The sequence below is a fragment of the Variovorax davisae genome, assembly GCF_030316845.1.
Taxonomy (GTDB): Bacteria; Pseudomonadota; Gammaproteobacteria; order Burkholderiales; family Burkholderiaceae_C; genus Variovorax; species Variovorax davisae.
The window spans coordinates 721,049-828,516 of sequence record NZ_JASZYS010000001.1; the positions used below are offsets into that span (position 1 = coordinate 721,049).

At 68.7% G+C, this 107,468-nt stretch carries 117 protein-coding genes and 2 tRNA genes (2 of these 119 running past the window's edge); 67 read left to right on the top strand and 52 right to left on the bottom strand.

Features of this window, described 5'->3' with window-relative positions:
* The 5 genes in view from QTI33_RS03525 to fabG are tightly spaced (each overlapping or abutting the next) and all read left to right on the top strand, a layout consistent with a single transcriptional unit that may run on beyond the window.
* Positions 1-1,564, top strand: partial view of an MMPL family transporter gene (locus QTI33_RS03525; protein ID WP_286504368.1) — the 3' portion only. 791 nt of this gene lie to the left of the window's left edge; 1,564 of the gene's 2,355 nt are visible here — the last part of the coding sequence; its start codon lies off the left edge, out of view; it ends in the stop codon at positions 1,562-1,564.
* Positions 1,564-2,415, top strand: a complete 852-nt coding sequence (locus tag QTI33_RS03530; protein ID WP_444814799.1) for a polysaccharide deacetylase family protein — start codon at positions 1,564-1,566, stop codon at positions 2,413-2,415. Before QTI33_RS03525 ends, QTI33_RS03530 begins: the two co-directional genes overlap by 1 nt.
* Positions 2,412-3,158, top strand: coding sequence for a class I SAM-dependent methyltransferase (locus tag QTI33_RS03535; protein WP_286504370.1), 747 nt, complete (start codon positions 2,412-2,414; stop codon positions 3,156-3,158). The genes QTI33_RS03530 and QTI33_RS03535 overlap by 4 nt, the downstream gene beginning before the upstream one ends.
* Positions 3,155-3,622, top strand: coding sequence for a hotdog family protein (locus QTI33_RS03540; protein ID WP_286504371.1), 468 nt, complete (start codon positions 3,155-3,157; stop codon positions 3,620-3,622). Before QTI33_RS03535 ends, QTI33_RS03540 begins: the two co-directional genes overlap by 4 nt.
* Positions 3,619-4,350, top strand: a complete 732-nt coding sequence (gene fabG / locus QTI33_RS03545) for a 3-oxoacyl-ACP reductase FabG (RefSeq protein WP_286504372.1) — start codon at positions 3,619-3,621, stop codon at positions 4,348-4,350. Before QTI33_RS03540 ends, fabG begins: the two co-directional genes overlap by 4 nt.
* Positions 4,351-4,377: 27 nt before the next feature.
* Here fabG and QTI33_RS03550 read toward each other — a convergent pair whose 3' ends face one another.
* The 4 genes from QTI33_RS03550 to QTI33_RS03565 are packed head-to-tail and all read right to left on the bottom strand — an operon-like array spanning position 4,378 to position 8,321.
* Complete coding sequence (locus QTI33_RS03550) at positions 4,378-5,154, bottom strand: glycosyltransferase family 2 protein (RefSeq protein WP_286504373.1); 777 nt, start codon at positions 5,152-5,154, stop codon at positions 4,378-4,380.
* Complete coding sequence (locus tag QTI33_RS03555; protein ID WP_286504374.1) at positions 5,121-5,918, bottom strand: lysophospholipid acyltransferase family protein; 798 nt, start codon at positions 5,916-5,918, stop codon at positions 5,121-5,123. The genes QTI33_RS03550 and QTI33_RS03555 overlap by 34 nt, the downstream gene beginning before the upstream one ends.
* Before the next feature lie 16 nt (positions 5,919-5,934).
* Entirely contained in the window at positions 5,935-6,966 is a 1,032-nt protein-coding gene (locus tag QTI33_RS03560; RefSeq protein WP_286504375.1) for a chorismate transformation FkbO/Hyg5 family protein, read from the bottom strand.
* A complete protein-coding gene (locus QTI33_RS03565) occupies positions 6,963-8,321 on the bottom strand; it encodes an NAD(P)/FAD-dependent oxidoreductase (RefSeq protein ID WP_286504376.1) in 1,359 nt (452 codons plus the stop codon). The genes QTI33_RS03560 and QTI33_RS03565 overlap by 4 nt, the downstream gene beginning before the upstream one ends.
* 168 nt (positions 8,322-8,489) lie before the next feature.
* Here QTI33_RS03565 and QTI33_RS03570 point away from each other — a divergent pair, with 168 nt between their 5' ends.
* The 8 genes from QTI33_RS03570 to rng all read left to right on the top strand — a co-directional run bounded on the left by QTI33_RS03570 (position 8,490) and on the right by rng (position 15,406).
* Positions 8,490-9,215, top strand: a complete 726-nt coding sequence (locus QTI33_RS03570; protein ID WP_286504377.1) for a YebC/PmpR family DNA-binding transcriptional regulator — start codon at positions 8,490-8,492, stop codon at positions 9,213-9,215.
* A gap of 25 nt (positions 9,216-9,240) precedes the next feature.
* Entirely contained in the window at positions 9,241-10,536 is a 1,296-nt protein-coding gene (gene purD, locus QTI33_RS03575) for a phosphoribosylamine--glycine ligase (RefSeq protein WP_286504378.1), read from the top strand.
* Positions 10,536-11,462: an oxygen-dependent coproporphyrinogen oxidase gene (hemF, locus tag QTI33_RS03580; protein ID WP_286504379.1), complete on the top strand. Its 927-nt coding sequence runs from the start codon at positions 10,536-10,538 to the stop codon at positions 11,460-11,462. The genes purD and hemF overlap by 1 nt, the downstream gene beginning before the upstream one ends.
* On the top strand, positions 11,453-12,073 hold the full coding sequence (gene nadD / locus QTI33_RS03585) for a nicotinate (nicotinamide) nucleotide adenylyltransferase (RefSeq protein ID WP_286504380.1): 621 nt from the start codon (positions 11,453-11,455) through the stop codon (positions 12,071-12,073). Before hemF ends, nadD begins: the two co-directional genes overlap by 10 nt.
* Positions 12,073-12,738 carry a ribosome silencing factor gene (gene rsfS, locus QTI33_RS03590; RefSeq protein WP_286504381.1) on the top strand — a complete coding sequence of 222 codons (666 nt, stop codon included), beginning with the start codon at positions 12,073-12,075 and terminating at the stop codon, positions 12,736-12,738. Before nadD ends, rsfS begins: the two co-directional genes overlap by 1 nt.
* Complete coding sequence (rlmH, locus tag QTI33_RS03595; protein WP_286504382.1) at positions 12,735-13,202, top strand: 23S rRNA (pseudouridine(1915)-N(3))-methyltransferase RlmH; 468 nt, start codon at positions 12,735-12,737, stop codon at positions 13,200-13,202. Before rsfS ends, rlmH begins: the two co-directional genes overlap by 4 nt.
* Positions 13,199-13,813 (top strand): Maf family protein, encoded by a 615-nt coding sequence (locus QTI33_RS03600; RefSeq protein WP_286504383.1) that lies wholly within the window; start codon positions 13,199-13,201, stop codon positions 13,811-13,813. The genes rlmH and QTI33_RS03600 overlap by 4 nt, the downstream gene beginning before the upstream one ends.
* Before the next feature lie 66 nt (positions 13,814-13,879).
* Positions 13,880-15,406, top strand: a complete 1,527-nt coding sequence (gene rng, locus QTI33_RS03605) for a ribonuclease G (RefSeq protein ID WP_286504384.1) — start codon at positions 13,880-13,882, stop codon at positions 15,404-15,406.
* 6 nt (positions 15,407-15,412) lie between these two features.
* Here rng and msbA read toward each other — a convergent pair whose 3' ends face one another.
* The gene (gene msbA, locus QTI33_RS03610) at positions 15,413-17,197 is read right to left on the bottom strand and encodes a lipid A export permease/ATP-binding protein MsbA (protein ID WP_286504385.1); all 1,785 of its coding nucleotides are present in this window, start codon (positions 17,195-17,197) and stop codon (positions 15,413-15,415) included.
* Between the two features lie 145 nt (positions 17,198-17,342).
* Between msbA and tolB the strand changes: the two genes are divergently transcribed.
* The 5 genes from tolB to QTI33_RS03635 all read left to right on the top strand — a co-directional run bounded on the left by tolB (position 17,343) and on the right by QTI33_RS03635 (position 20,880).
* A complete protein-coding gene (gene tolB, locus QTI33_RS03615; protein ID WP_444814800.1) occupies positions 17,343-18,659 on the top strand; it encodes a Tol-Pal system beta propeller repeat protein TolB in 1,317 nt (438 codons plus the stop codon).
* A gap of 21 nt (positions 18,660-18,680) precedes the next feature.
* The gene (pal, locus tag QTI33_RS03620) at positions 18,681-19,193 is read left to right on the top strand and encodes a peptidoglycan-associated lipoprotein Pal (RefSeq protein ID WP_286504387.1); all 513 of its coding nucleotides are present in this window, start codon (positions 18,681-18,683) and stop codon (positions 19,191-19,193) included.
* A 2-nt stretch (positions 19,194-19,195) separates the two neighbouring features.
* The gene (gene ybgF, locus QTI33_RS03625; RefSeq protein WP_444814801.1) at positions 19,196-19,945 is read left to right on the top strand and encodes a tol-pal system protein YbgF; all 750 of its coding nucleotides are present in this window, start codon (positions 19,196-19,198) and stop codon (positions 19,943-19,945) included.
* 4 nt (positions 19,946-19,949) lie between these two features.
* Positions 19,950-20,759, top strand: a complete 810-nt coding sequence (locus QTI33_RS03630; protein ID WP_286504389.1) for a tRNA threonylcarbamoyladenosine dehydratase — start codon at positions 19,950-19,952, stop codon at positions 20,757-20,759.
* Between the two features lie 45 nt (positions 20,760-20,804).
* Positions 20,805-20,880 (top strand) — tRNA-Lys (locus QTI33_RS03635).
* A gap of 80 nt (positions 20,881-20,960) precedes the next feature.
* Here QTI33_RS03635 and QTI33_RS03640 read toward each other — a convergent pair.
* Together QTI33_RS03640 and QTI33_RS03645 are read right to left on the bottom strand one after the other, a co-directional pair.
* The gene (locus QTI33_RS03640) at positions 20,961-22,211 is read right to left on the bottom strand and encodes a tyrosine-type recombinase/integrase (RefSeq protein ID WP_286504390.1); all 1,251 of its coding nucleotides are present in this window, start codon (positions 22,209-22,211) and stop codon (positions 20,961-20,963) included.
* Entirely contained in the window at positions 22,208-22,966 is a 759-nt protein-coding gene (locus QTI33_RS03645) for a hypothetical protein (RefSeq protein ID WP_286504391.1), read from the bottom strand. Before QTI33_RS03645 ends, QTI33_RS03640 begins: the two co-directional genes overlap by 4 nt.
* Positions 22,967-23,093: 127 nt before the next feature.
* On the opposite strand from QTI33_RS03645, the gene QTI33_RS03650 reads away from it, so the two are divergent.
* The 5 genes from QTI33_RS03650 to QTI33_RS03670 all read left to right on the top strand — a co-directional run bounded on the left by QTI33_RS03650 (position 23,094) and on the right by QTI33_RS03670 (position 25,887).
* Entirely contained in the window at positions 23,094-23,438 is a 345-nt protein-coding gene (locus QTI33_RS03650; RefSeq protein WP_286504392.1) for a helix-turn-helix domain-containing protein, read from the top strand.
* 115 nt (positions 23,439-23,553) lie between these two features.
* Positions 23,554-23,832, top strand: a complete 279-nt coding sequence (locus tag QTI33_RS03655; RefSeq protein WP_286504393.1) for a hypothetical protein — start codon at positions 23,554-23,556, stop codon at positions 23,830-23,832.
* Entirely contained in the window at positions 23,829-24,020 is a 192-nt protein-coding gene (locus QTI33_RS03660) for a hypothetical protein (RefSeq protein WP_286504394.1), read from the top strand. Before QTI33_RS03655 ends, QTI33_RS03660 begins: the two co-directional genes overlap by 4 nt.
* The gene (locus QTI33_RS03665) at positions 24,017-24,484 is read left to right on the top strand and encodes a CHC2 zinc finger domain-containing protein (protein WP_286504395.1); all 468 of its coding nucleotides are present in this window, start codon (positions 24,017-24,019) and stop codon (positions 24,482-24,484) included. Before QTI33_RS03660 ends, QTI33_RS03665 begins: the two co-directional genes overlap by 4 nt.
* Positions 24,481-25,887, top strand: coding sequence for an AAA family ATPase (locus QTI33_RS03670; protein ID WP_286504396.1), 1,407 nt, complete (start codon positions 24,481-24,483; stop codon positions 25,885-25,887). Before QTI33_RS03665 ends, QTI33_RS03670 begins: the two co-directional genes overlap by 4 nt.
* 100 nt (positions 25,888-25,987) lie before the next feature.
* Here the strand turns inward: QTI33_RS03670 and QTI33_RS03675 are convergent, their stop codons facing one another.
* From QTI33_RS03675 to QTI33_RS03685, 3 genes are read right to left on the bottom strand one after another with little or no spacing between them, the layout of a single operon-like run.
* On the bottom strand, positions 25,988-26,185 hold the full coding sequence (locus tag QTI33_RS03675; RefSeq protein WP_286504397.1) for a hypothetical protein: 198 nt from the start codon (positions 26,183-26,185) through the stop codon (positions 25,988-25,990).
* The gene (locus QTI33_RS03680; RefSeq protein ID WP_286504398.1) at positions 26,186-26,971 is read right to left on the bottom strand and encodes a hypothetical protein; all 786 of its coding nucleotides are present in this window, start codon (positions 26,969-26,971) and stop codon (positions 26,186-26,188) included.
* Positions 26,968-27,867 carry a DUF2971 domain-containing protein gene (locus QTI33_RS03685; protein WP_286504399.1) on the bottom strand — a complete coding sequence of 300 codons (900 nt, stop codon included), beginning with the start codon at positions 27,865-27,867 and terminating at the stop codon, positions 26,968-26,970. Before QTI33_RS03685 ends, QTI33_RS03680 begins: the two co-directional genes overlap by 4 nt.
* 309 nt (positions 27,868-28,176) lie before the next feature.
* Between QTI33_RS03685 and QTI33_RS03690 the strand changes: the two genes are divergently transcribed.
* The 6 genes from QTI33_RS03690 to QTI33_RS03715 all read left to right on the top strand — a co-directional run bounded on the left by QTI33_RS03690 (position 28,177) and on the right by QTI33_RS03715 (position 30,133).
* Positions 28,177-28,503, top strand: a complete 327-nt coding sequence (locus QTI33_RS03690) for a hypothetical protein (RefSeq protein ID WP_286504400.1) — start codon at positions 28,177-28,179, stop codon at positions 28,501-28,503.
* 10 nt (positions 28,504-28,513) lie between these two features.
* Complete coding sequence (locus QTI33_RS03695; RefSeq protein WP_286504401.1) at positions 28,514-28,795, top strand: hypothetical protein; 282 nt, start codon at positions 28,514-28,516, stop codon at positions 28,793-28,795.
* Complete coding sequence (locus QTI33_RS03700) at positions 28,792-29,259, top strand: hypothetical protein (protein ID WP_286504402.1); 468 nt, start codon at positions 28,792-28,794, stop codon at positions 29,257-29,259. Before QTI33_RS03695 ends, QTI33_RS03700 begins: the two co-directional genes overlap by 4 nt.
* 5 nt (positions 29,260-29,264) lie before the next feature.
* The gene (locus tag QTI33_RS03705; protein ID WP_286504403.1) at positions 29,265-29,465 is read left to right on the top strand and encodes a hypothetical protein; all 201 of its coding nucleotides are present in this window, start codon (positions 29,265-29,267) and stop codon (positions 29,463-29,465) included.
* Between the two features lie 2 nt (positions 29,466-29,467).
* The gene (locus QTI33_RS03710; protein WP_286504404.1) at positions 29,468-29,815 is read left to right on the top strand and encodes a hypothetical protein; all 348 of its coding nucleotides are present in this window, start codon (positions 29,468-29,470) and stop codon (positions 29,813-29,815) included.
* 66 nt (positions 29,816-29,881) lie between these two features.
* Positions 29,882-30,133, top strand: coding sequence for a sigma factor-like helix-turn-helix DNA-binding protein (locus tag QTI33_RS03715; protein WP_286504405.1), 252 nt, complete (start codon positions 29,882-29,884; stop codon positions 30,131-30,133).
* A 193-nt stretch (positions 30,134-30,326) separates the two neighbouring features.
* On the opposite strand, the gene QTI33_RS03720 is transcribed toward QTI33_RS03715, so the two are convergent.
* The 4 genes from QTI33_RS03720 to QTI33_RS03735 all read right to left on the bottom strand — a co-directional run bounded on the left by QTI33_RS03720 (position 30,327) and on the right by QTI33_RS03735 (position 32,941).
* Positions 30,327-31,070, bottom strand: coding sequence for an AbiU2 domain-containing protein (locus QTI33_RS03720; RefSeq protein ID WP_286504406.1), 744 nt, complete (start codon positions 31,068-31,070; stop codon positions 30,327-30,329).
* 59 nt (positions 31,071-31,129) lie between these two features.
* Positions 31,130-31,396 (bottom strand): hypothetical protein, encoded by a 267-nt coding sequence (locus QTI33_RS03725; RefSeq protein WP_286504407.1) that lies wholly within the window; start codon positions 31,394-31,396, stop codon positions 31,130-31,132.
* A 361-nt stretch (positions 31,397-31,757) separates the two neighbouring features.
* Positions 31,758-32,603 carry a PA4780 family RIO1-like protein kinase gene (locus tag QTI33_RS03730; RefSeq protein WP_286504408.1) on the bottom strand — a complete coding sequence of 282 codons (846 nt, stop codon included), beginning with the start codon at positions 32,601-32,603 and terminating at the stop codon, positions 31,758-31,760.
* The gene (locus tag QTI33_RS03735; protein ID WP_286504409.1) at positions 32,600-32,941 is read right to left on the bottom strand and encodes a hypothetical protein; all 342 of its coding nucleotides are present in this window, start codon (positions 32,939-32,941) and stop codon (positions 32,600-32,602) included. Before QTI33_RS03735 ends, QTI33_RS03730 begins: the two co-directional genes overlap by 4 nt.
* Positions 32,942-33,168: 227 nt before the next feature.
* Between QTI33_RS03735 and QTI33_RS03740 the strand changes: the two genes are divergently transcribed.
* The gene (locus tag QTI33_RS03740) at positions 33,169-33,588 is read left to right on the top strand and encodes a hypothetical protein (protein ID WP_286504410.1); all 420 of its coding nucleotides are present in this window, start codon (positions 33,169-33,171) and stop codon (positions 33,586-33,588) included.
* Between the two features lie 70 nt (positions 33,589-33,658).
* Here QTI33_RS03740 and QTI33_RS03745 read toward each other — a convergent pair whose 3' ends face one another.
* The 11 genes from QTI33_RS03745 to QTI33_RS03795 all read right to left on the bottom strand — a co-directional run bounded on the left by QTI33_RS03745 (position 33,659) and on the right by QTI33_RS03795 (position 44,184).
* Positions 33,659-33,889, bottom strand: a complete 231-nt coding sequence (locus QTI33_RS03745; protein WP_286504411.1) for a hypothetical protein — start codon at positions 33,887-33,889, stop codon at positions 33,659-33,661.
* Positions 33,890-34,086: 197 nt separating this feature from the next.
* Positions 34,087-34,650 (bottom strand): hypothetical protein, encoded by a 564-nt coding sequence (locus QTI33_RS03750; protein ID WP_286504412.1) that lies wholly within the window; start codon positions 34,648-34,650, stop codon positions 34,087-34,089.
* Positions 34,651-34,662: 12 nt separating this feature from the next.
* On the bottom strand, positions 34,663-36,684 hold the full coding sequence (locus QTI33_RS03755) for an ABC-F family ATP-binding cassette domain-containing protein (RefSeq protein ID WP_286504413.1): 2,022 nt from the start codon (positions 36,682-36,684) through the stop codon (positions 34,663-34,665).
* 120 nt (positions 36,685-36,804) lie between these two features.
* Positions 36,805-37,686: a 50S ribosomal protein L3 N(5)-glutamine methyltransferase gene (gene prmB / locus QTI33_RS03760; RefSeq protein WP_286504414.1), complete on the bottom strand. Its 882-nt coding sequence runs from the start codon at positions 37,684-37,686 to the stop codon at positions 36,805-36,807.
* Positions 37,683-38,852, bottom strand: coding sequence for a succinyl-diaminopimelate desuccinylase (gene dapE, locus QTI33_RS03765; RefSeq protein WP_286504415.1), 1,170 nt, complete (start codon positions 38,850-38,852; stop codon positions 37,683-37,685). Before dapE ends, prmB begins: the two co-directional genes overlap by 4 nt.
* A 16-nt stretch (positions 38,853-38,868) precedes the next feature.
* Positions 38,869-40,017, bottom strand: coding sequence for a PilT/PilU family type 4a pilus ATPase (locus QTI33_RS03770; protein WP_286504416.1), 1,149 nt, complete (start codon positions 40,015-40,017; stop codon positions 38,869-38,871).
* 74 nt (positions 40,018-40,091) lie between these two features.
* Positions 40,092-40,916 (bottom strand): 2,3,4,5-tetrahydropyridine-2,6-dicarboxylate N-succinyltransferase, encoded by an 825-nt coding sequence (gene dapD, locus QTI33_RS03775; RefSeq protein ID WP_286504417.1) that lies wholly within the window; start codon positions 40,914-40,916, stop codon positions 40,092-40,094.
* 8 nt (positions 40,917-40,924) lie between these two features.
* The gene (dapC, locus tag QTI33_RS03780) at positions 40,925-42,124 is read right to left on the bottom strand and encodes a succinyldiaminopimelate transaminase (protein WP_286504418.1); all 1,200 of its coding nucleotides are present in this window, start codon (positions 42,122-42,124) and stop codon (positions 40,925-40,927) included.
* Positions 42,125-42,141: 17 nt separating this feature from the next.
* Positions 42,142-43,488, bottom strand: coding sequence for an amino-acid N-acetyltransferase (gene argA / locus QTI33_RS03785; protein WP_286504419.1), 1,347 nt, complete (start codon positions 43,486-43,488; stop codon positions 42,142-42,144).
* Between the two features lie 25 nt (positions 43,489-43,513).
* Complete coding sequence (locus QTI33_RS03790) at positions 43,514-43,933, bottom strand: PIN domain-containing protein (protein WP_286504420.1); 420 nt, start codon at positions 43,931-43,933, stop codon at positions 43,514-43,516.
* Complete coding sequence (locus QTI33_RS03795; protein WP_286504421.1) at positions 43,930-44,184, bottom strand: hypothetical protein; 255 nt, start codon at positions 44,182-44,184, stop codon at positions 43,930-43,932. The genes QTI33_RS03790 and QTI33_RS03795 overlap by 4 nt, the downstream gene beginning before the upstream one ends.
* Positions 44,185-44,265: 81 nt before the next feature.
* Here QTI33_RS03795 and hrpA point away from each other — a divergent pair, with 81 nt between their 5' ends.
* Positions 44,266-48,147, top strand: a complete 3,882-nt coding sequence (gene hrpA, locus QTI33_RS03800; RefSeq protein WP_286504422.1) for an ATP-dependent RNA helicase HrpA — start codon at positions 44,266-44,268, stop codon at positions 48,145-48,147.
* Positions 48,148-48,211: 64 nt separating this feature from the next.
* Here the strand turns inward: hrpA and QTI33_RS03805 are convergent, their stop codons facing one another.
* From QTI33_RS03805 to lptF, 6 genes are all read right to left on the bottom strand, one after another.
* Positions 48,212-48,370, bottom strand: coding sequence for a DUF3309 family protein (locus tag QTI33_RS03805; protein WP_214685614.1), 159 nt, complete (start codon positions 48,368-48,370; stop codon positions 48,212-48,214).
* Between the two features lie 108 nt (positions 48,371-48,478).
* Entirely contained in the window at positions 48,479-49,645 is a 1,167-nt protein-coding gene (locus QTI33_RS03810; protein ID WP_286504424.1) for a pyridoxal phosphate-dependent aminotransferase, read from the bottom strand.
* Positions 49,642-50,583: a CysB family HTH-type transcriptional regulator gene (locus QTI33_RS03815; RefSeq protein WP_286504425.1), complete on the bottom strand. Its 942-nt coding sequence runs from the start codon at positions 50,581-50,583 to the stop codon at positions 49,642-49,644. Before QTI33_RS03815 ends, QTI33_RS03810 begins: the two co-directional genes overlap by 4 nt.
* A gap of 63 nt (positions 50,584-50,646) precedes the next feature.
* Positions 50,647-51,015, bottom strand: a complete 369-nt coding sequence (locus tag QTI33_RS03820; protein WP_286504426.1) for a sirohydrochlorin chelatase — start codon at positions 51,013-51,015, stop codon at positions 50,647-50,649.
* A 14-nt stretch (positions 51,016-51,029) separates the two neighbouring features.
* On the bottom strand, positions 51,030-52,136 hold the full coding sequence (gene lptG, locus QTI33_RS03825; protein ID WP_286504427.1) for an LPS export ABC transporter permease LptG: 1,107 nt from the start codon (positions 52,134-52,136) through the stop codon (positions 51,030-51,032).
* Positions 52,133-53,245 (bottom strand): LPS export ABC transporter permease LptF, encoded by a 1,113-nt coding sequence (lptF, locus tag QTI33_RS03830; protein WP_286504428.1) that lies wholly within the window; start codon positions 53,243-53,245, stop codon positions 52,133-52,135. Before lptF ends, lptG begins: the two co-directional genes overlap by 4 nt.
* Positions 53,246-53,266: 21 nt before the next feature.
* Here lptF and QTI33_RS03835 point away from each other — a divergent pair, with 21 nt between their 5' ends.
* From QTI33_RS03835 to QTI33_RS03850, 4 genes are all read left to right on the top strand, one after another.
* Positions 53,267-54,757, top strand: a complete 1,491-nt coding sequence (locus QTI33_RS03835; RefSeq protein ID WP_286504429.1) for a leucyl aminopeptidase — start codon at positions 53,267-53,269, stop codon at positions 54,755-54,757.
* On the top strand, positions 54,754-55,194 hold the full coding sequence (locus QTI33_RS03840) for a DNA polymerase III subunit chi (protein WP_286504430.1): 441 nt from the start codon (positions 54,754-54,756) through the stop codon (positions 55,192-55,194). Before QTI33_RS03835 ends, QTI33_RS03840 begins: the two co-directional genes overlap by 4 nt.
* On the top strand, positions 55,191-55,613 hold the full coding sequence (locus QTI33_RS03845; RefSeq protein WP_286504431.1) for a hypothetical protein: 423 nt from the start codon (positions 55,191-55,193) through the stop codon (positions 55,611-55,613). Before QTI33_RS03840 ends, QTI33_RS03845 begins: the two co-directional genes overlap by 4 nt.
* A 126-nt stretch (positions 55,614-55,739) precedes the next feature.
* Complete coding sequence (locus QTI33_RS03850) at positions 55,740-56,945, top strand: branched-chain amino acid ABC transporter substrate-binding protein (RefSeq protein ID WP_286504432.1); 1,206 nt, start codon at positions 55,740-55,742, stop codon at positions 56,943-56,945.
* A 59-nt stretch (positions 56,946-57,004) separates the two neighbouring features.
* Here the strand turns inward: QTI33_RS03850 and QTI33_RS03855 are convergent, their stop codons facing one another.
* On the bottom strand, positions 57,005-57,379 hold the full coding sequence (locus tag QTI33_RS03855) for a response regulator (protein WP_286504433.1): 375 nt from the start codon (positions 57,377-57,379) through the stop codon (positions 57,005-57,007).
* Between the two features lie 199 nt (positions 57,380-57,578).
* Positions 57,579-57,669 (bottom strand) — tRNA-Ser (locus QTI33_RS03860).
* Between the two features lie 164 nt (positions 57,670-57,833).
* Between QTI33_RS03860 and QTI33_RS03865 the strand changes: the two genes are divergently transcribed.
* A complete protein-coding gene (locus QTI33_RS03865; protein WP_286504434.1) occupies positions 57,834-60,167 on the top strand; it encodes an arginine/lysine/ornithine decarboxylase in 2,334 nt (777 codons plus the stop codon).
* Here QTI33_RS03865 and QTI33_RS03870 read toward each other — a convergent pair.
* Both QTI33_RS03870 and QTI33_RS03875 read right to left on the bottom strand, forming a co-directional pair.
* On the bottom strand, positions 60,130-60,999 hold the full coding sequence (locus tag QTI33_RS03870) for an EamA family transporter (RefSeq protein WP_286504435.1): 870 nt from the start codon (positions 60,997-60,999) through the stop codon (positions 60,130-60,132). The genes QTI33_RS03865 and QTI33_RS03870 overlap by 38 nt on opposite strands.
* Positions 60,996-61,544, bottom strand: a complete 549-nt coding sequence (locus QTI33_RS03875; RefSeq protein ID WP_286504436.1) for a phosphonate degradation HD-domain oxygenase — start codon at positions 61,542-61,544, stop codon at positions 60,996-60,998. The genes QTI33_RS03870 and QTI33_RS03875 overlap by 4 nt, the downstream gene beginning before the upstream one ends.
* Before the next feature lie 134 nt (positions 61,545-61,678).
* Here QTI33_RS03875 and QTI33_RS03880 point away from each other — a divergent pair, with 134 nt between their 5' ends.
* Both QTI33_RS03880 and phnX read left to right on the top strand, forming a co-directional pair.
* Positions 61,679-62,806, top strand: coding sequence for a TIGR03364 family FAD-dependent oxidoreductase (locus tag QTI33_RS03880; RefSeq protein WP_286504437.1), 1,128 nt, complete (start codon positions 61,679-61,681; stop codon positions 62,804-62,806).
* Positions 62,807-62,830: 24 nt separating this feature from the next.
* Entirely contained in the window at positions 62,831-63,646 is an 816-nt protein-coding gene (gene phnX, locus QTI33_RS03885) for a phosphonoacetaldehyde hydrolase (RefSeq protein WP_286504438.1), read from the top strand.
* Positions 63,647-63,648: 2 nt separating this feature from the next.
* Here phnX and QTI33_RS03890 read toward each other — a convergent pair whose 3' ends face one another.
* Together QTI33_RS03890 and fabI are read right to left on the bottom strand one after the other, a co-directional pair.
* A complete protein-coding gene (locus QTI33_RS03890) occupies positions 63,649-64,491 on the bottom strand; it encodes a DNA ligase (RefSeq protein ID WP_286504543.1) in 843 nt (280 codons plus the stop codon).
* A gap of 62 nt (positions 64,492-64,553) precedes the next feature.
* Positions 64,554-65,339, bottom strand: coding sequence for an enoyl-ACP reductase FabI (gene fabI, locus QTI33_RS03895; protein WP_286504439.1), 786 nt, complete (start codon positions 65,337-65,339; stop codon positions 64,554-64,556).
* 37 nt (positions 65,340-65,376) lie between these two features.
* On the opposite strand from fabI, the gene QTI33_RS03900 reads away from it, so the two are divergent.
* From QTI33_RS03900 to QTI33_RS03955, 12 genes are all read left to right on the top strand, one after another.
* Positions 65,377-67,173 (top strand): extracellular solute-binding protein, encoded by a 1,797-nt coding sequence (locus QTI33_RS03900; protein WP_286504440.1) that lies wholly within the window; start codon positions 65,377-65,379, stop codon positions 67,171-67,173.
* Positions 67,174-67,180: 7 nt separating this feature from the next.
* On the top strand, positions 67,181-68,215 hold the full coding sequence (locus QTI33_RS03905; RefSeq protein WP_286504441.1) for a microcin C ABC transporter permease YejB: 1,035 nt from the start codon (positions 67,181-67,183) through the stop codon (positions 68,213-68,215).
* On the top strand, positions 68,208-69,248 hold the full coding sequence (locus QTI33_RS03910) for an ABC transporter permease (RefSeq protein WP_286504442.1): 1,041 nt from the start codon (positions 68,208-68,210) through the stop codon (positions 69,246-69,248). The genes QTI33_RS03905 and QTI33_RS03910 overlap by 8 nt, the downstream gene beginning before the upstream one ends.
* Complete coding sequence (locus QTI33_RS03915; RefSeq protein WP_286504443.1) at positions 69,245-70,864, top strand: ABC transporter ATP-binding protein; 1,620 nt, start codon at positions 69,245-69,247, stop codon at positions 70,862-70,864. The genes QTI33_RS03910 and QTI33_RS03915 overlap by 4 nt, the downstream gene beginning before the upstream one ends.
* The gene (locus QTI33_RS03920; RefSeq protein WP_286504444.1) at positions 70,861-72,066 is read left to right on the top strand and encodes a YbfB/YjiJ family MFS transporter; all 1,206 of its coding nucleotides are present in this window, start codon (positions 70,861-70,863) and stop codon (positions 72,064-72,066) included. Before QTI33_RS03915 ends, QTI33_RS03920 begins: the two co-directional genes overlap by 4 nt.
* 172 nt (positions 72,067-72,238) lie before the next feature.
* Entirely contained in the window at positions 72,239-72,850 is a 612-nt protein-coding gene (gene rimP / locus QTI33_RS03925; RefSeq protein ID WP_286504445.1) for a ribosome maturation factor RimP, read from the top strand.
* Positions 72,851-72,867: 17 nt separating this feature from the next.
* Complete coding sequence (gene nusA, locus QTI33_RS03930) at positions 72,868-74,352, top strand: transcription termination factor NusA (RefSeq protein ID WP_286367774.1); 1,485 nt, start codon at positions 72,868-72,870, stop codon at positions 74,350-74,352.
* A gap of 24 nt (positions 74,353-74,376) precedes the next feature.
* The gene (gene infB / locus QTI33_RS03935) at positions 74,377-77,280 is read left to right on the top strand and encodes a translation initiation factor IF-2 (protein WP_286504446.1); all 2,904 of its coding nucleotides are present in this window, start codon (positions 74,377-74,379) and stop codon (positions 77,278-77,280) included.
* Between the two features lie 22 nt (positions 77,281-77,302).
* Entirely contained in the window at positions 77,303-77,674 is a 372-nt protein-coding gene (gene rbfA / locus QTI33_RS03940) for a 30S ribosome-binding factor RbfA (protein WP_286504447.1), read from the top strand.
* 2 nt (positions 77,675-77,676) lie between these two features.
* Positions 77,677-78,624, top strand: a complete 948-nt coding sequence (gene truB / locus QTI33_RS03945; RefSeq protein ID WP_286504448.1) for a tRNA pseudouridine(55) synthase TruB — start codon at positions 77,677-77,679, stop codon at positions 78,622-78,624.
* Positions 78,621-80,444: a translational GTPase TypA gene (gene typA, locus QTI33_RS03950; RefSeq protein ID WP_286504449.1), complete on the top strand. Its 1,824-nt coding sequence runs from the start codon at positions 78,621-78,623 to the stop codon at positions 80,442-80,444. The genes truB and typA overlap by 4 nt, the downstream gene beginning before the upstream one ends.
* A 53-nt stretch (positions 80,445-80,497) precedes the next feature.
* Positions 80,498-81,370: a DMT family transporter gene (locus QTI33_RS03955; protein ID WP_286504450.1), complete on the top strand. Its 873-nt coding sequence runs from the start codon at positions 80,498-80,500 to the stop codon at positions 81,368-81,370.
* Positions 81,371-81,439: 69 nt separating this feature from the next.
* Here QTI33_RS03955 and QTI33_RS03960 read toward each other — a convergent pair whose 3' ends face one another.
* From QTI33_RS03960 to smpB, 4 genes are all read right to left on the bottom strand, one after another.
* Positions 81,440-81,823: a COG4315 family predicted lipoprotein gene (locus QTI33_RS03960; protein WP_286504451.1), complete on the bottom strand. Its 384-nt coding sequence runs from the start codon at positions 81,821-81,823 to the stop codon at positions 81,440-81,442.
* 45 nt (positions 81,824-81,868) lie between these two features.
* Complete coding sequence (locus tag QTI33_RS03965; protein WP_286504452.1) at positions 81,869-82,609, bottom strand: anti-sigma factor family protein; 741 nt, start codon at positions 82,607-82,609, stop codon at positions 81,869-81,871.
* Positions 82,610-82,621: 12 nt separating this feature from the next.
* On the bottom strand, positions 82,622-83,128 hold the full coding sequence (locus QTI33_RS03970; RefSeq protein WP_286504453.1) for an RNA polymerase sigma factor: 507 nt from the start codon (positions 83,126-83,128) through the stop codon (positions 82,622-82,624).
* A gap of 72 nt (positions 83,129-83,200) precedes the next feature.
* Complete coding sequence (smpB, locus tag QTI33_RS03975) at positions 83,201-83,680, bottom strand: SsrA-binding protein SmpB (RefSeq protein ID WP_286504454.1); 480 nt, start codon at positions 83,678-83,680, stop codon at positions 83,201-83,203.
* Between the two features lie 62 nt (positions 83,681-83,742).
* Here smpB and QTI33_RS03980 point away from each other — a divergent pair, with 62 nt between their 5' ends.
* The gene (locus tag QTI33_RS03980) at positions 83,743-84,189 is read left to right on the top strand and encodes a type II toxin-antitoxin system RatA family toxin (protein ID WP_286504455.1); all 447 of its coding nucleotides are present in this window, start codon (positions 83,743-83,745) and stop codon (positions 84,187-84,189) included.
* On the top strand, positions 84,189-84,521 hold the full coding sequence (locus QTI33_RS03985) for an RnfH family protein (RefSeq protein ID WP_286504456.1): 333 nt from the start codon (positions 84,189-84,191) through the stop codon (positions 84,519-84,521). Before QTI33_RS03980 ends, QTI33_RS03985 begins: the two co-directional genes overlap by 1 nt.
* 25 nt (positions 84,522-84,546) lie before the next feature.
* On the opposite strand, the gene QTI33_RS03990 is transcribed toward QTI33_RS03985, so the two are convergent.
* Positions 84,547-85,086, bottom strand: a complete 540-nt coding sequence (locus tag QTI33_RS03990) for a DUF4124 domain-containing protein (RefSeq protein ID WP_286504457.1) — start codon at positions 85,084-85,086, stop codon at positions 84,547-84,549.
* A gap of 167 nt (positions 85,087-85,253) precedes the next feature.
* Here QTI33_RS03990 and guaB point away from each other — a divergent pair, with 167 nt between their 5' ends.
* The 4 genes from guaB (at position 85,254) to guaA (ending at position 89,103) form a co-directional block, all read left to right on the top strand.
* Positions 85,254-86,723: an IMP dehydrogenase gene (gene guaB / locus QTI33_RS03995; protein ID WP_286504458.1), complete on the top strand. Its 1,470-nt coding sequence runs from the start codon at positions 85,254-85,256 to the stop codon at positions 86,721-86,723.
* Between the two features lie 77 nt (positions 86,724-86,800).
* Positions 86,801-87,049, top strand: a complete 249-nt coding sequence (locus QTI33_RS04000; protein ID WP_286504459.1) for a type II toxin-antitoxin system Phd/YefM family antitoxin — start codon at positions 86,801-86,803, stop codon at positions 87,047-87,049.
* Positions 87,046-87,480, top strand: a complete 435-nt coding sequence (locus QTI33_RS04005) for a type II toxin-antitoxin system VapC family toxin (RefSeq protein WP_286504460.1) — start codon at positions 87,046-87,048, stop codon at positions 87,478-87,480. The genes QTI33_RS04000 and QTI33_RS04005 overlap by 4 nt, the downstream gene beginning before the upstream one ends.
* Positions 87,481-87,489: 9 nt before the next feature.
* The gene (guaA, locus tag QTI33_RS04010) at positions 87,490-89,103 is read left to right on the top strand and encodes a glutamine-hydrolyzing GMP synthase (protein WP_286504461.1); all 1,614 of its coding nucleotides are present in this window, start codon (positions 87,490-87,492) and stop codon (positions 89,101-89,103) included.
* Between the two features lie 230 nt (positions 89,104-89,333).
* On the opposite strand, the gene QTI33_RS04015 is transcribed toward guaA, so the two are convergent.
* Genes QTI33_RS04015 through QTI33_RS04025 form a run of 3 tightly spaced genes read right to left on the bottom strand, consistent with a single transcriptional unit; the run spans position 89,334 to position 92,421 of the window.
* A complete protein-coding gene (locus tag QTI33_RS04015) occupies positions 89,334-90,731 on the bottom strand; it encodes an L-serine ammonia-lyase (RefSeq protein WP_286504544.1) in 1,398 nt (465 codons plus the stop codon).
* Positions 90,732-90,735: 4 nt separating this feature from the next.
* Entirely contained in the window at positions 90,736-91,905 is a 1,170-nt protein-coding gene (locus tag QTI33_RS04020; protein ID WP_286504462.1) for a M20 aminoacylase family protein, read from the bottom strand.
* 21 nt (positions 91,906-91,926) lie between these two features.
* Positions 91,927-92,421 carry a hypothetical protein gene (locus QTI33_RS04025; protein WP_286504463.1) on the bottom strand — a complete coding sequence of 165 codons (495 nt, stop codon included), beginning with the start codon at positions 92,419-92,421 and terminating at the stop codon, positions 91,927-91,929.
* On the opposite strand from QTI33_RS04025, the gene QTI33_RS04030 reads away from it, so the two are divergent.
* Positions 92,407-92,868 carry a LysR substrate-binding domain-containing protein gene (locus tag QTI33_RS04030; protein ID WP_286504464.1) on the top strand — a complete coding sequence of 154 codons (462 nt, stop codon included), beginning with the start codon at positions 92,407-92,409 and terminating at the stop codon, positions 92,866-92,868. The two genes, QTI33_RS04025 and QTI33_RS04030, sit on opposite strands and share 15 nt — an antisense overlap.
* On the opposite strand, the gene QTI33_RS04035 is transcribed toward QTI33_RS04030, so the two are convergent.
* The 3 genes from QTI33_RS04035 to QTI33_RS04045 are packed head-to-tail and all read right to left on the bottom strand — an operon-like array spanning position 92,829 to position 96,235.
* Positions 92,829-93,296, bottom strand: coding sequence for a tetratricopeptide repeat protein (locus tag QTI33_RS04035; RefSeq protein ID WP_286504465.1), 468 nt, complete (start codon positions 93,294-93,296; stop codon positions 92,829-92,831). The two genes, QTI33_RS04030 and QTI33_RS04035, sit on opposite strands and share 40 nt — an antisense overlap.
* Before the next feature lie 7 nt (positions 93,297-93,303).
* The gene (locus QTI33_RS04040; RefSeq protein ID WP_286504466.1) at positions 93,304-94,332 is read right to left on the bottom strand and encodes a phospholipase D-like domain-containing protein; all 1,029 of its coding nucleotides are present in this window, start codon (positions 94,330-94,332) and stop codon (positions 93,304-93,306) included.
* A gap of 7 nt (positions 94,333-94,339) precedes the next feature.
* Positions 94,340-96,235, bottom strand: a complete 1,896-nt coding sequence (locus tag QTI33_RS04045; protein WP_286504467.1) for an ABC transporter ATP-binding protein — start codon at positions 96,233-96,235, stop codon at positions 94,340-94,342.
* A gap of 114 nt (positions 96,236-96,349) precedes the next feature.
* Here QTI33_RS04045 and QTI33_RS04050 point away from each other — a divergent pair, with 114 nt between their 5' ends.
* The 8 genes from QTI33_RS04050 (at position 96,350) to QTI33_RS04085 (ending at position 102,733) form a co-directional block, all read left to right on the top strand.
* Positions 96,350-97,834 carry a sensor histidine kinase gene (locus QTI33_RS04050; RefSeq protein WP_286504468.1) on the top strand — a complete coding sequence of 495 codons (1,485 nt, stop codon included), beginning with the start codon at positions 96,350-96,352 and terminating at the stop codon, positions 97,832-97,834.
* Positions 97,831-98,454: a response regulator transcription factor gene (locus QTI33_RS04055; protein WP_286504469.1), complete on the top strand. Its 624-nt coding sequence runs from the start codon at positions 97,831-97,833 to the stop codon at positions 98,452-98,454. The genes QTI33_RS04050 and QTI33_RS04055 overlap by 4 nt, the downstream gene beginning before the upstream one ends.
* Positions 98,455-98,592: 138 nt before the next feature.
* A complete protein-coding gene (locus QTI33_RS04060) occupies positions 98,593-99,120 on the top strand; it encodes a GlcG/HbpS family heme-binding protein (protein ID WP_286504470.1) in 528 nt (175 codons plus the stop codon).
* Positions 99,121-99,125: 5 nt separating this feature from the next.
* Positions 99,126-99,812 carry an ankyrin repeat domain-containing protein gene (locus QTI33_RS04065; RefSeq protein ID WP_286504471.1) on the top strand — a complete coding sequence of 229 codons (687 nt, stop codon included), beginning with the start codon at positions 99,126-99,128 and terminating at the stop codon, positions 99,810-99,812.
* A gap of 55 nt (positions 99,813-99,867) precedes the next feature.
* On the top strand, positions 99,868-100,494 hold the full coding sequence (locus QTI33_RS04070) for an FMN-binding negative transcriptional regulator (RefSeq protein WP_286504472.1): 627 nt from the start codon (positions 99,868-99,870) through the stop codon (positions 100,492-100,494).
* 1 nt (position 100,495) lies between these two features.
* On the top strand, positions 100,496-100,708 hold the full coding sequence (locus QTI33_RS04075; RefSeq protein ID WP_286504473.1) for a hypothetical protein: 213 nt from the start codon (positions 100,496-100,498) through the stop codon (positions 100,706-100,708).
* Positions 100,698-101,801: a tRNA adenosine(34) deaminase TadA gene (gene tadA / locus QTI33_RS04080; protein WP_286504474.1), complete on the top strand. Its 1,104-nt coding sequence runs from the start codon at positions 100,698-100,700 to the stop codon at positions 101,799-101,801. Before QTI33_RS04075 ends, tadA begins: the two co-directional genes overlap by 11 nt.
* A complete protein-coding gene (locus tag QTI33_RS04085) occupies positions 101,798-102,733 on the top strand; it encodes an LD-carboxypeptidase (protein WP_286504475.1) in 936 nt (311 codons plus the stop codon). The genes tadA and QTI33_RS04085 overlap by 4 nt, the downstream gene beginning before the upstream one ends.
* A 41-nt stretch (positions 102,734-102,774) precedes the next feature.
* Here the strand turns inward: QTI33_RS04085 and QTI33_RS04090 are convergent, their stop codons facing one another.
* A complete protein-coding gene (locus tag QTI33_RS04090; RefSeq protein WP_286504476.1) occupies positions 102,775-103,032 on the bottom strand; it encodes a hypothetical protein in 258 nt (85 codons plus the stop codon).
* A gap of 376 nt (positions 103,033-103,408) precedes the next feature.
* Here QTI33_RS04090 and QTI33_RS04095 point away from each other — a divergent pair, with 376 nt between their 5' ends.
* Positions 103,409-104,356, top strand: coding sequence for an adenylate/guanylate cyclase domain-containing protein (locus tag QTI33_RS04095; RefSeq protein ID WP_286504477.1), 948 nt, complete (start codon positions 103,409-103,411; stop codon positions 104,354-104,356).
* Here the strand turns inward: QTI33_RS04095 and QTI33_RS04100 are convergent.
* The 3 genes from QTI33_RS04100 to QTI33_RS04110 all read right to left on the bottom strand — a co-directional run bounded on the left by QTI33_RS04100 (position 104,353) and on the right by QTI33_RS04110 (position 106,231).
* Positions 104,353-104,880, bottom strand: coding sequence for a hypothetical protein (locus tag QTI33_RS04100; RefSeq protein WP_286504478.1), 528 nt, complete (start codon positions 104,878-104,880; stop codon positions 104,353-104,355). The two genes, QTI33_RS04095 and QTI33_RS04100, sit on opposite strands and share 4 nt — an antisense overlap.
* Before the next feature lie 62 nt (positions 104,881-104,942).
* Positions 104,943-105,575: a response regulator gene (locus QTI33_RS04105; protein ID WP_286504479.1), complete on the bottom strand. Its 633-nt coding sequence runs from the start codon at positions 105,573-105,575 to the stop codon at positions 104,943-104,945.
* 158 nt (positions 105,576-105,733) lie between these two features.
* Complete coding sequence (locus tag QTI33_RS04110) at positions 105,734-106,231, bottom strand: hypothetical protein (RefSeq protein ID WP_286504480.1); 498 nt, start codon at positions 106,229-106,231, stop codon at positions 105,734-105,736.
* A 223-nt stretch (positions 106,232-106,454) separates the two neighbouring features.
* Here QTI33_RS04110 and QTI33_RS04115 point away from each other — a divergent pair, with 223 nt between their 5' ends.
* Positions 106,455-107,468: the 5' portion of a sensor histidine kinase gene (locus QTI33_RS04115; RefSeq protein WP_286504481.1), read on the top strand. Its footprint extends 435 nt past the window's final position; 1,014 of the gene's 1,449 nt are visible here — the first part of the coding sequence; it begins with the start codon at positions 106,455-106,457; the stop codon falls past the right edge of the window.

Genomic DNA, 107,468 nt, shown 5'->3' on the forward strand with positions numbered 1-107,468 from the left:
CGCCTCGCCGCGGGCGCTGGTGATCGCGCTGCTGCCGGTCGCCACCGGCGTGGTCGGCGGCACGGCGGCGGTGAGCCTGGTCTTCGGCGAAGTGCACGGCCTGACGATGGGCTTCGGCAGCACGCTGATCGGCGAAACCGTCGACTACGCGATCTACTACCTGATCCAGGCCCGCGGCGCCGCCATTGCCGGCACCGGCTGGCAGCGCTGGCGCGACATCCATTGGCCCACGGTGCGGCTCGGGCTGCTGACTTCGGTCTGCGGATTCGCGGCGCTGGTGTTCTCGGGCTTTCCGGGGCTGGCGCAGCTCGGCGTGTTCTCGATCGCCGGCCTGGTCGCGGCGGCGCTGGTCGCGCGCTTCGTGCTGCCGGTGCTGGCGCCCGATGGCGCCACCGGGATGGGCATGCGGCGCCAGATGGCCCAGCTGGCCGGCTTCCTGGTGCGCGGGCTGCCGCGCCTGCGCTGGCTGCTCTCCGGCCTCGGCGTGGCGGCGCTGGCGCTGGTGCTGTGGCAGGGCGGCTACCTCTGGCGCGCCGACCTGGGGGCGATGAGCCCGGTGCCGAAGGCGATGCAGGCGCTCGACGCCGAACTGCGCGCCGACATCGGCGCCAGCGACGGCGGCACCCTGGTCGTGGTCCACGGCCACGACATGCAGGCCACGCTGCGCAGCACCGAGGCGGCTGGCCAGCGGCTCGAGGCGCTGGTCGACAAGGGCGAACTGTCGGGCTTCGAGACCGTCACCCGCGTGCTGCCGAGCGAGGCCGCGCAGGCGGCGCGCATCGCCAGCCTGCCGGACGCGGCGACCCTGCGCAGCCGGTTGGCGGAAGCGACGCAGGGTCTGCCGCTGCCGGCCGCGCGCCTGGAACCCTTCATCGCCGACGTTCAGGCGGCCCGGGCGTTGCCGATGATCCGGCGCGCCGACCTGGTGGGCACGCCGCTCGATGCGCTGGTCGGGGCGCTGATGTTCGAGCGCGCCGCCGGCGGCTGGTCGACCCTGATCTCGCTGCACCCGGGCGCCGGCTTCGACCCCGCCCGGCTGGCGGCCGCGCTCGACGGCCTGCCCGACGTACAGGTGGTCAACGTCGGCGACGAGCTGTCGGGGCTCTACAAGCGCTACCTGCGCGAAGCTTTCGTCCAGGTGATGCTGGGCGCGCTCGCGGTGGTGGTGCTGCTGGCCGCCTGGCTGCGCTCGGGGCGCCGCCTGCTGGCGGTCTGCCTGCCGCTGGTGGTCGCCGTGGTGCTGACGCTCGGCGGCATGGCGGCCCTGCACGTGCCGCTCGGCATCCTGCACCTGGTCGGGCTGCTGCTGATCGTGGCGGTGGGGTCGAACTACGCGCTGTTCTTCGACCAGCTGCGCGAGACCGGACGGGCCGACGAGGACACCCTGGCCTCGCTGATGCTGGCCAACCTGACGACCGTGGTGTCGTTCGGGCTGATCGCGATCTCCGACATTCCGGCGCTGTCCTCGATCGGCCGCGTGGTCGCGCCCGGCGCCTTGCTGGCACTGCTGTTGTCGGCGGCGTTCGCGCGCACCGCGGCTCTTGCCGGCCGCGGCCCGCGCTGATGGGAAAATCAAGCCCCATGGCTGCCGTCGTTCCTGTTCCTCCTTCCCCGACCCGCTGGTCGTGGCCGCCCCTGGTGCGCGCCAGCGTCGGCTGGCACCTGCTCGCCTTCGGCGCCGCGTTCACGGTGCCCGGTGCGCTGCCCTGGGCCATCGCCGCGCTGGTGTTGAACCATGCGCTGATCACCGCCGCCGGGCTGACGCCGCGCAGCAGCCTGCTGGGCCCGAACATGACGCGGCTGCCGGCGGCCGCCGCGGCGCGCCGCGAGGTCGCGCTCACGATCGACGACGGGCCCGACCCGGAGGTCACGCCCCAGGTGCTCGACTTGCTGGACGCCCACGGGCAACGCGCCACCTTCTTCTGCATCGCGGAGCGCGTGGCCGCGCATCCGGCGTTGGCGCGCGAGATCATCGCCCGCGGCCACAGCATCCAGAACCACACGGCCAGGCACCGCCACGACTTCTCGCTGCTGGGGCCGCGCGGCTTCGAGGCCGAGATCGCGCGTGCCCAGGCCCTGCTGTTCGAGGTCACGGGCGAGCGGGCGCGCTGCTTCCGGGCCCCGGCCGGCTTGCGCAATCCTTTCCTGGCCCCGGTGCTGCACCGGCTGGGCCTGTCGCTGGTGAGCTGGACCCGGCGCGGCTTCGACACCCGCGAGGGCGATCCCGCGACCGTGCTGGCGCGGCTCGTGCAGGGCCTGAAGGCCGGCGACATATTGCTGCTGCACGACGGCCATGCCGCGCGCACCCCGAGCGGCCACGCGGTGGTGCTGGAGGTGCTGCCTCCGCTGCTGGCCAGAATCCGATCCGACGGCCTGCGCGCCGTGACCCTGCCCGAGGCCCTGGCTGAACGATGAACCCGGTTTCCACCGACGCCGCCTGGCGTCAGATCCACGAGCACGCGACCGCGCCGTACCGCAAGGCCGGCCAGTTCGCCTGGCATTTCGCGCGCGGCAAGCTGGGCCGCGACCCGGTCTTTCGCGGCCTGGTCGAGCGCGGCCTGATCGGTGCGCACCACCGCCGGGTGGTCGACATCGGCTGCGGGCAGGGCCTGTTCGCGAGCCTGCTGTCGGCCCTCGGCACGATGCAGTCGCGACCGGGTGCGTGGCCCGCCGCCTGGAGCGCAGCGCCGGCCGCGATCCGCTACACCGGCATCGAGCTGATGCCGAAGGACGTGGCCCGGGCCCAGGCGTCGATCGGCCACCTGCAGCCGGCGCCGGAGTTCGTCTGCGCCGACATGTGCCGGGCCGTGCTGCCGCCCAGCGACCTGGTCGTGATCCTCGACGTGCTGCACTACGTCGATCTCGAGGCCCAGGAGGGCGTGCTGCGCCGCGTGCGCGACGCCCTGCAGCCCGGGGGACGTTTGCTGCTGCGGGTCGGCGATGCCGCCAGCCGGCGCGGTTTCGCGATCAGCCAGTGGGTCGACCGCACCGTGACCCGGATCCGCGGCCACCGCGTGTCGCCGACCTGGGGCCGGCCGCTCGATGACTGGATGCGGCTGCTGGAGCGGCTCGGATTCAAAGTCCACAGCATCCCGATGAGCGCGGGCACGCCCTTCGCCAACGTGCTGCTCGTGGCCGATATCAAGGAAGCCGGATGACCGCCCCCCAGACCCTCGACCGCGCCGGCATCGCGCGGCGCATCCCGCACAGCGGCAGCATGTGCCTGCTCGACCGGCTCGCCGCCTGGGACGCCGAATCCATCCACTGCACGACGGCCAGCCATGCGCATCCGGACAACCCGCTGCGCACCGCCTCCGGCCTGCTCTCGCCGAACCTGATCGAGTACGCGGCGCAGGCCATGGCGCTGCACGGCGGCCTGCTGGCGGCGCCGGGCAGCCAGCCCTCGGCCGGATTCCTGGCCAGTGCGCGCAATGTGCGCCTGAGTGTGGCGCGGATCGACGACATCGCCGGCGAACTGCAGGTGCATGCCCAGCGACTCACGGGCGACCAGAGCCAGGTCCTCTACCAGTTCACCGTCAAGGATGCCGCCGGCCGGCCGCTGGCCGAAGGCCGGGCGGTCGTCGTCCTGAACACCCCGCTTGCCATGGAAAACAACGCATGAGCCTCATCGGAAAACGTGCCCTGATCACCGGCGCCAGCGGCGCCCTGGGCGCCGCCATCGCCCAGCGGCTGGCGCGCAACGGCGCCACCGTGCTGCTGCACGCCAATTCGCGCCCGGAGTCGGTGGCGCAACTGGCCGCCACCATCACCGCCGCCGGCGGCAAGGCCGAATGCGTGGTCTTCGACCTGCGCAGCGACGACGCCGCGCAGGCGGCCTGCCTGCGCCTGCTCGAGGGCGGGCCGGTGCAGGTCATCGTCAACAATGCCGGCGTGCACGATGACGCCGTCCTGCCGGGCATGCGGCCCGAGCAGTGGCACAAGGTGATCGACGTCTCGCTCAACGGCTTCTTCCGCGTCACGCAGCCGCTGCTGCTGCCGATGCTGCGCACCCGCTGGGGCCGCATCCTCAACATCTCTTCGGTCGCCTCGCTCACCGGCAACCGCGGACAGGTCAACTATGCGGCGGCCAAGGGCGCGCTCAACAGCGCGACCAAGGCCTTGTCGCTCGAAGTGGCGGCGCGTGGCGTGACCGTCAATGCGATCGCGCCCGGGATCATCGCGTCGCCGATGGCCGACGGCGTGTTCGACGCGGCGATGATCAACCAGATGGTGCCCGCGAAGCGGGCCGGGACGCCGGACGAGGTGGCTGCGCTGGCCGGCTTCCTGGCGAGCGACGAGGCCGCCTACATCACGGGGCAGGTGATCTCGATCAATGGCGGGATGATCTAGGCGCCGCGTCTCGCCGCGCAAGCAAGCTCAAGCCTGAAACGGCGCCACCCCCCGCAGCTTGCGAACCACCAACCCCGGCAGCCGCAGCACGAACTCCACCATCAGCCGCGTGTGCATCCAGGTCAGCAGCAGGTTGTCGCGCCCATAGCGGAAGTGCGACACGCCGCCTTCCTCCGCCGTGAGGTACTTCACCGGCGCATCGATGTTGACCGGTTTGACGCCGCGCCAGGCCAGCCGGACCACCGCTTCGGTGTCGAAGTCGAAGCGGCGCATCCAGGGCTGCCGCGCCATGACCGCGATCAGGTCCGCCACCGGGTAGACGCGAAAGCCGTAGAGCGAATCGCCCACGCCCGCGAACAGGGTCTCCAGCTGCGTCCATCCGTTCGACACCCGGCGCCCGCGCACACGCAGCAGCGGGGCGCTGGCATCGAAGACCGGACGCCCGAGCACCATCGTCTCGGGCCGGGCCTGCGAGGCCGCCATGAACGCCGGGATCAGGTCCGCCGGATGCTGGCCGTCGGAGTCCATGGTCAGTGCGTGGGTGAAGCCGGCCTGCTGCGCCTCGCGCAGGCCATGCAGCACGGCGGCCCCCTTGCCCTGGTTGTGCGGCAGCACCCGCACGCGCAGCCCGGGGTCTTCCGCGGCCATGCGCTGCAGCCGCTCGCCGGTGCCGTCGGTGCTGCCGTCGACCACCACCCACACCGGGTTCCATTGCGCGCGTGCCGCCTTGACGGTCGAGAACAGGCGTTCTCCTGTGTTGTAGCTCGGGATCAGGACAAGGTGGGTGCGCGAGACGTCTGGCATGCGGGCTGCGCGTCGGGGGCGCGCTGTTCCATGGATTGGCGGTAATAGAGTTCGATCTGCTGCAGCAGCGCGTTGCTGTCCTGCGAGGGCGCGAAACGCTGGCCCAGGCTCAGGCGGAACACGATCGGCAGCGGCGGCACCCGCCACAAGGGCCAGCCCTTGCCCAGGTAGGGCGAATCGGTGTCGATGAAGACGGTCTGGATCGGCGCCTGGGCGAGCTTGGCGATCAGCGTGACGCCCGGCCTGAACGTGTTGAGCGGCGGCGTCACGGTGCGCGTGCCCTCGGGGAAGATCACCAGCTGGCCGCCGTTGCGCAGGTCGTCGACCGCCAGCCGCACCATCGTGCGCGCCGAGTCGTTGCGGATGTAGCGCGCCAGCCGGGCGCCCGCGCCCAGGAAGATGTTGCGCATCAGGTCGGCCTTCATGATGCAGGCGCTGCGCGGCAGGCGGGCCACCAGCAGCAGCGCGTCGAGCATGGTCGGATGGTTGGCCACGAAGATCAGCCCGCGCTCCTCGCGCAGGGCGTCGAGGCAGTCGGCGTCGATGCGCATCATGCCGCTGAGCGACGCGGCAGCCCAGAAGAAGCGGTAGGCGAACGCGATGGCGCGGCGGCCGAGCGCGCGCCCGGTGGCCACCGGCAGCACCGGATAGAGCAGCATCGCCGCGATGTTCCATGGCAGCGAGATGGCGCCGAGCAGCACCAGCAGCGCGTACAGCGGCAGCGCGAACGGGATCGACAGTCCCAGACGAAGCAGCCGGTTCATCGAAGGCCTCGACCCATCAGGGGCGCAGGGCGCCGCTGGCCACCGCATGGGCCTCGATCTCCACCAGCAGGTCCTGGCGGCAGATGTCGGCTTCGAGGTAGACCGCATGGCTCACCGTGTGCGCCGCCGGGCCCAGTGCGGCCTCGAGCGCCTGCCGCACCCGAGGCGCATCGGCGGCATGGCGCACGTAGACCACGCAGTCGAGTGCCGAAAGATCGAAGACGGCGCTGGTGCGCGCGTTGGCGGCCGCGATCACGGCGGCGAGGTTGCGCAGCGTCTCCTCGACCTGCGGCAGCAACTCGCCCACGTGCACGGTCTCGTGGCCGACGATGCTGGCCGTGCCCGAGATGAAGAGCGCGACGTCGCCGCCGCCGATCTCGGCCAGCGCCGCGCGCGAGAAGGTCGGCGCGCGCGGCCCGTAGGCCGGCGGGTAGCGGTAGGCGGAGACCTGGCGCGGGTTCTCGACCGCCAGCGGGGCGGTGCGGCCGGCCAGGAAGCGGATGCTCAGCGCGCCCTGGTGGATGCCCAGCGCGCAGGCCGCCGGGGCGCCGTCGAAGGCGGCCTGGCCGGCGTCGACGAAGGCCTGCTGCCGTCCGGCATTGAACTGCCGGTAGCGCTCCAGCCCGCCGCCGTCGCCGTTGATCTGCGGCAGGTAGTTCCAGATCCGCAGCAGATGGCCGCAGCCGGTGGCTTCCAGCGCGGCGAAGAGATCGCGGTAGGCGCGCTCGGCCAGGGCGGCGACGCCGCTGCGCTCGACGCTCTCGTCGAGGTCGATGGCGCCCAGCATCCAGTGGCCGTCGCAGCGCCAGCGCACCGTGCCGGTGGTGCCGGACTCGATGTGTTCGCTGGCATGCCAGACATCGGCCATCGGGAGGCCGCCGGTCAGCACGCGGGCGTTCACGGTCGGCATCCAGGCGAGCCCGTCGGGCGTGCCGTAGCCCAGGGCGCCGAACAGCGAAGGGCTGTCGGCGGCGAGGGCCAGGCCCTGCGCCAGGCTGAGGCGCTGCACGCGCAGGGGCGGCGTGGTCAGGGGGAGTCGTGCGGTCACTGGGCCTCGACGATGTTTTCGCCGGCGAGCGGCCCGAGATCGCGGATGTTGCGCCGCCGGCGCTGCCAGGCGGCCCAGGTCCGGCGCGGATGGCCGGCGCAGACCGCGAAGTAGATCGTCTTCAGGACGCGCAGCGAACGCCAAATGGGCGTCTTGCCATAGATGTCGCCGGCCAGCAGCGACATCAGCGCCTCCTTGACGCGCAGGGGGTTCGATGGATACATGAAGAACTCGCGCATGGTCGGATTCGTGACCCGGAAGATGAACCACGAGAACTCCCGCGGGCCCTTGCGCATTTCCGCCTCGAAGCGCCGCCGTTCGGCCGCCGCCCGGGCCGGCTGGTCGAGCGCCGTGGCGACCACCTCGGCGCCGACGAAGGCGCTGTGCATCGCCAGGTAGACGCCGGAGGAGAACACCGGATCGATGAAGGCATAGGCATCGCCCAGCATCAGGTAGCGCTCGCCGCTGCAATGGGTGCTCGTGTAGGAGTAGTTGCCGGTGGCGTAGACCGCGTCGTCGACCAGCGCGGCGTCTTTCAGGCGCTGCGTCAGCGGCTCGCACATGGCGATGGTGTCGGCGAAGAAATCCTTCAGCGGCTTCTTGCGCGACTTCAGGTAGTAGGGCCAGCAGACCGCGCCCACGCTGGTGCTGCCGTCGGCCAGCGGGATGTACCAGAACCAGCCGTGCTGGAACCAGAAGATCGTGATGTTGCCCTCGAGCTTGCCCGGCGCCCGCTCGGCGTTCGTGAAGTGGCCGAACAGCGCCGAGCTGTTGTGCTTCGGGTTCTTCTGCTTGGCCTTGAGCTTGTTCGACAGGAAGGTGTCGCGGCCCGAGGCGTCGATGACGAAACGCGCGCGCCAGCGGCGCGGCGCGCCGTCGTCCAGCACCGCCTGCACATCGGCGCCGTCGGCGTCGAAGGCGACCTCGCGCACGCGGCAGCCCTCGACGGCCTGGGCGCCTTGGGCGGCGGCATGGCGGAACAGGATCTCGTCCATCTCGGAGCGCCGCACCTGCCAGGCGTAGGGCATGGTCTTGTCCCAGGCCTCGGAGAACTCGAGCCGGGTGATGTGGTCGTGGTCCGGCGAGACGAACTCGACGCCCCACTTGGGCATGCCGATGCGCTCGAGCTCGTCGCGCAGGCCGAGCTTGTCGAACAGCGCCACGTTGGCCGGCAGCAGGGATTCACCGATGTGGAAGCGCGGATGGTGCGCTTTCTCGAGCATCACGACGCTGCGGCCCTGGCGCGCCAGCAGGGCGGCAGCGGTGGCGCCGGCCGGGCCGCCGCCGATGATGAGAACGTCGCATGGCGCGGGGTCGGGCGAGCCGGGAGCGGCGGTCGGCGGGGGATTGTTCATGCGCGTGGGCTGGAAGACTGGGAAAAAGTGGGTCGCGCAGACGCGCATCAGGCTCGGATTATCCCCAAAAGGCACTGGCGCTCCTGTCGGACGCCCCCGGCAGTTGCGTCCGCCGGACAGTAAACTCGCTGCCTGGTTTGAAAACACAAGATTGCGAGAGAGAGAGCCATGGCCGGACACAGCAAATGGGCGAACATTCAGCACCGGAAGGGCCGTCAGGACGAAAAGCGCGGCAAGCTCTGGACCCGCGCCATCCGTGAAATCATGGTCGCCGCGCGCACCGGCGGCGGCGACCTGGGCGGCAATCCGCGGCTGCGGCTGGCGGTCGAGAAAGCCAAGGCGGTCAACCTGCCGATCGACACGATCAAGCGCAACATCGACAAGGCCACCGGCAACCTCGAAGGCGTGAACTACGAGGAAATCCGCTACGAGGGCTATGGCATCGGCGGCGCCGCGATCATCGTCGACACCATGACCGACAACCGCGTGCGCACCGTCGCCGAGGTGCGCCATGCCTTTTCCAAGCATGGCGGCAATATGGGCACCGAAGGCTCGGTGGCGTTCCAGTTCAAGCATTGCGGCCAACTCGTGTTCGGGCCCGGCACCAGCGAAGACAAGGTGATGGAAGTCGCGCTCGAGGCCGGCGCCGAGGACGTGCTGAGCGACGACGACGGCGCCATCGAGGTGCTGACCGCGGTCGCCGACTTCGAGGCCGTCAAGAACGCGCTCGAGGCCGCCGGCCTGAAGCCCGAGGTGGCCGAGGTCACGATGCGGGCCGAGAACACCATCGAGCTCGCCGGCGAGGAAGCCGCCCGCATGCAGAAGCTGCTCGACGTCCTGGAAGACCTGGACGACGTGCAGGATGTCTATCACAACGCCGCGCTGTCCGAATGACGGCTGGCGAAACGAAAGCCCGCGAATGAAGGTACTGGTGATTGGAGGCGGCGGCCGCGAGCACGCCCTGGCGTGGCGGCTGGCGCAGTCGGTGCGGGTCAGCCGGGTCTACGTGGCGCCGGGCAACGGCGGCACGCGCTCCGATACGCGCTACGAATGCGTGGACATCACGGCGCCGGCCGACCTGCGGGCCTGGGCCCAGAAGGAAAAGATCGGCCTGACCGTGGTCGGCCCCGAGGCGCCGCTGGCGGCCGGCGTGGTCGACGAGTTCCGCGCCCACGGCCTGCGCATCTTCGGCCCGACCCAGGCCGCGGCGCAGCTCGAAAGCTCGAAGGCCTTCTCGAAGGCCTTCATGAAGCGGCACGCGATCCCGACCGCCGAATACGCGGCCTTCACGGACGCCGCAGCGGCCCATGCCTACGTCGACGCCAAGGGCGCGCCGATCGTGGTCAAGGCCGACGGCCTGGCCGCCGGCAAGGGCGTGGTGGTGGCGCTGACGGCCGCCGAGGCGCACGAGGCGATCGACTTCATGCTGCTCGACAACAAGTTCGGCGTCTCGCACAACGAGGGCGGGGCGCGCGTCGTCATCGAGGAGTTCCTCACGGGCGAGGAGGCCAGCTTCATCGTGCTGTGCGACGGCAAGAACGTCACGGCGCTGGCCACCAGCCAGGACCACAAGCGCCTGCTCGACGGCGACGAAGGGCCGAACACCGGCGGCATGGGCGCCTATTCGCCGGCCCCGGTGGTGACGGCCGAAGTGCACGCCCGGGCGATGCGCGAGATCATCCTGCCGACCATCCGCGGCATGGAGAAGGACGGCATTCCCTACACCGGCTTCCTCTACGCCGGCCTCATGATCGACGCCAAGGGCCATCCCAAGACGCTCGAGTTCAACTGCCGCATGGGCGACCCCGAGACCCAGCCGATCATGCTGCGCCTCAAGTCCGACCTGTTCGAGGTCTTCTGGCACGCCACCGACGGCACGCTCGACCAGGTCGAGCTCGAGTGGGACCGCCGGGTCGCCCTCGGCGTCGTGATGGCCGCGCACGGCTATCCGCTGGCGCCGCGCAAGGGCGACCGCATCACGGGCATCCCGCCCGAGGCGCCGGACGCCGTGGTGTTCCATGCGGGCACCACGCTCGACGGCGGCGAGCTCACGACCAGCGGCGGGCGCGTGCTCTGCGTCACGGTGCTGGCCGACAGCGTCAAGCTGGCGCAGCAGCGGGCCTACGCGGTCGCGGCGCGGATCCAGTTCGACGGCGCCCAGTACCGCAAGGACATCGGGCACCGCGCGGTCCACGCGCGCGGCCGCGAGGCCTGATGCCAGCCGCCGAGGACACCCGACCCGAGGCGGTGGCCGCCTACCTGCGCGGCCTGCAGCAGCGCATCGTCGAGGCGGTCGAGGCGGCCGACGGCGGGCATTGCGTGCGCGACCCGTGGCACAAGGCGCCCGGCGAGCCCCTGCAGGGCAGCGGCCTGACCTGCATCCTCGAAGGCGGCGCACTGTTCGAGCGCGCCGGCTGCGGCTTCTCGCAGGTGCGCGGGCCGCGGCTGCCGCCCTCGGCGACCCAGCACCGGCCCGAGCTGGCCGGCGCGCCTTTCGAGGCGATGGGCGTGTCGCTGGTCTTCCATCCGCGCAACCCGTACGTGCCGATCGTCCACATGAACGTGCGCATGCTGGCCGCGCTGCCGGCCGATGCCGCGCCGGTGTGCTGGTTCGGCGGCGGCATGGACCTGACGCCGTGCTACGGCTTCGAGGAGGACGCGGTGCATTTCCACCGCAGCTGCCGCGATGCCCTGGCGCCCTTCGGCGACGACAAGTACCCGCGCTTCAAGGCCTGGTGCGACGACTACTTCACGCTCAAGCATCGCCAGGAGCAGCGCGGCGTCGGCGGGATCTTCTTCGACGACTTCGCCGAGCCGGACTTCGAGCGGAGCTTTGCGCTGCTGCGCTCGGTCGGCGATGCCTTCCTGCCGGCCTACCTGCCGATCGTCGAACGGCGCCGCGACACACCGTACGGCGAGCGCGAGCGCGCCTTTCAGCTCTACCGTCGCGGCCGCTATGTCGAGTTCAACCTGGTCTGGGACCGCGGCACGCACTTCGGCCTGCAGTCGGGCGGGCGCACCGAGTCGATCCTGCTGTCGATGCCGCCGCTGGCCAGCTGGGCCTATCGCCAGCAGCCCGAGCCGGGCAGCCCCGAGGCGGCGCTCTACAGCGACTTCATCGTGCGGCGCGAATGGCTCTGACCCCGCGGCGCGTCGGTGTCTTCGGCGGGGCCTTCGACCCGCCGCACAACGCGCACGTGGCCCTGGTGCGCTCGGCGCTGGCCCAGCTGGACCTGGCCGAGCTGCGCATCTTCCCGACCGGGCAGGCCTGGCACAAGGCGCGCCCGTTGAGCGCCGCCGCCGACCGCCTCGCGATGGCGCGGCTGGCCTTCGACGGCATCGCCGGCGCCGTGGTCGACGCCCGCGAGATCGAGCGCCCCGGGCCGACCTACACGCTCGACACCCTGCGCGAGTTGCAGCAGGCGCAACCCGGCGTGCAGCTGGTGCTGATCGTTGGGGCCGACCAGGCGCGCTCGCTGCCGCGCTGGCACGGTTACGAGGCGATCCTCGCGACCGCTATAATTTCGGTAGCTGATCGCGCACTGCCCACGGGCTCCTCCGGCCCATTCGATCCAGCAACCCTGGCATCCCTGCCGTCCGGCGCGCGATTCGAGCAACTCCAAATCCAGCCGATGGACACCAGCGCGACCGACATCCGGGCGCGCGCTGCGCGTGGCGAGGACCTCGATGGTCTGGTTCCGGCGGCGGTTGCACGCTATATTGACAGACACCACCTCTACCGACCCGCCTGATGACCACTGAAGCCGCCGCAAAAAAAGACATCCAGAAACTCCAGAGGGCCATCGTCGACGGGCTCGAGGACGTCAAGGCGCAGGACATCCAGGTTTTCGACACTGAACATCTGTCGCCGCTGTTCGAGCGCGTGATCGTCGCCTCGGGCACCTCCAACCGCCAGACCAAGGCGCTGGCCTCCAGCGTGCGGGATGCGGTGCGCGATGCCGGCTTCAACAAGCCGCGGGTCGAGGGCGAGGCGAACGGCGAGTGGATCATCGTCGACTGCGGTGCGGCCGTGGCCCACATCATGCAGCCGGCCATCCGGCGCTACTACCACCTCGAGGAGATCTGGGGCGACAAGCCGGTGCGCACCAAGCTCGGCGCCGCCAAGCCGGCCGTGGCCCAGGCCTCCGAGGAGAAGGCGCCTGCGGCCAAGAAGGTGCCGACCTCGCTGCGCCGCTCCAGCGCCGCCAAGACCGCGATCCGCTCGGCCGAGCAGGCCGCCAAGGCGGAAAAACAGAAGCCCGCCGCCAAGAAGACCGCCGCCCGCAAGACGAGCGCGGCCAAGTCCCCCGTGAAGACCGTGGTGGTCAACAAGGCCCCGGCCAAGAAGGCGGCGCCCAAGAAGGCCGCGCCGGCAGCGAAGAAGGCCGCACGCAAGACGACCTCGCCGAGGTCATGAAGCTGCTGGTGGTCGCGGTCGGGCAGCGCATGCCCGACTGGGCGCAGACCGCCTGGGACGACTACGCCAAGCGCTTCCCGCCCGAACTCAAGCTCGAACTGCGCGCGGTCAAGACCGAGCCGCGCGGCTCCAAGACGCTCGAAACCCTCCATGCGGCGGAGCGCGAGCGCATCGAAGGCGCGATCGCCAAGGGCATGCGGATCGTCGCGCTCGACGAGCGCGGCACGGCGCTCACCACCAAGGCCCTGGCGGCGCGGCTTTCGGCCTGGCAAGGCGAGGGCGACGACGTGGCGCTGGTGATCGGCGGCCCCGACGGCCTCGACCCGGCCTTCAAGGCGGCCGCGCACGAGCGCATCCGGCTGTCCGACCTCACCCTGCCGCATGCGATGGCGCGCGTGCTGCTCGTCGAGCAGCTGTATCGCGCGTGGTCGGTCAATGCCGGCCATCCGTACCACCGCGAATGAGCGCTGATCCGCCCTTCATCTACCTGGCCTCGCAAAGCCCGCGCCGCGCCCAGCTCCTCGGGCAGCTCGGCGTGCGGCATGAACTGCTGCTGGCCAGCGCCGAGGAGGATGCCGAGTCGCTGGAAGCCGTGCTGACGGGCGAATCGCCGACCGCCTACGTGCAGCGCGTCACGGCGCTGAAGCTCGATGCCGCCGTGCGGCGGCGCGCGGCGCGCGGCCTGCCGGCGGCGCCGATCCTGTGCGCCGACACGACGGTGGCGATCGGCCGCACCATCCTCGGCAAGCCGGAGGACGCCGCCGATGCCGCCCGCATGCTGGCCTCGCTGGCCGGGCGCACCCACCGCGTGATGACCGCGATCGCGCTGCAGCATGGCGATCGGCGGCTGGCGGCGCTGAACGTCTCGCATGTCCGCTTCTCGGCCATCGGCCCGGCGCGAATCGCCGCCTATGTCGCCAGCGGAGAGCCCCTGGGCAAGGCCGGCGCCTACGGCATCCAGGGGCGAGCCGCGGCCTTCATCGAACACATCAGCGGCTCGCATTCGGGCATCATGGGCCTCCCGATGTTCGAGACCGCCGAGCTGTTGCGCCAAGCCGGCTTCGAGAGCTATTGAGACCTTGCGGGACAGACCAAGAAACTGCGCAGCGGTTTTTGCTCTGTCCTCAACTGACTAGAAAACATGCAAGACATCCTGATCAACTGGTCCCCCCAGGAGACCCGCGTCGCGCTGGTCGAGCACGGCGCGGTGCAGGAGCTCCACGTGGAGCGCACCCTCGAGCGCGGGCTGGTCGGCAACATCTACCTGGGCAAGGTGTCGCGGGTGCTGCCGGGCATGCAGTCGGCCTTCATCGACATCGGGCTCGACCGCACCGCCTTCCTGCACGTGGCCGACATCGTCGCCCCGTTCACGCCGGGCTCGCGGCCGAGCACCCAGGCGCCCGATCGCGACCATCGCAACGGCGGCGCCATGGTGCCGATCGAGAAGCAGGTGTTCGAGGGCCAGTCGCTGCTGGTGCAGGTCATCAAGGATCCGATCGGCACCAAGGGCGCGCGGCTGTCGACCCAGATCAGCATCGCCGGGCGGCTGCTGGTCTTCCTGCCGCAGGACAACCACATCGGCGTGTCGCAGAAAATCCCGCCCGACCTGCGCGATGCGCTGCGCGGCCGCATGCAGGCGCTGATCGAGGCCGCCGCCGCGGCCGACAGCGGCGGCGTGGTGCCGGCCAACACCGGCGGCTTCATCCTGCGCACCAACGGCGAGGATTCGAGCGACGCCGAACTGGCCGAGGACATCGCCTACCTGCGCAAGACCTGGACCCGGATCCGCGAGCTGTCGGCGCGCATGCCGCCGATGTCGCTGCTGCACCAGGACCTGAGCCTGCTGCAGCGCGTGCTGCGCGACATGACCAGCGAGGACACCCAGACCATCCGCATCGACTCGCGCGAGCAGTTCGACTCGCTGCTCAAGTTCGGCCTCGAGTTCATGCCGCAGGCGGCCGGCAAGCTCCAGCTGTACAAGGGCGAGCGGCCGATCTTCGACCTCTATTCGATCGACGAGGAGATCGCCAAGGCGCTGGGCCGCCGGGTCGACCTCAAGTCGGGCGGCTACCTGGTGGTCGACCAGACCGAGGCGCTGACCACGGTCGACGTCAACACCGGCGGCTTCGTCGGCGCGCGCAACTTCGACGACACCATCTTCAAGACCAACCTGGAGGCCGCGCAGGCGATCGCGCGGCAACTGCGGCTGCGCAACCTGGGCGGCATCGTGATCGTCGACTTCATCGACATGGCGCGCGACGACCACCGCGAGCAGGTGCTGGCCGAATTCCGCAAGCAGCTGGCGCGCGACCGCGTCAAGACCACGGCCGGCGGCTTCTCGCAGCTGGGCCTGGTCGAGATGACGCGCAAGCGCACCCGCGAATCATTGGCCCACATGCTGTGCGAGCCCTGCCTGGCCTGCAACGGGCAGGGCATCGTGAAGACCGCCCGCAGCGTCGCCTACGACGTGCTGCGGGAGATCCTGCGCGAGGCCCGGCAGTTCACGCCGCGCGAGTTCCGCATCGTCTCGTCGCCGCAGGTGATCGAACTGTTCCTCGACGAAGAGAGCCAGCATTTGGCGGGCTTGAGCGACTTCATCGGCAAGCCGATCTCGCTCCAGGCCGAGCCCGCCATGGGCCAGGGCCAGTACGACATCGTCCTGCTGTAGCGGCGTTCAGAGAATCGCCGGCTGGCCCGCCGGCGCCGTACGGACGGCGTTGGTCTGCAGCCGCGCGTAGAGGCCGTCGAGCGCCATCAACTGCTCGTGCGTGCCATGCTCGGCGATGCGGCCATGCTCCATCACGACGATGCGGTCGGCGTGCTGGATGGTCGACAGGCGGTGGGCCACGATCAGCGTGGTGCGGCCCTGCATGAGGCGCTGCAGCGCTTCCTGAACCTGCCGCTCGGACTCGGTGTCGAGCGCCGACGTGGCTTCGTCGAGCAGCAGGATCGGCGCGTTCTTGTAGAGCGCGCGCGCGATCGCCAGGCGCTGCCGCTGGCCGCCCGACAGCTGCGTCGCGTTGTGGCCCAGCACGGTGTCGATGCCCTGCGGCAGGCCTTCCACGTGGACGGCCAGGTTGGCGGCAGCGACGCATTCGAGCACACGCTCGCGGTCGATGGCGGCGCCGAGCGCCACGTTCGCGGCCAGGCTGTCGTTGAGCATCACCACGTCCTGGCTGACCATCGCGAACTGCGAGCGCAGGCTGGCAAGCTGCCATTCGCCGACCGCGTGGCCGTCGAGCAGCACCTCGCCGGCGCTCGGCAGCACGAAGCGCGGCAGCAGGTTGACCAGCGTCGTCTTGCCGGAGCCCGAGGGGCCGACGAAGGCGATCACCTCGCCGGGGTCGATCGCCAGGCTGACGCCGTCGAGGGCGCGCGCCTCGTCGTCGCCGCGGTAGTTGACGCAGACGCGCCGCAGCTCGATGTGGCCGGCCGCGCGTTCGAGCACGAACCGGCCCTGCGTTTCCGAGGGCACCTCGTCGATCAGCGCCAGGCCGCGCTCGAGCGCCGCCAGCCCGCGCGTGATCGGATTGGCCATGTCGGCGAGGCGCCGGATCGGCGCGATCAGCATCAGCATCGCCGTCACGTACGAGATGAAGCCGCCGACCGTCAGCCCCTTCTCTCCGGCCTGCCAGAGCGCGATCATGACGACGATCGACAGCGCGAAGGCGGCGAAGAGCTGGGTCAGCGGCGTCATCGCGGCCTGGGCGATGGTCGACTTCACGGCCAGCCGGTTGAGGCTGTGGCTCAGGCGCTCGAAGCGCTCGCTCTGGCTGGCTTCGGCGCGATGCAGCCGCACCATCTTGTGGGCCAGGACGTTCTCCTCGACCACGTAGGCCAGTTCGTCGGTGGCATGCTGGCCGAGGCGCGTCAGGTGGTAGAGCCGCTTGGACAGCACCTTCATGATCCAGGCCACGCCCGGCACCATCACGCCGACGATCAGCGTGAGCTTCCAGTTCAGGTAGACCAGGTAGCACAGCAGCGCCACCGTCACGAAGCCGTCGCGCGACAGGCTCAGCAGCGCCTGGACCAGCAGCATGGCGCCGGTCTGCACCTCGTAGACCACCGTGTTCGACAGGGTGCTGGCCGACTGGCGCGAGAACAGCGCCAGTTCCGCCTCGAGCAGACGCTGGAACAGCATGCGCCGCAGTCCCTGCATGCCTTCGTTGGCGATGCGCGCAAGGGCATATTGCGAGATGAACTGCGCCACGCCGCGGACCAGGAAAAGCAGGATGATCGCCACCGGCACGATCCACAGCGCCAGCTGTCCGCGCGTGAAGCCGCGATCGAAGAGCGGCTTCAGCATCGCGGCCAGCAGGGGCTCGGTGAGGGCGGCGACCGCGGCGGTCGCGATGCCCAGCGCCCACCAGCGGCGCGAGCTGCCGAACCAGGTCATCAGGCGCGCGAGTCGTCGCGTCAGGGGGAGGCGCACCGTATCGGTGGCGGGGGAGGGCTGCATGGCGGCGCATTCTACGGGCCGGAGCCTGTAGGACCCGGCCGCCTCCATACACGTTTTGTGACGAGAGGGCCATCGCAACATGTACCATGTGCACTGTTTTTGTCCGAGACAAGAAACTTAAACCTCGGAAACCTCTCCGAACCGCATGAAAAAGCCGTTGCAAGACTTCCCCCCAACCCCTTCTTCATCGTTCTTCGCACGCCGCGCCTTGGTCGCGGCCCTCGCTGCCACCCCCGTGATTCCCGCCCTGGCCCAGTTCCGGGTCGAGGTCTCGGGCGTCGGCGTGACGCAGTTGCCGATCGCGATCGCGCCCTTCAAGGGCGAGGAGTCCTCGCCGCAGAAGATCTCGGCGATCGTGCTGGCCGACCTCGAGCGCAGCGGGCAGTTCCGCGGCGTCGACGCGTCCGGCCAGGCCCTCGATGAAAGCTCCCGCCCCGACCTCAGCTTGTGGCGCCAGCGCACTGCCGATTCGCTCGCGGTCGGCAGCGTGACGCGCTTGGCCGATGGTCGCTTCGACGTCCGCTTCCGCCTCTGGGACGTGGTGCGCGGGCAAGACCTGGGCGGCCAGAGCTACACCGTGCCCCAGGGCGACCTGCGGCTGGCCTCGCACCGCATCGCCGACTACATCTACGAGAAGCTCACGGGCGAGAAGGGCATCTTCTCGACCCGCATCGCCTACGTCACCAAGGGCGGCACCCGCTACACGCTGTGGGTGGCCGACGCCGACGGCGAGAACGCGCAGGCGGCGCTGGCCAGCCCCGAGCCGATCATTTCGCCGCGCTGGTCGTCCAACGGCAGCCAGCTCGCCTACGTGTCCTTCGAGTCGCGCAAGCCGGTGGTGTACGTCCACAACGTCGCCAGCGGCCAGCGCCGGCTGGTGGCCAACTTCCGCGGCTCCAACAGCGCGCCGGCCTGGGCGCCGGACGGCAGCACGCTGGCCGTCACCCTGAGCCGCGACGGCGGCTCGCAGCTCTACACCATCTCGTCCAGCGGCGGCGAGCCGCGCCGTCTCACGCAGAGCAACAGCATCGACACCGAGCCGGTGTTCTCGGCCGACGGCGGCACGATCTACTTCGTCAGCGACCGCGGCGGTGCGCCGCAGATCTACAAGATGGGCGCCGGCGGCGGCAACCCGACCCGGGTCACGTTCAGCGGCACCTACAACATTTCTCCGTCGATCAGCGGCGATGGCCGGTGGTTGGCCTACATCTCGCGCGTCGGCGGGGCGTTCAAACTCCACGTGATGGAGTTGGCGACCGGCAACGTGCAGGCGATCACCGACACCACCGCCGACGAGCGCCCGAGTTTCGCGCCGAACAGCAAATTGATCGTCTACGCCACCAAGCTGCAGGGCCGCGAGGCGCTGATGACCACGACCCTGGACGGCAAGATCAAGGCGCGGTTGGCGGGGCAGGCGGGAGACATCCGGGAACCGGACTGGGGTCCGTTTCAAAAGCAATGATTAACTTGAGGAGTCCGAAGAATGTTTAAACGTACGATTTATTCGCTGGCCATCGTGGCCCTGATCGCTGGCTGCTCGTCCGGCACCAAGCTGAACGACACCCCGGTGGTGGACCGCGGCGCTGCGGGCCAGGGCGGCGGCGCTGCCAGCGGCGTGGCGCCGGTCACCATCGACCCGAATGCGCAGAACGCGCAAGGCCCGGTCGGCGTGGCACGGATCATCTATTTCGACTTCGACAGCTACACGGTCAAGCCCGAGTTCCAGCAATTGATCGACGGCCACGCGCGCTTCCTGAAGGCCAATCCGAACCGCCGCGTGTCGATCGAAGGACACACCGACGAACGCGGCGGCCGCGAGTACAACCTCGCCTTGGGCCAGAAGCGCTCCGAGGCCGTGCGCCGGGCACTGGTCCTGGTCGGTGTCAGCGACGCCCAGATCGAAGCCGTGAGCTTCGGCAAGGAAAAGCCGGCAGCCCAGGGCAGCGGTGAGGACGCCTGGGCGCAAAACCGCCGCGCCGAGATCACGTACCGTTGATGATGCGCGGCCTTACTTTGCGAGGCGCGGCCCTCGCAGCCGCGTTGCTGTGCGCTTCGCTGGGGGCGCAGGCCGCGCTGTTCGAGGACGACGAGGCGCGGCGCGCCATCCTGGACCTGCGCCAGCGGGTCGAGACCATGCGCCAGCAGGCCGAGCAGCGGCAAAGCGAGGAAAGCGCGCAGTTGCGCCGCAGCATGCTCGATCTGCAGAACCAGATCGAGCAGATGCGCGGCGACCTGGCGCGCATGACCGGCCAGAACGAGCAGCTCACGAAGACCGTCACCGATCTTCAGCAGCGCCAGACCGACGCCGACACCCGGGCCAAGAGCAACGAGCCGTCGAAGGTGGCCGTCGACGGTCGCGAGTTCAACGCCGATCCGAAGGAGAAGGCCGACTTCGACGCGGCGCTCGGCATCTTCCGCGCCGGCCAGTTCGCGCAGGCGCAGACCGCGTTCGCCGATTTCGTGAAGCGTTATCCGCAGAGCGGCTACAACGCCTCGGCGCTGTTCTGGCTCGGCAACGCGCAGTACGCGACGCGCAACTACAACGAAGCCATCGCCAATTTCAGGTCGATGCTGTCGCTGGCGCCGGACCATGCCAAGGCCCCCGAGGCCGTGCTGTCGATCGCGAACTGCCAGATCGAGTTGAAAGACACGAAGGCCGCACGCCGCACGCTCGAGGACCTGACCAAGGCCTATCCGCAGTCGGAGGCAGCGCAGGCTGGCCGCGAGCGGCTGTCGCGCCTGCGCTAGCCCTTTGAGCACCGAGAGCCCCGTCGCCGCCGCCGACGACGCCGACCTGGCCCGCCGTTTCGGCGGGCTGGAGCGCTTGTACGGCGTGACCGGCGCGGCGCGGATTCGCGAGGCGCACGTGCTGGTGGCGGGCATCGGCGGCGTGGGCTCGTGGGCCGTCGAAGCGTTGGCGCGCAGCGGGGTCGGGCGGCTGAGCCTGGTCGACCTCGATCACATCGCCGAATCCAACATCAACCGCCAGATCCACGCGCTCGATTCGACCGTGGGCCAGGCCAAGGTGGAGGCCATGCGCGATCGCATCGCCCACATCAATCCGGCCTGCCGGGTGCTGGCCATCGACGAGTTCGTCGAGCCTGACAACTGGCAGTCCCTGCTGGCCGGCGCCGAAGGCGCGAACGGGCCGGTGACCGCGGTTCTCGATGCCTGCGACCAGGTGAAGGCCAAGCTTGCGATGGCCGCATGGGCGCGCGGCGCCCGCGCAGGCTTCATCACCGTCGGTGCCGCCGGCGGCAAGCGCCTGGCGCACCGGGTCGAGATCGACGACCTCGCCCTGGTCACGCACGACCCCTTGCTGGCGCAGCTTCGCCAGCGACTGCGCAAGGCGCATGGAGCGCCGCGCGAAGGCCGCAAGATCGGCGTCGCCTGCGTCTTCAGCCGCGAGAGCGTGGCACCGCCGGACGCCTCCTGCGCGATCGAGGGCGACGGTTCGCTCAACTGCCACGGCTACGGATCGGTGGTGGCGGTGACGGCCACCTTCGGGCAATGTGCGGCAGGGTGGGTGCTCGACCGAATCGCCCGAAATGACACGCTATAATTTCAGGCTTTGCCGGATTCGACACCGGCGGAGAAAAGGGGTATCGGGACGTTAGCTCAGTTGGTAGAGCAGCGGACTTTTAATCCGTTGGTCACTGGTTCGAATCCAGTACGTCCTACCAGATACCCCGCGCGGACATTGGATTCCTTGCTACAAAAAACGTAGCGCGCGAAAGCCTCCGGCGCTGATTTGGGTAATGTTTCACTCGGCGACAGTTTCCGACGCTGCCGCCGCAGCCGGCGCAGGGCTTGCAGCCGCCGCGCTGCCCGCCGCCATGAGGGCCTGCATCCGCTCCATCGCGAGATCGATCTCCGCGTCTCTTGTGTGCGTGTAACGCATCACCATCGAGAGCGTCTTGTGGCCGCTCATCTTCTGAACCACCTGGAGATCGGCGCCTGACTTCACGAAAGCGGTGATTGCCGTATGCCTTAACGAATGGCGCACCAGCTTGTGCCCGATCTCCTCCTCGGTCAGCCCGGCCGCCTTGATCACGCGCGGCCAAACGCTGGCGATGGACATGCGCCGGCCCTCTTTTGACTTCGGCGTGCCATCGCGCTTGAGGGCGCTCGGGAAAAGCCAATCCGTGCGCTTGAGGCCTCGGCGCTTGATCCGGTCTTGCAGGTGCTCGACGAGGATGGGCGGCATCGGCTGCTCGCGCGCCCCCGCCTTCGCCTCATGGATCGAGATCCGCAAGCGGTCGAAGTCGATATCCCCCACCTTGATGCGCAAGACTTCCGAGAGCCGCGCCGAGGTATTGGCCGCGACCATCACGAACGTGTGAATGTCGGCGTCCGGATCGAGCCGGGCTGCTTCCAGCAGCTTGGCGGTCTGGATCGCGTTCAGGGCGCCGCGCGTCCCGTCCGCCTCCTTGGTCGGCTTGGCGGCCAGGGCGTGCGGCGGTATCAGCTTCCAGCGAACGCCCGAGTTGAGCGCATGCCGCAGCGTGGAAAGCTCGCGGTTGACGGTCGCGTCAGTCGTCAGCCGCTCGCGGTGGAGTACCTTTTCGGCCCGCCGCTTCTTGCGATAGCCGCCGAATGCGTGCTCATCGATGCTCGCGGCGGGGAGGGCGCCCAAATGCGGCAGCAGGTGAAGCTCGAAGTGCGCCCGCTTTATCCCTACGTTCTTGCCGTCGCCCGCCTCAAGGCGCCCGAGGTAGATCTCGGCCAGTTCCGAGAGCAGGAGGCCGGTTTTCCGCGCGACTGGCAATTGCAGCGCGCCCTCCCGGGCCCGGCTGCGCAGGCTCGCCAGGACGGCCCGGGCATCGTCCAGCGTGAAGCCCTCGGACTCGAAGCCGATGGCGCGCGAGACGCGCTCCCGGTTGATCTGCGTCGCGATCTTGAATCTCAGGTCGCCCGACTTCAGGCGCTCGATGGTCAAGCCCTCGCCGCTGAGCGATTGGCCCGGCTCCAGCGCCTTGAGGGCCTTTACTGAAAGGGCGGCGTTTTTCTTCATCGATCTTTCCCCACGATCTCTTTCGCTGCCTGTCGAATCGCGGCGGTTAAGGCATCGAGGAATGCCTCGGGCGGTACGCCTTTCGCTGCGGCCTCCTCCATCGCCTTCATTGCATCGGCCCGATACTCTTCGAATTGGGCGGGCCAGAGCGGGGCCGTGCGCAGGCTCTCGGCCGCGCGAGCCGCGCAGGCCGCGAGGGCAGTGCGGTCGATGTGCTTCGGGCCAATCGTCGCGTGAATCGCGTCCCACTCTTCGAGGGCGGCGTCGGCTAGCTGCTCGCGACTGAGCGGCCTACCGGCCTTCGCGGCAGCGGATTTCATAAAGGATCGCAGGGCGTCCGCCTGCATGCGCTCCCCGCCGGTAGGAATGGCCTGCTCTGGCAGTAGCTGCGCGCGATTCACCGTGCGCCGCCTCGCATCCTCGGCCCACTCGCCGAGCACGAAATCCAGCGCATTCGTCTGGCTACCCGGAAAGGGAAGGAAATCCGGGAGCATCGTCTTCACGCAATCGCGCGCGAGCAAATAGTTCACGTATTCGGAGAGGGAGGGAAGCCCGTGTGCCGTCATGGCCAGCGCTGAAGCTTCTCGCAGCAGGGGGCCGACGCGGATCGAGACAGTCTCCGCCGCGCCGCCGAGCTTTGCGGCGCGAATGGCCCGGCGCTCGTCGGGCGTGAGGTCGTCGTCTTGAGCGATGGGCTTTTTCTTGCGGCTCGCTCGCGGCTTGGGATCCGGGTTTGTACCTGCTCTGTTGGTCATCTGATATCGCAATTTATGGCTGCATATGCCGCCAAGGCGCACTCTAACATAGACCAGGAAAATTGCGATAGCATGGCATAACGCAATGTAAACGCATTGCGTTAACAGATGCCGAAGGAGAGTTGCGATGGCAATCGATCTGGACAAGATGCAGGCCGAAATCGAGCAGCGTCGGCGCGTCGCGGAAATGTTCGCCGGCCTCCCGCCGATGACCCTGCTCAACACAACGCAAGCCGCTGCGTATCTGGGTCTCCGGCCGCAGACGCTGGCGCAGTGGCGGTGCGAGGGGATCGGGCCGACCCACAGCGGCGGCAGGCCGCTCCATTACTCCGTTGCGGCGCTGGACGCCTTTGCGGCCGCGCGCCGGAAGGCGGCCGAAACCCCGGGCGCAGCCAGTGCGCGGCAGGCGCAGGCCCTGCGCCGGGTTAGTGCTCCTGCTGGGCATGGGCGCAAGGCATCGCCAGCAACGTAAAAAAAGGCCGGTAGCGGTTGCGCGCTGCCGGCCCTCGGGCTTTCCACGGGGGCGCGGAAAACACCCGAAGGGTAACGGTTCCGGGCGCGGCAGGCGACCGGCCATGGAGAATTCCATGGCAACTGCATCCGTGATTCCAATTCAGCGCCAGCGCGTCTTCGCGCTCGGCCGGTATCGGCTTTTTGTAGTCGATCTTGGGTTCGCCGCCGAGTACGCCGGGTCAAGTCTGAGGCCGCGCGCCTTCACGATTCACTGGACGCCCGGGCCGCCCACGCCTGCTGAGCGCGAGGCAATGGACGGGGCGATTCGCCGCGCGGTGAGCGAAGCGCTGAGCGGGTTTTCGGCCGCGCTCGGCCATCAGGGTCGGCTGATGTTGCTCGGGGACCTGTTATGAGCGGTCCTGACGGCGACGCCGCCGAGTTCGCCCGCCTGCGCGCGGATCTCGCGCTGCTCGGCCATACGGTGGCCAGGATGCCGTCAGGCGGCTTTGTCGTCGCCCGCTGGGGGCTGAGCCGCTACTGCGCCGATCTGGCCGCCCTGCGGGCCTTCGCGGCCGTTGTCGGGGCGGAGGGCGCGCGATGAGCTACGACCGCAGCCGCTTGCCCGACCCGGCGGCTTTCTACGTGGAACATCGCGGGCTCAAGCTGCTGCCCGGCAAGCTCTGGCGCAGCGGCGGCCCGTGCGAGTTCCATGGGGGCGGCCGCGACTGCATGCGAGTGAATGTGCGCACGGGCGCTTTCAAGTGCATGAACTGCGAGATCGGCGGCGGCGATGTGGTCGCCTATCTGATGGCCGTCGAGTGCATCGGCTTCATCGAAGCGGCCAAGCAGTTGGGCGCATGGACGGATGACGGCAAGCCTGCGCCGAGGAACCCGATGCCTTTCAGCGCCCGCGATGCGCTTGCCGTCTGCGACTTCGAAATCACGTTCGCGGCGATTGCCGCCGGCAACATGGCGCACGGCATCCCGCTCACCGACGCAGACCGGGCGCGCCTGCTGCTCTGCGCGAACCGCCTCTGTCGCGTTCATGAATGGATCGCCCGATGACTCGCAGCACCAATCCTCTGAAAGCGGCGCAGGCGCGAGTGGATGCCGCTCGCGCGCTGCCCGCGCCGCCCGCGCCCCTCGATGCTGTCGAAGCGCACCGCATCGGGCTCAACGGCTACGACGACACCGCCGAGCGCAGCGTGGTGTTCCCCGACCAGTCGCCGAGAGCCGGCCGCCTCGCCACTGCTCCCATCGAGTGGAAGTTTCCCGCGCCGATCTCGATGGAGGAGCTACTGAGCGCCAAGCTGGCGCCCGACGAGATCATCGAGGGCTTCCTGTGGGCCGATCTCGCGCTGCTCATCGGCAGCGGCGGCACCGGCAAGACGGTTTGGCTCTTGACGATGGCTGTCTGCATCGCGCTCGGGCGGGCGTTCTTCGGGCATGCGGTGCTCAAGCCCGGACGGACCCTTTTCCTGACTGGCGAGGACCCGAAACACGTGGTCGTTGCCGCCATTCGCCAAATTTGCCGCGCGATGGCTCTCTGCGAGGAGGAGATCGGGATCGTGCTCGACCGCGTTCGCATCTCCGATGTGACCGGCGGCAAAGCAAAGCTCTCGGCCGTCAGGGAGAACCTCGTGGTTCCCTCGGAACTGCCGACGATCATCGGAAACGCGGCGCGCGATCAGGATGTGGTGGTCGTGATGTTCGATCCCACCATCTCTTTTGCGGCCGGCGAATCTCGCGTGAATGACTCCGAGCAGGGGATCGTCGAGTCCGGGCGCATCGTTCGGGATCTGTTGAATTGCGCCGTGGTTTTCAGCCATCACACCGGCCAGAACCCGGCGAAGGAACGCAACTTCTCGATGTACGCCTCGCGCAACGGCTCGGCGCTGCCCGATGGCTGTCGAATGGAATGGGTGATGCATCGCCCCGATTCCGTGAAGCAGTGGGTTCAGTTGACCGGCCGCTCGCTGGCGCCGCCCCGCTACGGCTTCGAGATGGCCGTCGCGCGCTGCCAGTATGCCGCGCCTCCGCCGGAGCACTACTTTTTTGAGCGCGAGGGCCACGCCATCGAGCGGGTCAAGGGGCGCGATCCATTCCTCGCGAGCGATGCTGAGCCCATTGATGCGCTCGATGCGTTGAGAGGGCGCATCGAGCAGGGCCTGAACCTGCTGTTGAGCGAGTTCGAGCAGGGCATGAGGCATACCGGCGCGACGGCCGTGCCGGCGCTCCAGGCGCGCCTCGGTGTCGCCCGCCAGCCTGCCCGGGATGTGGTCTCCGCTCTGGTCGATGCCGGCCTGCTCGTGGAGTGCATGCTGCCCCATCCGCCCGAGCACGGCGCGCGGACGTACCTGCATCCGCTCAGGCGCGGCGCGGCGCTCCCCGCCGATGTGAAGCTCGCCCCGCCCAAGGCGACCGCCGCAAGCGCGGCGAGCCGGCGGCGAAGCGGGGCCGAACCATGACGCCGCCTTGCCGAAAAGGGAGGTTTCACCGCCTCGCCGCCACCGCCTCGCCGCCCTATAGGGAAAAGAGAGCCGGCGAGGCGGCCTCTCTCTTTCCCCTCTACGGCGCGGTCGCCGCTTCGCCGTTTTCGATGGCGAGGCGGCGGCGAAGCGGCGAGGCGGAATCGGCCCTTGCTGTCGCTACGTGCTTGCGCTTGCATGGGACCAATGCGAGCGATGCGAGCGATGCGAGCGCAACGATCCGATGCGAGCGCAGCGCCAAAACGGTTGTCAGGCCATTGGGAGAAGGATTGAACACTCAAGGTTTCTCGCCCGTGCGCTTTCGCCGATCGACGAGCTGGCGGGCGCCTTCGAGCACGCTCTTCGGAATCTCCATCCACAGCGCGACCTGACCCGCAAGTTCGGGATACAGCCACAGCGGGGAATTGACGCCTTGAAAGCCTCGCGTGAACCACACCTTCGTGCGCGGCTTCACGCAGTACCAAGCGTTCGCCCATACCAACGCATCTCTTGATGCATGCTTTCTGTCGGCAAGAATTTGCTCAAGTTTCCCGGCTGGCACGTGACCGGCCTGAGCCGGGCCACTCATTCCCGCTTCGATCCTTTTGATGTTGCTTGCAAGCACTTGCGGGCTCGGCGGATCGGCATAGTGAACGACGTCAAGCGGTTGGCAATACTGCCGCAGCTTCCAGACGAGCCGATCAAGCCGAAGCAACTCAGAGTCAAAAAGATGGTACGACTGCAGCAGGTAACGGTCGCCGTTCCACTCCACCAGGCGATCGACGAATTCCTGCTCTGCGGGATCGAGCCGGATGGCGAATGGCAGCGAGGCGTTGATGCGATCCAACGCTTCCGCAATCTTGTGCTTCAGCCCGATCGTGCTTTGTCGATTCAGCATCAGGATGCACTTGAGGTACTTCTCGATCGAATGAAGCGCAGACCACAAGAATGGACCCGCAAGCCGCGCGCGCATAGCAGCGCGGGCTGCGATGTAGTCTGCATCAGCGGTGTCGCGGAAGCACGCGATCGCGAACTGATTGATGCGCGCGTGATCGGTCGGCGGTCGCCAAGTTGAAGGGTTCACCACGTTCGATACGGTATGTCCGCCGCCGTTATTTGCCTCGTACCTTCAACTCGGGAACTCAGAAAGCCCGACAGCGAACCGATTGCGAGGTTCGGGTGGGGCGTGGGTCCGGCGTACACATGCGGAAGAAGCAGCTTTCCGTTCGGCGCGGTTGGCAGCCTGAAGGCCACGTAGGGGATCAGCATTGACGTCCCGGGTCTGTGGAAAACTTCGGGAAGATTGGTCCGAGCCACATCCTCAGACACGACCCGCCACTCCTGTTCTTCGAAGAAAGCCCCATGCTTCAACGCGGCAGCAACTTTTAGCAGGTCGGATTCCATCGATTCGAAGGCGGGGTAAAACCGATTGTCCGAGTGACGCTCGGCGTCCGTCCCGCCAGCTGCTCTGGCGTGCTTCGCGACAGCGGCCACCACTTCTTCGAGAACCCTTCGTTGTTCGTCCCGATCGTAGATGCATCGGACGAGCGAAAAGCGCTGCGCCTTTGCAACCTCCGCCAAGTCATTGGGGTCGAACCCTAGGCTGTACCCATTGCCCGCTGGGCAGTAACCCCGCCACTGGCTCAGCAAGTTACCTCGTTCGCTAAAGCACGCTGCGAACAGTGCATGCCCGTTCTTGAAACGGTGACCAACCCAAACCGCGAATTGGTGCAGCACCTCAGCATCCTGAATCAAACCAGCATGCAACATGTTGGCGGAGACGCTCGCAATCAGCCTCGCAGCAGTATCCAGTTCGGACGCATCGGACATGTAGCGGATATCACTCGCCCAAAGCTGCTTTCCTTCGACGATGTTCTTCACGTTCCCGAGGGTTGCATAGTGGAAAAGGTGGGTGGTCGGCCGCATCCCATAGATGCGTTCCACGATTGCACTTAAGGGCGAGGTTGTTGTGGCGTTCATGAGGTGTTGGATGGCACATCGAGTTTCGGGGCCGACTGTAGCCGGTCCCTCGGGGCCCTCACGCCGGGGCTCGCTTCGAGCGGGGGGAGAGGCGCTTGCTCACAGCGGCCGCTTGAAACCTAGCTCCCATCCCGATTGCGGATTATTTTTCGGCCAAAAAAAGAGGCCCCGGGCCGCTGCCAAGCGGACTTTCGAACTCAGCGATTTTGCGCGATGATCGCGCAACGGCTTCTGATTGCCTCCGAAGCAGAGGCTTCGCAAGTTGTTCTCGGCGCATCGTGCGCCGCTGGCCGCGAAAGGATCTAATCCATGGAAGCGCCCGCACCGCTGTACGAGCGGCCCTCGCTGCGCATCGCCTTCTGGGGCCAGAACGGCCCGGCCGTCAACCAAGCAGCCGCCGCAGAGATCGCGCTGTGCATGCAGGCGTGGCACGTCGAGCAGCGCCGCCGGCAGGAAGCCGAGCAATTGGCCGGGCTCGTGCGAGATCGCGTGCTCGAAGGCTCGCTCGCTCCGGCCGCTCTGCGGGCATTGCTCGCCGATCCCGCGCCGCCGGCTCTCAAGCTGCGCGGGCGCATCGCCGCCGCCTTGCGCGCACTCTTCCCGCCCGTTCGCAAAGGAGCTATCCACCATGCCTGAGACCCGACAGATGAGCGCCCTTGTCTGGGGCGACAGCGAGGACGATCCCGGCGCGGCCGACATCGTCGCTCGCGAGATGCATCGCAACGCGCTCGCGATGCAGGAGACGGCGCGGCGCGAGGCCGCCGCCGGGCGCTGCGCCGAGGCCGCGCGGGCCGCCGTTTTGCGCGGAGATCCGCCCGAGGCGCTCGCCGCCGCTGTGGTGGCGGCGCTCGACGCACCCTTCGAGCCGCCCGCCATCTACTCGACCGGCAGCCGCAGCACGTTCGGCTTCGAGCCTTCGCATCGGTGAGCGTGATCGTGAGCTACCTCACCGCCGATCTCGCGCCGCATGCCGCCTCCCTGCAACGGGACCGCGCCGGCTTCTATGTCGTCGGCCGCGAGCGCACGCGCAGGCTTGATATCGCGCTGTTGCTGGCACAGCGCCCCTCAGCGCCCGCAGGAGTGCGCGCAAGGGCAGGCCGATCCCAACGTCATGCCGAGGTGCTTTCGCGCGCTCAGCGGGCCATCGTGCGCGCTCGGGAGGCCATCGTGCGCGGGGCTCCCATCGCGACGACCAAGCCGCTGACGCCCGCGCAGCGCGCGGCATTGGATCGCCTGACCGGATCGCGCCTGCTCGATACCTTGGGCAGCGTGCTCGGGCGCGAACTCGCCGCGAGGGATGCGCGGATCGAGGCGCTTGAATCGAAGATCAGGGGTACGCCGGCCGGGCGCGCCGAGACGATCGCGAGGGCGCGCGCGGCGCTCCAGCTATGACCACAATGCGCAGCAGCCTCGGGCACGACGAGAAGGCCTTGCTCGCCTACGGGCGTCGGCTCGGCCTCGATCTCGCGGCCGAGCTTTTGAAGGCCGAGCTAGAGCAGCAGGCGCTGCACTCCAATCCGAAGGCCGCGAGCAAGCAGTCGGCCTCGCGCTCATTGCCGCCCGGCCCCGCCGCTGCCGGCTACATCACGAAGGCTTGACAATGCCGCCCGTCGATTGCGTCACGCTGTGGGTGTATCGCAGGAATGTCGCGGAGGTCGGCGGCCAAGTCGGCTACGTGCAGGCCGAGCGCTGCATCGCGCAGGCGCTTATCGCACGCGGCGTGGCCGTCGATTTGTTCAAGGCGACGAGCCTCCTGCCCGAGGTCGAAGGCTTCGAGTTTCCGCGCCGAGCCAAGCGCGAGCAATCAGCAACATCGGCGACGGTGCTCCCGGCCTCGGAGGGGAGCGCTGACCATGACCAGCCGCAACCGACCCGGGCGCGCCGAGCGCCAGCAGCAGCCGAGCCCGCGCGCCCTCGATCTGGAAAGGCTCGCCCGCGTACAGCTTGAGGCCGGGCGCCTAGAGGCCGCGAAGCGGACGCTCGCACGGGCGGCGCAGCGGAAAGCCGGCTCATCATGAGGGTCTCGAAGGGGCGCGCCGCGCCGGGCGTGAGCTTCCCGCGCCTGTTCGCCTGCGAGCCGCTGACGCTCGATGAGTGCGGCCGGCTCTTGGGCATATCCCGCGAGCGTGTGCGCCAAGTCGAAGCCGAGGCGCTCGCAAAGTGCGCCGCGCGCCTGCGCGACAAGGGCTACCGGATTGAGGATCTTCTCGGCGAGGATCGGGATGCGCCGGGCCTGCGAGGGCGGCGCATTTACCGCAGCGAGTAATGCGCGATGCTCAGAACAGGGACCGCAAGGAATAGATCAGCGCCACCCATGTCAACCCCACGAGGCAGCACAGAGCGACGATCAGCTTTTCGAGTCGATTCATTGCGAACCACAGAATACGCGAAGTCTCCGAGAAAAGCCCCGTATAGCGTTTTTCCGGGCCGCCGCTGCCTCGCATCGGGCGCGCCGAGAATCACGCCTGCGGAGGCGCTACCCGCGGCTCAGCGGGCGTCGGCGCCCAGAACTCGCGGGCCATCTCGGATAGCTGCTTGTCGAGCGTCTCCCAAGCGAAGCCGGCATTGCGAACGACCATGCCAACGAGGGCGACCGCTTGCTGGAGGGAGGCGATGGTCGGGGCGATCTCTCGCCACTTGAGCCCGAGCGCGGGGATATCGAGAAGTTGGTACTTGTCGGCAACGAAGCGGATCTCCGTATGCGCCGTCACCTTGTCCCGGATGGTGCGGAAGGCTTTCACTTCCGGCGAATCGGCGAGTTGCGAGACCAAGGCGAGCAGATCGCGAAGGTGCCGGTCGAACTCGTCCGCCCGCCCCGCGCGCTCGTCGATCTCCAGCAGTCGCAATGCCTCGGCGATCTCCGGATCTGTCTCGTTCTCGATGGACGGAATCACCCACGCGGCATAGCGGGCCTTGAGCGCGGCGGCGAACTTTTCATCCCGCAGCGCCAATGCGATGTTGGAAAGGCTCGGCGCCCGCTCGTCGTTGTCCGTCGCCAGCTTCGCGATATCTTGAGCGCAGGAGAGGAACAGGGTGGTGCGCAAGGCGACCAGGCCGCGCCACTGCCGGCCGGAGCCGCGAGCGGCGCAGACGGCCTGATCGAACAACAGGGGATCGAGCATCGCGTAGCGCTCGCGCAGCGCCAGGAAGGCGTCCAGCAAATGCTCCGCGTGCGCCTCTAGCTTCTCGATCTGGGTTGGCATGTCCGCTCCGCGCCCGACCATCGGGCCGGCGGATTCTCACCTACTTGCCGGCCCGGCCTTCAATGCCTCGGCGCGGCTGCCGCCGCAGCGTTCGCTCGCGCCACTCCTTCGGCGATCAGAGCCGACCCGCCACTGAGGCTCGCCAGGAATCCGAGCGTCACCTCGTTGGCAAGCTCCTCGGCGTTGCCGCGCGCCATGCCGCCGCCTTCGAGGCGCTCGGCGAGCCGCTCGCTCAAGTTGAGGAAAACCATAGCCGCCTGCGCGGCGATGCAATGGCGCGGCCCGACGATCTCGGCGAGGACGCGGGGTTTCGGATCTGCTTCCATGGGGGCTACCTCCGGGGAGTGGTGCGCCGCATCTGGCGAATTGAATTGCTTAAAAGTTGAGCAACTTTGCGATGCTGATTTGGGTAATGTTGCACCCAAAATAGCCATATTTGCCCATATTTTAGGCAAAGAGGGAAGAGCGCGAGACTGCCAGTTTTCTTAGACGCGACATAGACTTACATACGTTCGCGTAAGTAGGCATATACCTGCATCGTCGCCCTTTTAATCCGTTGGTCACAAGTTCGAATCTTGTACGTCCTACCACGATACCGCCTGTAGATACTGGAAAGCCTGCTATTGAAAAGATAGCAGGCTTTTTTCTTGAGGGTGCCGCGCAGGCGCATGGCAAAGCCGATCGGTCTCAGCGCGCTGCCACCCGCACCAGCCGGGCCGCCTCTTCGGCGCGCGCGTCGTCGACCTCGCGCAGCACGCCGCCCAGATCCACCGGCCCGCTCGGGCGCGCGAAGGTGCCCGTCAGGGCCGAGCCGGGGTGCAACTCGCCGCGTTCGTAGAGGTTCCATATCTCCTCGCCGTAGCGGGTGGCAAGCAACTCGGGCGCGGCCTGACCGAAGAAGGCGGCGAGGTTCGCCACGTCACGCAGCAGCATCCGCCGCGCGTGGTTGTTGCCCGCGGCATCGACCGCCTGCGGCAAGTCGATGATCACGGGGCCGTCGGCGGCCAGCAGCACGTTGAACTCCGAGAGATCGCCGTGCACCACACCCGCACACAGCATGCGAACCACTTCCGCCAGCAGCGTCGCGTGGTGCAGTCGGGCGTCCTCGGGCGAGAACACCACGTCGTTCAGGCGCGGTGCGGCATCGCCCTGCGCGTCGGCGACCAGTTCCATCAGCAGCACGCCATCGCAGAAGTTGTGAGGCTGCGGCACGCGCACGCCGGCGGCGGCCAGCCTGTAGAGGGCGTCGACTTCGGCGCTTTGCCACGCGGCCTCGGTCGCCTGCCGGCCGAATTTCGTGCCCTTGGCCATCGCGCGCTGCAGGCGCGTGTTCTTGACCTTGCGGTTCTCGGTGTAGTCCACTGCCTGGCGAAAGCTGCGCTGGGTGGCTTCCTTGTAGATCTTGGCGCAGCGTGTCTCGTCGCCGCAGCGCACCACGTAGACCATCGCTTCCTTGCCGCTCATGAGCTGGCGAACCACGCTGTCGATCAGTCCTTCGTCGATGAGCGCTTGCAGTCGGGGGGGTGCTTTCATGGCGCATTCTGCCTGCCCGGCGCTTCGCCTCGCGTCGAGGACGCCGGCGCCTGCAGCGGCAAGGGCGCCGAGGGCTTGTCGAGGTCGAGCCTGGACACCCAGGATGCGACGGCATAGATGCGGAGCAGGCAGGCCGAGTACGCCCCCCACGCCGCGCGGTGCCGGCACTCCAGTTCATCGAGCGCCGCGATTTCCTGCTCGCTCGGGGCCGGGCACCCGGTGCACAGGTGGTCCCCCGCCTGTTCGATCAGGCGCTCGCGCTCGGCGGCTGCGCTGGCCCTGCTGGCGAGCCACGCCCCCCACAGGCGGGCCAGCTCTGCCCGGTCGTTCGAATCCAAGGTGCGTCCTTCAATGACACCTAAAATTAGTACATTTGGGTTACTTTGTCTGTAGGCCACGTGTGCTCGCGGATCTCGCTTCGGGAGGCGGGCTGCGTCCAGCGTCCCGGCGAAACGCAACCTGCAGTTGCGCCCGTTTACGCCACCTTTGCAGTTCTTCGGTGCACGCCGTCCGACGCACCCGCGTTGACTGTGAACGGGGCAGTTGCCTCGCACAGGAGATTCGAATGCATGCAGGTCGCTCGGTGTTGGTCAAGTTGGCAGCGGTCGGCGTTCTCGCCGTCGCAGCACTCTCAGGCGCCGCTTCGGCCAGCGCTGGCACGAACTGGTCGGTGGGCATCGCCTTGCCTGGCGTGGTCGTCGGCGCGGGCGAGTCGGCGCCGTATTACCAGCCGGCGCCTGTCTATGCGCCTCCAGCCCCCGTGTACTACCAGCCGGCGCCGGTGTACCGCACGGCGCCCCCGATGACCTACGCACCAGCGCCCGTCTACTATGAGCCGGGGTATCGCGGCGAGGGGCGCCGCAGCTATCGATCGGAATGGGATGGCGGTCGCCGCTGGGACCGTCGCGACTGGCGGCATGAACGCCGCGAGGAACGCCGCGAGGAACGCCGCGAGGAACGCCGCGGATGGGGCGATCGCGACTGAGCGAGGACTGAACCCGCACGACAAAAAGGCCGTTCAAGACGGCCTTTGCTCTGCGTGGGGGGTCGGGGACTTACACGGCTTCGTTGCCGTCCAGCGCGGCAGAGTGGCGGGAGCCCGCGATCGCCGACACCACGCCCACGGCGCTGGCACGCAGCAGTTCCTGGCGCAAGGCCGCCTCCAGCAACCTGCGTGCCGTGTCCGGCCGGTCGTGGTCGTACTCTTCATCCAACTCGCAGTGCAGGTAGTAGTCGACCCTGGCCATGAGCCTCTCGACCGACGCTGCGAGGTCTGTCTCGTTCATATTCCCGCTCCTCCGAACCAGTCGCGCGGATACGACCTTGGTTTGATCTCGACTTCCTCTTTGTCACACGCTCGACGCATTCAAGCGCCAAGTGTGCGAGTCATCTCATTATCCGCCCGCTCGTGCAATAGCCTCCCATCCGTTGTCGTCGTAGGCCAACAACTCGTTCACATTGATAATTTTCCAACTCTTTGGTACTAGCGCAGCCGGAGTCGATTCCATGCGCTGGTCAGCCTGGAGGGTCGCACGGGCGGCGTCGGCCGCTCGGCCGGGGGCGGCGGCAGCTGGTGCCGCACGGCCTGCGCCACCCGGACGCAGTCCTTGATGTGCAGTTCGCCCAGCGAGCGGAGGGCGGCGTAACTGAGTGTGGCAGAGACCACTTGCCCGGCCAGCGGAACGAAGCGGGCCGCCTGGCTGGCGGTCAGCTTGACACCGGCATGGCGCGCCAGCGCGACCAACAGGTCGCGGGTCACCAGGCGGCCCACCAGCAGCGCGCCGACGGTGGCCGCGGCCTTGCGGATGCGCTCGCGCTCATGCGGCGCCAGTCGCTCGACCTGGGTGACTGAAAGCCCGAATTCGGTACTGATCTGCGGCACCACGCGGGCCAGCAGGGCCGCGTCGGCGGCCCAGTCGAGTCCCGGAATGGGCATCGCGCCGATGGCCGCCGCCATCATCGCCTTGCGGCCCAGCAGCCGGCGGCTGCGCCGGATGGCGGCAATCAGCTGGGGGTCACCCTGCGCGAGTTCGATGGCGGAAGACATTCCGCCCCATTATCAGGCGGCCAGGGCCTCGAGCTGGTCCGACAGCGCCAGCCAACGCTCCTCGAGGCGCGCGATCTCGTCGCCGAGCGCCTTCAGTCGCTTGCCGGCCTCGGCGATCTCCGGGGCCGGCAGGGCTTGGGCCAGCCGTTCTTCCAGGGCCGCCTTTTCGCTGCTGGCGGCCGCCAGGCGCTGGTCGACCTGGGTCAGCTCGCGCTTCAGGGGCTTGGCCTGGTCGCTGCGCTGCTGGCGGTCCTGGGCGTCCTGCTTGCGCTGGTTCTTGCCCGACGGGGTGCCTTCGGCCGCCCTGGGCGCCGGCGCTTCGGCGGGCGGGGCGACGGCTTCGACCGCCACCGCGGCCGCGGCATCGCGGGTCGCCACCTTGGCCTCCTCGCGCAGCCGCTTGGCTTCGTCGAGCAGGTAGCGCTGGTAGTCGTCGAGGTCGCCGTCGAAGTCCGTGACCACGCCCCGGCCGACCAGCCAGAACTCGTCGCAGACCGAGCGCAGCAGCGCGCGGTCGTGGCTGACCAGCATCAAGGTGCCTTCGAACTCGTTGAGCGCCACGGCGAGCGCCTCGCGGGTGGCCAGGTCCAGGTGGTTGGTGGGCTCGTCGAGCAGCAGCAGGTTGGGTCGCTGCCAGACCATCATGGCCAGCACCAGGCGCGCCTTCTCGCCGCCACTCATGGTGCCGACCGGCTGCTTGACCATGTCGCCGCTGAAATTGAAGCTGCCGAGGAAGCCGCGCAGCGCCTGCTCGCCGGTGCCTTCCCGGGCGGCGCTGCCGAGCTCGCGCGCCATCCGCACCATGTGCTCCAGCGGGTTGTCCTGCGGGCGCAGCACGTCGAGTTCCTGCTGCGCGAAGTAGCCGATGTTGAGGCCCTTGCCCTCGGTGACGGTGCCGGCGAGCGCGCCCATCTCGCGCGCGATGGTCTTCACCAGCGTCGACTTGCCCTGGCCGTTGGCGCCCAGGATGCCGATCCGCTGGCCGGCCAGCACCGAGCGGTTCACGCCGCGCAGGATGGTCTTCGGCGGCTCGTCCTCGATCTCGTAGCCGAAGCTGGCGTCGCTGATCGACAGCATCGGATTCGGGATGTTGCCCGGCTCCTTGAATTCGAAGGTGAAGTCGGCCTCGGCCAGCAGCGGCGCGACCCGTTCCATGCGCTCGAGCGCCTTGACCCGGCTCTGCGCCTGCTTGGCCTTGCTGGCCTTGGCCTTGAAGCGGTCGATGAACTTCTGCAGGTGGGCGATCTTGTCCTGCTGCTTGCTGAACGCGACCTGCTGCTGTTCCATCTGCAGCGCGCGCATGTCCTCGAACTTGCTGTAGTTGCCGCCGTAGCGCGTGAGCTGGGCGTTGGCAATGTGCAGGGTGACGTCGGTCACGGCGTCGAGGAACTCGCGGTCGTGGCTGATCACGATCATGGTGCCGGCATAGCGCTGCAGCCAGGCTTCGAGCCAGACCAGGGCGTCGAGGTCCAGGTGGTTGGTGGGTTCGTCGAGCAGCAGCAGGTCGCTCGGGCACATCAGCGCGCGTGCCAGCTGCAGCCGCATGCGCCAGCCGCCGGAGAAGCTGTTGACGGGCTCGTCGAGCTCGTGCGACTTGAAGCCCAGGCCGAGGATCAGTGCCTGGGCGCGCGGCACGGCATCGTGCTCGCCGGCGTCCGCCAGGTCGGTGTAGGCGTGGGCCAGCTCCATGCCGATGTCGGGGTCGTCCGGGTTGGCTTCGTAGGCGGCTTCGATGGCCGCCAGCGCCGCCCGCAGCTCGCCGAGGCGGGTGTCGCCGCCGACCACGAATTCGGTCGCCGATTCGTCGGTCTCGGGCATGTTCTGCGCCACCTGCGCCATGCGCCAGTGCCTGGGCACGGAAAAATCGCCGCCGTCCTCGTGCAGCGTGCCGTTGAGCAGGGCGAACAAGGTGGACTTGCCGGCGCCGTTGCGCCCCACCAGGCCGACCTTCTCGCCCGGGTTGAGGGTGACGGTGGCGCCGTCGAGCAGGACCTTGGCGCTGCGGCGAAGAATGACGTTTCTGAGAGTGATCATGGATAGGGGACCGTAGGGGCGATTATCCCGTGCGCGGCCAGGCGGCCTGGCGCGAGGGGGCATCGCCCGATGCAAGGGGCGCAGCCGAAGCTGCAGGAAGGCGGCGGAAGACGGGCGTCGCTAAGGCTGGCCGGCGGCCGCCAGCAGGGCCTCGCGGGTCACGAGCAGGACCTGGTCCTCGCCGGCCGAGCTTTCGAGCCAGACCACTTCGAGCTGCCCGAAGGCGGCCTCGAAATGGGCGCGCTCGTTGCCGATCTCGAGCACCAGCACGGCCTGCGCGCTCATGCGCGACGGCGCGTCGGCGAACAACCGCCGCACGAAGTCCATGCCGTCGCTGCCGCCGGCCAGCGCCAGCTCGGGTTCGGCCCGGTATTCGGCCGGCAGCGCGGCCATGCTCGCGCTGTTGACGTAGGGCGGGTTGCACAGCACCAGGTCGTACGGGCCGGGCACTTCGGCCAGGCCATCGGAATGGACCAGCCTGACGCGGGCGTCGAGCTGGTGCCGGCTGACGTTGATCGCCGCCACTTCGAGCGCCTCGAGCGACAGGTCGGCCGCGTCCACGCTGACCTCCGGATAGGTCAGGGCGGCGAGGATCGCCAGGCTGCCGTTGCCGGTGCACAGGTCGAGCACGCACCGGGTGTGGTCGCCGAGCCAGTAGTCGATGGAACCGTCGGCGATCAGTTCGGCGATGAAGCTGCGCGGCACGATGGCGCGTTCGTCGACGTAGAAGGGCACGCCCTGCAGCCAGGCCTCCCGGGTCAGGTAGGCGGCCGGCTTGCGGGTGGCGATGCGCTGCGCGAACAGCTCGCCGATGCGCGCCGCATCGGCGGGCGATACCGCCTGCTCGGCCACCGCGTCGAGTTCGTCCAGCGGCAGGCCCAGGCGCCATAGCACCAGCCAGACCGCTTCGTCGAAGGCGTTGTCGGTGCCGTGGCCGAAGGCCACGCCGGCGTCGGCCAGCTGCTTGGCACCGGCCTCGATCAAGGCAATGACGGTGCTCATGTCGCCAGCGCTTCGAGCCGTTCGAGCGTGCGGCGGTAGATGTTCTTGAGCGGCTCGATGTCGGCCACCGCGATGTGCTCGTCGATCTTGTGAATGCTGGCGTTGACCGGGCCGAGTTCGACCACCTGGCGGCAGATCTTGGCGATGAAGCGCGCGTCGCTGGTGCCGCCGCTGGTCGACAGCTCGGTCTGGAGGCCGGTCTCGTCGCGGATCGCCTGTTGCACCGCTTCGACCAGCGCGCCGGGCACCGTGAGGAAGGGCAGGCCGCCGACCGTCCAGGCCAGCTGGTGGTCGAGGCCGTGGGCGTCGAGCACCGAGGCCACGCGCTGCTGCAGCGACTCGGGGGTCGATTCGGTCGAGAAGCGGAAGTTGAAATCGATCACGGCCGCGCCCGGGATCACATTGCTGGCGCCGGTGCCCGCATGGATGTTGCTGATCTGCCAGCTGGTCGGCTGGAAATGATCGTTGCCGGCGTCCCAGCCGCCGGCCGCGTTGAGCGCGACCAGTTCGGCCAGCGCCGGCGCGAAGGCATGCACCGGGTTCTTCGCCAGGTGCGGGTAGGCGATGTGGCCCTGCACGCCGTGGACCGTGAGCCGGCCGCTCATGGTGCCGCGGCGGCCGTTCTTGATCATGTCGCCGCAGCGCTCGACCGAGGTCGGCTCGCCGACGATGCAGTAGTCGATCGCCTCGCCGCGCGCGGCCAGATGGTTGCAGACCACCACCGTGCCATCGACGCCGGGGCCTTCCTCGTCGCTGGTGAGGAGCAGCGCCAGGGTGAGGCGCGGGCTGGGCGTGGCGGACAGGAATTCCTCGATGGCGACCACGAAGGCGGCCAGCGAAGTCTTCATGTCGCAGGCGCCGCGGCCGTACAGGCGGCCGTCCCGGTGGGTCGGGGTGAACGGGTGGCTGCTCCACTGCTCGATCGGGCCGGTCGGCACGACGTCGGTGTGGCCGGCGAAGGCCATGGTCTTGGGCCGGTCGCCGCTGCCGGGGCGCACCGCCCACAGGTTGGTGACGCGGAAGTCGGCCGGGCCGCTTTCGATGGTCTCGAGCCGGAAGCCGAGCCGCGCCAGGCGCTCGCCGAGGATCTGCTGGCAGCCGCCGTCGTCGGGCGTGACCGAGGGGCGGGAGATCAGTTGTTCGGCGAGCTGGAGCGTTCGGGACATCGAGGGAGCAGGTGGGTCAGGACCGCACGTCGAGCGTGATGTCCGTGAAGGTGGGCTCCTCGACCTGGTCGAGGAGGGAGCGTTCTTCGTTGCGGGCGGGCGGCGCCTTGCGGTTCTGCAGGCGCCACATGAGATTGGTCGGCGAATCGGCCTGGGACAGGCCTTCCTCGCGCGTCACCAGGTCCTCGGTGATGAGCCGGGCGATGTCTTCCTCGAAGGTCTGGGAGCCTTCGGCCATCGATTGCTCCATCGCTTCCTTGACGGCCGAGAAGTCGCCCTTGCCGATCAATTCGGCCACCAGCGCGGTGTTCAGCAGCACTTCGAGGGCCGGCACGCGGGCGCCATTGGGCGTGCGCAGCAGGCGCTGGGCCACGATGGCGCGCAGCGCGCCGCCGAGATCGCCCAGCAGCGTGGCGCGCACTTCCACCGGGTAGAAGCTCAGGATCCGGTTCAGCGCCCGGTAGCTGTTGTTGGCGTGCAGCGTGGCGACGCACAAGTGGCCCGACTGCGCATAGGCGATCGCGGCGGTCATGGTCTCGCGGTCGCGGATCTCGCCGATCTGGATCACGTCGGGCGCCTGGCGCAGCGCGTTCTTGAGCGCGATCTGCAGCGACTGGGTGTCGCTGCCGACGTCGCGCTGGTTCACCATCGACTTCTTGTTGGTGAAGGTGAATTCGATCGGCTCCTCGACCGTCAGGATGTGGCCGGTGGCGTTCTCGTTGCGGTAGTCGAGCATCGAGGCCAGCGTGGTGCTCTTGCCGGCGCCGGTCGAGCCGACCATGAGGATCAGGCCGCGCTTCTCCATCACCAGGGTCTTGAGGATCTCGGGCAGGTTGAGATCCTCGAAGCTCGGGATGGTCGAGGCGATGTGGCGCACCACCACCGCGTAGCTGCCGCGCTGGCGCATGGCGCTGATGCGGAAGTTGCCCGAGCCTTCGAGCGCGATCGCCATGTTGAGCTCGCCGGTGCGCTCCAGCTCGGCGATGCGGTTCTCGTGCACCACTTCGGAAAGCAGGCTGAGCGGCGCCTCGGGCGGCAGCACCTGGGCGTTGATCGGCATGCAGTTGCCGTTGATCCGGATCAGGGCCGGGGAGTTGGCCGAAAGGTAGATGTCCGAAGCCTTGCGCTCGGCCATCAGACGAAGAATGCGCTCCATCGTGTTCATCGGCTCTCTCTCCTCGGCGTTGTGGTTCTGGATCGGTGGCTCGAAGGGCCCGCCCCCTCAGGCGGCCCGGGATTTCAGTCGCGCAGCAGGTCGTTCAGCGACGTCGACGAGCGCGTCTTGGCGTCGACCTTCTTCATGATGATGGCGGCGTAGGTGCTGTACTTGCCGCCCGGCTTGGGCAGCGTGCCTGCGACCACCACCGAACCGGCCGGCACGCGGCCGAAGCTGACGGTGTCGGTGGCGCGGTCGTAGATCGGGGTGCTCTGGCCGATGAAGACGCCCATCGACAGCACCGAGTTCTCTTCGACGATCACGCCCTCGACCACCTCGGAGCGGGCGCCGATGAAGCAGTTGTCCTCGATGATGGTCGGGCCGGCCTGCAGCGGCTCGAGCACGCCGCCGATGCCGACGCCACCCGACAGGTGCACGTTGGCGCCGATCTGGGCGCAGGAGCCAACCGTGGCCCAGGTGTCGACCATGGTGCCTTCGCCGACGTAGGCGCCGATGTTGACGTAGGAGGGCATCAGGATCGCGCCCTTGGCGATGTAGCTGCCGCGGCGCGCCACGGCCGGCGGCACGATGCGCACGCCGGCTTCCTTGAGCTCGTTGGCCGACAGGTGCGAGAACTTGGTCGGCACCTTGTCGTAGAAGCCCAGTGCGCCGGCCTGGATCTGTTCGTTGTCCTTGAGGCGGAAGGACAGCAGCACGGCCTTCTTGATCCACTGGTGCACGGTCCACTGGCCGACGGCTTCGCGGGTGGCGACGCGCAGGTGGCCGTTGTTGAGTTCGGCGATCACGTGGTCGACGGCGTCGCGCACTTCCTTGGAAGCGCTGGCGGCGGAGATGTTGGCGCGGTCTTCCCACGCGGCGTCGATGGTCTGCTGGAGTTGTTGGGTCATGGAAGAGCTCAGTTCTGGATGAAGTTCACGATGCGTTTCGCGGCCTCGGTGCATTCGGCCGTGTCGGCGACCAGCGCCATGCGGATGCGGCCGCGGCCCGGGTTGGCGCCGCCAGCCTCGCGCGCGAGGTAGCTGCCGGGCAGCACCGTCACATTGTATTGAGCGTAGAGCGCCCGGGCGAAGCCGGCGTCGTCGCCCTGCCACGAAGGCGGGATGCCGGCCCAGAGGTAGAAGCTGGCGTCGGGCAGGCGGACATCGAGCACCGGCTCGAGCAGCGGCGTCACGGCGGCGAACTTGGCGCGGTACTGAGCGCGGTTGTCGACCACGTGGAGTTCGTCGTTCCAGGCCGCGATGCTGGCGGCGGCCACGGTGCCGCTCATGGCGCTGCCGTGGTACGTGCGATAGAGCAGGAAGGACTTGATGATCGTGGCGTCGCCGGCCACGAAGCCGCTGCGCAGGCCCGGCACGTTGCTGCGTTTGGACAGCGAGGTCAGGGCGATCAGGTTGCGGAAGTCGCCGCGGCCCAGCCTGGCGGCGGCCTCGAGGCCGCCGAGCGGGGGCTCGTCGCGGAAGTAGATCTCGCTGTAGCACTCGTCGGCCGCGATCACGAAACCGTGCCGGTCGGACAGCGCAAAGAGCTTTTCCCATTCGCCGATCGGCATCACGGCACCGGTCGGATTGCCGGGCGAGCAGACGAAGACCAGTTGCGTGCGGGCCCAGACCGCGTCCGGCACGCTGTCCCAGTCGACCGCGAAATTGCGCGCCGGCACGCTGGGCACGTAGTACGGTTCGGCGCCCGAGAGCAGCGCCGCGCCTTCGTAGATCTGATAGAACGGATTGGGCGACAGCACCACCGGCGCCGGCGTCCGGCTGGCGTCGACCACGGTCTGGGCCAGCGCGAACAGGGCCTCGCGCGAGCCGTTGACCGGCAGCACCTGGGTGGCCGGGTCGAGCGCCAGGCCGTAGCGCCGCGCCAGCCAGCCGGTGAACGACTGGCGCAGCGGCAGGTCGCCGGCGGTGGCCGGGTAGGTCGCCAGGGCCCCCATGCCGGCGGCCAGCGCGTCCTGGATGAAGGCCGGCGTCGGGTGCTTGGGTTCGCCGATGCCGAGGCTGATCGGGGCGAATTCGGGGTTCGGGGTGACGCCGGCGAACAGTTGTCGCAGCCGCTCGAAGGGGTAGGGCTGCAGTTTGGCGAGCAGGGGATTCATGGGCCTCGATTATCGCGTTACAGCTTCTTCACCAGCACCTGGCTCTTGCGGTCCCAGTTGTATTTGCGCTTGCGGGCCTCGGGCAGCCAGTCGGGGTTGACCTGCTGGAAGCCGCGCTTGAGGAACCAGTGCATGGTGCGGGTGGTGAGCACGAAGATGCTGTCCAGCCCCGACGCCTTGGCGCGCTGCTCGACCCGCTTCAGGATGCGTTCGCCGTCGCCCTGGGCCTGCGACTGCGGGGACACGGTCAGCGCGGCCATCTCGGCGGTCCGGGCTTCGGGATAGGGGTAGAGCGCGGCGCAGCCGAAGATCACGCCGTCGTGCTCGATCACCGTGTACTGGTCGATGTCGCGCTCGATCTCGGTGCGGCTGCGCTTGACCAGCGTGCCGTCGCGCTCGAAGGGCTCGATCAGCTGCAGGATGCCGCCGATGTCGTCGGCGGTGGCCTCGCGCAGCGATTCGAGCTTTTCGTCGATCACCATGGTGCCGATGCCGTCGTGCACGTAGACCTCGAGCAGCAGGGAGCCGTCGACCGAGAAGGGCAGGATGTGGTTGCGCTCGATCCCGGCCTCGCAGGCCTTCACGCAGTGCTGCAGGTAGAAGGCGGTGTCGGTCGGGCGCTGGGCCGGCGGCAGCGCCGCCAGCAGCTTGCGGGCGGCGTCGAGGGGCAGCTCGGTGTCGATGGGGTTGTCCTCGCTGATCGGCAGGGCCGGGTCCTGGGCGATGCCGGGCACCTCGGTCAGGAAGATCAGCTTGTCCGCCTGGATCGAGATCGCCACGCTGGTGGCGACTTCTTCCATCGTGAGGTTGAAGGCCTCGCCGGTGGGCGAGAAGCCGAACGGCGACATCAGCACCATCGAGCCGAAGTCGAGCGCGCGGCGGATGCCGGCGGCATCGACCTTGCGCACCAGGCCCGAATGCTGGAAGTCGACGCCGTCGACCACGCCGACCGGCCGGGCGGTGATGAAGTTGCCGGAGATCACGCGGATGGTCGAGCCGGCCATCGGCGTGTTGGGCAGGCCCTGGCTGAAGGCGGCCTCGATCTCGTAGCGCAGCTGGCCGGCCGCCTCCTGGGCGCAGTCGAGCGCCACCTCGTCGGTGATGCGGATGCCGTGCGAGTACTTCGCCTCGTGGCCCTTGGCGCGCAGCTGCTCGTTGACCTGGGGCCGGAAGCCGTGCACCAGCACGACCTTGACGCCCATGCTCTGGATCAGCGCCAGGTCCTGGGCGATGCTGGCCAGCTTGCCGGCGGCGATCGCCTCGCCGGCCAGCGCGACCACGAAGGTCTTGCCGCGATGCATGTGGATATAGGGCGCGACCGAGCGGAACCAGGGGACGAAGGTGAAGTTGAAGACGGTGGACATGAAGGGACTGTGAATGAGGCGTGTGTCAGGTCGTCGAGAACGGATTCTCGACGACAAGCTTGCCGAAGCGCTGGCCGTGCTGGCCGTCCTGCGACACCAGCACGTCGGCGTTGCCGCGCAGCGCGGCTTCGAGGATCAGCGCATCCCACCACTGGAGCCGGTGCTTCTGCACCAGCTCGGTCGCAGCCAGCACGCTTTCGGCCGTGGCGCCGATGACCTGGAAGGCGGCCAGCTGGCCGAGCTGGCTCGCGGCCTCGCGCGGGCTCAGAGGCGGTTTCAGCTTGCGGGTCGTGATGTTGTAGAACTCCTGCAGCACCTGCGTGCTGAGCAGGACGGCGTCGTCCTTGACCGCCCTGGCGAAGCGGTCGATGGCGATTTCCCGCCGCGCCGGGTCGCCGGCATCGACCGCGTACACCAGCACGTTGGTATCGAAGAAGACGTTCATGCGGCGCCGGGCGACGGGTAGGGCCGGTCGTGGGCGTCTTCGCGCGTCCAGGCGGCGCCTTCGCTGTTGGCCTTGCTGCGCCGTGCCGCCGCAATGAAGGCCTCGCCGGCGATCTGCTGGCGGTCGTTGCCCTGTGCGTAGTCCGACAGGAACTCGCGCACCCGGGCGCTCACGGAGGTGCCTTCGTTGATGGCGCGGATGCGCGCCTTGCGCACGATCGTTTCGTCGATGGCGATGGTCAGGTTGGTCATGGCGGTTCCTCGGATGCCCGCAGGCGATCACGGAAACAAGTGTAGCACGTGAACCTGTGAGATGAGATAATCCGCCTGTTCATGAGTTCCCATCCCCCCGCTCCCCGTCGACCGGCGCCGCCGCTCGCCATCGAATTCCCCGAGTCCCTGCCGGTGTCGGCCCGGCGCGACGAAATCAGGGCCGCCATCGAGGCGCACCAGGTCGTCATCGTCTGCGGCGAGACCGGGTCGGGCAAGACCACGCAGCTGCCCAAGATCGTGCTCGAACTGGGCCGCGGCAAGCTGAACGCGCCGCCGGGCAAGGGCCGGCTGATCGGCCACACCCAGCCGCGCCGGATCGCCGCCACCTCGGTCGCCAAGCGCATCGCCGAGGAGCTGAAGACGCCGCTGGGCGAGGTGGTCGGCTACAAGGTGCGGTTCCAGGACCGGCTGTCGCGCGACGCCTCGGTCAAGCTCATGACCGACGGCATCCTGCTGGCCGAGACCCAGACCGACCCGCTGCTCAAGGCCTACGACACGATCATCATCGACGAGGCGCACGAGCGCTCGCTGAACATCGACTTCCTGCTCGGCTACCTGCGCGAGATCCTGCCGCGGCGGCCGGACCTGAAGGTGATCGTGACCTCGGCGACCATCGACGCGGATCGATTCGCGCAGCATTTCGCGTCCGCGAAGGGGCCGGCACCGACGATCATGGTCTCGGGGCGCACCTTCCCGGTCGAGCAGCGCTATCGCCCGTTCGAGGAGTCGCGTGACCACGATCTCAGCGACGCCATCGCCGACGGCGTCGACGAGCTCTGGCGTGACCCGCACAACGCCGGCGACATCCTGGTCTTCCTGCCCGGCGAGCGCGAGATCCGCGAGGCGGCCGATCATCTGCGCAAGCATCTCAGCCACCAGCCGCTGATGCGCAGCGCCGAGGTGCTGCCGCTGTTCGCGCGGCTGTCGCAGGCCGAGCAGGAACGCATCTTCGACAGCCACAGCGGCCGGCGCATCGTGCTGGCCACCAACGTGGCCGAGACCTCGCTGACCGTGCCCGGCATCCGCTACGTGATCGACACCGGCACGGCGCGGGTCAAGCGCTATTCGTTCCGCAGCAAGGTCGAGCAGCTGCTGGTCGAGCCGATCAGCCAGGCGGCCGCCAACCAGCGCGCGGGGCGCTGCGGGCGGGTCGCCAACGGCATCTGCATCCGGCTCTACGACGAGAAGGATTTCGAGGGCCGGCCGCGCTTCACCGACCCGGAAATCCTGCGCTCCTCGCTGGCCGGCGTGATCCTGCGCATGAAGTCGCTGCACCTGGGCGATGTCGAGCGCTTTCCGTTCCTGGAAGCGCCGCAGCGGCGCGCGATCGCCGACGGCTACCAGCTGCTCAACGAACTCGGCGCGGTCGACGACGCCAACGAGCTGACGCCGATGGGCGCCGAGCTGGCCCGGCTGCCGCTCGACCCGCGGGTCGCCCGCATGATCGTCGAGGCCCGCACGCGCGGCGCGCTCGAGGAGGTGCTGGTGATCGCCAGCGCCCTGTCGGTGCAGGACGTGCGCGACCGGCCGATGGAGATGCAGCAGCAGGCCGACCAGGCGCATTCGAAGTTCGACGACGAGAAGAGCGAATTCAGCGGCTACCTGCGGCTGTGGAAGTGGATCCTGGATGCGCGCGGCGGGCATGGAGACACTCACAAGCTCTCGAACCGGCAGTACGAGCAGCTGCTGCGGCAGAACTTCATCAACATCCGCCGCGTGCGCGAGTGGCGTGACATCCACTCGCAGCTGCTCACGGTGGTGACCGAGCACAAGTGGCGCATCAACACGCTGCCGGCCGGCTACGAGCCGTTGCACCTGTCGATGCTCTCGGGGCTGCTCGGCAACATCGGCTGGAAGCTGGAGGACGACGAGGCCTACCTGGGCGCGCGCGGCATCAAGTTCTACCGCCATCCAGGCGCCCACCTGAAGAAGAAGCCGGGCCGCTGGATCGTCGCCTCCGAGCTGGTCGAGACCACGCGGCTGTTCGGCCGCGGCATCGCCAACATCGAGCCGCAGTGGCTTGAACAGGTGGCGGGCCATCTGCTGAAGAAGCAGCTGCTCGACCCACACTGGGAAAAGAAGGGCGCCCAGGTTGCGGCGCTCGAGCGCGCCACGCTCTACGGCCTCGTGGTCTACAGCGGGCGCCGGGTCGACTTCAGCAAGGTCGATCCGGTCGCGGCGCGCGAGATCTTCATCCGCGAGGCGCTGGTCGGCGGGCAGTGGGAAAGCAAGCTGCCCTTCCTGGCGGCCAATCGCAAGCTGGTGCGCGAGGTCGAGGGCCTGGAGCACAAGTCGCGCCGGCAGGACGTGCTGGTCGACGACGAGCTGATCTACGCCTTCTACGACGCCCAGCTGCCGGCCGACGTGTCGAGCGGCGTCACGTTCGAGAACTGGTACCGCGGCCAGTCGCGCGAAGAGCCGCGGCTGCTCTACCTGACGCGCGAGGAGCTGATGCGCCACCAGGCGGCCGGCATCACGACCCAATCCTTTCCGCCGACCGTGCGGCTGGGCGGCGTCGATTGCGCGGCGACCTACCTGCACGAGCCGGGCGATGCCAAGGACGGGCTGACCGTCAGCGTGCCGCTGTTCGTGCTGAACCAGGTCAGCGACGAACGCTGCGAGTGGCTGGTCAGCGGCATGCTGAAGGACAAGATCCAGGCGCTGCTGAAGAGCCTGCCGCAGAAGCCGCGCGCGCGGCTGGTGCCGCTGCCCGAATCGGCGGCGCGCTTCACCGAGATGCTGTCGGCGCCCGAGGTCTTCGGCCACGGGTCGCTGACCGACGCGCTCCTGAAGCAGGTGCGCGACCAGACCAGCCTGGACGTCAAGCGTGCCGACTTCAAGCTGGACATGCTGCCGCCGCACCTCTTCATGAACCTGCGGGTGGTCGACGAGCATGGCCGCCAGCTCGGCATGGGGCGCAACCTCGGCGCCCTGAAGGCCGAGCTGGGCACGCAGGCGCGCGGTGCCTTCCAGGCCCTGGCCGGACTCAACGTGCGCGCTGCCCCGCAGCCGCCCCAGGCCGGGGCGGGGGCCCAGGCCCGGCCCGCAGCGAAGGCCGCGGTCGAGGCGCCGGCGCCGCCGGCCCTGCCGGCCGGCCAGCGCTACAGCGCCTGGACCTTCGGCGAACTGCCCGAACTGATGGAAGTGCGGCGCGGCGCGCAATCGCTGATCGGCTTCCCGGCGCTGCTCGACGGCAGCGACGCGGTGACCATCGAGGTCTTCGACGAGCCCGCCGTGGCCGCCGCCAAGCACCGCGCGGGCCTGCGGCGGCTGTTCGCCCTGCAGCTCAAGGACGCCCTGAAGTACCTCGAGAAGAACATCCCCGACCTGCAGAAGATGGCGGTCGCCTACATGCCGCTCGGCACTGCCGAAGAACTGCGGGCGCAGATCATCGAAGTGGCGATCGACCGCGCCTTCCTGCAGGAGCCGCTGCCGACCGACGAGTTCGCTTTCAAGCGGCGGCTGGAGGAGGGGCGCGGGCGCCTGACGCTGATCGCCAACGAGGTGGCCCGGCTGGCGGGCACGATCCTGGTCGAGTACGGGCTGGCGCTGCGCAAGATCAAGGACACCAAGGTCCAGCCCGAGGCCACCGCCGACGCCACCCAGCAGCTGCAGCGGCTGGTGGGCAAGCGCTTCATCGCCGACACGCCCTGGCCGCGGCTGCAGCACTTCGCGCGCTACCTGAAGGCGATCACCCTGCGGCTCGACAAGCTGCGCGCCGACCCGGCGCGCGATGCCCAGCGGCTGGCCGAACTGCGGCCCCAGGAGCAGCGCTACTGGCGCCTGCTGGCCGAGCGCAAGGGCGCGGCCGACGAGCGCATGAGCGAATTCCGCTGGCTGCTGGAAGAGTTGCGCGTGAGCTTCTTCGCCCAGGAGCTGCGCACGCCGCAGCCGGTGAGCGTGAAGCGGCTGGACAAGCTGTGGGCGCAGCTGGGGCATTGAGCCTTCCCGGGCCGACAACAAAAAGCCCGCCGAAGCGGGCTGTCCTTGCGGCAGGCGCCAAGGGCTATATCCGCCCCATCAGCAGCAGCACGATCACCACCAGCAGCACCAGGCCCAGACCCCCGCTGGGCCCGTAGCCCCAGCTGCGGCTGTAGCCCCAGCTCGGCAGCGCGCCCACCAGCAGCAGGATCAGGACGATCAGCAGAATCAACGAGAGGGACATGGACTTCTCCTAGGGCTTGTGTTTGAAGCCCTCATGGTCCGCCTCCCGCGTCGAATCGATCGCGGGAAGCGGCGCTCTCCCGCGGTCAGGACTCGCCTTGCGTTCGTGTCAGAGCCGGGCCAATCGCTCGATCGCCATCTGCAGCGTTTCGTCCTTCTTGGCGAAGCAGAAGCGCACCACGCGCTGGTCGAAGCCGTCGCCGTAGAAGGCCGACAGCGGGATTGCCGCCACGCCGATCTCGCGCGTGAGCCATTGGCAGAAATCCGCTTCGCCGAGCGCGCTGACCTCGCTGATGTCGACGCACTGGAAATAGGTGCCGGCGCTGGGCAGCAGCCTGAAGCGCGTCTTCGCCAGGCCCTCGGCGAACAGGTCGCGCTTGCGCTGGTAGAAGGCCGGCAGTTCCAGGTACGGGGCGGGATCGGCCATGTAGCCGGACAGCGCGTGCTGCATCGGCGTGTTGACCGTGAAGACGTTGAACTGGTGCACCTTGCGGAACTCGGCGCTGAGCGCGGCCGGCGCCGCCACGTAGCCGACCTTCCAGCCGGTCACGTGGTAGGTCTTGCCGAAGCTGCTGACGATGAAGCTGCGCGCCGCCAGGCCCGGGAAGCGCGCCGCGCTCTCGTGGCGGGCACCGGCGTAGACCATGTGCTCGTAGACCTCGTCGCTGATCACCAGCACCTCGGTCGGCGCCAGCAGCGCTTCGAGCTGGCGCATCTCGGCCTCGGTCCAGACCGTGGCGCTCGGGTTGTGCGGCGTGTTGACGATGATGGCGCGGGTGCGCGGCGTGAGCGCCGCGGCGATCTTCGCGAAGTCGGGACGGAAGCTGCCCGGCGTGAGCGGCACGCGCACCACGGTGCCGCCAGCCAGGTCGATGTTCGGCACGTAGCTGTCGTAGCAGGGCTCCAGCACGATCACCTCGTCGCCCGGCCGGACCACGGCCAGGATCGCCGTGATGATGGCCTGGGTGGCGCCGGCGGTCACGGTGATCTCGCTCTGCGGGTCGTAGCGGTGGCCGTACAGCGCCGCCATCTTGGCCGCGATCGCCTCGCGCAGCGGCAGGATGCCGGGCATCGGCGGGTACTGGTTGTGGCCCGCCGCCATGGCGTCGGTCACGGCCTGCAGCAGTTGCGGGTCGCAGTTGAAATCGGGAAAGCCCTGGCCGAGGTTCACCGCGTTCTTCTCGGCCGCCAGCGCCGACATCACGGTGAAGATCGTCGTGCCCACGGCGGGCAGCTTGGTTTGCACTTCGGGGGTGCGGACGGTCGCTCGGCTCACAGTTCGTAGTCCTGGTGTTGACCGCTCAAGGCCTTGGCGATCAGGTTGCGATCGAGCCGGTCGGAGAGCAGCTCGGCGAATTTGAAGACGAAGTTGCGCAGGTAGGCGCTGCGCTTGAAGGCGACGCGGGCGATGTTGATGCCGAAGATGTGGCCCATCGGCCGCACCACCAGGTCAGCGTTGGTGTCGTCGCGCACCGCCATCTCGGCCACGATGCCGACGCCCAGCCCGAGCCGCACGTAGGTCTTGATGACGTCGGAGTCGATCGCCTCGAGCGCGATGCGCGGGGTCAGCTTCTTCTGCGCGAAGGCGTGGTCGATGCGGGTGCGCCCGGTGAACGACGGGTGGTAGGTGATGATCGGCTCGTGGGCCAGGTCCTCGAGCGAGATGCGCTCCTTGTCCGCCAGCGGATGGCCCTGCGGCAGCACCAGCACGTGCTGCCATTCGTAGCAGGGCATGGTCACGAGCTCGGTGTAGTCGGCCAGCGACTCGGTGGCGATGCCGATCTCGGCCACCTCGTCGATCACCATCCGCGCCACCTGGTCCGGCGAGCCCTGGTGCAGGCTCACGTTGACCTTCGGATAGGCTTCGCGCAGTTTCGCGACCGGCACCGGCAGCACGTAGCGGGCCTGCGTGTGGGTGGTGGCGATCGACAGGGTACCGCTGTCCTGGGCGCTGAACTGCTCGCCGATGCGCTTGAGGTTGCCGACCTCGCGCATGATGAGCTCGATGCTGGCGAGCACATGCTGGCCGGGTTCGGTGACGCGCTTCAGGCGCTTGCCGTGGCGGGCGAAGATCTCGACGCCGAGTTCTTCCTCGAGCTCGATGATCGCCTTCGAGACGCCCGGCTGCGAGGTGTGGAGCGCCTTGGCAGCCTCGGTCAGGTTCAGGTTGCGCCTGACGGCTTCCTGAACGAACTTGAACTGATGGAGATTCATAACGGATTCCGTATTATTTTCGGATTCATTATGCCTTCTCAGTCTATGAAAATCACCGCAAGTTCAGAATTCGAGTGCTTTCAGCGCCAGCAGGGCGATCACTTCGGGGTCTTCGCCGACGGCTGGGCGTAGCGAAAACGCGACGTCCGGATGCAGCGCCTGCAGTTCGTCGACCAGCGCCGGCAGGTCTTCGCGGACATGCCGGCCCATGCCCAGGAACAGCGGCACGATCCGGATCCGCCGGGCGCCGGCGGCCACCAGCGCCTGTGCCGCGGTGCGCAGGTCGGGCGCGACCAGTTCGAGGTAGGCGCAGGCGACCCGGGCCGTGGGGTCGAGCGCGGCCACCTGGCGCGCCACCGCCTCCACCGGCGCGCGCCAGCGTTCGTCGCGCGAACCGTGCGCGAACAGCACGATGCCCAGGGGTGTCTGCATGGCGGCCCTGGTCGCTAGCGTCTCAGCACCAGCCAGCTGAAGGCGCCGAGCGACATCACGGAATAGATCAGGCCGGGGGCCGCCGCGGTGATCCATGGCCACCAGTTGCCGAGATTGCCGAGGTAGCCGAAGACGTTGTTCAGCAGGAAGAAGCTGATGCCGATCATCACCCCGCCGAACATGTAGGTGGTGATGCCGGCCTGCCGGAAGTGCAGGTAGGCGAAGGGCAGGGCCAGCACGATCATCACCAGGCAGGACAGGGGATAGAAGACCTTGCGCCAGAATTCGATCTCGTAGCGCTGCGCGGTCTGGCCGTTGGCGTCGAGGTGGCGGATGTAGTCGAACAGGTCGAGCGTGCGCATGCGGTCCGGGCGCAGCAGCGCCACCGACACCATCTCGTTGCTGAGCGACGTCGGCCACTCGAGCACCGGCACGGTGGTGCGCACGATGCGCGGCGCGCCGGGGCCACGGGTTTCATACACCTGGCGCTCGGCGTTGACCAGGGTCCAGTGTCCGCGGTCGACCTTGGCGCCCGGCGCGGAGGTCTGCGACACCAGGAAGCCCTTGCCGTCGAATTCGAGGATCCGGGGATCCTTCAGGATGCCGTTGCGCCCCATCGAGACCACGTTGACCGCGAAGGAGGTGTCGCCCTGGCGCTCCTTGAGCCAGGCGCCGGTATTGCCGATCAGTGCGAGCGGGCCCTGGTAGCGGGCCTTGAGCAGCTGGGCCGTGCGGTCCGACGCGGGCGCCACGTAGTCGCCGACCGCGAAGGTCAGCACCACGAAGGCGGCCCCGAGCAGCAGCAGCGTGCGCAGGGCCCGCCAGGGGCCGAGGCCGCTGGTGCGAAGGATCGTGTACTCGGAACTCTGCGCCAGCCGGGCCATGACGAAGATGGTGCCGATCAGCACTGCGATCGGCAGCAGTTCGTAGAGGTGGCTGGGAATCAGCAGCGCCACGTAGAGCAGCGCCTGGGGCGCCCCGTAGCCGAGCGAATCGGGCTTGCCGATGGACTGCAGTTCGTCGACGAAGTCGAAGAAGAAGAACAGGCTCAGGAAGCCCAGGGCGACGAAGGCGACGGCCTTCAGCACCTCCGCGTAGATCAGGCGGCGGATGGTTTTCACGCGTTCGAGGTGGTTGCAGGCCGCACCGCGACGCGGCGGCGCGTCGGAAAGCCCCAGTTGAAATGCCGCTTGGCGAGCCAGACCAGGCCCAGCACCAGGACGCCGCCATGCAGCGCGAGCAGGAAGCCGCCGACGCTGAAGCGCCCCGACCCGACCCAGCTCTGGCCCAGATTGAGCAGATTGAAGTAGAGGACGAAGGCGAACAGCGCGAACAGCAGGCTGCCGCTGCGGCCGACGCGCGGGTTGACGCTCGACAGCGCGAGCGCCAGCAGCACGAAATTGGCGCCCGCGAACAGCAGGCCGATGCGCCAGGCGAGCTCGGCGCGGTTGACCGGATTCGGGTCGCGCAGCAGGGTCAGCGTGGTGCGGGCGCGCACCGGCGTCACGTCCAGCGCGTCGCCCGAGCGGCCGCCGACCCGGGCGCCGTAAGTTTCGAACTCGCTGACCTTGATGCCGGTCGGCTGCAGCGGCTCCTCGATGCGCTGGCCGTTGCTCAGCATCAGGTAGCGGATGCCGTCCAGGTCTTCCATGCGGCCGCTGCGCGCCGAGGTGACGATGCGCAGGTTGCGCTCGATCGACGAGATGAACACGTTGCTGGCGGTGGCGCTGTCCGGGGCGTCCTTGTCGATGAAGAAGACCCGCAGCCGGCCGGCCGATTCGCGGAACTCACCGGGCGCGACACGCTCGATGTCGCTGCGCCGCTCGTAGCGCTCGCGCATGTTCTGGGTCTGCGAATTGGCCCAGGGCCAGCCGATCAGGGAGAACAGGGCGATCAGCAGCAGGATCGGCCAGGCGAAGCGCAACAGCGGGCGCAGGAAGTCCGCCAGGCCGCGCCCGCTCGAGAACCAGATCACCATCTCGCTGTCGCGGTACATGCGCGACAGCGTGCCGACGATCGAGATGAACAGGCAGAGGCTGAGGATGGTCGGCATGTAGCCGAGCACGGTGTAGGTCATCACCAGGAAGACCTCGGAGGGATTCACGCTGCCCTTGGCCGCCAGTCCGAGGGTGCGGATCAGCATCATCGTCATCACGATGGTGACCAGCACCACCAGCGTGGCGCCGAAGCTGCGCGACAGCTCCTTGCGTAGAGAGGAATGGAATAACATCGTCGAGGGAAAAAAAGGATTATGGACTTTCAACTCAAGACCCTCTCCATCGCCCAGGCCGCCACTGAGAAAGCCGATGTCCTCATCGTGCTGGTGGCCGCCGGAACCAGCAGCGCCAAAGACGCGCTCTCCACCCTGGCGGCCGAGGCCCGCAAGGCCGGCGACCTGCCCGACAAGGCCGGCAAGCTGCTCGCGCTGTACCGGCCGACCGGCATCGCGGCAGCGCGCGTGCTGCTGGCGGCGGTGGGGGACGGCGGCGCGCCTGCGGTCCGGACCGCCGTCCTCGCGGCCGTCAACGCCGCCAAGGGCGCCAGCCCGAAGCGCGTGGCGATCGTCTTTGCCGGCGCGCCCGACGCCGCAAGCCTGGCCAGCGCGGTGCTGGCCTCGGCCGACGCCAGCTATGTCTACACCGAGACCAAGTCCAAGGCCGAACCGCGCACGATCCGCCAGTTGACCGTGGGCGTGCCGGAGGCGGCCGCGTTGCGCGAGGCCTTCGACCGGGCCACCGCGACGGTCGCCGGGGTCGAGCTGGCCAAGGAATGGGGCAACCGGCCCGGAAACTACTGCACCCCCACGATGCTGGCCGATGCCGCGAAGGAACTGGCCGAACTGCCGAACCTGAAGTGCGAGGTGCTGGGCCCGAAGGAAGTGGCCAAGCTCGGCATGGGCGCCTTCGCCGCGGTCTCGCAAGGCTCGGCCGAGCCGCTGCGCTTCATCGTGCTGCGCTACCACGGCGCCCCCAAGGACCAGGCACCCGTGGTGCTGGTCGGCAAGGGCATCACCTTCGACACCGGCGGCGTCTCGCTCAAGCCGGCGGCGGAGATGGATGAGATGAAGTTCGACATGTGCGGAGCGGCCAGCGTGCTGGGCGTGTTCCGCGCCCTCGGCGACATCCAGCCCGCGATCAACGTGATCGGGCTGGTGCCCTCGTGCGAGAACATGAACGACGGCCGGGCGCTGAAGCCGGGCGACGTCGTCACCAGCATGAGCGGCCAGACCATCGAGGTGCTCAACACCGACGCCGAGGGGCGCCTGATCCTGTGCGATGCGCTGACCTACGCCAAGCGCTTCGGGCCGGCGGCGGTGATCGACATCGCCACCCTCACCGGCGCCTGCGTGGTGGCCCTGGGCGGCGTGCGCAGCGGGCTGTTCTCGAGCGATGACGCCCTGTCCGGTGCCCTCGAGGCGGCCGGCGAGGCGTCGCAGGACCGCTGCTGGCGGATGCCGCTCGACGACGACTATGCCGAAGGGCTCAAGACCCATTTCGCCGATGTCGCCAACGTGGCCGGGCGTGCCGGTGGTGCCGTCACTGCGGCCAAGTTCCTGCAGCGCTTCGCCGGCGACTACCCCTGGGCGCACCTGGACATCGCCGGCACGGCGTGGAAGAGCGGTGCCGCCAAGGGCTCCACCGGCCGCCCGGTGGGCCTGCTGCTGAGCTATCTGCTGGCCCAGGCCGCCAAGGCGGCGCCCGCCAAGACGCCGAAGGCCGCCAAGCCGCGGTCACGCAAGTGACCGAGATCGACGGCCACTACAACATGCCCGACAAGGTGGGCTATGCCTGCCGGCTGTTGCGCAAGGCGGTGAGCGCGCATGGCGCGCGGCTGGTGGTGGTGGCGGACGCGGCTTTGCTGGAGACGATCGACATGGCCTTGTGGAAGCTCTCGCCGACCGACTTCGTCGCCCACTGCCGCAGCGATGATGCGGCTTTCATCGTCGAGCGTTCGCCGGTGGTGCTGGCGGACAGCGCCGCCAGCGCGCTGCCCGACCGGCCGATCCTCGTCAATCTCGGCGCCGAGCTGCCCGCGCGCTTCGAACGCTTCGAGCGGCTGATCGACATCGTCGGCAGCGACGACGCCGACCGCCAGGCCGGCCGCGCCCGCTGGCGGCACTACAAGGATCGCGGCTACGCGATCCGCACCCATGCCTACGCGGGTGGGACGAACGCATGACCGGCGCCCCGCGGACACCGCCGCGCTTCGTGCCCACGCTGACGACGGTGCTCGAGCCGGCGGCGCCGGAGGCAACGGCTGCCGAGGCGCCGCCCGTGTCCTTCGCCACCGAGGCGACCGTGACCGAGCCCTCGCAGGCCGTCGCGCTGAGCCCCGAAGCCCAGCTGTCCGAGGCCGAAGCCTTCCGCCTCGAAGAACAATTGCTGCACCGCGTGCTGCAGCGCGTCGACCTGTCGCTCGAGGAGCGCGTGAGCGATGCCGTGTCAGCTGCCGTTCAGCAGCACCTCGACACGATGATCCCCGGTCTGCGCCGTGAAATCGAGGCCGTTTTGCGTGCTTTGGTGAGTGAAGCGCTGGCCCGCGAGCTTTCGGACAACCCCGGGTCTACGCCAGCATTCGGGCGTGAAACCTTGGGCTAAACTGCGCGCCGGGTCGAAAAGCGCGAGGGCGCTGCGCATCCGCGGCGCGATACTTGCTCAAGGTTTGTGCCCGGATCCAAAGACCGGTTTTCAACTCTATCTTCATCAATGTTCTGGAGGTTTCCCATGCAATTGAAATGGACTGCTGTCGCCCTGGCCGCTCTCGCGCTCGTGGCCTGTGGCAAGAAGGAAGAAGCCGCGGCGCCCGCGGCGCCTGCACCGACCGCAGCCGCTCCCGCTCCCGCCGCACCCCCGGCCGATGCCCTGGTCGTGAAGATCGGCCACGTCGCTCCCACCAGCGGCGCCATCGCCCACCTCGGCAAGGACAACGAATTCGGCGCTCGCATGGCGATCGAGGACCTCAATGCCAAGGGCATCAAGATCGGCGACAAGGTCGCCAAGTTCGAGCTGCTCGCCGAAGACGACGCAGCCGATCCGAAGCAAGGCACGGCCGTGGCCCAGAAGCTGGTCGACAGCAAGGTCAACGGCGTCGTCGGCCACCTGAACTCCGGCACCACCATCCCGGCCTCCAAGCTCTACAGCGACGCCGGCATTCCGCAGATCTCGCCGTCGGCGACCAACCCCAAGTACACCCGCCAGGGCTTCAAGACCACGTTCCGCGTGGTCGCCGACGACACGCAGCTGGGCGGCACGCTCGGCAAGTACGCCGTCGAGACGCTCAAGGGCAAGAACATCGCCGTGATCGACGACCGCACGGCCTACGGCCAAGGCGTCGCCGAGGAATTCGAGAAGGCCGCCAAGGCCGCCGGCGGCACCATCGTCGGCCACGAGTTCACGACCGACAAGTCGACCGACTTCAACGCCATCCTGACCAAGCTGAAGGGCGCCCAGCCCGACATCCTGTTCTTCGGCGGCATGGACGCCGTCGGCGGCCCGATGCTCAAGCAGGTCAAACAGCTCGGCATGAACGTCAAGTTCATGGGCGGCGACGGCCTGTGCACCGGCGAACTGGCCAAGCTGGCCGGCGACGCGATCGGCGAAGACATGGTGGTCTGTGCCGAAGCCGGCGGCGTGGACGGCGACTTCAAGGCGCCGCTGGAAGCCTGGAAGACCAAGTTCAAGGAAAAGAACGGCGTCGACGTGCAGATCTACGCCCCGTACGTCTACGACGCCGTGCAGGTGCTCGCCGCCGCGATGGCCAAGGCCGGCTCGTCCGATCCCGAGAAGTACCTGCCCGAAGTCGGCAAGGTCCAGTACAACGGCCTGACGGGCCCGATCGCCTTCGACGAAAAGGGCGACATCAAGAACGGTGCGCTGACGCTCTACACCTACAAGAACGGTGCGCGCACGCAGATCGCCGTGGTGCGCTGAGCGCCTCGCGCTCGCAACCTGAAAAGGGGCCTTCGGGCCCCTTTTTTCTGGGGCCCCGATCAGGCGCGATCCGGGTGGGTGCAGTAGTCGAAGAAGGTCTCGAGGTCCCTGGACTTGTCGAACACCGCGTCGGCACCGAGCGCCATGCAGCGGGCGCGGATGTCGGCGCTGACGAAGTTGCTCAGCACCACCACGCGCTGGGATGCCCGTCGGTCCTGGCACGCTCTCAGGACGCCCAGGCCGGAGCCTTCCCGCAGGAACAGGTCCACGATCAGGAGCTGCCACTCGTCGGCATGCGCCGCCAGCCAGGCGGCGGCTTCGGTCTCGGACTCGGCGATGCCGAGCACGCGGGCGCCGACCAAGTCTTCGAGCGCAGGGATCAGGTTGTCTCGGATGGTCCGGTTGTCTTCGACGAGGTAGGTGAGAAGCGCCATGCCGGATGCTGCCTGTACGGAGCCCGAAGCCTAGCCGGCCGTGGCGCCGGGGCCAAGGCCGCACGGCTTGCGATGGCGTAGGAGAAAGACGGCGGTTGCGCGTTCGCAGCGCAGCGGCGCGAGCACAAAAAAGCCCCGGCAAGCGGGGCTTTCAGGACGTATCCGTGTCGCAGGTGGAGGCTGCAGGAGACGATTTTTCTGGCGGAGCAGGCGGGATTCGAACCCGCGGAGGGCTATTAACCCTCACACGCTTTCCAGGCGTGCGACTTAAACCGCTCATCCACCGCTCCGAGCCTTCGATTGTAGCAGTGCCGGCGGGCGGTTTTCGGCCGTCCACGCGGGTGCCGGCCGCCGGCACGGACGCCCGCTCGTCAACTTCTCCAGCCGGCTGACCGGATCCTTCATCTGAATTCCGTACACTTCGCGCCTATTTGCCAGTCCGGAGCCCTGCCCCATGAAATTTCGCTTTCCCATCGTCATCATCGACGAGGACTTCCGCTCCGAGAACACGTCGGGCCTGGGTATCCGAGCCCTGGCGCAGGCCTTCGAGAGCGAAGGCTTCGAGGTGCTGGGCGTCACCAGCTACGGCGACCTCAGCCAGTTCGCGCAGCAGCAAAGCCGCGCCAGCGCCTTCATCCTGTCGATCGACGACGAGGAGTTCACCGTCGGGCCGGACCTTGACCCCGCGGTGCTGAGCCTGCGCACCTTCATCGGCGAAGTGCGGCGCAAGAACGCCGACGTGCCGATCTACATCTACGGCGAGACCAAGACCTCGCGCCACATCCCGAACGACATCCTGCGCGAGCTGCACGGCTTCATCCACATGTTCGAGGACACGCCGGAGTTCGTGGCGCGCCACATCATCCGGGAGGCCAAGAGCTACCTCGAAGGCGTGCAGCCGCCGTTCTTCAAGGCGCTGATCGACTATGCCGAGGACGGGTCGTACTCGTGGCACTGCCCCGGCCATTCGGGGGGGGTCGCCTTCCTGAAGAGCCCGGTGGGCCAGATGTTCCACCAGTTCTTCGGCGAGAACATGCTGCGCGCCGACGTCTGCAACGCGGTGGAGGAACTCGGCCAGCTGCTCGACCACACCGGCCCGGTGGCCGCCAGCGAGCGCAACGCGGCGCGCATCTTCAACGCCGACCACTGCTTCTTCGTCACCAACGGCACCAGCACCAGCAACAAGATGGTCTGGCACCACACGGTGGCGCCCGACGACGTGGTGGTGGTCGACCGCAACTGCCACAAGTCGATCCTGCACGCGATCATCATGACCGGCGCGATTCCGGTCTTCATGAAGCCCACGCGCAACCACTTCGGCATCATCGGTCCGATTCCCAAGAGCGAGTTCGAACCGGCGGCGATCAAGGCCAAGATCGCGGCCAATCCGCTGCTCTCGCACGTCGACGCCAACAAGGTCAAGCCGCGCGTGATGACGCTCACGCAGTCGACCTACGACGGCGTGATCTACAACACCGAGACCATCAAGAACATGCTCGACGGCTACGTCGACACGCTGCACTTCGACGAGGCCTGGCTGCCGCATGCGGCCTTCCACCCGTTCTACGGCGCCTACCACGCGATGGGCAAGCGCCGGGTGCGGCCGCGGGACTCGCTGGTCTTCGCGACCCAGTCGACCCACAAGCTGCTGGCCGGCATCAGCCAGGCCAGCCACGTGCTGGTGCAGGATTCGCAGAACCGGGCGCTCGACCGCGACCTGTTCAACGAGGCCTACCTGATGCATTCGTCGACCAGCCCGCAGTACGCGATCATCGCCAGCTGCGACGTCGCCGCCGCGATGATGGAGCCGCCCGGGGGCACCGCGCTGGTCGAGGAGAGCATCCTCGAGGCGCTGGACTTCCGCCGCGCCATGCGCAAGGTCGAGGCCGAGTTCGGCAAGGACGAGTGGTGGTTCAAGGTCTGGGGCCCCGAGAAGCTGGTCGACGAAGGCATCGGCCGGGCCGACGACTGGATCATCAAGGGCGAGTCGCGCACCGCCAAGTGGCACGGCTTCGGCAAGCTGGCCGACGGCTTCAACATGCTGGACCCGATCAAGTCGACCATCGTGACGCCGGGCCTCGATCTCAACGGCAAGTTCGCCAAGACCGGCATCCCGGCCAGCATCGTCACCAAGTTCCTGGCCGAGCACGGCGTGATCGTCGAGAAGACCGGGCTCTACAGCTTCTTCATCATGTTCACGATCGGCATCACCAAGGGCCGCTGGAACACGCTGTTGACGGCGCTGCAGCAGTTCAAGGACGACTACGCGCGCAACCAGCCGATGTGGCGGATCATGCCGGAGTTCTGCCAGGCGCACCCCAAGTACGAGCGCCTGGGCCTGCGCGACCTGTGCCACCACATCCATGAGCTGTACGCGCGCTTCGACGTCGCGCGCCTGACCACCGAGATGTACCTGAGCGACCTGACGCCGGCGATGAAGCCGAGCGATGCCTTCGCCCACATCGCGCACCGCAAGACCGAGCGGGTCGAGATCGACCACCTCGAAGGCCGCATCACGACCAGCCTGATCACGCCGTACCCGCCGGGCATCCCGCTGCTGATCCCGGGCGAGGTCTTCAACAAGAAGATCGTCGACTACCTGAAGTTCGCGCGCGAGTTCAACACCGAGTGCCCGGGCTTCGAGACCGACATCCACGGGCTGGTCGGGCGCATCGACGAGACCACCGGCAAGAAGCGCTACTACGCCGACTGCGTGAGGGCCGAGCCGCCGGTGGTGGTGGTGGCCAGCGTCAAGCCAGCCGCAAAGTCATCACGCCCGCGACGATGACCACGGTGCCGGCAGCACGCTGCCAGCCGAAGGGCTCGCGCAGGAAGAGGGTGCCGATGACCGCGGCGAACAGCACCGAGGTCTCGCGCAGCGCCGCGACCACGGCGACCGGCGCCTGGGTCATCGCCCACAGCGCGATGCCGTAGCTGCCCAGCGACGCCGCCGTGCCGACCAGCGCGATCTTCCAGCGCCCCGCCATGTAGGCCAGCGCGGCGCCCCGCCGGCCGGGGCGCCGCCACAGCACCAGCAGCAGGTAGGGCAGGCCGTCGAACACGAACAGGCCGGCCACGTAGGCCAGGGCGTCGCCCGAGGCGCGCACGCCGATGCCGTCGATTACGGTGTAGAGCGCGATGATCGCGGCATTCGCCAGCGCGAAGCCGAGCGCCTTGCGCCGCTGCCTTTCGTCGCTGTCGCGCAGGGCCGAGCGCGACAGGCCCAGCGTCACCACCCCGGCGCAGATCACGAGCACGCCGGCCCAGCCCGCCACCGAGATGCCTTCGCCGATGAAGGGCAGGCTGCCCATCGCCACCAGCAGCGGTGCGCAGCCGCGCATTACCGGGTAGGTGAGCCCCAGGTCGCCGTGCTTGTAGGCCCCGGCCAGCGCGATGTAGTAGCCGAGGTGGATCACCAGCGAGGCCGCCATGTAGGGCCAGGCGGCCGGCGCGGGCAGGCCCGTGTGGTAGAGCAGCGGAACGGAGATGAAGAAGCCCAGGCTGTGGATCAGCGCGGTGTCGAGCGACTTGTCGCCGCCGGCCTTGATGAGCGCGTTCCAGCCCGCATGCAGCAGCGCGCCGAACAGCACGGCGCCGACGATCGAGGCGCCGAGCGTCACTTGAGCATGCAGCGCTGCGCGCGCGCCAGGAAGTGCGAGAGCGGTGGTGTGGGGCAGCCGGCTTCCTTGGCGAGGTCGTCCCACAGGCGCAGCCGGACCGCCTCGGGAGCATGGGGCTGGGCGATGAAGCGCTCGGCCTGGTCGGCGCTGAAGACGCCGCCCTGCAGTTCGAGGCTGCGCTTCGAATCGGCCGACAGGCCGGCCCGGTAGCGCGCGCGCGTGGCGCAGAGGTAGCGCTTGGCGTCCACGTGCCACTGGATCGGCGCCAGCACCCGGTCGCTGAAGACGCCGCGCAGGAAGGGCAGGGCGTAGAACTGGTGCAGGTCGTCGATGCCGCGCAGGCTGGGCGATTCACCCTGCTCGTTGAGCAGGTGGCCGAGGTCGTGCAGCAGCGCCGCCGTGACCAGTTCGTCGTCGGCGCCGTCGCATTCGGCCCGCAGCGCGGTCTGCAGCGCATGCGCGAGCTGGGTGACCGGCTCGCCGCTGTACTGCTCGCCGCCGCGGCGCGCGAACAGGGTCTCGATATCCGGAATGCTCAGTGCCATCGGGTCCTCGGGATGAGATCGCGCCCGGCATGTTAGCGGCCATTTCACTTTGGCAAGGCCTGGCGGAGCAGATCGCACCGGGGGTCGAGGCTTGTCATATTGCCGTATCCCGCATCGGGCAGACTGCTCGACCGATGACAGACACCTCCACCCATTTCGACCTCGTGGTCGTCGGCGCCGGCATCGTCGGCCTGGCCCACGCCTACACTGCCGCGCGGCGCGGACTCAAGGTCTGCGTGGTCGAGCGCGACGCGGCCTGCGTCGGTGCCTCGATCCGCAACTTCGGCTTCATCACCGTCACCGGGCAGGGCGCCGGCGACACCTGGCGCCGGGCCCGGCGCTCGCGCGAGATCTGGGGCGAGATCGCCCCCGCCGCGGGCATCGAGGCCCTGCACCACGGCCTCTGGCTCACGGCCTTCCGGCCCCAGGCACTCGTAGTGCTGCAAGAGTTCATGGCGACGCCGATGGCCGAGGGCTGCGAGCTGCTCGAGGTCGCCGAGGCGGCCTCGCGGGCGCCGGTGCTGCGGCTGGACGACGCCCAGGGCGTGCTCTACAGCCCGCACGAGATGCGGGTCGAGTCGCGCACCGCGATCGGGCTGCTGGCACGCTGGCTGGCCGAGGCCATGGGCGTGGTCTTCCGGTTCGGAGAGGCCGTGCTGGAGGTGGCAGCGCCGCGGGTTCGCACCTCGCGCGCCGTGCTGCACGGCGAGCGGGTCGCGGTCTGCACCAACACCGACCTCCACGGCCTGTTCGCCGGGCGCCTGGCGTCGCACGGGCTGCAGCTGTGCCAGTTGCACATGCTGCGGGTGCAGCCCGAGCCGGGCTTCAAGCTGCCCGGTTCGGTGATGGCCGACCTGAGCCTGGTGCGCTACCACGGCTACAGCAAGCTGCCGGCCGCCGCCGCGCTGCTCGAGCAGATCCGCCGGGAGGAGGCGGAGTCGCTCGCCAACGGCATCCACCTGATCGTGGTGCAGAGCGCCGACGGCTCGCTGGTGGTCGGCGACTCGCATCACTATGGCGCCGCGCCCGAACCCTTTGCCGACCAACGGGTCGACGACCTGATCTTCGAGCACCTGCATCGCACGCTGCAACTTCGACAGGCCCGCGTGAGCGAGCGCTGGGTCGGCCTCTATCCCTCGTCGGCCAGCACCGATTGCCTGATCGATACCCCCGACGACGCGACGCGGCTGGTGCTGGTCACCAGCGGCACCGGCGCCAGCACCGCCTTCGGCATCGCCGAGGACGTGTTCGCGCGCTGGTAGACCATCCACCCAGACAAAGAGACCATGACTTCTCCCGCATCCAGCCTCCGCGCCGTCGTCTTCGACTGGGCCGGCACCATCATCGACTTCGGTTCCTGCGCCCCGATGGGCGCCTTCGTGAAGTTGTTCAGGCAGTTCGACATCGCGATCACGATCGAGGATGCGCGCGGCCCCATGGGCGTCGCCAAGTGGGACCACATCAAGGCCCTGGGCTCGCTGCCGCATGTCGCGGCCCAATGGGCCGAACGCCACGGCAAGCCTTTCGCCGATGCCGACGTCGACCGGCTCTACGAGATCTTCACGCCCATGAACGCGGCCATCGTGGCGGACTTCGCCGACTTCATCCCGGGCGCCGTGGAGGTGGTCGACGCCGTGCGCGCGCGCGGCCTGAAGATCGGTTCGACCACCGGCTACAACCGCCCGATCATGGACATCGTGACCCCGATCGCGGCCGCCGGCGGCTACGTGCCGGACAACCTGGTGTGTGCCGGCGACCTCGCCGCGGGCCGGCCGAGCCCCTTGATGATGTACCGCAGCTTCGCCGATCTCGGCGTCTGGCCGCCGTCGACGGTGGTGAAGGTGGACGACACCGGGGTCGGCATCGAAGAGGGCGTGCACGCCGGCACCTGGACCGTCGGGCTGGCCGTGAGCGGCAACGCGGTCGGCCTGCCGCTGGCCGACTGGCAAGCCCTCGACCCCGACCGCCAGCAGGCATTGCGCGCCGCCGCCACGGCCAGGCTGAAAGCCTCGGGCGCGCACTACGTGATCGACAGCGTGGCCGACCTGTTGCCGGTGCTGGACGACATCGAAGCCAGGTTGGCGCAGGGCCTCGGGCCCTGAACTCAGTCGCCCAGGTCCGGGCGCTCGCGCAGGAAGCGCGCAAAGCGCGGCAGGCCGTTGGAGGTGGTTCCGTTGTAGCGGTAGCTCACCCAGCTGCCGATCGCCGGCGGCTTCTCGCGTTCGGCGTCGCTGAAGCCGCTGCCGAGCTTGAAGCGCTTGCCGTCTTCGGTCTCGACCCACAGCGCGCCCATCCGGGCGGCGTGCTTGCCGCGGCCCGGCACGTAGGAAACGACGCGCGCGTCGGCGTCCTCGAAGGGCTTGACCTTGACCAGGTCGGTATTGCGTTCGGCCCGGTAGAGCGAGCCGCCACGGTGCAGCATCAGGCCTTCGCCACCCATGCGCACCGTCTTGTCGAGCAGCGCCTGCAGCTCTTCGTCGGTGGTCGCGCGCAGTTGCGGCACCGCCACGATCCAGGGCGCCTCGGTGATCGGCAGCAGCTTGCGCAAGGCTGCGAGCCGGGCCGTGAAGTCGCCGGGCGAAGCGGGCAGGTCGAACACCATGAAGCGCATCTCGCGCCAGGCGCCGTCGACCGGCTTCTCGCTGCGCACGGTCGAGACCGCATGGGCGAAGCGGCCGCGGCCGGCCCACAGCTCGCCATCCATCGGCACGGCGGGCAATGACGCGGTGAACCAGGCCGGTGCCTCGACCCGCTCGCCGCCGCGGGTCCACAGCTGCTTGCCGTCCCAGTAGCCGCGAACACCGTCGTACTTCTCGCTGACCCAGTAGTCCGCCAGCGGCAGGCCGCGGCGGTACACCCCGGCCAGCATCAGCGGCGGCGCGCTGCCGGCCATCGCCGCCGGCGCCAGCCAAGCCAGCGCCGCGAGGACGAAAGCCCGTCGATCCATCTTGTTCATTGACAAGTCCTTCCTCCCCGCCTCCCGCCCGGGCGCCATCGCGCCCCTGGGGCCTAAGCTTCCGAAACGCCGCCGACCACCTGGCTGAAGCCGCCGTCCACGTAGGTGATCTCGGCGGTCACGCCGCTGGCCAGGTCGCTCAGCAGGAAGGCCGCCACGTTGCCGACCTCTTCGATGGTCACGTTGCGGCGCATCGGCGCCACCTTGGAGATCGCCGACAAGAGCTTGCCGAAGTCCTTGATGCCGCTGGCGGCCAGGGTCTTGATCGGGCCGGCGCTGATGCCGTTGACACGCATGCCCTTCGGGCCCAGCGATTCGGCCAGGTAGCGTACCGAGGCCTCGAGCGAGGCCTTGGCCAGGCCCATGGTGTTGTAGTTGGGCAGCGCGCGGATGGCGCCCAGGTAGGTCAGGGTCAGCAGGGCCGACTTGTCGTTGAGATAGGGCAGGGCGGCCTTGGCCATCGCCGGGAAGCTGTAGGCGCTGATGTCGTGCGCGATCTTGAAACCGTCGCGCGACAGGCCCTCGAGGAAGTCGCCGGCGATGGCTTCGCGCGGCGCGAAGCCGATGCTGTGGACGAAGCCGTCGAAGGCGGGCCAGGTCTGGGCCAGGTCGGCGAACAGCTTCTCGATCTGGGCATCGTCGCCGACGTCGCAGTCGAACACCAGCTGGGAGCCGAAATCGGCCGCGAACTCGGTGATCCGGTCCTTGAAGCGCTCGCCCACGTAGCTGAAAGCCAGTTCGGCGCCTTGCGCATGGCAGGCCTTGGCGATGCCGTACGCGATCGAGCGGTTGCTCAGAACGCCCGTGATCAGAAGTTTTTTGCCGGAAAGAAAGCCCATGGGACGACCTCGTGTAAATCTTGGGCAGAATTCTCGCATGCGAGCCTGGCTTCTTTTCGTGTTGGCGCTGTGGGCCTGCCCCACCTGGGCGGCGCATGCCTACGCCCAGTTCGGCGACATCAAGTACCCGCCGGGCTTCACCCATTTCGACTACGTCAATCCCCAGGCCCCCAAGGGCGGCGAGATCCGCATGGTGCCGCCGACGCGGCCGACCAATTTCGACAAGTTCAATCCGTTCACGCTCAAGGGCACGGCGCCGTACGGCATCGGCGGCCTGATGTTCGAGAGCCTGCTGACCGGCAATTCGGAGGAGCCGACCACCGCCTACGGCCTGCTGGCCGAGGATGTCGAGGTCGCGGCCGACAAGAAATCGGCCACCTTCAGGATCCACCCCAAGGCGCGCTTCAACGACGGCAGCCCGGTGCTGGCGGCGGACGTGGTCCATTCGTTCAACACGCTGATCGGCAAGCTGGCGGCACCGCAGTTCAAGACCATCTACGCGGAGGTCCAGGGCGTCAAGGCGGTGGACGAGCGCACGGTGCGCTTCGATTTCAAGAGCCCCAACCCCGAGCTGCCGCTGGTGGTGGGGGGCATGCCGGTGTTCAGCCGCGCCTGGGGCGGCGGCAAGCCCTTCGACCAGATCACGACCGACGTGCCGATCGGCTCGGGACCGTACAAGCTCGTCAACCCCCGCATGGGCCGCGACATCACCTACACCCGCGATCCGGGCTACTGGGGCGCCGACCTGCCGGTGCGCCGGGGCTTCTTCAACTTCGATCGCGTCACCTACCGGATCTACCTCGACGAGACCGCCAAGTTCGAAGGGCTCAAGGCCGGCGAGTTCGACTACATGCGCGAGTTCACCTCGCGCAACTGGGCCCGGCAGTACAAGGGCAAGCAGTTCGATTCCGGCGAGATCCTGAAGCGCGCGTTCGAGAACAAGAACCCCGGCGATTTCCAGGGCTATGTCTTCAATGCCCGCAATCCCAAGTTCCAGGACATCCGGGTGCGCCAGGCGATCGGGCTGGCGGTGGACTTCGAATGGCTCAACCGGCAGCTCTTCTATGGGCTGTACAAGCGCGTCGAGGGCTATTTCCCGAACAGCGAGTTCCATGCCGAAGGCCTGCCGACGCCGGAAGAACTCGCGTTGCTCGAACCCTTGCGCGGCAAGTTGCGGCCCGAGGTCTTCGGTCCGGCCGTGGTGTCGCCGAGCACGGCGCCGCCCGGCAGCCTGCGCGACAACCTGCGCAAGGCACGCGACTTGCTCGCGCAAGCCGGATGGACCTACCGCGACGGCGCCTTGCGCAATGCGAAGGGCGAGCCCTTCACGATCGAATTCCTCAACGACCAGCCGTCGCTGATCCGCGTCGCGACGCCGTTCCAGACCGCGCTGCAGAAGCTCGGCATCCAGATGAACTTCCGCACGGTCGATTTTTCGCTGTCCCAGCAGCGCATGGACAACTTCGATTTCGAAATGACGACGGTGCGGCTGCCGGGCAGCACGGCGCCGGGCGGCGAACTGCTGGAGCTGTTCGGCTCCGAGGCCGCCACCACGCCGGGTTCGCGCAACATCTGGGGCATTGCCGACCCCGCCGTCGACGCGCTGGTGCAGAAGGTGGTGAGCGCCACCACCCGGCCCGAGCTCAGTGCGGCGATGCGCGCGCTGGACCGGGTGCTGTCGCATGGCTACTACTCGATCCCGCAGTACTACGGCGGCATGTTCCTGATCGGCTACCGTCCGAAGCCCTTCGTGCTGCCCGAGGTGATTCCGCCCTACTACGACGCCGATGGCTGGGCCATGAGCACCTGGTGGGCATCGCCCGCCAACAAATAGGAAGGCCATGGCCAGCTACATCCTCAAACGCCTGCTGCTGATGGTGCCCACCTTGTTCGGCGTGCTGCTGCTGACCTTCGTCGTGATCCAGTTCGTGCCGGGCGGGCCGGTCGAGCAGATGGTGTCGCAGCTGCAGGGGCGCGATTCCGGCGGCGAGCGCGCGGCCACCAGCGGCGCCGGCTACCGCGGCCGGCAGGGGCTGGACCCGCAGCGCATCGAGGAGATCAGGCAGCTCTACGGCTTCGACAAGCCGCCGCTGGTGCGCTTCTGGCAGATGCTCAAGTCCTATGCGCGCTTCGACCTCGGCACCAGCTTCTACCAGCGCAAGGCGGTGTGGGACCTGGTCAAGGAGAAGATGCCGGTGTCGATCAGCCTCGGACTCTGGACCTTCTTCATCAGCTACCTGATCGCCGTGCCCCTGGGCGTCGCGAAGGCGGTGCGGGCCGGCACGCGCTTCGACTTCCTGACCACGCTGGTGGTGCTGGTCGGCTATGCGATCCCGGGCTTCGTGCTCGGCGTTGCGCTGCTGGTGATCTTCGGCGGCCAGCTCCAGTGGTTCCCGCTGCGCGGCCTGACCTCGCCGAACTGGGAATCGATGGGGTGGGGCGCGCGGATCGTCGACTACCTCTGGCACATCGCGCTGCCGGTGACGGCCATGGTGCTGGGCAGCTTCGCGGTCACGGCCATGCTGACCAAGAACTCCTTTCTGGAGGAAATTCGCAAACAGTACGTGCTGACCGCGCGCGCCAAGGGGCTGAGCGAACGCGACGTGCTGTGGAAGCACGTGTTCCGCAACGCCCTGATCCCGATCGTCACGGGCTTCCCGGCGGCCTTCATCGGCGCCTTCTTCACGGGCTCGCTGCTGATCGAGACGCTGTTCTCGCTCGACGGCCTGGGCCTGCTGAGCTACGAGAGCGTGATCCGGCGCGACTACCCGGTGGTGCTGGGCACGCTCTACCTGTTCACGCTGATCGGCCTGTTGACCAAGCTGATCAGCGATCTCTGCTACGTGATGGTGGATCCGAGGGTGAAGTTTGACTAGCGGCGGCGTCACCGTGTCGCCGGGGCGCCGCGCCTGGCTGCGCTTCAGGCGCAACCGGATCGGCTACTGGAGCCTCGTCCTGTTCACGCTGCTGGTGGTGCTGAGCCTCTTCGCGGAGCTGATCTCCACCGACCGGCCGCTGGTGGTGCGCTACGACGGCCAGACCTACTTTCCGGTCCTGCGCGACTATTCGGAGAAGACCTTCGGCGGCGACTTCGAGACCCCGGCCGACTACCTCGACCCGTTCATCCGCGAGCGGATCACCTCGGGCGGCAACTGGGCACTCTACGCGCCGAATCCCTACGGCCCCAAGACGCTCAACTATTTCGCCAAGTCCCCCAACCCGGCGGCGCCTTCGGCCGAAAACCTGCTGGGCAGCGACGACCGTGGGCGGGACCTGCTGGCGCAGCTGATCTACGGCTTCCGGGTGAGCGTGCTGTTCGCGCTGGCGCTGACGGCGATCGGCACCGTGCTGGGCATCGTCACCGGCGCCATCCAGGGCTTCTTCGCCGGCAAGACCGACCTGGCGTTCCAGCGCTTCATCGAAATCTGGGGCTCGATGCCCGAGTTGTACCTGCTGATCATCTTCAGCGCCATCTTCGCACCCAGCGTCGCGCTGCTGCTCATCCTGCTCAGCCTGTTCGGCTGGATGGGCCTGTCGGACTACGTGCGGGCCGAGTTCCTGCGCAATCGGCAGATGGACTACGTGCGCGCCGCGCGCGCGCTCGGCGTCGGCAACCTGCAGATCATGTGGAAGCACATCCTGCCCAACAGCATGACGCCGGTCGTGACCTTCCTGCCTTTTCGCATGAGCGCGGCGATCCTGGCGCTGACCTCGCTCGACTTCCTCGGCCTCGGCGTGCCGCCGGGCACCCCGTCGCTGGGCGAACTGCTGAGCCAGGGCAAGGCCAACATCGACGCCTGGTGGATCTCGATGTCGACCTTCGGCGTGCTGGTCGTCACCTTGATGCTGCTGACCTTCATGGGCGATGCCCTGCGCGATGCGCTCGATCCGCGGAAGGCCGACCAATGAACGGCGCCCTGCTGGAGGTCCAGGGCCTGCGCGTCGCCTTCGGCGGCAAGGAAGTGGTGCACGGCATCGATTTCGAGATCGCGCCGGGCGAGAAGCTGGCGCTGGTCGGCGAATCGGGCTCGGGCAAGACCGTCACCGCGCTGAGCCTGCTGCGGCTGGTGCAGAACGCCGACATCGCCGGCACGGCGCGCTTCGCGGGCCCGGATGCGGGCGGTGCCGCGCGCGAACTGCTGTCGCTGCCCGAGCGCACGCTGCGCGGCATCCGCGGCAAGGAGATCGCGATGATCTTCCAGGAGCCGATGACCGCGCTGAATGCGCTCTATTCGGTCGGCGACCAGATCGCGGAGGTGCTCGAACTGCACCAGGGCCTGTCGGCGCAGGCGGCGCACGAGGCGGCGGTGCAGCTGCTGGCCGACACCGGCATCCCCGAGCCGGCGCGGCGGGCGAGGGCGTTCCCGCACCAGCTCTCGGGCGGCCAGCGCCAGCGCGCGATGATCGCGATGGCGCTGGCCTGCAAGCCGCGGCTGCTGCTGGCCGACGAGCCGACCACCGCGCTCGACGTCACGGTGCGTGCCCAGATCCTCGACCTGCTGGCCGACCTGCAGCGCCAGCACGGCATGGCGGTGCTGCTGATCACCCACGACCTGAACCTGGTGCGGCGCTTCGCCGACCGGGTGGCGGTGATGGAGAACGGCCACGTGGTCGAGCACGGACCCGTGGCGACGGTCTTCGGCGCACCGCAGCACCCCTACACGCGCCGGCTGATCGACAGCCGGCCGACCCGCGACGTGGCGCCGGTGCCGGTCGACCCGGCGGCGCCGCCGGTGCTCTCTGCCAGCGGGCTGCGCGTGATCTACCCGGTGCCGCGGCCCGGCATCCGGGGATGGTTCGGCAAGGGCGAGTTCGTGGCGGTGCAGGGCGCCGACTTCCGCATCGCGCCGGGCCAGACCCTGGGCGTGGTCGGCGAGTCCGGCTCGGGCAAGTCGACGCTGGCGCTGGCGGCCCTCGGGCTGCTGAAGCACCAGGGGCAGCTCGACGTCGCCGGCCGCCAATGGGCCGCGGGCGGGGCCAGCGACCGTGGGTTGCGGCGCCTGATGCAGGTCGTCTTCCAGGACCCGTTCTCGTCCCTGTCGCCGCGCATGACGGTCGAGCAGATCGTCGGCGAAGGCCTGACGGTGCATGCGCCCGAGCTCGACGTCCGCGCCCGCCGCGCCCGGTCGCTGGCGGCGCTGGCCGAGGTCGGCCTGAGCGAGACCCAGTTCCCGGCCCTGCTGGAGCGCTATCCGCACGAATTCTCCGGCGGCCAGCGGCAGCGCCTTGCGATCGCGCGGGCCCTGATCGTCGAGCCCAGACTGCTGGTGCTCGACGAGCCGACCAGTGCCCTCGACGTCACGATCCAGAAGCAGGTGCTGGGCTTGCTGCAGCGGCTGCAGCGCGAGCGGGGGCTGAGCTACCTGCTGATCACCCACGACGTCGAAGTGATCCGCGCCATGGCGCACGAAGTCATCGTCATGAAGGACGGCGCGATCCTCGAATCGGGCCCGGTCGGGCGCGTGCTCGATGCGCCCGTCCATCCCTATACGCAGAAACTGGTGGCTGCGGCCTTGGCGGAATGACCTCGATCGGCTACGACAGGCGCGCCGCCTGGCGCGCGGCTCTGGGCTGCATGGTGACGCTGGCGGTGGCCATGGGCCTGGGGCGCTTCGCCTTCACGCCGATGCTGCCGGTCATGCTGCACGAAGGCAAGCTCGACCTGCAGGCCGGCGGCCTGCTGGCCTCGCTCAACTACCTCGGCTACTTCCTGGGCGCGCTGAGCTGCGCCGCGATCCGGGCCAAGCCGGCGCACATGGTGCGCGGCGGCCTGGTGGCCACGGCCGTGCTGCTGCTCGGCATGGGCCTGCTGCAGGGCTTCGGTTTCTGGGGCCTGCTGCGCACCGCGGCCGGCGTGATGAGCGCCTGGACCTTCGTCTTCGCCTCCGGCTGGGGCCTGCGCCGGCTGGCGGAAACCGGCGCGCCGGCCCTGGCCGGCGTGATCTACACCGGCCCCGGCATCGGCATCGCCGCCACCGGGCTGCTGGGCGGTGCACTCGGGCGCTGGGGCTCGGAGGCCGGCTGGGTCGGCTTCGGGCTGCTGTCGCTGGCCCTGATCGCGCTCATCTGGCGGATCTTCGGCGACGGCGAGCAGGCCCATGCCGGCGCTCCTGCGCCGGCGGCGGCCCCGCCGTCGGCCCGGGCATCGGCTGCCGCGCGCAGCGACGCGCGCTGGCTGGTCGGGCTCTACGGGCTGGCGGGCTTCGGCTACATCATCACCGCGACCTTCCTGCCGGTGATCGCCCGCCAGGCGCTGCCCGGTTCGCCGTGGCCGGATCTCTTCTGGCCGTTGTTCGGGCTGGCCATCGTGCCGGGCGCGCTGATCGGCGCCCGGGCGCCGATCCACTGGGACAACCGGCTGCTGCTGGCCGCCGCCTATGCGCTGCAGGCCGTCGGCGTCGTGCTGTCGGTGGCCTGGCCGACGATCTGGGGGTTCGGCCTCGGCAGCCTGCTGCTGGGCATGCCTTTCACCGCCATCACTCTTTTCGCGATGCGGGATGCACGCCGGCTGCGCGGAAACGCCTCGGCCGGACTGATCGGCTACGCGACCGCCTCCTATGGCGTCGGCCAGATCCTCGGCCCCCTGTTTGCCGCGCCGCTGGCGCAGCGCACGGGATCCTTCGCGGTGCCCCTCGGGTTCGCCGCGGCGGTCCTGGCGGTGGGCGCGTTGCTTTTTGCAATGGTTTGGTGGCGCTCCGCAAGGGCCGAAGCGGTCCAAATGCCGTAGAAACCCCTGTTTCTGTAACGCATTTGGCATATAATTCGAGGCTCACGACCAAACGGGCGGGTACCAACCGCCCGTTTTTTATTGGTCGAAGCATTTTCGATGCGGCTGGCGCGACCCAAGGCGAGTGGGAAATCCGGCGGCATCGCGTGAACTCAAAGGCGAACAAAGACACGTGGCATTGCAGCAGACAGTGGAACAAACCGTGGCCGGCCTCGGCTACGACCTGGTCGAGATCGAGCGCTCGGCCGGAGGGCTGCTGCGCGTCACGATTGATTTGCCCTGGACCGGCCCCAACTCTGAAGCTGCCGCTGCAGGAGCGCCCGAGCCCTTCGTCACGGTCGAAGATTGCGAGAAGGTCACGCGCCAGCTGCAGTTCGCGCTCGAGGTCGACGGCGCGGAATACAAGCGGCTCGAGGTGTCGTCGCCGGGCATCGACCGGCCGTTGCGCAATGAACAGGATTTCGAGCGTTTTGCCGGCGAGGTGATCGACATCACGCTGAAGGCGCCGATGGGCGCGGCGGCGGCGGGCCAGGTGTCGGCCAACCGCAAGAAGTTTCGCGGCACGCTGGAGCGTGTCGCGGCCGCGGACGGTACGCCCGGATGGCAGATCGTCTGGAGCGACGAGCCGGCGGCAAAGCCCGGGCAGAAGATCAGCAAGAAGCGCGTGCCTGCCCCCCTGCAGGCGCTCGGTTTTGCTTTGGACGAGTTGCGCGAAGCGCGTCTCGCCCCGATAGTGGATTTCAATGGGCGCAGGCCAAAACCCGGCGCCGCGGTGTCGGACTGAATGAGGAGAGTGGTGGCATGAATCGCGAAATGTTGATGTTGGTGGATGCGATCTCGCGCGAGAAGAACGTCGAGCGCGACGTCGTCTTCGGCGCAGTCGAATCCGCCCTGGCGCAAGCCACCAAGAAGCTCTATCAGGGCGACGTGGACATTCGCGTCGCCGTCGACCGCGACAGCGGCGACTACGAGACCTTCCGCCGCTGGCACGTGGTCCCCGACGAGGCCGGCCTGCAGCTGCCCGACCAGGAAATCCTGCTGTTCGAGGCCAAGGAAGAGATGCCCGACATCGAGGTCGACGAGTACATCGAGGAAGCGGTGGACTCGGTGCCGATCGGCCGCATCGGCGCCATGGCGGCCAAGCAGGTGATCCTGCAGAAGATCCGTGACGCCGAGCGCGAGATGCTGCTCAACGACTTCATGTCGCGCGGCGAGAAGATCTTCACCGGCACCGTCAAGCGCCTGGACAAGGGCGACATCATCGTGGAAGCGGGCCGGGTCGAAGGCCGCCTGCGCCGCAGCGAGATGATCGCCAAGGAAAACCTGCGCAACGGCGACCGCGTGCGGGCCATGATCATGGAGGTCGACCTGACCTTGCGCGGGGCGCCGATCATCCTGTCGCGCTCGGCCCCCGAGTTCATGATCGAGCTGTTCCGCCAGGAAGTGCCCGAGATCGAACAGGGCCTGCTCGAGATCAAGAGCTGCGCCCGCGACCCCGGTTCGCGCGCCAAGATCGCGGTGCTCTCGCACGACAAGCGGGTCGACCCGATCGGCACCTGCGTCGGCGTGCGCGGCACCCGGGTCAACGCGGTGACCAACGAACTCGCCGGCGAGCGCGTCGACATCGTGCTGTGGAGCGAGGACCCGGCCCAGTTCGTGATCGGCGCCCTGGCGCCGGCCAACGTGTCGTCGATCGTGGTCGACGAAGAGAAACATGCGATGGACGTGGTGGTCGACGAGGAAAACCTCGCGATCGCGATCGGCCGTGGCGGCCAGAACGTGAGGCTCGCCTCCGACCTGACCGGCTGGAAGATCAACATCATGGACGCCAACGAGTCGGCCCAGAAGCAGGCGACCGAGACCGATGCCAGCCGCAAGCTGTTCATGGAGAAGCTCGACGTCGACGAGGAAATCGCCGACATCCTGATCTCCGAAGGTTTCACCAGCCTCGAGGAAGTGGCCTACGTGCCGATCTCCGAGCTGCTCGAGATCGAGAGCTTCGACGAAGACACCATCAACGAGCTGCGTTCGCGCGCCAAGGATGCGCTGTTGACGGCGGAGATCGCCCGTGAAGAGGACGTCGAGAGCGTTTCGCAGGATCTGCGCGACCTCGCCGGGCTCGATGCGGCCCTGATTCCCAAATTGGCCGAGGCGGGTGTGCACACCCGTGACGACCTGGCCGACCTCGCGGTCGATGAACTCACCGAAATCACCGGCCAGAGCGCCGATGAGGCCAAGAACCTGATCTTGAAAGCCCGCGAACATTGGTTCGCCGGCCAAGAGTGACGGTCATGGAGGCACGAAACCAATATGTCCAGTACCACTGTCGCCGAGTTCGCGAACGAACTCAAGAAGACTCCCGAAACCTTGCTTGACCAGCTCAAGAGCGCAGGCGTGCCCAAGCAGGCCGTCACCGATGCGCTGAGCGAGGCCGACAAGCAGCGCCTGCTCGGCTTCCTGAAGGCCAGCCACGGCACGGTCGAGCCCGAGCGCAAGAAGATCACGCTGACCAAGAAGTCGACCAGCGAGATCAAGCAGGCCGACGCCACCGGCCGCGCCCGCACCATCCAGGTCGAGGTGCGCAAGAAGCGCACCTTCATCCAGCGCGACGAAGGCCACCCGGCCGTGTCCGAAGCGACCGCCGCGGCCGAGGCCGAGGCGCCCGTCGCCGCTCCCGCCGCGCCCCAGATCGACGAAGCCGAACTCGCCCGCCGCGAAGAAGACGCACGCCGCCAGGCCGAACTGATCCGCCGCCAGGAAGAAGAGCTGGTCGAGAAGCGTCGCCTGCGCGAAGAAGCCGAAGCCCGCGAACGCGAGAAGGCCGAGCGCGCCGAGCAGGCCGAGCAGGAGGCCAAGGCCGCCCGCAAGAAGGCCGCCGAAGCCGCGACCCCGGTGACCGAGGGCGCGCCCGAAGCGCCCGAGGAAGCCCCGGCCGTGACCGACCGCAAGGTCGCCGCCGAAGCCGCCGCGGCGCAAGCCAAGGACGACGCCAAGGCCAAGGCTGCCGCCGAATCGAAGGCCCGTGCCGACGAGGAAGCCGCCCGCGCCAAGGACCTCGACGAACGCCGCCGCAAGGCGCTGGCCGAAGCCGAAGCCATCCGCGCCATGATGAACGCACCGGCCCGCGTGCTGGTGCCGCACAAGGCGCCCGAGAAGCCCGCGCCCGAAAAGGCGGCCGTCAAGGGCACGCTGCACAAGCCGACCGCACCGCCGGCGCGCCCCGGTGCGCCCGCTGCGCCCGGCGCTGCGGCCGCGCCCGGCGCCGGCAAGGAAGTCAAGTCGGCCAAGCTCTCGTCGAGCTGGGCTGGCGACACGGCCAAGAAAAAGGAAATCAAGACCCGCGGCGATGCCAGCGGGGGCGTCGGCCGCGGCAACTGGCGCGGTGGTCCGCGCGGACGCCGTGGCAACGACCGCGGCGGCCACGAGGAGCGCATGCCGGCGGCACCGGTCGAGGCGCGCGTGCTCGAAGTGCACGTGCCCGAGACCATCACGGTGGCGGAGCTCGCGCACAAGATGGCGGTCAAGGCGTCGGAAGTCATCAAGCAACTGATGAAGCTCGGCCAGATGGCGACCATCAACCAGTCGCTCGACCAGGACACCGCGATGATCATCGTGGAAGACATGGGCCACACGGCCGTGGTCGCCGCGCTGGACGATCCGGAAGCCTTCACCGACGACGACGTCTCGGCGACCCAGGCCGAAGCCCTGCCGCGGGCGCCGGTCGTGACCGTCATGGGCCACGTCGACCACGGCAAGACCTCGCTGCTGGACTACATCCGCCGCGCCAAGGTCGCCGCGGGCGAAGCCGGCGGCATCACGCAGCACATCGGGGCGTACCACGTCCAGACCGCTCGCGGGATGGTGTCCTTCCTCGACACCCCGGGCCACGAGGCGTTCACCGCCATGCGGGCCCGCGGTGCGCAGGCCACCGACATCGTGATCCTGGTGGTGGCGGCCGACGACGGCGTCATGCCGCAGACCAAGGAAGCCATCAAGCACGCGAAGGCGGCGGGTGTGCCGATCGTGGTCGCGATCAACAAGATCGACAAGCCCGATGCCAACCTGGACCGCGTCAAGCAGGAACTGGTGGCCGAAGAAGTCGTGCCCGAAGAGTACGGCGGCGACGTGCCGTTCGTGCCGGTCTCGGCCAAGACGGGGCAGGGCGTCGACGACCTGCTCGAGCAGGTGCTGCTGCAGGCCGAAGTGCTGGAACTCAAGGCGCCGGTCGATGCCGCCGCCAAGGGCCTGGTCATCGAAGCCCAGCTCGACAAGGGCCGCGGCCCGGTGGCGACCGTGCTGGTCCAGTCCGGCACGCTCAAGACCGGCGACGTGGTGCTGGCCGGCTCGACCTATGGCCGCGTGCGCGCCATGATCGACGAGGACGGCAAGACCATCAAGACCGCGGGTCCGTCGATCCCGGTCGAGATCCAGGGCCTGACCGAGGTGCCGCAAGCCGGCGACGAATTCATGGTGATGGCCGACGAGCGCCGGGCGCGCGAGATCGCCACCTACCGCGCCGGCAAGTTCCGCAACACCAAGCTGGCGAAGGCCCAGGCGGCGAACCTGCAGAACATGTTCACCGACCTCTCGGCCGGCGAAGTGCAGACGCTGCGGATCATCATCAAGGCCGACGTCCAGGGCTCGCAGGAAGCATTGGCGCAGTCGCTGCTCAAGCTGGCGACCGAGGAAGTCAAGGTGCAGATGGTGTACGCCGGGGTCGGCGGCATCAGCGAAAGCGACATCAACCTCGCGATCGCCTCCAAGGCCATCGTGATCGGCTTCAACGTGCGCGCCGATGCCGGTGCGCGCAAGCTGGCCGAGAGCAACGGCGTGCAGCTGCACTACTACAGCATCATCTATGACGCTGTGGACGACATCAAGGTCGCCATGTCCGGCATGCTGGCACCCGAGCGGCGCGAAGAGATCATCGGCTCGGCCGAGATCCGCACCGTGTTCGTGGCCTCCAAGATCGGCACGGTCGCGGGTTGCATGGTCACCGCCGGCTCGGTCAACCGCAGCGCGCATTTCCGCCTGCTGCGCGACAACGTGGTGATCTACACCGGCGAAGTCGACTCGATCAAGCGGCTCAAGGACGACGTGCGCGAAGTGCGCGAAGGCTTCGAGTGCGGTATCAAGCTCAAGAACTACAACGACATCAAGGAAGGTGATCAGCTGGAGTTCTTCGAGATCAAGGAAATCGCCCGGACGCTGTAAGCGTTCCGCAGCGACCCCCGCCATGCCCAAACGCAAAGCCGCAGCCCCGAACCGCGCCTTCAAGGTCGCCGACCAGATCCAGCGCGATCTGACGGAACTGATCGCGCGCGAACTGAAGGACCCGCGGGTGGGCATGGTCACGATCCAGGCGGTCGAGGTCACGCCCGACTACGCGCATGCGAAGGTCTTCTTCAGCCTGCTCGTGGGCGATCCGGCCGAGACCACCGAAGCGCTGAACCAGGCCGCGGGCTTCCTGCGCAACGGCCTGTTCAAGCGCCTGCACATCCACACCGTGCCGACCTTGCATTTCCAGTTCGACCGCACCACCGAGCGTGCGGCCGACATGAATGCGCTGATCGCGCAGGCCGTCGCTTCTCGCTCGAAAGACGACTGAAGATGAACGCGCCACGCACAAGGGTGCAGCGGCGCCCTGTGCATGGGGTGTTGCTGCTCGACAAACCGCTGGGTCTCTCCAGCAACCAGGCCTTGCAGAAGGCCAAGTGGTTGCTGCGCGCCGAAAAGGCCGGCCACACCGGCACGCTCGATCCGCTCGCCACCGGCGTGCTGCCGTTGTGCTTCGGCTCGGCCACCAAGTTCAGCCAGCTCCACCTGGACGCCGACAAGACCTACGAGGCGACTGCCCGCCTGGGCCTGAAGACCGCCACCGGCGACGCCGAGGGCGATGTGATCGCCGAGCGTCCGGTCGCCGTGAATGCCGACGACCTGGCACGCGTGCAGGCGCGCTTCACGGGACCGATCCGCCAGGTGCCGCCGATGCACAGCGCGCTCAAGAAGGACGGCCGCGCGCTCTACGAATACGCCCGCGAGGGCATCGAGGTCGAGCGCGCACCGCGCGACGTCGTGATCTACCAACTCGCGCTCGAAGCGGCGTCCCCGAACGACATCCGCATCCGGGCGACCGTGAGCAAAGGCACCTACATCCGCACGCTCGGCGAGGACATCGGTGAAGCGCTCGGCTGCGGCGCCCACCTCACGTCGCTGCGGCGCACCGCCACTGGCGGCTTCGACGCTTCGCAGTGCATCACGCTCGAAGCGCTCGAGGCCATGGACGAGGACGAGCGGCTGGCCTGCCTGCGGCCGACCGAAGCCCTGGTGGCCGATCACACGCGCGTCACGCTCGGCGCCGAAGATGCCGCACGTTTCCTGTCGGGCCTGCGCCGCCGCGGCCCCTGGCCCGACGCGCCCGCGGTGGCCGTGTTCGGCCGCCAGCCCGAAGCCTTCCTGGGCACGGCCCACGTGAAGGCCGGCGAACTGATCCCGGGGCGGCTGCTGAGCCCCATCGAAATCCAGCAGACATTACTTTTGACCGAAGCGACACCATGACCCAACAGATTCGCAACATCGCCATCATCGCCCACGTGGACCATGGCAAGACCACCATGGTCGACCAGCTGCTGCGCCAGTCCGGCACCTTCGCCGAGCACGAGAAGGTGGTCGACACCGTGATGGACAACAACGCGATCGAAAAAGAACGCGGCATCACGATCCTGGCCAAGAACTGCGCCGTGACCTGGGAAGGCACCCACATCAACATCGTCGACACCCCGGGCCACGCGGACTTCGGCGGCGAGGTCGAACGTGCGCTCAGCATGGTCGACGGCGTGGTGCTGCTGATCGACGCGCAAGAGGGCCCGATGCCCCAGACCCGCTTCGTGACCAAGAAGGCGCTGGCCCTCGGCCTGAAGCCGATCCTGGTGGTGAACAAGGTCGACAAGCCCGGCGCGCGTCCCGACTACGTGGTCAACGCGGCCTTCGACCTGTTCGACAAGCTCGGCGCGACCGACGAACAGCTCGACTTCCCGGTGGTCTATGCCTCGGGCATCAACGGCTGGTCGTCGCTCGAAGAAGGCGGCCAGGGCGAGCAGTGGGGTCCCGACATGTCGGCCCTGTTCAACACCATCCTGAAGCATGTGCCGGCGCAGAAGGGCGACCCGAAGGCGCCGCTGCAGCTGCAGATCTCGGCGCTGGACTTCTCGACCTTCGTCGGCCGCATCGGCGTCGGCCGCATCAGCCAGGGCACCATCAAGCCCATGATGGACGTGGTGGTGATGGAAGGCCCGGACGGCAAGACCGTCAAGGGCCGCGTCAACCAGGTGTTGACCTTCCAGGGCCTTGAGCGCGTGCAGGCCACCGAGGCCGGCCCGGGCGAGATCGTGCTGATCAACGGCATCGCCGACATCGGCATCGGCGTCACCGTGACCGACCCGTCGAACCCGGCGCCGCTGCCGATGCTCAAGGTCGACGAGCCGACCCTGACCATGAATTTCTGCGTCAACACCAGCCCGCTGGCCGGCCGCGAAGGCAAGTACGTCACCAGCCGCCAGATCTGGGACCGGCTGCAGAAGGAACTGCAGCACAACGTGGCGCTGCGGGTCAGCGAGACCGACGAGGAAGGCATCTTCGAGGTCATGGGCCGCGGTGAACTGCACTTGACCATCCTGCTGGAGAACATGCGCCGCGAAGGCTTCGAGATGGCTGTCTCCAAGCCGCGCGTGGTGTTCCGCGACATCGACGGCGAGAAGCACGAGCCGATCGAGCTCGTCACGGCCGACATCGAGGACCAGCACCAGGGCGGCGTGATGCAGGCGCTGGGCGAGCGCAAGGGCGAACTGGTCAACATGGAACCGGACGGCCGCGGCCGCGTGCGCCTCGAGTACCGGATTCCGGCGCGGGGCCTGATCGGCTTCACCAACGAATTCCTGAACCTGACGCGCGGCTCGGGCCTGATCTCGAACATCTTCGACAAGTACGAACCCTTCAAGGGCGAGATCGGCAGCCGCAAGAACGGCGTGCTGATCTCGATGGACGACGGCGAGATCTTCACCTACGCGCTGGGCAAGCTGGACGACCGCGGCCGCATGTTCGTGCGCGCCAACGACCCGGTGTACGAAGGCATGATCGTCGGCATCCACAGCCGCGACAACGACCTGGTGGTGAACGCCACGCGCACCAAGCAGCTGACCAACTTCCGCGTCTCGGGCAAGGAAGACGCGATCAAGATCACGCCGCCGATCGAGCTCACGCTGGAATACGGCGTCGAGTTCATCGAGGACGACGAACTGGTCGAGATCACGCCCAAGAGCGTGCGCCTGCGCAAGCGCTACCTGAAGGAACACGAGCGCAAGCGCGCTTCGCGCGAGTAAGTTCGAAGGCCATGGGCAGACCTGGTTTGACTCATGGGAGGGCCGTCTGGCTGATGGTGGTCGTGACCCTGATGTGGGCCACGGCCGGCGTCGTCACGCGGCACCTGGAGCATGCGCGCAGCTTCGAGGTGACCTTCTGGCGCAGCTTCTTCACCTTGCTGTCACTGGCCGTGATCCTGCCGCTGTGGCAGGGCCGCACGGTGTTCGCCAAGATCCGGCAGGGCGGCCGCGCGCTGTGGATCTCGGGCATCTGCTGGAGCGTGATGTTCACGGCCTTCATGGTCGCGCTCACGCTGACCAGCGTCGCCAACGTGCTGGTGACGATGGCCCTGGGCCCGCTGCTGACCGCACTCGGCGCCCGGCTGTTCATCGGCCACAGGCTGCCTGCGCGCACCTGGGCGGCCATCGTGGTGGCGGGCCTGGGCATCGGCTGGATGTACGGCACCCAGCTCGGCGAGGGGCAGCTGCTGGGGACCCTGGTGGCGCTGTGCGTGCCGCTGGCCGGCGCCTGCAACTGGACCGTGGTGCAGCATGCGCACGCCAAGGGCCACGACATCGACCTCGTGCCCGCGGTGCTGATCGGCGCAGTCATTTCATCGGCGGTCACCCTGCCGCTGGCCTGGCCCTTCCAGGCCAATGCGCACGACCTCGGCCTGCTGGCCTTTCTCGGATTGTTCCAGCTGGCCATCCCCTGCGTCCTGTCGGTGCTGTGCGCGCGCGTCCTGAAGGCGCCGGAGGTGGCATTGCTGGCCCTGCTCGAGGTGATCTTCGGCATTGCGCTGGCCTGGATCGGCGCCGGCGAGGAGCCCGAGCCGGCCGTGCTGACGGGCGGCGCACTGGTCATCGGCGCGCTGGTCTTCAATGAATGGCTGGGCTTGCGGGACCGGCGCGAGGCCTCCCGACAGGCGCTTCCCACGGCGCATTGAGCAAGAAAAAAGGCCGGCGCATGACGCCGGCCTTCTTCATTGCGGATGCGCCTCCCGGGCGCAGGGCGCTCAGGGACGAGCGAGCTTCCAGACGCCGTTGACGCCGTCGCCGGTCTTGTCGCCGGCCTTGGTGTCCTTCGACCAGTAGTAGAGCGGCGCGCCCTTGTAGGCCCATTGCTTGGTGCCGTCGTCGCGCGTGATGATGGTGTAGGCGCCCATCGGCTTGGCCGTGTCGGCCACCTTGAGGGCCGGCCAGGCGGTGATGCAAGGTCCGTTGCAGGCGGACTTGCCGCTGCCGACGACGTCGCGGTCGAAGGTGTAGAGCGTCATGCCGGAGGGGCCGATCAGCACGCCGTCGGCGGTGCGGGTCGGAGTGTCCGGCGCCTTGCCGGACATGCTGCCGCAACCGGCGAGCAGGGCAGCGGCAAGAATCGAGGCGCTGAGCAGTTTCATGAAGTTTCTCCTTCGGTTAAAAAAACGGAATGCAGCCCGGACAGTCTAGCCGCCGGCATTTTCGAGCTGGCGGTGGACGGTGGTCGCGAGGCCCAGCAAGGCATCGCGCGCAAGCGCGCCCGCCAGAGCGTAGCCGAAGCCGCGATCGACCCAGTAGAAGCTCGGCACCGGGCCCTCGGTGGCGAAGCGGAAGGCGGTTTCGCCGGCCGCCGAGCCCGCCGCGCCATCGAGGCTGCCGACATACAGCGTCACACGCTCGCCGCCGGCGCCCTCGAACATGAACTGCGCCCGCGGCCCCTGGCTGCCCGGCAGCAGCCGGCCGCCGACCAGCGTGTAGCCCTGGGCCGACAGGTCGGGCAGTCTCAAGGGCCGGTCGAGCCGCCTGGACAGCCACTGCACCAGGTGCTGCTGCTCGGCCGCGGCGACTTCCACCGGATGCCGCTTCTCGGGCGCGTAGACCGCATGCGCGACCGCTGCCGCATGCACGAACTCCTGCGCGGCCGGCACGGCGCGCGCCAGACGCGCCGTGCTGCCGGTGGCGCGCAGCCACTGCGAATTGGCGATCCAGCCGGCGCCAAAGGCGATCAGCACGGCGGCCGCCATGGCACCCCAGCGCAGCCATGGGGCGTCGGCGCCGCGCGGCGCCGCCCCGGCGCCCGCCGCCGCCAGCAGGGCCGCGGGCACGGGCTCGTCGAGCACCTCGCGGTGCAGCTGGCGCAGGGCGTCGCGCTGGGCCAGCCAGGCGTGCGGATCGTCGTCGTCGAGGGGCGGAGGTGGGATGTTCATGGCGGGCGGCCGTTACTTGAGGCGGCGCAGGGCCGTACGGCCGGCGACCGGCGGCGCCTCGTCCATCAGGGCCTGCAGGCGGGTGCGCGCCCGCGACAGGCGCGACATGACGGTGCCGGCCGGGATGCCGAGGACCTTCGCCACCTGGGCGTACGACAGGTCTTCGAGCGCGACCAGCAGCAGCACCGCGCGCTGGTCCTCGGGCAGCAGCAGCAAGCAGCGCTGCAGGTCGATCGCCTGGTCGCGCTGGGCGTCGGCGGCGCGCAGTTCATGCGCGGCCTCGTCGATGTCGACCATGGCGCGCGGCGGCGCCCGCCGCAGCTGGCTGGCGAACTGGTTGTGCATGATCGTGAACAGCCAGGCCCGCAGGTCGGTGCCCAGGCTCCAGAGCCGCCATTTGCTGCAGGCGCGCTCCAGCGTGTCCTGCACCAGGTCGTCGGCCGCCCAGGCGTCGCCGGTCAGCGCGCGCGCGTAACGCCGCAGGCTCGGGATGTGGGGGACGAGGGCGCGTGGATCCATGGATGATGTACCTGATGCACGAACGCCAACGGGCCGCCGTTTATTCCACCGGCCGCGAAAAAAACTTTGTCGTCAACGGCTGCGGCTCTTCATGGCGCGCTCGACCTCGCGCTTGCCTTCGCGGTCCTTGATGGTGTCGCGCTTGTCGTGCTCGGCCTTGCCCTTGGCCAGGGCGATCTCGCACTTGACCTTGCCGGCCTTCCAGTGGAGGTTGAGCGGCACCAGCGTGTAGCCCTTCTGCTCGACCTTGCCGATCAGGCGGCGGATCTGCTCCTTGTGCAGCAGCAGCTTCTTGGTGCGCACCGAGTCCGGGTTGATGTGGGTCGAGGCCGACTTGAGCGGGTTGATCTGGCAGCCGATCACGTAGAGCTCGCCTTCGCGGATCACGACGTAGCCGTCGGTCAGCTGCACCTTGCCTTCGCGCAGCGACTTGACCTCCCAGCCTTCGAGCACCATGCCGGCCTCGAAGCGCTCTTCGAAGAAATAGTTGTACGCGGCCTTCTTGTTGTCGGCGATGCGGGAGGAGGGGTCTTGCTTCTTTTTGGTGGCCATGGTGTTTCAGGTGAGGGCTGCATGGCTTCAATACAATCCGTCGCGCACGCTGTGCCGATTCTATGAAAACAGTCCACAAGTCCGTTCTTATCTGGTACAGCGCCGAAGAGATGTACGCGCTCGTCACCGACGTGGCGAAGTATCCCGAGTTCCTGCCGTGGTGCGACCGCTCCAAGGTCATCGAGCAGAGCGAGCTCGGCATGACGGCCGAGGTCGGCCTCGCCTTCAGCGGCTTTCACCAGAGCTTCACCACCCGCAACACCCACGTACCGGGCCGCGAGGTGCACCTGAAGCTGGTCGACGGCCCGTTCTCCAACCTCGATGGCGTCTGGACCTTCACGCCGGTCGGCGAGGAGGGCGAACGCGCCTGCCGGGTCGAGCTCAACCTGAGCTACGGCTTCAGCAATTTCGCGCTGCAGGCGCTGGTCGGCCCGGTGTTCGACAAGATTGCCTCGAACCTGGTGGAGGCCTTCGTGAAGCGCGCCGAGCACGTCTACGGGGCCACCTGATGCCCCGGGTCACGGTGGCCTGTTCGCCGGCAGCGCGCGAGGTCTTCGAGCAGGTGCTCGACGTCGCGCCGGGTGCGACGGTGCGCGATGCCGTCATGGCCAGCGGATTGGCGCAGGCGCTGCCCGGTCTCGGCTGGGCCGCGTTGTCGCCGGGCATCTGGGGCCGCGCGGTGGCATGGGAGCAGGCCGTGCGCGACCTGGACCGGGTCGAGCTGTGCCGCCCGCTCACGGTCGATCCGAAGGTGGCGCGCCGCGAGCGTTTCCGCCAGCAGGGCGCGCGCGGCACGGGGCTCTTCGCGAACCGCCGCAAGGGCGGCAAGGCAGGGTACTGAACCGTCCGCCCACGGGCGGCGGTCGCTACTTGCAGTCGGAGGCGATGACGGCGTCGAGGCGCTTCTGCTCGCTGGCGCGCGCCTCGTCGTCCATGATGATGCGCTCGCCCTGGGCATTCACGCGGGCGACGCGGATGCCGCTGTCCATGGTCGCCTTGCCCTGGCGCGCCCGGCTGCAGTTCTCGGCCCTGGCCTGGGCGATCTTCTGCGCCTCGGCGGCCTGCTTGGCCTTCTCGGCTTCCTCGGCCTTGCGGGCCTTCTCCTCGAGTTCCTTGTCGACGCCGGCACCCTTGGCAGCGCCAGCGGGGGCAGGGGCAGGGCCGGCCGCCGGCGGTGCGGCCGGCGCGGTGTCGGTCGCCTCGCCTGCTGGCGACGGCGCGCTGAAGTTCAGCCGCTTGGGCGGCGCGTTGGGCCGGCGCAGGATGTTCTTGTCGGGGATGTCCGGCGGCGGCGCCTGGTCGCTGAAGACCTTCTTGTTGTCCTTGTCGAGCCACTGCCACTGGGCGTGCGCACCCAGGGGCAGCAGGAAAACGGACCCGATGAGGAGCAACTGCGCGAGCTTCATGCGCCAAGTTTAGCGCCGCCTTACGTTTTGCAACGTGCTTGCTGGCGTATTTGCAACGCTCGGGCGGCATTTGGCCGCACCGGGACCACCGCTCGCCGCCACGGCTTGTCCCTCCAACTGCCCGGACGCCGAGCCCTCGTTACAATCCATCTTTTGGAGCTTCACCCATGCGCCTTCTCGGCAAAGCGCTCACCTTCGACGACGTGTTGCTGGTGCCAGCGTTCTCCCAGGTCCTGCCCAAGGACACCTCCCTCGCCACCCGGCTCTCCCGCAACATCACGCTCAATCTGCCGCTGGTTTCAGCCGCGATGGACACCGTGACCGAAGCCCGCCTCGCGATCGCCATCGCGCAGGAAGGCGGCATCGGCATCGTTCACAAGAACCTGACCCCCGCCGAACAGGCCGCCCAGGTGGCCAAGGTGAAGCGCTACGAATCGGGCGTGCTGCGCGATCCGGTGGTGATCACGCCGACGCACACGGTGCGCCAGGTGATGGCGCTGTCGGATCAGCTCGGCATCTCGGGCTTCCCGGTCTGCGACGCCGGCAAGGTGGTCGGCATCGTCACCGGCCGCGACCTGCGTTTCGAGAGCCGCTACGACGTGCCGGTCAGCGAGATCATGACGCAGCGCGACAGGCTCATCACGGTGCCCGACGGCACCACGCTGGCCGATGCCAAGGCGCTGCTCAACAAGTACAAGCTCGAACGCCTGCTGGTGATCAACGAGGCCTGGGAGCTCAAGGGCCTGATCACGGTGAAGGACATCACCAAGCAGACCAGCTTCCCGAACGCGGCGCGCGACTCCAGCGGCCGCCTGCGCGTAGGCGCTGCGGTGGGCGTGGGCGAAGGCACCGAGGAGCGCGTCGAGGCGCTGGTGAAGGCCGGCGTCGACGCCATCGTGGTCGACACCGCGCACGGCCACAGCGCCGGCGTGATCGAGCGCGTGCGCTGGGTCAAGCAGAACTATCCGCAGGTCGACGTGATCGGCGGCAACATCGCCACCGGCGACGCCGCCCGGGCACTGGCCGACGCCGGCGCCGACGCGGTCAAGGTCGGCATCGGCCCCGGCTCGATCTGCACCACCCGCATCGTGGCCGGCGTGGGCGTGCCGCAGATCATGGCGATCGACAACGTCGCCACCGCGCTGCAGGGCACCGGCGTGCCGCTGATCGCCGATGGCGGCGTGCGCTATTCGGGCGACATCGCGAAGGCGATCGCGGCCGGCGCCAGCACCGTGATGATGGGCGGCATGTTCGCCGGCACCGAAGAGGCGCCGGGCGAGATCGTGCTGTTCCAGGGCCGCAGCTACAAGAGCTACCGCGGCATGGGCTCGATCGGCGCGATGCAGCAGGGCAGCGCCGACCGCTACTTCCAGGAATCGACCACCGGCAACCCGAACGCCGACAAGCTGGTGCCCGAAGGCATCGAAGGCCGCGTGCCCTACAAGGGCTCGATGGTCTCGATCGTCTACCAGATGTCCGGCGGGCTGCGCGCCAGCATGGGCTACTGCGGCTGCGCCACGATCGACGACATGAAGAACAAGGCCGAGTTCGTCGAGATCACCACGGCCGGCATCCGCGAGAGCCACGTGCACGACGTGCAGATCACCAAGGAAGCGCCGAACTACAGGGCCGAGTAAGCCTGATCTGGCCAGAGTTTGAGATTCAGGCCAGACTGGCGTTAGAATTTGGGCCAGATCACTATTTTCTGGCCCAAATGCAATCCCTCGGCATCGCTGAAGCCAAGAACAACTTCTCGGCCCTGATCGACCTGGTCGAGAAGGGCGAGGAAGTGCGCATCACGCGCCACGGCAAGGAAGTCGTGCGCATGCTGCCGGTACGCCGCAAGCCGGTCATCACCGACGAGCAGATCGCCCGTGAACTGGGCCAGATCGATGCGCTGCACGCCACCATCCGGCCGGGTTCCGACGCGCGCGCCTTGCGCGACGAAGGGCGCGCGGCATGACCGCCTTCGTGATGGACGCCTCGGTCACGGCGGCCTGGCTGCTGCCCGACCAGGCCAGCGAGCACACCCGCAAGCTCTACGCCGCGATCCGCCGCGACGAGGTCGAGCCGCAGGCACCCAACGCCTGGCAGTGGGAGTGCGCCAACATCCTGGCCAACGGCGTGCGCAGCGGGCGCATTCCGTCGGCGGCGGTCGAAGGGCTGTGGAGCGTGCTCGATGCCATCCGGCATCGGGTCGAGCTGCACGAGCTGGCGCCGGCCCAGCACAAGGCCGTGCTGGCCGTGGCCATCGACGCCGGTGTCTCGCAGTACGACGCGGGCTATCTCTGGCTGGCCCGCTCGCTCGACCTTCCCCTCGCCACCTTCGACCCGCAGCTCATCCGGGCGGCGCCGCAAGCGGGTGTCCGCCTCTTCGACATTTCAACGCTCTGAGTCTTCGCCATGCAACACGACAAGATCCTCATCCTCGACTTCGGCTCGCAAGTCACCCAGCTGATCGCGCGCCGCGTGCGCGAGGCGAACGTGTTTTCCGAGGTCCACCCCTGCGACGTCAGCGACGACTGGGTGCGGGAGTTCGCCAAGGACGGCACGCTCAAGGGCGTGATCCTTTCGGGCAGCCACGCCAGCGTCTATGAAGACACCACCGACAAGGCGCCGCAGGCGGTGTTCGAGCTCGGCGTGCCCGTGCTCGGCATCTGCTACGGCATGCAGACCATGGCGCACCAGCTGGGCGGCAAGGTCGAGGGCGGCCACAAGCGCGAGTTCGGCTTCGCGGCAGTGCGCGCGCGCGGCCACACCGAGCTGCTGCGCGACATCGCCGACTTCACGACGGACGAGGGGCACGGCATGCTCAACGTCTGGATGAGCCACGGCGACAAGGTCACCGAACTGCCGCCGGGCTTCAAGCTGATGGCCTCGACCGAGAGCTGCCCGATCGCCGGCATGGCCGACGAGGCGCGGCACTTCTATGCGGTGCAGTTCCACCCCGAGGTCACGCACACGCAGCAGGGCCAGGCGATCCTCGAGCGCTTCGTGGTCGACATCTGCGCGGCGCGGCGCGACTGGGTGATGCGCGACCACATCGCCGAGGCGGTGGAGGCGATCCGCCAGCAGGTGGGCGACGAGGAGGTGATCCTCGGCCTCTCGGGCGGCGTCGATTCGTCGGTGGCCGCGGCGCTGATCCATCGCGCCATCGGCGACCAGCTGACCTGCGTCTTCGTCGACCACGGCCTGCTGCGCTTGAACGAGGGCGACATGGTGATGGACATGTTCGTCGGCCAGTTGCATGCCAAGGTGATCCGTGTCGATGCCAGCGAGCTGTTCCTCGGCAAGCTGGCCGGCGTGAGCGATCCCGAAGCCAAGCGCAAGATCATCGGCGGCGAGTTCGTCACGGTGTTCAAGCAGGAGGCGGCAAAGCTCACCAGCGCGGGCGCGAAGGGCGCCAAGTGGCTGGCCCAGGGCACGATCTATCCGGACGTGATCGAGTCGGGCGGCGCCAAGAGCAAGAAGGCCGTGACGATCAAGAGCCATCACAACGTCGGCGGCCTGCCCGAGCAACTGGGCCTGAAGCTGCTGGAGCCGCTGCGCGACCTGTTCAAGGACGAGGTCCGCGAGCTCGGCGTGGCGCTCGGCCTGCCGCACGGCATGGTGTACCGCCATCCGTTCCCGGGCCCGGGCCTGGGCGTGCGCATCCTCGGCGAGATCAAGAAGGAATACGCCGACCTGCTGCGCCGCGCCGACGCGATCTTCATCGAGGAACTGCACAACTTCATCGACCCGGCGAGCGGCAAGACCTGGTACGACCTCACGAGCCAGGCCTTCACGGTGTTCCTGCCGGTCAAGAGCGTCGGCGTGATGGGCGACGGCCGCACCTACGACTACGTGGTGGCGCTGCGCGCGGTGCAGACCAGCGACTTCATGACCGCCGACTGGGCCGAGCTGCCCTATGCGCTGCTGAAGAAGGTGTCGGGGCGGATCATCAACGAGGTGCGCGGGATCAACCGCGTGACCTACGACGTGAGCAGCAAGCCGCCGGCGACGATCGAGTGGGAGTGAAAACCCGCGGTCGACGAGCAACGCGAGGTTCGTTGATGGCGTGAAAAGATCACTCTGAGTGATCTTTTTAGATTCTTGTCAAACTGATCGGCCTTGGCAACCTGCCGGAGCAGTCGGTGGCGCCTGTGGCCTGGAAGGCCCGCGAGTTCGTCCTGATCCAGAGCTTCGTCGGCCAGGGTCGGCATGTGCCGCTCGGGCGCTGGCCCTTGCACGGCTGATCGCCGGGTGCCTCAGCACTCCACGACGTTGACCGCCAGGCCCCCCAGCGAAGTCTCCTTGTACTTCGACTTCATGTCCTCGCCGGTCTGCATCATGGTCCTGATGACGGCGTCGAGCGACACGTAGTGGCTGCCGTCGCCGCGCAGCGCCAGGCGCGCGGCGTTGATGGCCTTGACCGCGCCCATGGCGTTGCGTTCGATGCACGGAATCTGCACCAGCCCGCCCACCGGATCGCAGGTCAGGCCCAGGTTGTGCTCCATGCCGATCTCGGCCGCATTCTCGACCTGCGCCGGCGTGCCGCCGAGCACGGCCGCCAGCGCCCCGGCGGCCATCGAGCAAGCGACACCGACCTCGCCCTGGCAGCCCACCTCGGCACCCGAGATCGACGCGTTGGCCTTGTAGAGCATGCCGATGGCGGCTGCGGTGAGCAGGAAGTCGACCACGCCGTCTTCCGAGGCGCCGGGGCAGAACTTCTGGTAGTAGTGCAGCACTGCCGGGATGACGCCCGCCGCGCCGTTGGTCGGCGCCGTGACCACGCGGCCGCCGGCGGCGTTTTCCTCGTTGACCGCCATCGCGAAGGCATTGACCCAGTCCATCGCTGCCAGCGGGTCGGCGCCAGCGGCGCCGGCATCGCGCGCCAACAGCTCCCGGTGCAGCTGCGGGGCACGGCGGCGGATGTTGAGGTTGCCGGGCAGGCGCTCGGAAGCGCTGGCGTTGTCGATGCCGAGGCCGCGGCGCACGCACTGCTGCATGACGTCCCAGATGCGCAGGACACCGGCTCGGACCTCGCCCGGGGCGCGCCAGGCGCCTTCGTTGTCCAGCATGAGCCGCGCCACGGTCAGGCCCTGCTGGCTGGCGCGCGAGATGAGTTCGTCACCGGTTCGGAAGGGATGGGGCCACGCCAGGCCGGCGGAGGCATCGGAAGGCGCCGCGGCGGCGCCGCCTTCGACCACGAAGCCGCCGCCGACCGAGAAGTAGCAGCGGTCGGCCAGCACCGCGCCCGCGGCGTCGAGCGCGACCATCCGCATGCCGTTGGGATGCTCGGCCAGCGATTCGTGGCCGACGAATTCAATGTCGCGGCCCGGTTCGAAGTCGATCAAATGGCGGCCGAGCAGGGCCAGCTGGCCGCTGCGGCGCAGCGCATCGAGGCGCGGCCGGACGGTGGCCGGGTCGACCGTGTCCGGCGCCTCGCCCATCAATCCGAGCATCGCGCCCACGTCCGTCGCATGGCCGTGCCCGGTCGCACCGAGCGAGCCGTAGAGCCGCACGCGCACGCCGGCCGTCGCCGCCAGCAAGCCTTCGGCGTCGAGCGCCCGCGCGAACATCAGCGCCGCCCGCATCGGCCCGACGGTGTGCGAACTCGACGGACCGATGCCGACCTTGAAGATGTCGAAGACGGACAGCATCAGCGCACTATGCGACCGAAAGCTGTTGCTTGACCAGTGCCACCCAGTAGGCTGCGCCGAGCGGCAGGATCCGGTCGTTGAAGTCGTAGTAGGGGTTGTGGATCGGCGGGTCGTTCGGCCCTTCGCCGGCGCCGATGCCGATGTAGGCGCCGGGCCGCTTCTGCAGCATGAAGGCGAAGTCTTCCGAACCCATCGCCGGCTTGATGTCGGTGTGGACCTGCGCCTCGCCGACCAGGCTGGCGGCGGCGGCCGCGGCGGCCGCGGTCTCGGCGGCCGTGTTGACCACGCCGGGGTAGCCGCGCATGTACTTGAGCGCCACCTCGGCGCCGTGGGTCTGGGCCATGCCGGCGCAGATCTGCCCCATGGCGGCCTCCAGCCGGTCCTGGATCGCGGCGTCGAGCGTGCGCGCCGTGCCGCGCAGCACCACGCTCTCGGGCACCACGTTCCAGGTGTCGCCGCCATGGATCTGGGTCACGCTGACCACCGCCGAATCGGTGGCGGCGACGCGCCGGCTCACGATGGTCTGCAGGGCATTGACCAGCTGCGCCGAGATCATCACCGGGTCGATGCCGGTCTCGGGCATCGCGCCGTGGCACCCCTTGCCGGTGATCACGATCTCGAAGGTGTCGAGGAAGGCGGTCATGGTGCCGGTGCGGATGCCGAACTGGCCGCGTGGCATGCCGGGAAAGTTGTGCATGCCGTAGACCGCGTCGGCCGGGAACTGCTCGAACAGGCCTTCGTCGACCATGCGGCGGCCGCCGCCTTCATTCTCCTCGGCCGGCTGGAAGACGAAGTGCACCGTGCCCTTGAAGGGCTTGTGGCGCGCCAGGTGGTCGGCCGCGCCGAGCAGCATCGCGGTGTGGCCGTCGTGGCCGCAGCCGTGCATCTTGCCCACGCAGGTGGACTTGTGGGCGCGCTCGCCGAGCTCGGTCATGTTCAGGGCGTCGAGGTCGGCGCGCAGCGCGATGCTCGGGCCCTCGCCGTTCGTCAGCGTGCCCACCACGCCGGTGCCGGCGAGGCCGCGGTGCACCGGGATGCCCATCAGCATCAGGGCATTGGCGACCACGTTCGCGGTGCGGTGCTCCTCGAAGGCGGTCTCGGGGTTGGCATGGATGTCGTGGCGCCAGGCCAGCATGCGTTGGCGCGTGTCTTCGGCAATCTCGGGTTCGCGGTACATGGGCGATTCGTCTCGGTGGGGTCAGTGGAAGAATTCGGCGATCAGCGTGGCGCCGAGGAAGGTGCCGGCGGTGGCGGTCAGCGAGACCACCACGATGCGCCAGCCGAGCAGGCGGAACATCGGCAGGTCCTTGGCGACCGAAAAGCCGGCCAGCGCCAGCACCGGCGTGGTGAAGGCGAGGAAGTTGAGCTTGGCCGTGACCGCGATCAGCGCATCCGAAAACGGCAGCAGGCCCGGAATGCCGGCCACCGTCGCCACCAGCGAGAGCACCAGCACCATCGGCATCTTCGGCAGCAGGCGCTTGACCAGCCCGACCACCGCCACCACGGCGATGACGGCGAGCATGCCGACCAGCGAGTCCAGCAGCGGCACCTTGAACGACAGCAGGTTGCCGATCATCACGCCGCCGGCCATCACGATCCAGGCGACCAGGGTGTCGGCCAAGCGCATCTCGGGGGCGGCGACGCCGGCCATTCGCACCCGCAGCCGATCCAGGCGCTGGTGCTCGAGAGCCATCCGCTGGCGCGGCTGGGCCGGCCGCTGCGGCTGGCCGATCTGGTGCCCTACCCGGGGGCGACCCTGCAGCGCAGCTTCGGGGTGCGCCAGCACATCGAGGCGGCCGAGATCGGCGAGGGCGTGCGGCTGCCGACCCTGCTGACGACCAGTTCGTTCAGCGCGCTGGGCTACTTCGTGGTCGCCGGCCTGGGCTATGCGCTGAGCACCCGCATGTCGCTGCCGCCGCACCTCGACTCGGCCGCGGTGCTCGAACTGCCGATGCGCAATCCGCTGCTGCACCAGGGCCGCTCGCACGTGATCTCGCGCCACGGCCGGATGCTGGCGCCGGCCGCCACCGAACTGCTGCGGCTGATCGTGGACGACATGGCCCGCACCATGGGCGCGGCCAGCCGCGAAGCGCCGCCCGATCAGGGCTCGGGCACGTACTTGTTGCCGGCCGCCTTGTAGCGGCCGATCGCCGCCTGCAGGTCTTCGAGTTCCTCGCAGGGCACGGTGCAGATCTTCGTCAGCCTGGCTTGCCGCTCCTCGGCCCGCGGCAGGTCGCCCAGGATCAGGAACAGCTCGCCCGAGTATTCGAGCGCCCCGCGGTGCATCGGGTCGATGCGCAGGGCGGCGTCGTAATAGCGGCCGGCCGCCGCATAGTCGGGGTTCGGGCCCTTGCGCACGCTGTAGCCCATGAGGTTGTTCCAGTCGGCGCTGCGGGTGTCCTTGACGCGCTCGAGTTCGGCGATGGCCGCCGGCCAGTTCTTGGCGGCGATCTGCGAGCGGGCGGCGGCCAGCTGCAGCGCCGGCGGCGCCGAGACGGTGTCGGCCGCCTGCGCGGCCTGGATGGCCAGTGCGGCCAGCACCGCACCGAAGGCAAGTTGCTTGTTCATGGTGCGCTCACTCCTTCGACTTGTGCTTTTTCGGCTTGTCCGGCGCCGGTTCGCCGGCGCCGTCGAGCACCAGCCGGCTCGGGTCCAGCTGGCGCTTCTGCAGGTCGTGCAGCAGGCCCGCGTCGCTGAGGTCGATCTTGTGCGAGGAGGCCCAGTCGCGCTGGGCGGTCTGCGCCAGCCGCTGCACGGTGCCGTCGTGGTCGGTCTCGATCGCCAGCTCGCGCCGGCCGTCGAAGCTGCCCGGCGCCAGGTTGATCGAGCCGACGATGGCGCGCCGGCCGTCGGCCAGCATCATCTTCGCGTGCAGCTTCAGGTGCTTCATGGTGTGCACCTTGGCGCCGACGTCCTGCAGGATCCGCAGCCCTCCCACGCCCTCGATCAGCTTCTCGGCCTTGAGCGAATGCGGCGGCTTGGTCAGGATGTGGACCTTCACGCCCCGGGTCGCCGCGCGCACCAGCCGCTCGATGATCACCATGTCCTGGTAGCGCTCGTTCTGCACCCAGAGCGAGTCCTGGGCGCCGTCGATGAACGCGGCGACGCGCTGGCGGCCGTTGTCGGGGCACCAGATCAGGCGCGACTCGGGATGCGGCATGAAGTCCTCGTGCGCCCAGTCGGCGTCGAAGCAGTCCACCATCTCGCGGGTCTCGAGGTCGTGCGTCGTGACCACCGCGTAGTCGCGCGTCTCGGTCAGGTCCTTGGGCTCCCAGTTGAGCGATTCCACGAAGCCGACCTGGTTGTCGATCACCATCGACTTCTGGTGCGTCAGGTCGAACTTGGGGTTGCTGTCGCGCACCTCGATGCCCGCATCCACGAGCGCCTTGCGGGCGGCTTCGTTCTCGGTCTCGCCGGTTCGCCGCGCCGGGTTCAGCATCACGCGCACCTTGACGCCGCGCTGCTTGGCGGCGATGACCGCGCCGATCAGGGTCTCGTCGGTGAACAGGAACATCCGGATGTTCAACGCCAGCTTGGCCGCGTTGATCGCGTCCAGGATCGGCTTGGCGGTGTCGTCGGGCAGAACGATCAGTCGGTGGGACATGGCGGCCTCAGGCGGTGGCGGCCGCGTGGGCCGCCGGGTCTTGGTACTGGATGCGGTGCAGCTCGGCATAGACGCCGCCGAGGGCCACCAGTTCGTCGTTGGTGCCTTCCTCGACCACGACGCCGTCCTTCAGGACGATGATCTTGTCGGCGTTGCGCAGGGTGCTCAGGCGGTGGGCGATCATGATCACGGTGCGGCCCTGCATCAGCCGCTCCAGGCCCTCGATCACCAGCCGCTCGGATTCGGTGTCGAGCGCGGCCGTGGGCTCGTCGAGGATCATGATCGGGCTGTTGCGGATCACCGCCCGCGCGATGCCGATGCGCTGGCGCTGGCCGCCCGACAGCGTGTCGCCGCGTTCGCCCACCATCGAATCGTAGCCGTGGGGCATGCGGGCGATGAACTCGTCGGCGTTGGCCAGCCGGGCGGCGGCCACGACCTCGTCGCGGGTCGCGCCCGGCTTGCCGTAGGCGATGTTGTCGCCGATGGTGCCGCGAAACAGCACCGTCTCCTGCAGCACGAAGCCGATCTGGGCGCGCAAGGGCGCCAGCTTGCGGTGGCTGATGTCGACGCCGTCGATCAGCACCCGCCCCGAGGTCGGGTCGTAGAAGCGCGGCATCAGGCTCACGACCGTCGACTTGCCGCTGCCGGTCGGGCCCACGATGCCGACCACCTGGCCGGGCTGGATCGTGAAGCTGACATCGCGCAGCACCGGCGCCTCGCTGCCATAGCCGAAGGCCACGTGCTCGAAGCGGACCTCGCCCCGGGCGCGGCCGGGGTCGCTCGCGTCCGCGCGCTCGCGGATGATGTCGTCGGCGCCGAGGATCTTCTGGATCCGCTCCAGCGCGACCGTGGTCTGGGCAATGGTGCTGGCCATGCCGGCGAGGTCCTTCACCGGCTTGAAGAACTTGCTCAGGTAGGCCAGGTACACGGTCAGCGCGCCGGCGGTCATGGTGCCGGCGATGATCAGCGCCGTGCCCTTCCAGAGCACGATGCCGGTGCACAGGGCGACCACCACGGCGACCACCGGCGACAGCAGCGACTTGATGCGCCGGGCCTTCAGCGCGGCCTCGGTGCTGGCCTGGCTGGCCGCCGCCATGTGCGTCACCTCGAGGTCCTGGCGGCCGAAGGCCTTGATCGCGCGCACCGAGCCCAGGCCTTCCTGCACCACGGCGACGATCTCGCTCTGCTTGACGCGCACCTCGCGCGTCACTTCCTTCACGGCCTTCTTGAAGCGGAACACGAACAGCAGCAGGAAGGGCATCACCGCGATCGCGATCAGCGTGAAGTCCCAGTCGAGCCAGATCATCAGCCCCAGCATGAAGACGATGGTGACGATGTCCACCACGATCGACAGCGTCGACGACGAGGCGAAGCTCTGCACCGTCGCGACGTCGCTGGTGATGGTCGACATCAGGGTGCCGGTCTTGGCGGTGTCGTAGAAGGCCAGCGAGAGCCGGTGCAGGTGCTCGTAGATGCGCAGCCGCAGGTCGTTGGCGACCCACTGCCCGATGCTGGTGGTGTAGTAGTTGTCGATGTAGCTCGCGATGCCGCCGATGACCGCGATCGCCAGGGTCGCGAGGCCGGCGAACAGCGCCACCCCGAGCGTATGGCGGCCGATGCCCAGCTGGTGCGCCCATTCGAGCCAGCTCGGCAGATGGTGGGTGCCGAGCGCGTCGTCGAGCACCAGCTTGAGCGGCCAGGGCGCGGCCAGGCTCATGAGGATCTCGACCAGCATCGCCGCCAGCACGATCGCGAGCCAGCCGCGGTAGGGCTTGAGCAGGCCCCGCACCAGCCGGGTCGTGTCCTGGCCCTGCGCCAGGGCGGCGTGCCGGGCCACCCGGGTGGCGGAATGCTGTGGCGTCTCCGGGGCCGCCGGCAATTCTGCGGGTAGAGGTGTGGACATGCGAAGCCTGGAGGGAGTGGAGGGCGCCTGGGCGTGACGGATTGTGGGCTGAGGTCCGCAGCCGACGCAAGCACCGCCCCGGCCCCGCCGGCGGCCCGGGCACAATCCCCCGCCATGAGGCAATGGTTGCGTACGCAAGGGGGCTGGTGGCTCGCATGGCTGCTGGTCTCCGGCGCCGGCGCGGTCTGGCTCGCGCGCGGCGAGCTGCGGCAGTTGCGCGAGGACTTCGAGGTCAACGGACGCATCGCCCACCGGCTCATGAGCCAGCAGGTGGTGCAGTACGACGCCGTGCTGGCCACGCTGGCGCTGCTGGAGCCGGTGCCGGGCGCGGCCCGCTCCGAGCGCCGGCTGCCATCGGTCTACCCGTCGATCCTCGACGTCGAGCGGCGCGAGGCCGGCGCCGCGTGGCTCGACCCGTCGCTGGCGCCGGCCGAAGCCCGTTCGCGCCAGCTGCAGCGTCCCGAATTCGTCGCCGGCGACTTCGCGAGCGGCCGCTACCGGCTGGTGATCGGCGCCTTGCCGGTCAGCTATGCGCTGGCCATCGACCTGGCCACGGCCGTGCCCTGGCGCGACTGGCCGATGGACCCGAAGACCAGCCCGGTGCGGGTGACGCTCGAGCACGGGGGGCAGCGCTTCGTGGTGCAGCCGGGCGCCGCGGCCGCCGAGGGCGGCTGGCATTTCGACTTCCGCAAGGTGCTGGCCTCGGACAGCCAGGCCTTCGAGCTGGTTGCCGAACAGCGGGTGGCCTGGACCGGACTGCCCTGGGCCGCGATGGCCGCCTGGTCGCTGGCCGTGGCCGCCGCGCTGGGCGGCGCCTACGCGCTGCGGCGCCAGCGGATTGCGCGGCGCCGCGCCGAGGAACTGCTGCGGCTGGGCCAGGTCGCGCGGCTCAACGCGCTCGGCGAGCTGGCGGCCGGGATGGCCCATGAACTGAACCAGCCGCTGACCGCGGTGCTGGCCAACACCCAGGCCGCCCAGCGGCTGCTGGCCGAGGAGCCGCCCGAACTGGCGACCGCGCGCTCGGCGATGAAGCAGGCGGCCGAGCAGGCACGCCGGGCCGCCGACGTGGTGGGCCGGCTGCGGCGGGTGATCGAGCGGCCCGACCGGCAGGCCGAGCTGCAGCCCGTGGCGCTGCAGGAAGCGCTGCGCAGCGCACTCCACCTGCTGGCGCCCGAACTGGCCAGGCGCGCCGTGACGCCGTCCATCGACGACACGGCAGCGGCCCCGGTCTGGGTGCTGGCCGAGCCGGTGGCGCTCGAGCAGATCGTCCACAACCTGCTGATGAACGCGCTGCAGGCGCTCGACGAGGTGCCGTCCGGCGAGCGCCGCCTGCGCCTGTCCGTTGGCGTCGAGGCCGGCCGCGGCCTGCTCGCCGTGAGCGACAACGGCGCCGGGTTGTCGCCCGAAGCCATGCCGCGGGTCTTCGAGCCGTTCTTCAGCACCCGCGAGGGTGGGCTCGGGCTCGGCCTGAGCCTGTCCGAAACGCTGGCGAGCGGCATGGGCGGCGCGCTCGAAGCGGCCCATGCCGAGCCGCGCGGCGCCCGTTTCACGCTGCGGCTGCCGCTCGCCGGCGGCCGTGCCCAGGAGATGCATCGATGAGCGGACCGCTGTCCCCGCTGATCCACCTGATCGACGACGACCTCGCGGTGCGCGAGAGCCTGGCGCTGCTGATCGGCACGGTCGGCCTGCGCACCCAGACCTGGGGCGATCCGCAGGCCTTCCTCGACCAGTTCGACCGCGCGAGCATCGGCGCCATCGTGCTCGACGTCCGCATGCCCGGCATCGGCGGCCTCGCCTTGCTCGACACGCTGGTCGGGCAGGGCGTCGACCAGCCGGTGATCATGCTCACCGGCCATGGCACGGTGGAGATGTGCCGCCGCGCCTTCAAGGCCGGGGCGGCGGAATTCCTCGAGAAGCCGGTCGACGACGAGCAGCTTCTCGAGGCGCTCCAGCAGGCGGTGCGCCGCCACGTCGACTCGCGCGAGCGCACGCAGGCCGACCAGGCCGCCCGCGAGCGCTACCAGCAGCTGTCCGAGCGCGAGCGCGAGGTGCTGGGCTTCATCGTCGCGGGGCTCACCAACAAGGAGATCGCGCGCGCGCTGGCGCTCTCGCCGCGCACCGTGGAGACGCACCGGGCCAATCTCTTTGCCAAGCTCGAATGCGATTCGCTGGCGCAGCTGATCCGGCGTTATGCGGGGCTGGTCGAGGCGGCCGGTTGAGCGCTCGCGCGGCGCTCCGTATTTCTACGGAGCGGCGAGGGTAGCCGTACGAATGGGCGGCCGGGGCGGCAGTTCCCAAAATTGCGCCACCGCCGGCGATGTGCCGGCGTGTCTCGATCCCAACCTTCGGAGAACTCCATGAACCCGTCCCTTCGCCTCGGCAGCCTCGCCGTCCTGCTCGCCGCTTCCGTCCTGGGCGTCCAGGCCCAGACCGCGGCACCGGCCCCGGCGCCGAGCCCGGCCGTGCGCGCCGAGAAGAACATGTCGCTCGAACTGGCGAACGAGATCGCCGGTGCGGCGGTGGCCGCCTGCGCCGCCAACGGCTACGCGGTCGCCGCCACGGTGGTCGATCGCGCCGGCACCGTGCGTGCCGTCCAGCGCGCCAACAACGCCGGCTCGCACACGCTGGGCGCCAGCGAGCGCAAGGCCTGGACCTCGGCCTCGGCCAAGGCGCCGACCCTGGCGATGATGGAAAACGCGCAGAAGAACCCCGCCGCCGCCAACCTCGTCAACATCCCGGGCTTCCTGCTGCTCGGCGGCGGCGTGCCGGTCAAGGCGGGCAACGAGGTCATCGGCGCCGTCGGCGTTGGCGGCGCGCCGGGCGGCCAGCTCGACGAGCAATGCGCCAACGCGGCGCTCGACAAGGTCAAGGGCCAGCTGGGTTGATGCCGATGAAGGCCGTGGCCGTCGCTCTGGCGCTGTTGGCTGCCGGGCTGGCCGTTCCGGCGCCGGCCCAGGTGGCGCCGGCCGCCGCCGAGGCGCAGGCCTACCAGGGCCTGCACCGCGCCGCCTGGCGCGGCGACCTGCCGCAGCTGAAGGCGCTGATCGCCGGCGGCGCCGACCTGGAGGCGCGCGACGCCATGGGCCGCACGCCGCTGCACGTGGCCAGCTATGCGCGGCAGCGCGAGGCCATCGGCGTGCTGGCCAGGGCCGGCGCCAGGCTCGACGCCTTCGAGAACGACCGCTACGACGCCGTCACCATCGCCGCGGTCGCCGACGACGTGCCCACCCTGGCGCTGCTGCTGTCGCTCGGCGCCAACCCCGGCCAGACCACCAGCCGCTACGACGGCACGGCCTTGATCGCCGCGGCCCATCTCGGGCACGACGAGGTGGTGCGCCGGCTGATCGCCGCCGGCGCGCCCCTCGACCAGGTCAACAACCTGCACTGGACCGCGCTGATCGAGGCCATCGTGCTCGGCGACGGCGGGGCGCGCCACCAGCGCACGCTGGTCGCGCTGGTCGACGCCGGCGCCAACCTGCAGCTGGCCGATCGCCAGGGCCACACGCCGCTGCAGCTCGCGAGTGCACGGGGCTACGCCGCGATGGTCGAAAAGCTGCGGGCCGCAGGCGCCAGATAGGGGCGGCTCGGGGACAATCGAGCGGTCCTTTCGAGGGATCGCAGGAACCAGCCCCATGTACATGCCACCGCAGTTCAACGTCACCGACCGCGCCGTCGCCGCGCGGCTGATGCGCGACCATCCGTTCGCCACCCTGATCTCGAACGACGACCAGGGCCTGCCCTACGTCACGCACCTGCCGCTGGTGCTCGAGGAACGGGGCGCGGACGACTTCGTGCTCTGGGGCCACTGCGCCAAGCCCAATGCGCAATGGCGCTACCTGAAGGCGCGGCCGCGGGCGCTGGTGAGCTTTCTCGGCCCGCATGCCTACCTCTCGCCGTCGGTCTATCCCGACCTGGCGCGGGTGCCGACCTGGAACTACCTGGCCGTGAACTGCACGGTCGAAGCGCGCCTGGTCGAGGACCCCGACGAGAAGGATGCGCTGCTCAAGCGCCTGATCGGCCAGCACGAGCCCGCCTACGCGCAGCAATGGCGCGACCTCGGGCAGGAGTTCCAGCACAAGATGCTCAACGGCATCGTCGGCTTCGAGCTGAAGGTGACGGCGCTGCAGTGCAAGGTCAAGCTGAACCAGCATCGCAAGGAAGCGCATGCCGCGACCTTCGATGTCTACCGCCAGGGCAGCCCCGACGAGCGCGCGTTGGCGGAGTGGATGCAGCGTCTCGGCATCACCGGGGAGGCCTGACATGCGCATGATCGGTCTGGTCGGTTTGCTGGTCGCACTGGTTGTCGTCGGGCTGCTGGCCAGGAAGCAATTGGGCGGGGTCGCCGCGCCGGTGCTCCCGACCGGCAGCACGGCGACGGGGGATGCGCGGGCGCAGAGCCGGCAGATCCAGCAGCAGTTCAAGCAGTCGCTCGACGCCGCGGTGCAGGCCCGGCCGGTCCCGGATGACAACTGACGCCGACTGGATGGCGCTGGCGCTGGCCGAAGCGCGCCAGGCCGCGCAGGCCGGCGAAGTGCCGATCGGTGCCGTGCTGGTCAAGGACGGCCGGGTCGTCGCCCGCGGACGCAATGCGCCGATCGCGCGGCACGACCCGAGCGCGCATGCCGAGATCAACGCGCTGCGCGCCGGCGGGGCCGCGCTCGGCAACTACCGGCTCGACGGCTGCGAGCTGTTCGTGACGCTGGAGCCCTGCGCGATGTGCGCCGGCGCCATGCTGCATGCGCGGCTGGCCCGGGTCGTGTTCGGCGCCGCCGACCCCAAGACCGGTGCCGCCGGCTCGGTGATCGACCTGTTTCGCGAGGCCCGGCTCAACCACCGCACGGCGGTGCAGGGCGGGCTGCTCGCCGACGAAGCGCAGGCGCTTTTGCAGGACTTCTTCCAGGCCCGCCGCAGCGCCGCCCGCGAAGCGGCCGAGCCCTTGCGCGACGACGCCTTGCGCACCGCCGACTCGCGCTTCGCCGGGTTGGCCGACCTCGGCCCCGCGCCGCTGCAGGTGAGCGAGCTGCCAAGCCAGGGCGGCTGGCGGATGCGCTACCTCGACCACGGCCCGCCGGACGCGCCCTGCACCTGCCTCTGCCTGCACGGGCCGGGCGAGTGGCGCTACTTTTTCCGCCACCTCGCCGGCGCCCCGGGACTGCGGCTGCTGGCGCCCGACCTGATCGGCTTCGGGCAGAGCGACAAACCCAAGCGCGAAGCGGTGCACCAGCTCGAATGGCACTGGCGCCTGCTGGCCGAATGGCTGGCGTGGCTCGAGCGCACGCAGCAGCTCGCCCCCGGCCCCCTGGCGCTGCTGCACAGCCCCGGCGCCGCCGCCTGGGCCGCGTCGCTGGCCGGGACCCTGCCGGCCCGCTTCGCGACCGTGATGGCCGTGCCCGACGATGCCGCCGCAGTGCCGGAGGCCTGGCGTGCACCGTTCCCCGACCGCGGCTACGAGGCCGCGCTGCGGGCCCTGGGCCCGATCCCGAAGCGCGCCTCCGGCCCGACGCCGGCGCAGGCGGCGGCCCTGGCCCGGCGGGTGCGCGAGGCAATGGGATACTTCGGCCCGTGAAAAAACACATCTACATCTATTCGCCCTCCAGCGCCGTGCGCGACAAGGCCGCGTTCAAGCGCGGCGTCAAGCGGCTCCAGGCCCTGGGCCACGAGGTCGAACTCGACGAGGCCGCTCTGGCCTCCCACCAGCGCTTCGCGGGCGACGACGCCACGCGGCTGGCGGCGATCGCGCGCGCGGCGGCCAGTGGCGCCGACGTGGCGCTGATATCGCGCGGCGGCTACGGCCTCACGCGCATCCTCGACCAGATTCCCTACAAGGCCGTGGCCAAGGCGATCGATCGCGGCACCGAATTCGTCGGGCTCAGCGACTTCACCGCCTTCCAGAGCGCGCTGCTGGCCAAGACCGGCGCCGTCACCTGGGCCGGCCCCGCGGTCGGCGAGGACTTCGGCGCCGAAGCCGGTGCTGACGACATCATGGAGGCCTGCTTCGACGACCTGCTGGGCGGCCAGGGCGAGGGCTCCGGATGGCGCATGCCGGCACGCGACAGCGCCGACCTGCCGGCGTTCCGGTCCATCCACGACGCGGTGCTCTGGGGCGGCAACCTGTGCGTGCTGGCCAGCCTGCTCGGCACGCCCTGGTTTCCCGCCATCGACAAGGGCGTGCTGTTCCTGGAGGACGTCAACGAGCACCCCTACCGGGTCGAGCGCATGCTCGACCAGCTGCGTCACGCCGGGGTGCTGGGGCGCCAGAAGGCGATCGTGTTCGGGCAGTTCACGGGCATCCGCAAGGTTCCGCACGATCGGGGCTTCGGCATGCAGGCGGTCGTCGCCCGCCTGCGCGGCCTGGTCAAGCCGCCGGTGTTGACCGGGCTGCCGTTCGGCCACGTGCCGACCAAGGTGCTGCTGCCCGTGGGTGCGAAGGTGGAAGTGGCCGCCGACGGCCGGGACGTGTTCATGGTCTGGGGCCACCGGCACCACCACCATCACTGAGAGCCGGGCGGGCTCGCTGGCGCGGGCCGCTCGACGCAGGGTCAGCCGTGGACCCTGTGGTGGGTGCGGGGCTCCATGCTGCCGGGAAGTCCACCCTTGAACAGGCGGTTGATCTGGCGCATCTGGCGCCGGGCGGCGACTTCGCCGTCGACCGCGCTGAGGGCGGTCAGCACGTCCTGGCGCAGGTACCACAGCGCTTCGAGGTCGCCGGCGAAACGCACGCGCTGCGCCACGCGCTGCATCGTGTGGCCGCCGTGGACCTGGAGCAGTGACAGCATCGCCGTGCGGATCTGCCCCATCTGACGATCCGCGGAACGGCGCAAGCCGAAACCGGGGAAGCTCAGAAAGCGAAGGAGACTGCTGGGTGACACCATGGACGGAAGGCGTATTGCCAAAACCTGGACAGGTGCTACGTTAAGGCTGGCCTCGGAGCGGCACAAGCATCGACACGACATTTCATGTTCAAAAACAACATACTTCACGAAACTGCTCATGAAGCGCTTGAACAACTAATGCCTTAGTTCTACTTTTGTAGCTAAAACCAAACTTACACCGTGTGACGAAATGAAAAAGCAACAGCTTGGCTCTCCGGCGGCCCGATTTGAGGCTCCGAGACCGTGTTTCGGCGCCGCTTTGCCATAATCGAACAGCGAGAGCTACCAAAAACTGCACAACATGGGCGCCAATTCCACTGTCGTATTTGCCGATCTGACGGGAAGTACCAGAGTCTTCGAGGCTATGGGGAATGCGCGCGCCACCGAAACCGTGACGCGCCTGACGCAGTGGATCGGCGGCGTCTGCGAAGCGCATGGGGGCCGTGTCGTCAAATCGTTGGGCGATGGCGTCTTTGCGATATTCGCCGAAGGCGTCAGCGCCACCCGTGCCGTGCTCGAGATGCAGCGCAACCACCAGAAGCGCCTGCAAACCTGGCCCGCGCCGCTGCGCATGGAACTGCAGATCGGCGTCGCCAGCGGCGAGGTGGTGGAGGTCGATGGCGACTGCTACGGCGATGCGGTCAACCTAGCGTCGCGCCTGAGCGACCTGGCCGGGCCGGGGCAGATCTGGGCGACCGAATCGGTGATCGAGCAGCTGCACGGTGGCGAAGTCCGCCACCGCAGCCTGGGGCCGATCAACATTCGCGGCAAGAACGAGATGCCGGTGGTGCACCGGGTCGACTGGCAGGACGAGGTGTCGGAGTTCCTGACGATGCCCGCCTCGCTGGTGCACCAGCCGCGCGGCCCGGATTCGTCCTTCGGACAGATCGAGCTGGCCTGGCTCGACGTTCGCTCGATGTTCCGTGCTGCCGAACTTCCGATCCACCTGGGCCGGGTTGACGAAGCGCAGTTCGTGGTCAACGACCCGCGGGTGTCGCGCCTGCATGCGCGTATCGAGGCCCGCCAGGGCAGCTGCGTGCTGGTCGACGTCAGCACCTACGGCACCTGGGTGCGCTTCCATGGCACCGCCGGCGCCAGCGGCGAGATCGCGCTGCGGCGCGACGAGTGCGTGCTGCACGGCAGCGGCGAGATCGGCCTGGGCGCGCCGCTCAGCGATTTCAGCGCGCCCACCATCTCGTTCAACACCACCGGCGGCAACGTGCTGCTGGCGCGCCGCGACCTGCGCTAGTCGATCGGCCGCAGCACGCGGCCATCGCCGATGAAAGACTCGCCCACCAGCATCCTGAAGCTGGCTTCGGCCTGAAACTTGGGCAGCGCCAGCTGCGGCGCAAGAAACTCCACTTCGAGCGCCTGCGGGCTGCCACGCCGGAACGAGCGGTCCGGCAGGACCCACCAGCGGGCCGAAAACGCCTCGTTCCCGACCACCAGCGCACAGCGATGCTCGCCCGCAGGCACCGGGACGTCTTCCGCCGGCAGCTTCGGCGGCCGCAGCGTGAGTTCGACCAGCAACTGGGGCGCGAAGGCGGGCCGCTCGTCGAAGGGGGAGGGCACGACCGCGGCCGGGCGCCTCAGCCGCGCGATCAGCCACGAGATCACGTTGCCGATGATCGGCACCCACAGGAGCATCAGCAGGGTGCCGACGTCCCGCGCCGTGGAGCCGGGCGCGGCGAAATGCCGCAGCGCCGCACCACCGACGGCGACGCACAGCAGGATGATCACGATGAGCTTGCGCCGGGACTGGATGGTCGTCATGACGCCGAGCTTAACCATCCGGCGCGGGCACCGACCGGGGTCGGGCCGCGGGGTCTGACCCCTCAGCTGATCAGCTGGTTCTTGAGCGCGTAGTAGGTGAGGTCGCTGTTGGAGGCCAGGTTCATCTTCTCCATCAGGCGGCTGCGGTAGGTGCTCACGGTCTTGACCGACAGCGACAGGTGCTCGGCGATGCTGCCCGCGGTCTCGCCGGTGGCCAGCTTCAGGAAGACCTGGAACTCGCGCTCGGAAAGCTGTTCGTGCGGGGCGGTGTCGGTGTTGCGGTCGAGCTGGCGGGCCAGCAGTTCGGCCACGCCCGGCGTGATGTAGCGGCGACCGAGCGAAATCGTGCGGATCGCCTCGACGATTTCCTTCGGGTCGCATTCCTTGTTGAGGTAGCCGCTCGCGCCCTGTCGGATCAGGCTCATCGCGTAGTGCTCCTCCGGATAGCCGCTCAGGATCAGGATGCCGGTGTCGGGCGCCTTCGCCCGGACCATGGCGATGGCGTCGATGCCGCTCTGGCCCGGCATGGAGAGATCCATCACCAGGACGTCGATCTCGTGGTTGCGCACGAGGTCGATGGCTTCGCGCCCGCTGGCAGCTTCCCCGACCACGCGCAGGTCGACGTGCTGCGAAAAGAAGTCGCGCAGGCCCGAACGCACGATGGCATGGTCGTCCACGATTCCGATCTTGATCATTTTTTGCTCCTCGAATGATGGTGTCGGGGGAGCATGCGGGCCGATGCGGCCGGCGCGCGTCTGCCGACAGCCCGAGTCGGCGTAGGAAAGACGCGAATGCAAGTCGGGCAATCGGATGACACGCGGCGCGGGCAGGGCCGCGGCGCAACTCCCGGGACTCAGCGCAGCAGCCTGAACGCAGCCACCGCGGCCGCCACGCCACCGAGCACCAGCAGGCCCTTGGCCCTGGAGAAGCGGGACGCCCGCCCGGCGCGATAACCTTCGAGCCGCGCAGGGAGGGTGCGAAGGTCGTCGATCGGCCCTTGCGGGCCGAGGCGCTCTTCGGCGTCGATCGCTTGCAGGATCGCGGCCAGCACGGCGGGGCTCTTGTCGTCGTGCTCGTAGGCGGTCGGGGGTTCGCCGCGCGCCCGCTGCACGTGGGCCAGGAACAGCTTGCCCTTGGCGGTCGGGCCGATGTCTTCGCCACTCATCACGAGCAGTCCGTGCTCGAGCAGGGCGTCGAGGCCGCGCCGCACGCCGGGCCGCTCGTTGACGGGCACGCTGGCCTGCAGCCCGGTGCGCGAGGTCTTGCCACTGCCGGACGAGGCCGCCCGCTGGCGAACCAGCATCATCAGCACGCCGGCGACGGTTTCGTGGTCTGAAAGCGCTTGTCCCATGGCGAGCAAATTATTCCCGCGAACGCGCCCGAGCGCGAGAGGAAGAATTCCTCATGTGCCGGCGATTTGTCGTCGGCGCAACTGCGCCTGCACGGGCCGCGTTCGAAATGCCTTCGCCCGGCCCGCGATTGCGGCAAAAACGCACGCACCCCGGGGTGATCCCGAGTTGCGATGTCGTTGACAAACAGGGAGCCTCCAAGACTCCGAAACTCAGGATTCCGGGATGACCTCCGAGGCGTCGCTCCACGCAAGCCCGGCATTCGCGCGCGCGCAGGTCTCCACCCGCGCCCGACCCGGCCGCGACCCGGTCCCCGGCGACATCGAGGACGATGCGCCCGGCCTGCGCGCCCGCTGGATCCAGGGCCAGCTGACGCGCAGCTTCATGCGCCAGTCGCGCGAACGCCAGCCGCTGGGCCTGCTGCTGATGCTGACCATGGCCGCGCTGTGCTGGGGCAGCGGCAGCCATCTCGCCGTGTCGGCGTGGCTGGCGGTCGGCTTGCTGATCGCGGCGATGCGCCGGCGCGTGGTGGCCCTGCATGCCCGCGACCACCAGGGCGACGGCGCCGACTCGCTCCACCTCTTCCTCGCCCGGGCGGCGCCGGTCTTCATCCTCGAGGCCCCATTCTGGGGCGTCTCGGTGCTGCTGTTCTTTGCCCGCATTCCGGAGGCGAACCAGCTCGGTTGCTGGCTGGTCCTGACGCTGGTGGTGTACGGGCCGATCACCCGCCTGGCGCTGGTGCCCTTCCTGCTCTACTGGTCGATGAACGGATTCTTCGTCGTGATGCTGGCCTGCGTGCTGTACGGCGTGTTCCTCGGGCCGATGCAGGGTTCGCTCAACTACTGGTTCGTGGGGCTGACCTTGTTGCACTGGGCCGTGATCCTCGGCCTCGGCAGGGCGATCCACGCCAACCAGGAAGAACACTTCGGACTCCAGTACGACCTGGCGCTGAGGGAGCGCCAGGCCACCGAGGCGGTCAGCACCAAGAACCGTTTTCTCGCCGCCGCGACCCACGACCTGCGCCAGCCCGTCTCGGCCCTGGCGCTCTATGCCGACTTCCTCAAGGAGAACCCCGAGACGCATGCCGAACTCGCGCCCAAGATTGCCAAGGCCACGGCGGCGGTCAGCCACCTGTTCGATTCGCTGTTCGACCTGTCGGTGCTCGACAGCGGCAAGGTCCAGCTGTCGGTCGAGCCGGTGCAGATCGCCGACGTGGTGCGTGACCTGCAGCTGCAGTAC

What these genes read in the sequence shown, in the direction of transcription:
- typA (WP_286504449.1), top strand. Translation starts at nt 78,621, where the DNA reads ATGACCCAACAGATTCGCAACATCGCCATCATCGCCCACGTGGACCAT.
- QTI33_RS04045 (WP_286504467.1), bottom strand. Translation starts at nt 96,235, where the DNA reads ATGTCCACACCTCTACCCGCAGAATTGCCGGCGGCCCCGGAGACGCCA.
- truB (WP_286504448.1), top strand. Translation starts at nt 77,677, where the DNA reads ATGAACGCGCCACGCACAAGGGTGCAGCGGCGCCCTGTGCATGGGGTG.
- QTI33_RS03720 (WP_286504406.1), bottom strand. Translation starts at nt 31,070, where the DNA reads ATGCCAACCCAGATCGAGAAGCTAGAGGCGCACGCGGAGCATTTGCTG.
- QTI33_RS03710 (WP_286504404.1), top strand. Translation starts at nt 29,468, where the DNA reads ATGCCGCCCGTCGATTGCGTCACGCTGTGGGTGTATCGCAGGAATGTC.
- QTI33_RS03850 (WP_286504432.1), top strand. Translation starts at nt 55,740, where the DNA reads ATGCAATTGAAATGGACTGCTGTCGCCCTGGCCGCTCTCGCGCTCGTG.
- QTI33_RS04025 (WP_286504463.1), bottom strand. Translation starts at nt 92,421, where the DNA reads ATGGCTCTCGAGCACCAGCGCCTGGATCGGCTGCGGGTGCGAATGGCC.
- QTI33_RS03960 (WP_286504451.1), bottom strand. Translation starts at nt 81,823, where the DNA reads ATGAAACTGCTCAGCGCCTCGATTCTTGCCGCTGCCCTGCTCGCCGGT.
- QTI33_RS03530 (WP_444814799.1), top strand. Translation starts at nt 1,564, where the DNA reads ATGGGAAAATCAAGCCCCATGGCTGCCGTCGTTCCTGTTCCTCCTTCC.
- QTI33_RS03970 (WP_286504453.1), bottom strand. Translation starts at nt 83,128, where the DNA reads ATGGATCCACGCGCCCTCGTCCCCCACATCCCGAGCCTGCGGCGTTAC.
- QTI33_RS03725 (WP_286504407.1), bottom strand. Translation starts at nt 31,396, where the DNA reads ATGGAAGCAGATCCGAAACCCCGCGTCCTCGCCGAGATCGTCGGGCCG.
- guaB (WP_286504458.1), top strand. Translation starts at nt 85,254, where the DNA reads ATGCGCCTTCTCGGCAAAGCGCTCACCTTCGACGACGTGTTGCTGGTG.
- QTI33_RS03600 (WP_286504383.1), top strand. Translation starts at nt 13,199, where the DNA reads ATGAGCGCTGATCCGCCCTTCATCTACCTGGCCTCGCAAAGCCCGCGC.
- QTI33_RS03920 (WP_286504444.1), top strand. Translation starts at nt 70,861, where the DNA reads ATGACCTCGATCGGCTACGACAGGCGCGCCGCCTGGCGCGCGGCTCTG.
- QTI33_RS03875 (WP_286504436.1), bottom strand. Translation starts at nt 61,544, where the DNA reads ATGGCACTGAGCATTCCGGATATCGAGACCCTGTTCGCGCGCCGCGGC.
- QTI33_RS04095 (WP_286504477.1), top strand. Translation starts at nt 103,409, where the DNA reads ATGGGCGCCAATTCCACTGTCGTATTTGCCGATCTGACGGGAAGTACC.
- QTI33_RS03665 (WP_286504395.1), top strand. Translation starts at nt 24,017, where the DNA reads ATGAGCTACGACCGCAGCCGCTTGCCCGACCCGGCGGCTTTCTACGTG.
- QTI33_RS03905 (WP_286504441.1), top strand. Translation starts at nt 67,181, where the DNA reads ATGGCCAGCTACATCCTCAAACGCCTGCTGCTGATGGTGCCCACCTTG.
- prmB (WP_286504414.1), bottom strand. Translation starts at nt 37,686, where the DNA reads ATGAGCACCGTCATTGCCTTGATCGAGGCCGGTGCCAAGCAGCTGGCC.
- QTI33_RS03685 (WP_286504399.1), bottom strand. Translation starts at nt 27,867, where the DNA reads ATGAACGCCACAACAACCTCGCCCTTAAGTGCAATCGTGGAACGCATC.
- QTI33_RS04100 (WP_286504478.1), bottom strand. Translation starts at nt 104,880, where the DNA reads ATGACGACCATCCAGTCCCGGCGCAAGCTCATCGTGATCATCCTGCTG.
- QTI33_RS04000 (WP_286504459.1), top strand. Translation starts at nt 86,801, where the DNA reads ATGCAATCCCTCGGCATCGCTGAAGCCAAGAACAACTTCTCGGCCCTG.
- QTI33_RS03740 (WP_286504410.1), top strand. Translation starts at nt 33,169, where the DNA reads ATGCATGCAGGTCGCTCGGTGTTGGTCAAGTTGGCAGCGGTCGGCGTT.
- QTI33_RS03650 (WP_286504392.1), top strand. Translation starts at nt 23,094, where the DNA reads ATGGCAATCGATCTGGACAAGATGCAGGCCGAAATCGAGCAGCGTCGG.
- QTI33_RS03820 (WP_286504426.1), bottom strand. Translation starts at nt 51,015, where the DNA reads ATGCAGACACCCCTGGGCATCGTGCTGTTCGCGCACGGTTCGCGCGAC.
- QTI33_RS03955 (WP_286504450.1), top strand. Translation starts at nt 80,498, where the DNA reads ATGGTGGTCGTGACCCTGATGTGGGCCACGGCCGGCGTCGTCACGCGG.
- QTI33_RS03805 (WP_214685614.1), bottom strand. Translation starts at nt 48,370, where the DNA reads ATGTCCCTCTCGTTGATTCTGCTGATCGTCCTGATCCTGCTGCTGGTG.
- QTI33_RS04060 (WP_286504470.1), top strand. Translation starts at nt 98,593, where the DNA reads ATGAACCCGTCCCTTCGCCTCGGCAGCCTCGCCGTCCTGCTCGCCGCT.
- dapC (WP_286504418.1), bottom strand. Translation starts at nt 42,124, where the DNA reads ATGAATCCCCTGCTCGCCAAACTGCAGCCCTACCCCTTCGAGCGGCTG.
- nusA (WP_286367774.1), top strand. Translation starts at nt 72,868, where the DNA reads ATGAATCGCGAAATGTTGATGTTGGTGGATGCGATCTCGCGCGAGAAG.
- infB (WP_286504446.1), top strand. Translation starts at nt 74,377, where the DNA reads ATGTCCAGTACCACTGTCGCCGAGTTCGCGAACGAACTCAAGAAGACT.
- QTI33_RS03540 (WP_286504371.1), top strand. Translation starts at nt 3,155, where the DNA reads ATGACCGCCCCCCAGACCCTCGACCGCGCCGGCATCGCGCGGCGCATC.
- QTI33_RS03535 (WP_286504370.1), top strand. Translation starts at nt 2,412, where the DNA reads ATGAACCCGGTTTCCACCGACGCCGCCTGGCGTCAGATCCACGAGCAC.
- hrpA (WP_286504422.1), top strand. Translation starts at nt 44,266, where the DNA reads ATGAGTTCCCATCCCCCCGCTCCCCGTCGACCGGCGCCGCCGCTCGCC.
- QTI33_RS03990 (WP_286504457.1), bottom strand. Translation starts at nt 85,086, where the DNA reads ATGAAGCTCGCGCAGTTGCTCCTCATCGGGTCCGTTTTCCTGCTGCCC.
- QTI33_RS04110 (WP_286504480.1), bottom strand. Translation starts at nt 106,231, where the DNA reads ATGGGACAAGCGCTTTCAGACCACGAAACCGTCGCCGGCGTGCTGATG.
- QTI33_RS03845 (WP_286504431.1), top strand. Translation starts at nt 55,191, where the DNA reads ATGACCGGCGCCCCGCGGACACCGCCGCGCTTCGTGCCCACGCTGACG.
- nadD (WP_286504380.1), top strand. Translation starts at nt 11,453, where the DNA reads ATGGCTCTGACCCCGCGGCGCGTCGGTGTCTTCGGCGGGGCCTTCGAC.
- QTI33_RS04090 (WP_286504476.1), bottom strand. Translation starts at nt 103,032, where the DNA reads ATGGGGCAGATCCGCACGGCGATGCTGTCACTGCTCCAGGTCCACGGC.
- QTI33_RS03770 (WP_286504416.1), bottom strand. Translation starts at nt 40,017, where the DNA reads ATGAACACGATGGAGCGCATTCTTCGTCTGATGGCCGAGCGCAAGGCT.
- rlmH (WP_286504382.1), top strand. Translation starts at nt 12,735, where the DNA reads ATGAAGCTGCTGGTGGTCGCGGTCGGGCAGCGCATGCCCGACTGGGCG.
- QTI33_RS04105 (WP_286504479.1), bottom strand. Translation starts at nt 105,575, where the DNA reads ATGATCAAGATCGGAATCGTGGACGACCATGCCATCGTGCGTTCGGGC.
- QTI33_RS04055 (WP_286504469.1), top strand. Translation starts at nt 97,831, where the DNA reads ATGAGCGGACCGCTGTCCCCGCTGATCCACCTGATCGACGACGACCTC.
- QTI33_RS03815 (WP_286504425.1), bottom strand. Translation starts at nt 50,583, where the DNA reads ATGAATCTCCATCAGTTCAAGTTCGTTCAGGAAGCCGTCAGGCGCAAC.
- QTI33_RS03570 (WP_286504377.1), top strand. Translation starts at nt 8,490, where the DNA reads ATGGCCGGACACAGCAAATGGGCGAACATTCAGCACCGGAAGGGCCGT.
- QTI33_RS03715 (WP_286504405.1), top strand. Translation starts at nt 29,882, where the DNA reads ATGAGGGTCTCGAAGGGGCGCGCCGCGCCGGGCGTGAGCTTCCCGCGC.
- QTI33_RS03855 (WP_286504433.1), bottom strand. Translation starts at nt 57,379, where the DNA reads ATGGCGCTTCTCACCTACCTCGTCGAAGACAACCGGACCATCCGAGAC.
- dapE (WP_286504415.1), bottom strand. Translation starts at nt 38,852, where the DNA reads ATGTCCCGAACGCTCCAGCTCGCCGAACAACTGATCTCCCGCCCCTCG.
- argA (WP_286504419.1), bottom strand. Translation starts at nt 43,488, where the DNA reads ATGTCCACCGTCTTCAACTTCACCTTCGTCCCCTGGTTCCGCTCGGTC.
- fabI (WP_286504439.1), bottom strand. Translation starts at nt 65,339, where the DNA reads ATGGGCTTTCTTTCCGGCAAAAAACTTCTGATCACGGGCGTTCTGAGC.
- QTI33_RS03890 (WP_286504543.1), bottom strand. Translation starts at nt 64,491, where the DNA reads ATGGATCGACGGGCTTTCGTCCTCGCGGCGCTGGCTTGGCTGGCGCCG.
- QTI33_RS03900 (WP_286504440.1), top strand. Translation starts at nt 65,377, where the DNA reads ATGCGAGCCTGGCTTCTTTTCGTGTTGGCGCTGTGGGCCTGCCCCACC.
- purD (WP_286504378.1), top strand. Translation starts at nt 9,241, where the DNA reads ATGAAGGTACTGGTGATTGGAGGCGGCGGCCGCGAGCACGCCCTGGCG.
- QTI33_RS03690 (WP_286504400.1), top strand. Translation starts at nt 28,177, where the DNA reads ATGGAAGCGCCCGCACCGCTGTACGAGCGGCCCTCGCTGCGCATCGCC.
- msbA (WP_286504385.1), bottom strand. Translation starts at nt 17,197, where the DNA reads ATGCAGCCCTCCCCCGCCACCGATACGGTGCGCCTCCCCCTGACGCGA.
- hemF (WP_286504379.1), top strand. Translation starts at nt 10,536, where the DNA reads ATGCCAGCCGCCGAGGACACCCGACCCGAGGCGGTGGCCGCCTACCTG.
- tadA (WP_286504474.1), top strand. Translation starts at nt 100,698, where the DNA reads ATGACAACTGACGCCGACTGGATGGCGCTGGCGCTGGCCGAAGCGCGC.
- QTI33_RS03695 (WP_286504401.1), top strand. Translation starts at nt 28,514, where the DNA reads ATGAGCGCCCTTGTCTGGGGCGACAGCGAGGACGATCCCGGCGCGGCC.
- QTI33_RS03730 (WP_286504408.1), bottom strand. Translation starts at nt 32,603, where the DNA reads ATGAAAGCACCCCCCCGACTGCAAGCGCTCATCGACGAAGGACTGATC.
- pal (WP_286504387.1), top strand. Translation starts at nt 18,681, where the DNA reads ATGTTTAAACGTACGATTTATTCGCTGGCCATCGTGGCCCTGATCGCT.
- rbfA (WP_286504447.1), top strand. Translation starts at nt 77,303, where the DNA reads ATGCCCAAACGCAAAGCCGCAGCCCCGAACCGCGCCTTCAAGGTCGCC.
- QTI33_RS03795 (WP_286504421.1), bottom strand. Translation starts at nt 44,184, where the DNA reads ATGACCAACCTGACCATCGCCATCGACGAAACGATCGTGCGCAAGGCG.
- QTI33_RS03645 (WP_286504391.1), bottom strand. Translation starts at nt 22,966, where the DNA reads ATGACCAACAGAGCAGGTACAAACCCGGATCCCAAGCCGCGAGCGAGC.
- QTI33_RS03980 (WP_286504455.1), top strand. Translation starts at nt 83,743, where the DNA reads ATGAAAACAGTCCACAAGTCCGTTCTTATCTGGTACAGCGCCGAAGAG.
- QTI33_RS03965 (WP_286504452.1), bottom strand. Translation starts at nt 82,609, where the DNA reads ATGAACATCCCACCTCCGCCCCTCGACGACGACGATCCGCACGCCTGG.
- fabG (WP_286504372.1), top strand. Translation starts at nt 3,619, where the DNA reads ATGAGCCTCATCGGAAAACGTGCCCTGATCACCGGCGCCAGCGGCGCC.
- QTI33_RS03640 (WP_286504390.1), bottom strand. Translation starts at nt 22,211, where the DNA reads ATGAAGAAAAACGCCGCCCTTTCAGTAAAGGCCCTCAAGGCGCTGGAG.
- QTI33_RS03565 (WP_286504376.1), bottom strand. Translation starts at nt 8,321, where the DNA reads ATGAACAATCCCCCGCCGACCGCCGCTCCCGGCTCGCCCGACCCCGCG.
- QTI33_RS03655 (WP_286504393.1), top strand. Translation starts at nt 23,554, where the DNA reads ATGGCAACTGCATCCGTGATTCCAATTCAGCGCCAGCGCGTCTTCGCG.
- QTI33_RS03755 (WP_286504413.1), bottom strand. Translation starts at nt 36,684, where the DNA reads ATGATCACTCTCAGAAACGTCATTCTTCGCCGCAGCGCCAAGGTCCTG.
- QTI33_RS04040 (WP_286504466.1), bottom strand. Translation starts at nt 94,332, where the DNA reads ATGTCCCACCGACTGATCGTTCTGCCCGACGACACCGCCAAGCCGATC.
- rng (WP_286504384.1), top strand. Translation starts at nt 13,880, where the DNA reads ATGCAAGACATCCTGATCAACTGGTCCCCCCAGGAGACCCGCGTCGCG.
- QTI33_RS03660 (WP_286504394.1), top strand. Translation starts at nt 23,829, where the DNA reads ATGAGCGGTCCTGACGGCGACGCCGCCGAGTTCGCCCGCCTGCGCGCG.
- QTI33_RS04035 (WP_286504465.1), bottom strand. Translation starts at nt 93,296, where the DNA reads ATGAACAAGCAACTTGCCTTCGGTGCGGTGCTGGCCGCACTGGCCATC.
- QTI33_RS03705 (WP_286504403.1), top strand. Translation starts at nt 29,265, where the DNA reads ATGCGCAGCAGCCTCGGGCACGACGAGAAGGCCTTGCTCGCCTACGGG.
- dapD (WP_286504417.1), bottom strand. Translation starts at nt 40,916, where the DNA reads ATGACCCAACAACTCCAGCAGACCATCGACGCCGCGTGGGAAGACCGC.
- QTI33_RS03555 (WP_286504374.1), bottom strand. Translation starts at nt 5,918, where the DNA reads ATGAACCGGCTGCTTCGTCTGGGACTGTCGATCCCGTTCGCGCTGCCG.
- guaA (WP_286504461.1), top strand. Translation starts at nt 87,490, where the DNA reads ATGCAACACGACAAGATCCTCATCCTCGACTTCGGCTCGCAAGTCACC.
- rsfS (WP_286504381.1), top strand. Translation starts at nt 12,073, where the DNA reads ATGACCACTGAAGCCGCCGCAAAAAAAGACATCCAGAAACTCCAGAGG.
- QTI33_RS04050 (WP_286504468.1), top strand. Translation starts at nt 96,350, where the DNA reads ATGAGGCAATGGTTGCGTACGCAAGGGGGCTGGTGGCTCGCATGGCTG.
- QTI33_RS04005 (WP_286504460.1), top strand. Translation starts at nt 87,046, where the DNA reads ATGACCGCCTTCGTGATGGACGCCTCGGTCACGGCGGCCTGGCTGCTG.
- QTI33_RS03985 (WP_286504456.1), top strand. Translation starts at nt 84,189, where the DNA reads ATGCCCCGGGTCACGGTGGCCTGTTCGCCGGCAGCGCGCGAGGTCTTC.
- QTI33_RS03550 (WP_286504373.1), bottom strand. Translation starts at nt 5,154, where the DNA reads ATGCCAGACGTCTCGCGCACCCACCTTGTCCTGATCCCGAGCTACAAC.
- QTI33_RS04020 (WP_286504462.1), bottom strand. Translation starts at nt 91,905, where the DNA reads ATGTACCGCGAACCCGAGATTGCCGAAGACACGCGCCAACGCATGCTG.
- ybgF (WP_444814801.1), top strand. Translation starts at nt 19,196, where the DNA reads ATGCGCGGCCTTACTTTGCGAGGCGCGGCCCTCGCAGCCGCGTTGCTG.
- QTI33_RS03790 (WP_286504420.1), bottom strand. Translation starts at nt 43,933, where the DNA reads ATGAACGTCTTCTTCGATACCAACGTGCTGGTGTACGCGGTCGATGCC.
- QTI33_RS03670 (WP_286504396.1), top strand. Translation starts at nt 24,481, where the DNA reads ATGACTCGCAGCACCAATCCTCTGAAAGCGGCGCAGGCGCGAGTGGAT.
- QTI33_RS04070 (WP_286504472.1), top strand. Translation starts at nt 99,868, where the DNA reads ATGTACATGCCACCGCAGTTCAACGTCACCGACCGCGCCGTCGCCGCG.
- tolB (WP_444814800.1), top strand. Translation starts at nt 17,343, where the DNA reads ATGAAAAAGCCGTTGCAAGACTTCCCCCCAACCCCTTCTTCATCGTTC.
- phnX (WP_286504438.1), top strand. Translation starts at nt 62,831, where the DNA reads ATGACTTCTCCCGCATCCAGCCTCCGCGCCGTCGTCTTCGACTGGGCC.
- QTI33_RS03865 (WP_286504434.1), top strand. Translation starts at nt 57,834, where the DNA reads ATGAAATTTCGCTTTCCCATCGTCATCATCGACGAGGACTTCCGCTCC.
- QTI33_RS04065 (WP_286504471.1), top strand. Translation starts at nt 99,126, where the DNA reads ATGAAGGCCGTGGCCGTCGCTCTGGCGCTGTTGGCTGCCGGGCTGGCC.
- QTI33_RS04075 (WP_286504473.1), top strand. Translation starts at nt 100,496, where the DNA reads ATGCGCATGATCGGTCTGGTCGGTTTGCTGGTCGCACTGGTTGTCGTC.
- lptF (WP_286504428.1), bottom strand. Translation starts at nt 53,245, where the DNA reads ATGTTATTCCATTCCTCTCTACGCAAGGAGCTGTCGCGCAGCTTCGGC.
- QTI33_RS03745 (WP_286504411.1), bottom strand. Translation starts at nt 33,889, where the DNA reads ATGAACGAGACAGACCTCGCAGCGTCGGTCGAGAGGCTCATGGCCAGG.
- smpB (WP_286504454.1), bottom strand. Translation starts at nt 83,680, where the DNA reads ATGGCCACCAAAAAGAAGCAAGACCCCTCCTCCCGCATCGCCGACAAC.
- QTI33_RS03835 (WP_286504429.1), top strand. Translation starts at nt 53,267, where the DNA reads ATGGACTTTCAACTCAAGACCCTCTCCATCGCCCAGGCCGCCACTGAG.
- QTI33_RS03880 (WP_286504437.1), top strand. Translation starts at nt 61,679, where the DNA reads ATGACAGACACCTCCACCCATTTCGACCTCGTGGTCGTCGGCGCCGGC.
- QTI33_RS03915 (WP_286504443.1), top strand. Translation starts at nt 69,245, where the DNA reads ATGAACGGCGCCCTGCTGGAGGTCCAGGGCCTGCGCGTCGCCTTCGGC.
- QTI33_RS03750 (WP_286504412.1), bottom strand. Translation starts at nt 34,650, where the DNA reads ATGTCTTCCGCCATCGAACTCGCGCAGGGTGACCCCCAGCTGATTGCC.